The organism is Martinezella paranaensis, from assembly GCF_014200235.1.
Taxonomy (GTDB): Bacteria; Pseudomonadota; Alphaproteobacteria; order Rhizobiales; family Rhizobiaceae; genus Rhizobium; species Rhizobium paranaense.
This window is the reverse complement of sequence record NZ_JACHBI010000001.1, coordinates 1,107,700-1,223,042: the sequence shown is the minus strand read 5'-3', so window position 1 is coordinate 1,223,042 and position 115,343 is coordinate 1,107,700. Positions and strand designations below refer to the sequence as shown.

Annotated in this window: 99 protein-coding genes, 1 tRNA gene and 1 pseudogene (2 of these 101 only partly in view); 58 read left to right on the top strand and 43 right to left on the bottom strand. The window is 59.5% G+C overall.

The features are described 5' to 3' along the window. Together hisI and folE are read right to left on the bottom strand one after the other, a co-directional pair. Window positions 1-366: the 5' portion of a phosphoribosyl-AMP cyclohydrolase gene (hisI, locus tag GGD50_RS05930; RefSeq protein ID WP_107108076.1), read on the bottom strand. It extends 84 nt beyond the left edge of the window; only the first 366 of its 450 coding nucleotides appear in the window; its start codon is at window positions 364-366; the stop codon falls past the left edge of the window. Between the two features lie 25 nt (window positions 367-391). Beyond that, window positions 392-1,015 (bottom strand): GTP cyclohydrolase I FolE, encoded by a 624-nt coding sequence (gene folE / locus GGD50_RS05925; RefSeq protein ID WP_107108075.1) that lies wholly within the window; start codon window positions 1,013-1,015, stop codon window positions 392-394. 292 nt (window positions 1,016-1,307) lie between these two features. On the opposite strand from folE, the gene GGD50_RS05920 reads away from it, so the two are divergent. The 5 genes from GGD50_RS05920 (at window position 1,308) to GGD50_RS05900 (ending at window position 5,847) form a co-directional block, all read left to right on the top strand. Next, the gene (locus GGD50_RS05920; protein ID WP_181316048.1) at window positions 1,308-1,769 is read left to right on the top strand and encodes an iron-sulfur cluster assembly scaffold protein; all 462 of its coding nucleotides are present in this window, start codon (window positions 1,308-1,310) and stop codon (window positions 1,767-1,769) included. A gap of 15 nt (window positions 1,770-1,784) precedes the next feature. After that, a complete protein-coding gene (gene yidD / locus GGD50_RS05915; RefSeq protein WP_107108073.1) occupies window positions 1,785-2,213 on the top strand; it encodes a membrane protein insertion efficiency factor YidD in 429 nt (142 codons plus the stop codon). 4 nt (window positions 2,214-2,217) lie between these two features. After that, the gene (locus GGD50_RS05910; RefSeq protein ID WP_107108072.1) at window positions 2,218-2,748 is read left to right on the top strand and encodes a DUF1697 domain-containing protein; all 531 of its coding nucleotides are present in this window, start codon (window positions 2,218-2,220) and stop codon (window positions 2,746-2,748) included. 125 nt (window positions 2,749-2,873) lie between these two features. Beyond that, a complete protein-coding gene (thrS, locus tag GGD50_RS05905) occupies window positions 2,874-4,862 on the top strand; it encodes a threonine--tRNA ligase (RefSeq protein WP_107108071.1) in 1,989 nt (662 codons plus the stop codon). Window positions 4,863-5,007: 145 nt separating this feature from the next. Next, the gene (locus tag GGD50_RS05900) at window positions 5,008-5,847 is read left to right on the top strand and encodes a lysophospholipid acyltransferase family protein (protein WP_107108070.1); all 840 of its coding nucleotides are present in this window, start codon (window positions 5,008-5,010) and stop codon (window positions 5,845-5,847) included. A gap of 38 nt (window positions 5,848-5,885) precedes the next feature. On the opposite strand, the gene GGD50_RS05895 is transcribed toward GGD50_RS05900, so the two are convergent. Further along, a complete protein-coding gene (locus tag GGD50_RS05895; RefSeq protein ID WP_107108069.1) occupies window positions 5,886-7,013 on the bottom strand; it encodes a hypothetical protein in 1,128 nt (375 codons plus the stop codon). A gap of 110 nt (window positions 7,014-7,123) precedes the next feature. Between GGD50_RS05895 and GGD50_RS05890 the strand changes: the two genes are divergently transcribed. The 4 genes from GGD50_RS05890 (at window position 7,124) to GGD50_RS05875 (ending at window position 10,083) form a co-directional block, all read left to right on the top strand. After that, the gene (locus GGD50_RS05890) at window positions 7,124-7,711 is read left to right on the top strand and encodes a nitroreductase family protein (protein ID WP_107108068.1); all 588 of its coding nucleotides are present in this window, start codon (window positions 7,124-7,126) and stop codon (window positions 7,709-7,711) included. Then, window positions 7,711-8,316 (top strand): flavin reductase family protein, encoded by a 606-nt coding sequence (locus tag GGD50_RS05885; protein ID WP_107108067.1) that lies wholly within the window; start codon window positions 7,711-7,713, stop codon window positions 8,314-8,316. The genes GGD50_RS05890 and GGD50_RS05885 overlap by 1 nt, the downstream gene beginning before the upstream one ends. 113 nt (window positions 8,317-8,429) lie before the next feature. Then, a complete protein-coding gene (locus GGD50_RS05880) occupies window positions 8,430-9,584 on the top strand; it encodes a DUF2336 domain-containing protein (protein WP_107108066.1) in 1,155 nt (384 codons plus the stop codon). Between the two features lie 34 nt (window positions 9,585-9,618). After that, window positions 9,619-10,083: a GNAT family N-acetyltransferase gene (locus GGD50_RS05875; protein ID WP_181316047.1), complete on the top strand. Its 465-nt coding sequence runs from the start codon at window positions 9,619-9,621 to the stop codon at window positions 10,081-10,083. 8 nt (window positions 10,084-10,091) lie between these two features. Here GGD50_RS05875 and GGD50_RS05870 read toward each other — a convergent pair whose 3' ends face one another. The 3 genes from GGD50_RS05870 to parE form a co-directional block, all read right to left on the bottom strand. Next, complete coding sequence (locus tag GGD50_RS05870) at window positions 10,092-11,270, bottom strand: AI-2E family transporter (RefSeq protein WP_107108065.1); 1,179 nt, start codon at window positions 11,268-11,270, stop codon at window positions 10,092-10,094. A gap of 139 nt (window positions 11,271-11,409) precedes the next feature. Further along, entirely contained in the window at window positions 11,410-12,546 is a 1,137-nt protein-coding gene (locus GGD50_RS05865; protein ID WP_107108064.1) for an esterase-like activity of phytase family protein, read from the bottom strand. Window positions 12,547-12,693: 147 nt separating this feature from the next. After that, window positions 12,694-14,757: a DNA topoisomerase IV subunit B gene (gene parE / locus GGD50_RS05860; RefSeq protein ID WP_107108063.1), complete on the bottom strand. Its 2,064-nt coding sequence runs from the start codon at window positions 14,755-14,757 to the stop codon at window positions 12,694-12,696. A gap of 200 nt (window positions 14,758-14,957) precedes the next feature. On the opposite strand from parE, the gene GGD50_RS05855 reads away from it, so the two are divergent. The 9 genes from GGD50_RS05855 to GGD50_RS05815 all read left to right on the top strand — a co-directional run bounded on the left by GGD50_RS05855 (window position 14,958) and on the right by GGD50_RS05815 (window position 23,579). Then, on the top strand, window positions 14,958-15,854 hold the full coding sequence (locus GGD50_RS05855) for a dienelactone hydrolase family protein (protein WP_107108062.1): 897 nt from the start codon (window positions 14,958-14,960) through the stop codon (window positions 15,852-15,854). 138 nt (window positions 15,855-15,992) lie between these two features. After that, on the top strand, window positions 15,993-16,763 hold the full coding sequence (gene tpiA, locus GGD50_RS05850) for a triose-phosphate isomerase (protein ID WP_107108061.1): 771 nt from the start codon (window positions 15,993-15,995) through the stop codon (window positions 16,761-16,763). 115 nt (window positions 16,764-16,878) lie between these two features. Next, on the top strand, window positions 16,879-17,436 hold the full coding sequence (gene secG, locus GGD50_RS05845) for a preprotein translocase subunit SecG (RefSeq protein ID WP_107108060.1): 558 nt from the start codon (window positions 16,879-16,881) through the stop codon (window positions 17,434-17,436). A 144-nt stretch (window positions 17,437-17,580) separates the two neighbouring features. Beyond that, window positions 17,581-19,209 carry a CTP synthase gene (gene pyrG / locus GGD50_RS05840; RefSeq protein WP_107108058.1) on the top strand — a complete coding sequence of 543 codons (1,629 nt, stop codon included), beginning with the start codon at window positions 17,581-17,583 and terminating at the stop codon, window positions 19,207-19,209. 118 nt (window positions 19,210-19,327) lie between these two features. Then, a complete protein-coding gene (locus GGD50_RS05835) occupies window positions 19,328-19,582 on the top strand; it encodes a ribbon-helix-helix domain-containing protein (protein WP_107108057.1) in 255 nt (84 codons plus the stop codon). 1 nt (window position 19,583) lies between these two features. Beyond that, window positions 19,584-19,934: a type II toxin-antitoxin system RelE/ParE family toxin gene (locus tag GGD50_RS05830; protein WP_107108056.1), complete on the top strand. Its 351-nt coding sequence runs from the start codon at window positions 19,584-19,586 to the stop codon at window positions 19,932-19,934. A gap of 107 nt (window positions 19,935-20,041) precedes the next feature. Then, complete coding sequence (locus GGD50_RS05825) at window positions 20,042-21,091, top strand: HoxN/HupN/NixA family nickel/cobalt transporter (protein ID WP_107108055.1); 1,050 nt, start codon at window positions 20,042-20,044, stop codon at window positions 21,089-21,091. 87 nt (window positions 21,092-21,178) lie between these two features. Beyond that, window positions 21,179-21,706 carry a FecR domain-containing protein gene (locus GGD50_RS05820; protein ID WP_107108152.1) on the top strand — a complete coding sequence of 176 codons (528 nt, stop codon included), beginning with the start codon at window positions 21,179-21,181 and terminating at the stop codon, window positions 21,704-21,706. 13 nt (window positions 21,707-21,719) lie between these two features. Further along, window positions 21,720-23,579: a CHASE2 domain-containing protein gene (locus tag GGD50_RS05815; RefSeq protein ID WP_107108054.1), complete on the top strand. Its 1,860-nt coding sequence runs from the start codon at window positions 21,720-21,722 to the stop codon at window positions 23,577-23,579. Between the two features lie 19 nt (window positions 23,580-23,598). Here GGD50_RS05815 and GGD50_RS05810 read toward each other — a convergent pair whose 3' ends face one another. Further along, a complete protein-coding gene (locus GGD50_RS05810; protein WP_181316046.1) occupies window positions 23,599-25,497 on the bottom strand; it encodes a TPR end-of-group domain-containing protein in 1,899 nt (632 codons plus the stop codon). A gap of 446 nt (window positions 25,498-25,943) precedes the next feature. On the opposite strand from GGD50_RS05810, the gene GGD50_RS05805 reads away from it, so the two are divergent. After that, window positions 25,944-26,819, top strand: coding sequence for a LysR family transcriptional regulator (locus GGD50_RS05805; protein ID WP_181316045.1), 876 nt, complete (start codon window positions 25,944-25,946; stop codon window positions 26,817-26,819). Between the two features lie 31 nt (window positions 26,820-26,850). Here the strand turns inward: GGD50_RS05805 and GGD50_RS05800 are convergent, their stop codons facing one another. After that, on the bottom strand, window positions 26,851-27,939 hold the full coding sequence (locus GGD50_RS05800; RefSeq protein ID WP_107108051.1) for a citrate synthase/methylcitrate synthase: 1,089 nt from the start codon (window positions 27,937-27,939) through the stop codon (window positions 26,851-26,853). 84 nt (window positions 27,940-28,023) lie between these two features. On the opposite strand from GGD50_RS05800, the gene GGD50_RS05795 reads away from it, so the two are divergent. Next, on the top strand, window positions 28,024-29,157 hold the full coding sequence (locus GGD50_RS05795) for a citrate synthase (RefSeq protein WP_107108050.1): 1,134 nt from the start codon (window positions 28,024-28,026) through the stop codon (window positions 29,155-29,157). Window positions 29,158-29,212: 55 nt separating this feature from the next. On the opposite strand, the gene GGD50_RS05790 is transcribed toward GGD50_RS05795, so the two are convergent. Beyond that, a complete protein-coding gene (locus GGD50_RS05790) occupies window positions 29,213-29,584 on the bottom strand; it encodes a VOC family protein (RefSeq protein ID WP_107108049.1) in 372 nt (123 codons plus the stop codon). A gap of 35 nt (window positions 29,585-29,619) precedes the next feature. Continuing rightward, entirely contained in the window at window positions 29,620-30,621 is a 1,002-nt protein-coding gene (gene tehA, locus GGD50_RS05785) for a dicarboxylate transporter/tellurite-resistance protein TehA (RefSeq protein WP_107108048.1), read from the bottom strand. 358 nt (window positions 30,622-30,979) lie between these two features. Between tehA and gnd the strand changes: the two genes are divergently transcribed. Continuing rightward, on the top strand, window positions 30,980-32,005 hold the full coding sequence (gnd, locus tag GGD50_RS05780; RefSeq protein WP_107108047.1) for a phosphogluconate dehydrogenase (NAD(+)-dependent, decarboxylating): 1,026 nt from the start codon (window positions 30,980-30,982) through the stop codon (window positions 32,003-32,005). A gap of 67 nt (window positions 32,006-32,072) precedes the next feature. On the opposite strand, the gene GGD50_RS05775 is transcribed toward gnd, so the two are convergent. The 5 genes from GGD50_RS05775 to GGD50_RS05755 are packed head-to-tail and all read right to left on the bottom strand — an operon-like array spanning window position 32,073 to window position 37,561. Then, on the bottom strand, window positions 32,073-33,299 hold the full coding sequence (locus GGD50_RS05775; protein ID WP_107108046.1) for a molybdopterin molybdotransferase MoeA: 1,227 nt from the start codon (window positions 33,297-33,299) through the stop codon (window positions 32,073-32,075). 3 nt (window positions 33,300-33,302) lie between these two features. Beyond that, on the bottom strand, window positions 33,303-33,797 hold the full coding sequence (moaC, locus tag GGD50_RS05770; protein WP_107108045.1) for a cyclic pyranopterin monophosphate synthase MoaC: 495 nt from the start codon (window positions 33,795-33,797) through the stop codon (window positions 33,303-33,305). Between the two features lies 1 nt (window position 33,798). Beyond that, window positions 33,799-34,614 (bottom strand): indole-3-glycerol phosphate synthase TrpC, encoded by an 816-nt coding sequence (trpC, locus tag GGD50_RS05765; RefSeq protein ID WP_107108044.1) that lies wholly within the window; start codon window positions 34,612-34,614, stop codon window positions 33,799-33,801. A 12-nt stretch (window positions 34,615-34,626) separates the two neighbouring features. Continuing rightward, on the bottom strand, window positions 34,627-35,643 hold the full coding sequence (gene trpD / locus GGD50_RS05760) for an anthranilate phosphoribosyltransferase (protein WP_107108043.1): 1,017 nt from the start codon (window positions 35,641-35,643) through the stop codon (window positions 34,627-34,629). 25 nt (window positions 35,644-35,668) lie between these two features. Continuing rightward, window positions 35,669-37,561 (bottom strand): peptidylprolyl isomerase, encoded by a 1,893-nt coding sequence (locus GGD50_RS05755; protein WP_107108042.1) that lies wholly within the window; start codon window positions 37,559-37,561, stop codon window positions 35,669-35,671. Window positions 37,562-37,741: 180 nt separating this feature from the next. Between GGD50_RS05755 and GGD50_RS05750 the strand changes: the two genes are divergently transcribed. After that, window positions 37,742-38,023 (top strand): hypothetical protein, encoded by a 282-nt coding sequence (locus GGD50_RS05750; protein ID WP_107108041.1) that lies wholly within the window; start codon window positions 37,742-37,744, stop codon window positions 38,021-38,023. Window positions 38,024-38,039: 16 nt separating this feature from the next. On the opposite strand, the gene GGD50_RS05745 is transcribed toward GGD50_RS05750, so the two are convergent. From GGD50_RS05745 to GGD50_RS05725, 5 genes are all read right to left on the bottom strand, one after another. Continuing rightward, window positions 38,040-38,531 (bottom strand): hypothetical protein, encoded by a 492-nt coding sequence (locus GGD50_RS05745; RefSeq protein WP_107108040.1) that lies wholly within the window; start codon window positions 38,529-38,531, stop codon window positions 38,040-38,042. Between the two features lie 41 nt (window positions 38,532-38,572). After that, entirely contained in the window at window positions 38,573-39,934 is a 1,362-nt protein-coding gene (locus GGD50_RS05740; protein WP_107108151.1) for an HlyD family type I secretion periplasmic adaptor subunit, read from the bottom strand. A gap of 5 nt (window positions 39,935-39,939) precedes the next feature. Beyond that, window positions 39,940-42,264: a type I secretion system permease/ATPase gene (locus GGD50_RS05735; protein WP_107108039.1), complete on the bottom strand. Its 2,325-nt coding sequence runs from the start codon at window positions 42,262-42,264 to the stop codon at window positions 39,940-39,942. Between the two features lie 25 nt (window positions 42,265-42,289). After that, window positions 42,290-44,308, bottom strand: a complete 2,019-nt coding sequence (locus GGD50_RS05730) for a hypothetical protein (RefSeq protein ID WP_107108038.1) — start codon at window positions 44,306-44,308, stop codon at window positions 42,290-42,292. A gap of 156 nt (window positions 44,309-44,464) precedes the next feature. Then, a complete protein-coding gene (locus tag GGD50_RS05725) occupies window positions 44,465-45,397 on the bottom strand; it encodes a fibrinogen-binding protein (protein ID WP_107108037.1) in 933 nt (310 codons plus the stop codon). Between the two features lie 1,045 nt (window positions 45,398-46,442). Between GGD50_RS05725 and GGD50_RS05720 the strand changes: the two genes are divergently transcribed. From GGD50_RS05720 to GGD50_RS05700, 5 genes are all read left to right on the top strand, one after another. After that, a complete protein-coding gene (locus GGD50_RS05720) occupies window positions 46,443-47,237 on the top strand; it encodes a helix-turn-helix transcriptional regulator (protein ID WP_107108036.1) in 795 nt (264 codons plus the stop codon). Between the two features lie 597 nt (window positions 47,238-47,834). Continuing rightward, entirely contained in the window at window positions 47,835-49,460 is a 1,626-nt protein-coding gene (locus GGD50_RS05715) for a glycosyltransferase (protein ID WP_245407461.1), read from the top strand. A gap of 161 nt (window positions 49,461-49,621) precedes the next feature. Continuing rightward, entirely contained in the window at window positions 49,622-50,086 is a 465-nt protein-coding gene (locus tag GGD50_RS05710; RefSeq protein ID WP_107108035.1) for a MarR family winged helix-turn-helix transcriptional regulator, read from the top strand. Then, on the top strand, window positions 50,079-51,317 hold the full coding sequence (locus tag GGD50_RS05705; RefSeq protein WP_107108034.1) for an HlyD family secretion protein: 1,239 nt from the start codon (window positions 50,079-50,081) through the stop codon (window positions 51,315-51,317). The genes GGD50_RS05710 and GGD50_RS05705 overlap by 8 nt, the downstream gene beginning before the upstream one ends. Then, window positions 51,310-52,851, top strand: a complete 1,542-nt coding sequence (locus tag GGD50_RS05700; protein ID WP_107108033.1) for a DHA2 family efflux MFS transporter permease subunit — start codon at window positions 51,310-51,312, stop codon at window positions 52,849-52,851. The genes GGD50_RS05705 and GGD50_RS05700 overlap by 8 nt, the downstream gene beginning before the upstream one ends. Window positions 52,852-52,925: 74 nt before the next feature. Here GGD50_RS05700 and GGD50_RS05695 read toward each other — a convergent pair whose 3' ends face one another. Continuing rightward, a complete protein-coding gene (locus tag GGD50_RS05695) occupies window positions 52,926-53,522 on the bottom strand; it encodes a DNA-3-methyladenine glycosylase (RefSeq protein WP_107108032.1) in 597 nt (198 codons plus the stop codon). 713 nt (window positions 53,523-54,235) lie between these two features. Here GGD50_RS05695 and GGD50_RS05690 point away from each other — a divergent pair. Then, window positions 54,236-54,754 (top strand): hypothetical protein, encoded by a 519-nt coding sequence (locus GGD50_RS05690; protein WP_107108030.1) that lies wholly within the window; start codon window positions 54,236-54,238, stop codon window positions 54,752-54,754. A gap of 104 nt (window positions 54,755-54,858) precedes the next feature. Here the strand turns inward: GGD50_RS05690 and GGD50_RS05685 are convergent. Continuing rightward, window positions 54,859-54,948: transfer RNA gene (locus GGD50_RS05685), tRNA-Ser, on the bottom strand. 289 nt (window positions 54,949-55,237) lie between these two features. Between GGD50_RS05685 and GGD50_RS05680 the strand changes: the two are divergent. The 6 genes and pseudogenes from GGD50_RS05680 (at window position 55,238) to GGD50_RS05655 (ending at window position 61,397) form a co-directional block, all read left to right on the top strand. Further along, window positions 55,238-55,863 (top strand): annotated as a pseudogene (locus GGD50_RS05680) (flavodoxin family protein). Beyond that, complete coding sequence (locus GGD50_RS05675) at window positions 55,856-56,728, top strand: sigma-70 family RNA polymerase sigma factor (RefSeq protein WP_107108149.1); 873 nt, start codon at window positions 55,856-55,858, stop codon at window positions 56,726-56,728. Before GGD50_RS05680 ends, GGD50_RS05675 begins: the two are co-directional and overlap by 8 nt. 355 nt (window positions 56,729-57,083) lie before the next feature. Further along, a complete protein-coding gene (locus tag GGD50_RS05670) occupies window positions 57,084-58,241 on the top strand; it encodes a septal ring lytic transglycosylase RlpA family protein (RefSeq protein ID WP_107108028.1) in 1,158 nt (385 codons plus the stop codon). 70 nt (window positions 58,242-58,311) lie between these two features. Beyond that, window positions 58,312-59,526, top strand: coding sequence for a D-alanyl-D-alanine carboxypeptidase family protein (locus tag GGD50_RS05665; protein ID WP_107108027.1), 1,215 nt, complete (start codon window positions 58,312-58,314; stop codon window positions 59,524-59,526). A gap of 153 nt (window positions 59,527-59,679) precedes the next feature. Next, a complete protein-coding gene (gene tmk, locus GGD50_RS05660) occupies window positions 59,680-60,363 on the top strand; it encodes a dTMP kinase (protein WP_107108026.1) in 684 nt (227 codons plus the stop codon). After that, window positions 60,360-61,397, top strand: coding sequence for a DNA polymerase III subunit delta' (locus tag GGD50_RS05655; RefSeq protein WP_107108025.1), 1,038 nt, complete (start codon window positions 60,360-60,362; stop codon window positions 61,395-61,397). The genes tmk and GGD50_RS05655 overlap by 4 nt, the downstream gene beginning before the upstream one ends. On the opposite strand, the gene GGD50_RS05650 is transcribed toward GGD50_RS05655, so the two are convergent. Then, the gene (locus GGD50_RS05650) at window positions 61,394-62,137 is read right to left on the bottom strand and encodes a sulfite exporter TauE/SafE family protein (protein WP_414124012.1); all 744 of its coding nucleotides are present in this window, start codon (window positions 62,135-62,137) and stop codon (window positions 61,394-61,396) included. The genes GGD50_RS05655 and GGD50_RS05650 overlap by 4 nt on opposite strands. 306 nt (window positions 62,138-62,443) lie before the next feature. Between GGD50_RS05650 and metG the strand changes: the two genes are divergently transcribed. Genes metG through GGD50_RS05630 form a run of 4 tightly spaced genes read left to right on the top strand, consistent with a single transcriptional unit; the run spans window position 62,444 to window position 66,108 of the window. Further along, window positions 62,444-63,997 carry a methionine--tRNA ligase gene (gene metG / locus GGD50_RS05645; RefSeq protein ID WP_107108024.1) on the top strand — a complete coding sequence of 518 codons (1,554 nt, stop codon included), beginning with the start codon at window positions 62,444-62,446 and terminating at the stop codon, window positions 63,995-63,997. 8 nt (window positions 63,998-64,005) lie between these two features. Further along, complete coding sequence (locus GGD50_RS05640) at window positions 64,006-64,788, top strand: TatD family hydrolase (protein WP_107108023.1); 783 nt, start codon at window positions 64,006-64,008, stop codon at window positions 64,786-64,788. 4 nt (window positions 64,789-64,792) lie between these two features. Next, window positions 64,793-65,620 (top strand): MBL fold metallo-hydrolase, encoded by an 828-nt coding sequence (locus GGD50_RS05635; protein ID WP_107108022.1) that lies wholly within the window; start codon window positions 64,793-64,795, stop codon window positions 65,618-65,620. Next, complete coding sequence (locus GGD50_RS05630) at window positions 65,617-66,108, top strand: YbaK/EbsC family protein (protein WP_107108021.1); 492 nt, start codon at window positions 65,617-65,619, stop codon at window positions 66,106-66,108. The genes GGD50_RS05635 and GGD50_RS05630 overlap by 4 nt, the downstream gene beginning before the upstream one ends. Window positions 66,109-66,356: 248 nt before the next feature. Here GGD50_RS05630 and GGD50_RS05625 read toward each other — a convergent pair whose 3' ends face one another. The 3 genes from GGD50_RS05625 to GGD50_RS05615 form a co-directional block, all read right to left on the bottom strand. Further along, complete coding sequence (locus GGD50_RS05625; protein WP_107108020.1) at window positions 66,357-67,097, bottom strand: class I SAM-dependent methyltransferase; 741 nt, start codon at window positions 67,095-67,097, stop codon at window positions 66,357-66,359. Between the two features lie 347 nt (window positions 67,098-67,444). After that, on the bottom strand, window positions 67,445-68,521 hold the full coding sequence (locus tag GGD50_RS05620) for a D-alanine--D-alanine ligase family protein (RefSeq protein WP_107108019.1): 1,077 nt from the start codon (window positions 68,519-68,521) through the stop codon (window positions 67,445-67,447). 250 nt (window positions 68,522-68,771) lie between these two features. Beyond that, entirely contained in the window at window positions 68,772-69,431 is a 660-nt protein-coding gene (locus GGD50_RS05615; RefSeq protein WP_107108018.1) for a dihydrofolate reductase family protein, read from the bottom strand. Between the two features lie 321 nt (window positions 69,432-69,752). On the opposite strand from GGD50_RS05615, the gene GGD50_RS05610 reads away from it, so the two are divergent. From GGD50_RS05610 to GGD50_RS05585, 6 genes are all read left to right on the top strand, one after another. Next, entirely contained in the window at window positions 69,753-71,642 is a 1,890-nt protein-coding gene (locus tag GGD50_RS05610) for an ABC transporter ATP-binding protein (protein ID WP_107108017.1), read from the top strand. Window positions 71,643-71,644: 2 nt separating this feature from the next. Continuing rightward, entirely contained in the window at window positions 71,645-73,546 is a 1,902-nt protein-coding gene (locus GGD50_RS05605; RefSeq protein ID WP_107108016.1) for an ABC transporter ATP-binding protein, read from the top strand. A gap of 38 nt (window positions 73,547-73,584) precedes the next feature. Then, on the top strand, window positions 73,585-74,157 hold the full coding sequence (locus GGD50_RS05600; protein ID WP_107108015.1) for a hypothetical protein: 573 nt from the start codon (window positions 73,585-73,587) through the stop codon (window positions 74,155-74,157). Between the two features lie 236 nt (window positions 74,158-74,393). Then, window positions 74,394-74,900, top strand: a complete 507-nt coding sequence (locus tag GGD50_RS05595) for a winged helix-turn-helix transcriptional regulator (RefSeq protein WP_107108147.1) — start codon at window positions 74,394-74,396, stop codon at window positions 74,898-74,900. 20 nt (window positions 74,901-74,920) lie between these two features. Next, window positions 74,921-76,186 carry a beta-ketoacyl-ACP synthase II gene (gene fabF / locus GGD50_RS05590; protein ID WP_107108014.1) on the top strand — a complete coding sequence of 422 codons (1,266 nt, stop codon included), beginning with the start codon at window positions 74,921-74,923 and terminating at the stop codon, window positions 76,184-76,186. Window positions 76,187-76,304: 118 nt separating this feature from the next. Beyond that, the gene (locus GGD50_RS05585) at window positions 76,305-76,730 is read left to right on the top strand and encodes a DUF4864 domain-containing protein (RefSeq protein ID WP_107108013.1); all 426 of its coding nucleotides are present in this window, start codon (window positions 76,305-76,307) and stop codon (window positions 76,728-76,730) included. Between the two features lie 53 nt (window positions 76,731-76,783). Here the strand turns inward: GGD50_RS05585 and GGD50_RS05580 are convergent, their stop codons facing one another. The 6 genes from GGD50_RS05580 to coaD all read right to left on the bottom strand — a co-directional run bounded on the left by GGD50_RS05580 (window position 76,784) and on the right by coaD (window position 81,838). After that, window positions 76,784-77,557: a cell wall hydrolase gene (locus GGD50_RS05580; protein WP_107108012.1), complete on the bottom strand. Its 774-nt coding sequence runs from the start codon at window positions 77,555-77,557 to the stop codon at window positions 76,784-76,786. A gap of 333 nt (window positions 77,558-77,890) precedes the next feature. Then, on the bottom strand, window positions 77,891-79,021 hold the full coding sequence (gene tgt, locus GGD50_RS05575) for a tRNA guanosine(34) transglycosylase Tgt (protein WP_107108011.1): 1,131 nt from the start codon (window positions 79,019-79,021) through the stop codon (window positions 77,891-77,893). Window positions 79,022-79,027: 6 nt separating this feature from the next. Then, the gene (gene queA / locus GGD50_RS05570) at window positions 79,028-80,113 is read right to left on the bottom strand and encodes a tRNA preQ1(34) S-adenosylmethionine ribosyltransferase-isomerase QueA (RefSeq protein WP_107108010.1); all 1,086 of its coding nucleotides are present in this window, start codon (window positions 80,111-80,113) and stop codon (window positions 79,028-79,030) included. A gap of 74 nt (window positions 80,114-80,187) precedes the next feature. Next, complete coding sequence (locus GGD50_RS05565; protein WP_107108009.1) at window positions 80,188-80,697, bottom strand: peptidylprolyl isomerase; 510 nt, start codon at window positions 80,695-80,697, stop codon at window positions 80,188-80,190. A gap of 27 nt (window positions 80,698-80,724) precedes the next feature. After that, window positions 80,725-81,297 (bottom strand): peptidylprolyl isomerase, encoded by a 573-nt coding sequence (locus GGD50_RS05560; RefSeq protein ID WP_107108008.1) that lies wholly within the window; start codon window positions 81,295-81,297, stop codon window positions 80,725-80,727. 37 nt (window positions 81,298-81,334) lie between these two features. Then, window positions 81,335-81,838: a pantetheine-phosphate adenylyltransferase gene (gene coaD, locus GGD50_RS05555; RefSeq protein ID WP_107108146.1), complete on the bottom strand. Its 504-nt coding sequence runs from the start codon at window positions 81,836-81,838 to the stop codon at window positions 81,335-81,337. Window positions 81,839-81,964: 126 nt separating this feature from the next. Between coaD and GGD50_RS05550 the strand changes: the two genes are divergently transcribed. The 4 genes from GGD50_RS05550 to GGD50_RS05540 all read left to right on the top strand — a co-directional run bounded on the left by GGD50_RS05550 (window position 81,965) and on the right by GGD50_RS05540 (window position 83,790). Continuing rightward, window positions 81,965-82,225 (top strand): hypothetical protein, encoded by a 261-nt coding sequence (locus GGD50_RS05550; protein WP_246451047.1) that lies wholly within the window; start codon window positions 81,965-81,967, stop codon window positions 82,223-82,225. A gap of 131 nt (window positions 82,226-82,356) precedes the next feature. Further along, a complete protein-coding gene (locus GGD50_RS05545) occupies window positions 82,357-82,515 on the top strand; it encodes a hypothetical protein (protein WP_181316044.1) in 159 nt (52 codons plus the stop codon). 40 nt (window positions 82,516-82,555) lie between these two features. Further along, the gene (locus GGD50_RS33220; protein WP_280951160.1) at window positions 82,556-82,690 is read left to right on the top strand and encodes a hypothetical protein; all 135 of its coding nucleotides are present in this window, start codon (window positions 82,556-82,558) and stop codon (window positions 82,688-82,690) included. Between the two features lie 209 nt (window positions 82,691-82,899). After that, window positions 82,900-83,790, top strand: a complete 891-nt coding sequence (locus GGD50_RS05540) for an NAD-dependent epimerase/dehydratase family protein (protein WP_107108007.1) — start codon at window positions 82,900-82,902, stop codon at window positions 83,788-83,790. Between the two features lie 156 nt (window positions 83,791-83,946). Here GGD50_RS05540 and gyrA read toward each other — a convergent pair whose 3' ends face one another. Then, on the bottom strand, window positions 83,947-86,751 hold the full coding sequence (gyrA, locus tag GGD50_RS05535; protein ID WP_107108006.1) for a DNA gyrase subunit A: 2,805 nt from the start codon (window positions 86,749-86,751) through the stop codon (window positions 83,947-83,949). A gap of 227 nt (window positions 86,752-86,978) precedes the next feature. On the opposite strand from gyrA, the gene GGD50_RS05530 reads away from it, so the two are divergent. After that, window positions 86,979-87,611 carry a MarC family protein gene (locus tag GGD50_RS05530; protein ID WP_107108005.1) on the top strand — a complete coding sequence of 211 codons (633 nt, stop codon included), beginning with the start codon at window positions 86,979-86,981 and terminating at the stop codon, window positions 87,609-87,611. Between the two features lie 80 nt (window positions 87,612-87,691). On the opposite strand, the gene GGD50_RS05525 is transcribed toward GGD50_RS05530, so the two are convergent. Then, window positions 87,692-88,252, bottom strand: a complete 561-nt coding sequence (locus GGD50_RS05525) for a single-stranded DNA-binding protein (RefSeq protein ID WP_107108004.1) — start codon at window positions 88,250-88,252, stop codon at window positions 87,692-87,694. A gap of 303 nt (window positions 88,253-88,555) precedes the next feature. Here GGD50_RS05525 and uvrA point away from each other — a divergent pair, with 303 nt between their 5' ends. Both uvrA and GGD50_RS05515 read left to right on the top strand, forming a co-directional pair. Then, complete coding sequence (uvrA, locus tag GGD50_RS05520; RefSeq protein WP_107108003.1) at window positions 88,556-91,477, top strand: excinuclease ABC subunit UvrA; 2,922 nt, start codon at window positions 88,556-88,558, stop codon at window positions 91,475-91,477. 29 nt (window positions 91,478-91,506) lie between these two features. Next, window positions 91,507-92,313, top strand: coding sequence for a DUF72 domain-containing protein (locus tag GGD50_RS05515; protein WP_107108002.1), 807 nt, complete (start codon window positions 91,507-91,509; stop codon window positions 92,311-92,313). 68 nt (window positions 92,314-92,381) lie between these two features. Here GGD50_RS05515 and GGD50_RS05510 read toward each other — a convergent pair whose 3' ends face one another. Further along, window positions 92,382-93,857 (bottom strand): NAD(P)H-hydrate dehydratase, encoded by a 1,476-nt coding sequence (locus GGD50_RS05510; protein WP_107108145.1) that lies wholly within the window; start codon window positions 93,855-93,857, stop codon window positions 92,382-92,384. A gap of 349 nt (window positions 93,858-94,206) precedes the next feature. Between GGD50_RS05510 and GGD50_RS05505 the strand changes: the two genes are divergently transcribed. The 3 genes from GGD50_RS05505 to hspQ all read left to right on the top strand — a co-directional run bounded on the left by GGD50_RS05505 (window position 94,207) and on the right by hspQ (window position 96,580). Next, window positions 94,207-94,545: a P-II family nitrogen regulator gene (locus tag GGD50_RS05505; RefSeq protein WP_003539626.1), complete on the top strand. Its 339-nt coding sequence runs from the start codon at window positions 94,207-94,209 to the stop codon at window positions 94,543-94,545. A 61-nt stretch (window positions 94,546-94,606) separates the two neighbouring features. Next, window positions 94,607-96,016: a type I glutamate--ammonia ligase gene (gene glnA / locus GGD50_RS05500; protein WP_107108001.1), complete on the top strand. Its 1,410-nt coding sequence runs from the start codon at window positions 94,607-94,609 to the stop codon at window positions 96,014-96,016. A gap of 234 nt (window positions 96,017-96,250) precedes the next feature. Further along, complete coding sequence (gene hspQ / locus GGD50_RS05495) at window positions 96,251-96,580, top strand: heat shock protein HspQ (RefSeq protein ID WP_107108000.1); 330 nt, start codon at window positions 96,251-96,253, stop codon at window positions 96,578-96,580. A gap of 327 nt (window positions 96,581-96,907) precedes the next feature. Here the strand turns inward: hspQ and GGD50_RS05490 are convergent, their stop codons facing one another. Next, window positions 96,908-97,567: an invasion associated locus B family protein gene (locus GGD50_RS05490; protein WP_107107999.1), complete on the bottom strand. Its 660-nt coding sequence runs from the start codon at window positions 97,565-97,567 to the stop codon at window positions 96,908-96,910. Between the two features lie 266 nt (window positions 97,568-97,833). Here GGD50_RS05490 and GGD50_RS05485 point away from each other — a divergent pair, with 266 nt between their 5' ends. From GGD50_RS05485 to GGD50_RS05475, 3 genes are all read left to right on the top strand, one after another. Further along, window positions 97,834-99,645 carry an extracellular solute-binding protein gene (locus GGD50_RS05485; protein WP_107107998.1) on the top strand — a complete coding sequence of 604 codons (1,812 nt, stop codon included), beginning with the start codon at window positions 97,834-97,836 and terminating at the stop codon, window positions 99,643-99,645. A 110-nt stretch (window positions 99,646-99,755) separates the two neighbouring features. Further along, window positions 99,756-100,427, top strand: coding sequence for a DsbA family oxidoreductase (locus GGD50_RS05480; RefSeq protein ID WP_028753186.1), 672 nt, complete (start codon window positions 99,756-99,758; stop codon window positions 100,425-100,427). 361 nt (window positions 100,428-100,788) lie between these two features. Then, complete coding sequence (locus GGD50_RS05475; protein WP_245407459.1) at window positions 100,789-102,156, top strand: FRG domain-containing protein; 1,368 nt, start codon at window positions 100,789-100,791, stop codon at window positions 102,154-102,156. A 202-nt stretch (window positions 102,157-102,358) separates the two neighbouring features. Here the strand turns inward: GGD50_RS05475 and mfd are convergent, their stop codons facing one another. Then, the gene (gene mfd, locus GGD50_RS05470; protein WP_107107997.1) at window positions 102,359-105,859 is read right to left on the bottom strand and encodes a transcription-repair coupling factor; all 3,501 of its coding nucleotides are present in this window, start codon (window positions 105,857-105,859) and stop codon (window positions 102,359-102,361) included. After that, on the bottom strand, window positions 105,856-106,170 hold the full coding sequence (locus GGD50_RS05465; RefSeq protein ID WP_107107996.1) for an FAD assembly factor SdhE: 315 nt from the start codon (window positions 106,168-106,170) through the stop codon (window positions 105,856-105,858). The genes mfd and GGD50_RS05465 overlap by 4 nt, the downstream gene beginning before the upstream one ends. 172 nt (window positions 106,171-106,342) lie before the next feature. Between GGD50_RS05465 and recG the strand changes: the two genes are divergently transcribed. Next, entirely contained in the window at window positions 106,343-108,448 is a 2,106-nt protein-coding gene (recG, locus tag GGD50_RS05460) for an ATP-dependent DNA helicase RecG (protein WP_107107995.1), read from the top strand. Between the two features lie 42 nt (window positions 108,449-108,490). Here recG and GGD50_RS05455 read toward each other — a convergent pair whose 3' ends face one another. The 5 genes from GGD50_RS05455 to GGD50_RS05435 all read right to left on the bottom strand — a co-directional run. Continuing rightward, window positions 108,491-109,987 (bottom strand): esterase-like activity of phytase family protein, encoded by a 1,497-nt coding sequence (locus GGD50_RS05455; RefSeq protein ID WP_107108143.1) that lies wholly within the window; start codon window positions 109,985-109,987, stop codon window positions 108,491-108,493. 230 nt (window positions 109,988-110,217) lie between these two features. Next, a complete protein-coding gene (locus tag GGD50_RS05450) occupies window positions 110,218-110,922 on the bottom strand; it encodes a DUF502 domain-containing protein (RefSeq protein ID WP_107107994.1) in 705 nt (234 codons plus the stop codon). Window positions 110,923-111,097: 175 nt separating this feature from the next. Further along, on the bottom strand, window positions 111,098-112,924 hold the full coding sequence (gene glmS / locus GGD50_RS05445) for a glutamine--fructose-6-phosphate transaminase (isomerizing) (protein WP_107107993.1): 1,827 nt from the start codon (window positions 112,922-112,924) through the stop codon (window positions 111,098-111,100). A gap of 219 nt (window positions 112,925-113,143) precedes the next feature. Next, window positions 113,144-114,505: a bifunctional UDP-N-acetylglucosamine diphosphorylase/glucosamine-1-phosphate N-acetyltransferase GlmU gene (glmU, locus tag GGD50_RS05440; RefSeq protein ID WP_107108142.1), complete on the bottom strand. Its 1,362-nt coding sequence runs from the start codon at window positions 114,503-114,505 to the stop codon at window positions 113,144-113,146. Window positions 114,506-114,607: 102 nt separating this feature from the next. After that, window positions 114,608-115,343, bottom strand: the 3' portion of a protein-coding gene (locus GGD50_RS05435; protein ID WP_107107992.1) for a FadR/GntR family transcriptional regulator. It continues 11 nt past the right edge of the window; 736 of the gene's 747 nt are visible here — the last part of the coding sequence; the start codon falls outside the window, past its right edge; the stop codon is at window positions 114,608-114,610.

The window sequence follows — 115,343 nt, the reverse complement described above, 5'->3', positions numbered from 1 at the left end:
AGTGCGATAGAAGCAGGAACGCCGTCCAGTATGGCACGTTGCATCGTGACCGGCGACCTCAACTTTCAGCCAGATAGCATCCTGATCACAATCGGTACGCATCTCCTTCACCGTCTGCAGATTTCCGGAAGTTTCACCCTTTTTCCAGATTTTTCCGCGCGAACGGCTGAAGTAGTGCGCCGTTTTTGTCTTTATGGTCAGTGCCAATGCCTCGGCATTCATATGCGCGACCATTAGCAGTTCACCGTCATGGGCATCGGTGACGATCGCGGTGATCAGGCCGCGATCATCGAAACGGGGGGTGAAATCGCCTGCATCCTCAAGTTCGGATTTGTCTGCGGAAGGCTCGTTGAATACCAAGTTCATTTCCGGCTCTTTCTTTGAAGCCTAATCAGCGGCTCCGGACCATCGTCATGAAGCGGACCTGCTCGGCCGGATCGGCCTTGAAGGCACCGGTGAAGGTCGTCGTCAACGTCGACGAGCCGTGCTTCTGCACGCCACGCATCGCCATGCACATATGCTCCGCATCGAGCATGACGGCGACGCCGCGCGGACGCAGGGAGTCGTCGATTGCGTTTGCGATCTGGGCGGTCATGGCCTCCTGCGTCTGCAGGCGGCGGCCGAAAATTTCAACGACGCGGGCGATCTTGGACAGACCAAGGACGCGGCCGTTCGGCAGGTAGGCGACATGCGCCTTGCCGATGATCGGCACGACGTGGTGTTCGCAATGAGAGAAAAACGGAATGTCGCGCACGAGAACCATGTCATCATAGCCGGAAACCTCCTCGAAGGTGCGGCCGAGCACGTCCTCGGGGTTCAAATCGTAGCCGGAGAAGAGTTCGCGATACGCCTTGGCGACACGGGTCGGCGTATCGAGCAGCCCTTCGCGCTGCGGATCGTCACCTGCCCAGCGAAGCAGAACGCGGACTGCGTCCTCGGCTTCCTTTTGGGACGGACGGTCCAATACCGGATTGGATTCAACTGCTTGCGGAAAGTTCTTTACAATGGCGTCCATTACCTGTGGTCTCCTGATCCGCATCGCGGATCTTATTTTGTCGGACTCGCCACTGGTATCCTCCCGAACCTGGAGAATTATGCACCTTTGGCGGGCTCCGGGGCGTTCTGGCTGGCGGACAAGCCTGCCGTCCTGCACGGTTTCCCATCAAACTTACAGAAGACCATTGCATTTTGATGGTCTTCGAACGACATACATATAGTATGGCATTGTCCCTGTGAAAGTGTCCTAACGAGACACGCTGTGTTTTTTGTTATGAAACAAAGAACGGGCGCGTCGGAGCAAAGCGATAATGGACGACATCTACAACAGCAAGATTCTGGAATTTGCCGGCAATATCGAACGCATCGGCAGCCTTTCCGACGCCGATGCAAGCGCTCAGGCCCATTCCAGACTATGCGGCTCTCGCGTCAAAATCTGGCTGAAAATGGACGGCGACGTCGTGACCGATTTTGCCCACGACGTCAAGGCCTGCGCACTCGGACAGGCCTCTTCCTCGATCATGGCCCGCCATGTCGTCGGCGCCACCGCCAGCGAGTTGCGCCAGGCGCGCGAAGACATGCTGGCGATGCTGAAGGCGGACGGCGAGGGGCCGACAGGGCGCTTCGAAGACATGCGCTATCTGCGACCGGTCAGGGACTACAAGGCCCGGCATGCGTCGACGATGCTGACATTCGATGCCGTGGTGGATGCGGTCGGTCAGATCGAGGCGGCGCGCGAACCCGCCAGGGCCATAGCGAGCGAAGCCGTTTGATCAAGGCTGCCGGCGATGTGCCATCTCTGCTCCATGCAAGATGAGGAAGATGAGGGAGGAGCGGCCGCGGGCTCCAAAAGGATAAGGCGCGACAAAGCACCGCCCCACGGCAATAGCAAGCCACGCCAATCCCGCAATTATTCCGGCCCCTTCCGCAAGACACCCGATCGGCTCCTTGGCATGGGTCTCATCCGTTTCTATCAACTGACGCTTTCCGGCTTCATTGGCAATTCCTGCCGCCATATCCCGACCTGCTCGGAATACGGTTATGAATCGATTGCCCGGCATGGCCTGTGGGCCGGCGGCTGGATGACGCTGTTCCGCGTGGCGCGCTGCGGTCCCGGAGGCACAAGCGGGCTCGATCCCGTGCCGGAAACGCTGGAAAACCGCTATCATTGGTGGACCCCGTGGCGCTATTTCCGCCTTGGCCAAAAGGCCGCCTGACGGCATGGCGGTCTACATCGCGCTTCTGCACAGTATCGTCCTTGGCGGCGGTCGGCGCGTCGTCATGAGCGATTTGCGGGCCATGGCGGAGAGCATTGGATTTTCAGACGTCAAGACGCTGGTCGCGACCGGCAATCTCGTTTTCGAGGCTGACGCGCAACCAATTGCGGAGATCGAGGCACGGCTCGAAGCAGGCTTCGCGAAGAGTTTTGGCAAGGCTGTCGATATCATTGCTCGCGATGCCGAGACTTGGCGCAGGCTTGCCGCCGGCAATCCGTTCAGCGACGGCAAGGGTAGTGAGGTCGTCGTCCGCGTCATGCGAAAACCGCTGGAGCCGTCGGTGATAGCAGCCCTCGGCAAACACAGGAACGACCCGGAACGCCTGGCGGTGGTTGATGGCGACCTATGGATCGATTTCGGCGGCAAGGCGAGCGAGACCCGTCTCCTCTCGGCGCTGACCACCAAACGCCTTGGCGTCGGCACGTTGCGAAACTGGAACACGGTGCGCGGATTGGTCGAGATGATCGGCGAGTAAAGCCGCTTCTCCTTTACTAAATCGCCGAATATCGCTATCAGGCGACCGCGTTCAATCAAGATCGATTGACCGCATCTTTCAAAACCACCCGCATTCGTTGGCGGGACTGGACAAGGAGAATTTCGATGTCCCAATCCGTTTCCCTGACATTTCCCGATGGTTCCGTGCGCAGCTACGATGCTGGCGCAACCGGCAGAGATGTCGCCGAATCCATTTCCAAGTCGCTTGCCAAGAAGGCCGTCGCCGTTGCGATCGACGGCACCGTGCGCGACCTTTCCGATCCGGTGACCGAAGGCAAGATCGAGATCATCACCCGCAATGACGACCGCGCGCTGGAACTGATCCGGCATGACGCGGCGCACGTCATGGCAGAAGCGGTGCAGGAACTGTGGCCCGGCACGCAGGTGACGATCGGCCCGGTCATCGAAAACGGCTTCTACTACGACTTTGCCAAGAACGAACCCTTCACGCCCGACGACCTGCCGGTCATCGAAAAGAAGATGCGCGAGATCATCCAGCGCAATGCGTCGTTCACAAAGCAGATCTGGTCGCGCGAGAAGGCAAAGGAAGTCTTTGCCGCCAAGGGTGAGCGCTACAAGGTCGAGCTCGTCGATGCCATTCCGGAAGGGCAGGACCTGAAGATCTATTATCAGGGCGATTGGTTCGACCTTTGCCGTGGGCCGCACATGGCTTCCACCGGCCAGATCGGTTCGGCTTTCAAGCTGATGAAGGTGGCGGGCGCCTATTGGCGCGGTGACAGCAACAATCCGATGCTGACCCGCATCTATGGCACGGCATTCTCCGAACAGGCCGATCTCGACAACTACCTGCACATCCTCGCCGAAGCCGAAAAACGCGATCACCGCCGTCTCGGCCGCGAAATGGACCTGTTCCACTTCCAGGAAGAAGGCCCCGGCGTCGTCTTCTGGCACGGCAAGGGCTGGCGGATGTTCCAGACGCTGGTGTCCTATATGCGCCGGCGATTGCAGGGCGACTATCAGGAAGTCAACGCGCCGCAGGTGCTCGACAAGTCGCTTTGGGAAACCTCCGGTCACTGGGGCTGGTATCGCGACAACATGTTCAAGGTCACCGTCGCCGGCGACGAGACCGATGACGATCGCGTCTTCGCGCTGAAGCCGATGAACTGCCCCGGCCACATCCAGATCTTCAAGCATGGCTTGAAGTCCTACCGCGAACTGCCGATCCGGCTTGCGGAATTCGGCGCAGTGCATCGCTACGAGCCTTCGGGTGCGTTGCACGGGCTGATGCGCGTGCGCGGCTTCACGCAGGACGACGCGCATATCTTCTGCACCGACGAGCAGATGGCCGCCGAATGCCTGAAGATCAACGATTTGATCCTTTCGGTCTATGAGGACTTCGGCTTCAAGGAGATCGTCGTGAAGCTCTCGACACGCCCGGACAAGCGCGTCGGTTCCGACGACCTCTGGGACCGTGCCGAAAGCGTGATGATGGACGTGCTGAAGACCATCGAGGCTCAGTCCGAAGGACGCATCAAAACCGGCATTCTGCCGGGCGAGGGCGCGTTCTACGGGCCGAAGTTCGAATATACGCTCAAGGACGCCATCGGCCGTGAATGGCAGTGCGGCACGACCCAGGTCGACTTCAACCTGCCGGAACGCTTCGGCGCGTTCTATATCGACCAGCATTCCGAAAAGACGCAGCCGGTGATGATCCATCGCGCCATCTGCGGCTCGATGGAACGCTTCCTCGGTATCTTGATCGAGAATTTCGCCGGCCATATGCCCCTCTGGGTGTCGCCGCTGCAGGTGGTGGTGGCAACCATCACCTCGGAAGCCGACGAATATGGCAACGAGGTTGCGGAAGCGCTGCGCGAAGCCGGGCTCGATGTCGAGACCGATTTCCGCAATGAGAAGATCAACTACAAGATCCGCGAGCATTCGGTGACCAAGGTCCCGGTCATTATCGTCTGCGGCAAGAAGGAAGCCGAGGAGCGCTCGGTCAACATCCGCCGCCTCGGCAGCCAGGCGCAGACGGCAATATCGCTCGACGAGGCCATCGCTTCGCTTTCACTCGAAGCCACGCCGCCGGATATCCTGCGCAAGCGTGAAGCCAAGCGGTCCAAAGCCGCTTGATATCAAATGTCGTCTGGCGGCATCTTCACAGAGCCGTCAGACAACTGACATGAAACTTTAATATAGACAATGATTCAGAGGGCTGCGCGCCCTGCCGGACATGCAGCCCTGTAGAATTTAAGGAGCGGGGCAGCCCGTCGCGGATTTGGATTTCAAAGAATTATCCTACGCCAATGAACGGGATACGCGCATTAAGCGCTGGTTCATCCGCTCCATCGAAGGCCTGTCGGGGCGCGATCGCTATGCCCGGCTTTACGACATCTGGCGCAGCGATATCGTCGGCAAGAGCGAACGCGTCTTCGGCAAGATGCTCGATCTCATCGATGTGAGCCTGGTTGCCAAGGGCGAATGGCCGCCACAGGAAATTCCCGATGCGCCGATCGTCATCGTCGCCAACCACCCCTTCGGTATCGGCGACGGCATCGCGATCCTGGCGCTTGCCGAGCAGCTCGGCAGACCCTTCAAGGTGCTGATCCATAACGAATTGCTGAAAGTGCCTGAGATGGCCGATTATTCGCTGCCGGTTTCCTTCGAGGAAACCAAGGAGGCGATGGCGATCAACATGAAGACGCGCCACGAGGCGGTTCGCCTGCTCAAGGAAGGCACGACGATCATCGTTTTTCCGGCCGGCGGGGTTGCAACGGCGAAGAAGGGCTTCGGCCGTGCCGAGGACCTGCCGTGGAAAATTTTCCCGGCGAAGCTCATTCAAGCGGCGCGCGCCAGCGTCATTCCCGTTTATTTCGAGGGGCAGAACGGCCGGCTGTTTCATCTCGCCAGCCGTGTGTCGCTGACGCTGCGTCTTTCCCTGCTGATCCGCGAATTCCGCCGTCTTTCCGGCAGCACCATCACCGCCCATGTCGGTAGGCTGATGACGTGGGAGGCGCTCAGCGAAGGCAACGATCGCAAGGATCTGTTGTCGAAGCTCTACAGCGCGGTGTTTTCCATGGCGCCTCCTAAGCGAGCGCTGCGAAAAAGGGCCGTATAACGGAGGCCGCCGATCCAAATTCGCAGCCTGTCTCGGCCTCAGTCCATACTCTCGCCATCGTCGCCGCCAGACGACGGCGCCAATTGCTCGTAGGTCGGCAAGGGGCGCTGCTGGCCTGAGGCGGCCGGCTGGGTCTGCGGGGCCTGGTTTTGCTGCACCTGTGCCGGCGGAATGGGGATCTGCTGTGCAGGCTGCTGATCGTTGGCGTCCTGCGGCTGCTGTTCCTTCATCAGCACTTCGACATCGGTATTCTTGCCGGCTCCGACGGTGAAGTCGCGCTGATAGATCTTGTCCTTATTGCGGGCAATGGCCGTATATTGGCCTTCCGCGAGCACCATGGTGGGGAAAGCACTAAGGCTTTCGCCGACGATATCGCCGGCAGAGGTGAGGATCGACCAAGCCGTATCGGCAATCGCCTCGCCGCCCTTGTCCGATACCAGTTTGAAAGTAATCTTCGCCGCCTTGTGCTGGATCGTCGCTTCGGTGACCTTGCCGGCTTCCACCTGGATATCGGCGCGGATGACGGCGTTGACGGCACCATATTCGGAGACGATGTGATAGGTGCCGGCGCTGAGGCCAACCAGCGTGTTCGGCTTGACGTTGGACATGACGAGACCGCGCTCGCCGTCTTCCTTCGCATCGTTGGAATAGATCGAAAAACTCAGCTCATCCGGCGGGATGCGCACGTCAGAGCCGGAGACAGCGTTCAGCACCATACCGCCGGCGTCGAGCACCATGATCTGCTTTTGCAGCACGCCGCTTTCCGGCACGGTCAACTTCTTGGTGACACCGGCGCGGCCAAAGGAGACGTTGACGAAATAATCGCCGGGAAGGAGATGGAAGGATGCCGAGCCGCCTTTCGAGCTTGCGACCAGCGGCAGCTTGCCGTCGGCGCCGGCAAAGGGGCTGAAGACATACCAGGAGAGACCCTGCAATTGCGGGCCGCTGTCAGAGGCAAGCTTGGCCTCGAGCGAAACATCGTGCAGCGATTGACCGGACGAGTTTTCGCCGCCTGGCGCGACAAAGGCATTGAGCTTCGGCATCTTCACGCTGCCGTCGAGCTGCTTGAATTCCTGGAAGGCATTTTCCGCCGAAGCAGCGGTGCTCAGGCTCGCGAGCATTGCGAACGCCGTGCCCAATCGGCGAGCGGATGAAATGCCTGACATGAATTCCCAACCGATTGACTTCCGGTAAAACACAGGCCACTTCAAGACCAACGGAGTGGCAAATTCAAGACCCACTTCCTCCCGCGCGTGAAAATGAAAGCAATCATTCGATGAAAACCGATATCAAGCTGGTCGATTATCTGGCGGTCCGCCGATCCATTCCCGCTTTTCAGATGATGGAACCCGGCCCGGACAAAGCCGAAATCGAAGATATTCTGCGGCTCGCTTCGCGCGTGCCGGATCACGGCAAGCTCGCCCCCTGGCGCTTCATCGTCTATCGCGGCGAGGAGCGCGCGCGGATCGGCGAGGAGCTGTTGAAGCTCGCGCTGGAAGCCAAGCCGGACCTTTCCGAAGAGATGATCCAGGTCGAGCGCACGCGCTTCACCCGTGCGCCCGTCGTCATCGCCGTTGTCAGCAAGGCGGGACCGCATTTCAAAATTCCGGAATGGGAACAATTGATGTCAGCGGGCGCGCTTTGCCTCAATCTGCTGATTTCCGCCAACGCGCACGGCTGGGTTTCGAACTGGCTGACCGAGTGGTTCGCCTATGACGAGCGCGCCTATCCGCTGCTCGGCGTGCAGCCAGGCGAAAAGGTAGCTGGCTTCATTCATATCGGTTCGTCCACCTTCCCATCCACCGAACGCCCGCGCCCGGAACTGACGGAGACCGTAACCTGGGTCGGCGGCGAGGGAGCGTGATGTTCTACACGACGGACACCAATCGGCATGGTCTGGCGCATGACCCCTTCAAGGCCATCGTCGCGCCACGGCCGATCGGCTGGATTGGCAGCAAGGGCAGGGACGGTTCGCTGAACCTGTCCCCCTATTCCTTTTTCAATGCGGTCAGCGACCGGCCGAAGCTGGTGATGTTCTCTTCTGCCGGCAGAAAGGACAGCGTGCGCAATGTCGAGGAAACGGGCGTTTTCACCGCCAACCTCGTCAGCCGTCATATCGTGGAGAAGATGAATCATTCGTCGATCGCCGTCGCCTACGGCGTCAATGAATTCGAACTGGCTGGACTGACTGCAAAACCTGGCGAGTTGGTCGATGCGCCTTACGTCGGCGAGGCCTTTGCTGTCCTCGAATGCCGGGTGACCGAGATCATGCAGCCCAAGGGCCTCGATGGCGAGCCATCCGAAAATATCATGGTCTTTGGCCAGGTCATCGGCATCCATATCGATGAGGCGATCATTCGCAACGGTCGGCTCGACATGGCGCTCGCGCGGCCTGTCGCCCGCATGGGCTACATGGACTACAGCGAAGGCAGCGATGTCTTCGTGCTGCTGCGGCCAAAAGCGCCGTAACATCAGCGCCTTTCGGTCTCGTATTAGTGGTTAATAAACAAGGTAAACGGCCCGTAAACCTTTCATCGCTAACGTGTCCGATATGAGTTCGCGGGTCGGGAATCGTCCCGCCGATATCGGGGCGTTATGTGATCATAGAAGCATTTCTTCGCTGGGCTGAGACCGCCAAGGCAGAGAGTAGGGCGAGGGCGGCCAATGCACTTGGGCGAGCCTATCTGCAATCGGAGATGCCGCGAGAAGAGCGCGCCGCCGCCGAGATGGCGATGACCTATCTACTCGATGATCCGTCGCCGCGCGTGCGTCTGTCGCTTGCAGAGGCCGTGGCACGCTCCCCGAACGCGCCGCGCAACATCATCCTGTCGCTGGCGGAGGATCAGCCGGAGATCGCAGGGCAGGTCATTCTTTTCTCACCGGTGTTTACCGATGCCGATCTTGTCGACCTTGCGCTGCGCTGCAGCAATGTGACGCGCGTCCTGATCGCCTCGCGCGGCCGGGTGTCGCGGTCGGTTTCGGCAGCACTCGCCGAAATCGGCGGCGAGACCGAAGTCCTTTGCCTGCTGGAAAACGACGGCGCCTCGCTGTCGCGCGCCTCGCTGAAGCGGATCGCCGAACGCCTTGGCGATCAGGCCGACATACGCGGTCTGCTTCTTGATCGTGACGCGCTGCCATCCGACGTCCGCCACCTGCTGATGCGGCATGTGAGCGAGGCACTGACCGGCTCAAGCCTCATTCAGGCTACGATCGGCGCTGGCAGGCTTCAGCATATTACCCGCGAGGCCAGCGAGGCAGCGACGGTCTCCATCGCCGGCACGGTACAGCATGAGGACATTCCCGATCTGGTCGAGCACCTGCGGCAGTCCGGCTGGTTGACACCGGCTTTCCTGATGCATGCGCTTTGCTCGGGCAAGGTGGACTTCTTCGCCGGCGCGATCACCAACCTTTCGGCCTGTGACGAGCGCCGCGTGCGCTCCATCCTTTCCACCGGCCGCGTCTATGCCGTCCGTGCGCTTTATGAATCTGCCGGCCTGTCGCGCGATATCAGCATCGTCTTTGTCGAGGCGACATTGATCTGGCGCGAGGCGTCGCGCGCCAATGGCGGCACCATGCTAGAAAATGTTTCGGCGCGGCTGATGCATAAATTCCGACTTGCAGACCAGTCCCCTGTCGCGGCGGTGCAATTGCTCGATATGGTGGAGAAGCTCGCCAACGCCGAACGGCGGCAGACGGCGCGGACATTCGCGGCGCTGGCGGCTCTTGCCGCAGCGTGATAGTCATCGGCTATTGCAGCTTTGGGAATGTGTCTTGTCACTGACGATTACTGTTGAATCACCGCGCCAGGATGGCGTTATCCGTCTCCTCGACATGTCCAGTGCCTACGCACAATCGCTTTATCCGCCAGAGAGCAATCATATGCTCGATCTGGACGCTCTGGAGAGCCCCGACGTGACCTTCTGGGTCGCACGGCTCGATGGCGATATGGTCGGCTGCTGCGCTCTGGTGGAGGCGGGGGATGGCACCGCAGAGATCAAGCGCATGTTTGTCGATCCGCTTGCCAGGGGACGCAGGGTCGCACAGATGCTGATGAAAGCAGCGGAAGAGAAAGCGACAGAAAGAAAGCTGACGGCGCTACGGCTCGAAACCGGCATATACCAGCCGGAGGCAATCGGCCTCTACCGCAAGTTCGGCTACATCGAGATCGGACCATTCGGCAGCTACGAGCCCGATCCACTTAGCCTGTTCATGGAGAAGACGCTTCCGCAGGCTTAAGAGGCCTGTCAGCCGTCGGAACCGTCCCTGACACGCAATTGCAGTTCCGGCTCCTGAGCGTGTTGTTCCTCGGTCAGTTCCGCCTCGCGGATCCATTCACGCCAGATGGCCACGATAATGGCCATGAGTACCGGACCGATGAACAGGCCAAGGAATCCCATGGTCTTGACGCCGCCGAGAAGGCCGAAAAAGGTCGGCAGGAAGGGCAGCTTGATCGGACCACCGACGAGCTTCGGCCGAAGCGTCTTGTCGACGATGAAGAGTTCGACCGTCCCCCAGATAAACAGCCCGGCGCCGGCCCAAGGGGAGCCGCTGGCGAGCAGATAAATGGATACGAGCGACATGGAGAGCGGCGCACCACCAGGCACGAGCGCCATGACACCGGTCAGAACGCCAAGGGTGACTGCCGATGGCGCGCCCGCGATCCAATAGGCGACGCCCAACACCACACCTTCGCCAATGGCGATCAACGTCATGCCCATGACGGTGGAGCTGATCGTCGCCGGCACGACGCGGGAGATGCGCTCCCAGCGGTTCGGCAAGATACGTTCGCCCAAAAGATCGACCTGGCGGACGAAACTGGCCCCGTCGCGGTAGATGAAGAACAGGGCGATCAGCATGAACAGCAAAGTCAGCACGACATGGAACGCGCCGCCGCCGGCAGCAAGCACCGCCCGGTAGATATTGCCGATATGTGCGCCGCTGACGAGTTGCGCCAATTCGCCGATGGAACCGGGGCTGCCGATATATTGCGTCCACTGATCGCCGAGCCAGGAGCCGACGATCGGCAGCGCGAGTATCCATTGCGGCGGCGGGGCACCATCGCGATTGACATGCACCGCCCAGGTAAACCATTCGCGGACTTCACCGACCATATAGATGGCCGAAAGCACGATCGGCAGCACGAGGAAGGTGACGATAAAGGCGATGGCGATGGTTGCCGCAAGCGTCGTATTGCCGTTGGTTCGGCGCACGAGATCGCTATAAAGCGGCCAGGTGGCAAAGCCGATCACAGCCGCGGCCAACACCGGAACGAGAAAACCGTAGAAGAAATAGATGCCGGCCGCCGCAATCAGGATCAGCAGCCAACGCGCCGCAGAAATCGACGGAATAAGAGCCATGCGCGCGGGCGCGCTTGGGCCCAGCCAACGCGGCTCCCTCGGCTTATGACGTTCGAATACACCCACCGGACTTGCTTCACTCTTTTTATTAGATCAACCGGTTATGGGGTATGATCTAGGCTGTTTCAAGGGCCACCACTTGAAAGCCTATATAATCCGTTGCCGTGACAGCCGAACGACTACCGATGCGAGAGTAGACGGCCGACTATTGCGGCCGACGGATGACCTTGAAGGCAAAGAATTGCGTCTTCTGCGTCGGATTGAAATTGTTGTCGGCAACGAAGATCAGCACATCCGTACCGTCTTTCGCCTTGCCGAGGCTGACACCTTCGATGTTGTCAGGGGCAAGGCCGAGCGCCCGCAGGTCCATCACCTGGACCTTGCGCACAGGCACGATGCGCTGGTCGGTCTTGGCCAAAGATGGGATGTTCGAGACATCGGTCGCGCCTTCGAGATCGAACATGTTGATGACGACGGAATTGCCGACATCCTGCGCATAGCCGCGCTCGATCGACAGCGCATGCCGGTCGTCCAGCGCCACGATTTCCGACATGCCGAAATCATTCCAGCCGCCGGGTTTGGAGGCGGCCTGCGGGATCGGCGCGACCGGATAGACATACTGCGCCTTCTGTTCGCCCGTGACCGCATCGTAGCGGATGAAACGGGCAAGCGCGCCATTGGTCAGCGTCGTCATCGGTCCGTCTTGATAGAGCGCGGATTCCATGCCGACCAGAAGATCGCTACCGGCGAGGAAGCTCAGACCCTCGAAAGCAAGGTTGTCGCGGATGCCGGTGCTCTTGTCCGCGGTCGGTGCGAAACCTGCCGGCAGCGGCAGTTCGCGCACGAAGCTGCCATCGCGATTGGCAACCCGCACGAAAGGCGGCAGCAGTGCCTTGCCGTCGCCTTCGCTGCTCCAATAGATGCCGTCCTTGCCGACGCGGATCGACTCGGAATCAACCGTGCGAAAAGCGAAAGGTTGGCCGTTCTTGTCCTTCAGTGTCACATGATCGAGAACGGTCACGCCCTTCAGGCCAACGGCACTGACATCGATGTCAAGATCGTAGAAGCGGGCAGGCGCCTTTTCGGAGCGGTCATCGCTGATGGAGATATAGTGGCCGGTCGAAGGATCGAAATCGATGCCGGAGAGACCACCGACTTCGACGCCGCTTTCCATGAAGCCCGTCGGAATATCGTATTCGCCGAGATAGGAGAGGCTGATACCCGCCTTGCAGTCGCCGAAGGGGCAAGGAACGTCGATGACCGTGCCGATATCGGCAGCGCGGGCACCAGCGGAACCGAGAAGAAAGGCAGCAGCGGCAGTCGTCAAAAAGGGCTTCAACATGGCGATATCGTCACATCCGGTTTACGAGTTGGCGGGTTCGCAGAGATGCCGCATCTATGCATCCGCCCGTGACGCTTTCGTTACGGATATCGGTCAGTTCGATAAAAATATCGCGAGGTCGTTTTTGCCGCGGCGGGGACGCGGCTGCTAAATATCCAAATTCTCCGCAAACGCTGCGCGTTCCTGGATAAAGCGGAAACGGGCATCTGCCTTGGTGCCCATGAGATTGTCGACGGCCTCACGGGTGCCCTCGAAATCCACCTCGTCGATCTCGACGCGCAACAGGGTGCGCTTCGCCGGATCCATCGTCGTTTCCTTGAGCTGGGCGGGAAGCATTTCGCCAAGACCTTTGAAACGGCTGATCTCGATCTTGCCTTTGCCCTTGAACTCGCTCTCCATCAGCTCCAGCCGATGGGCGTCATCGCGGGCATAGATGGATTTCGACCCCTGCGTGATCTTGTAGAGCGGCGGCACCGCCAGGAAAAGGTGGCCGCCACGGATCAGCTCAGGCATTTCTTGATAGAAGAACGTGATCAGCAGCGAGGCGATATGGGCGCCATCGACGTCGGCATCGGTCATGACGACGACGCGCTGATAGCGCAGGTCTTCTTCGCGATATTTCGAACGCGTGCCACAGCCGAGCGCCTGGACGAGATCGGTGATCTGCTGGTTGGCGGATAGCTTTTCGCGACCGGCGCTGGCGACGTTGAGAATCTTACCACGCAGGGGCAGGATCGCTTGGTTGGTACGATTGCGCGCCTGCTTGGCGGAGCCACCTGCCGAATCACCTTCGACGAGGAAGAGTTCGGCGCCTTCGGCGGTGTTCTGCGAACAATCGGCGAGCTTGCCCGGCAGGCGCAGCTTGCGCACCGCCGTCTTGCGGTTGACTTCCTTCTCCTTACGGCGGCGCAGGCGCTCTTCGGAACGCTCGATCACCCATTCAAGCAGCTTCTCGGCCTCGGCCGGATTGTCGGTCAGGTAGTGATCGAAGGGGTCGCGCAACGCATTTTCAACGATACGCTGCGCCTCGACGGTTGCGAGCCTGTCCTTGGTCTGGCCGACGAATTCCGGTTCGCGGATGAAGATGGAAAGCATGCCGACGCCGGAGATCATCACGTCGTCGGTGGTGATGCCGGCGGCGCGCTTGTTCTGCGTCATCTCGGCATAGTTTTTCAGCCCCTTGGTCAGCGCGATGCGCAGGCCGGCCTCGTGCGTGCCGCCTTCGGGGGTGGGGATGGTATTGCAATAGGAGTGGATCTGCGGGTCCCCGCCATACCAGGTGATCGCCCATTCCAGCGAACCATGGCCGCTTGCCTTCTCCGACTTGCCGGCGAAAATCTCGCGAGTGACGGTGAACTCGTTGCCCATCGTCGCCTTGAGGTAATCCTTCAGGCCGCCGGGGAAATGGAAAACCGCTTTTTCCGGAACATCGGAGGCTCCGTGCACCAATTCCGGATCGCAGCTCCAGCGGATTTCGACGCCGCCGAAGAGATAGGCCTTGGAGCGTGCCATGCGGAAGACACGAGCAGGATCGAATTTGGCATGCTCGCCGAAGATCTGCGGATCGGGATGGAAACGGACGCGGGTACCGCGACGGTTATGGACATCGCCGAGCTCTTCCAGGCCGCCTTGCGGCAGGCCGCGCGAAAAGCGCTGGCGATAGAGCTTGCGATTGCGCGCCACCTCGACTTCGAGATCATCGGACAGGGCATTGACGACCGAGACGCCGACGCCATGCAGGCCGCCCGAGGTTTCATAGGCCTTGCCGTCGAACTTACCGCCAGCATGCAGCTTGGTCATGATGACTTCGAGCGTCGACTTACCCGGTACCTGCGGATGATTTTCGACCGGAATGCCGCGGCCGTTATCGGTGACGGTCAGATAGCCCCGCTGGTCGAGATGCACTTCGATGAAATCGGCATGACCGGCGACGGCCTCGTCCATGGAATTGTCGATGACTTCGGCGAAGAGATGATGCAACGCCTTCTCGTCGGTGCCACCGATATACATGCCGGGGCGCATGCGCACCGGCTCCAGTCCTTCGAGAACGCGGATCGAATTCGCCCCATATTCATCAGCATTCGAGGTTGTCGGTGCTGCGCGTGGGGCAGGGACGGCCACAGGCTTTTCAGCCTTGACGACCGGCTTGTCCTCCGCTTCCGGTTTCGGCGAAAGGGGCAGTGCGGAGAAGAGATCGTTGCTGTTATCCATGGGGCTGTTCAGATTTGTCCTTGAAGGGGTCATACCCCAAAATCACCGCAATTGCCGTCAGTTTCGCGAATCACCGTGATTCTGCCAGAAACGATGCCCGAGCGCGATGGCACCCCGATAACGGGGCAAATTCGGAAAAAAGATTTGCGTTGCCGGGCGGCGAATGGCAAGCCCGTGGGCCTATCGAGGGAAGTGTCCGCATGCGAATGTCCACAGCTCATTTGTCGATTTTAGCCGCAATTGCGGCGTTTTTGCCGTTGGCAACCGCGTCGGGTGCCGCTGCGGAAGCGCTGAAGCCCTTCAAGGATGACCTGTTTTCCAATCAGACGGTCCTCGAAAGCCATGACAACGGTGCTTTTCAGACGATCGACTATCAGGAAATGCGCGACATCAACGGCCGCGACGAGGTGCCGGAACGGCGTGTCAAGCCGGCTTACGTCGCAACCGGCGTGCGCTGGAAAGCGCAGCAAGACGAGACCTTGCCGCTCGGCAACCGCAAGCTCGATGTCACCCGCATCGGCCCGGCATCCAAGCAGGCCTTCACGGTGATCTTCATCCACGGCCGTGGCGGCGACCGCAGGCTGGGGTCCAACGACTTTACGTTCGGCGGTAATTTCAACCGGCTGAAGAACCTCGCCTACAACAATGGCGGCACGTACTACGCGCCGAGCGTGAAGAGCTTCGATAGCGACGGCGTCGCCGACATCGCGGCCCTGATCCGCTATTCCTACGAGCAATCCGGCGGCCGGCCCGTCATCCTCACCTGCGCTTCGATGGGCAGCTTCATCTGCTGGGGCATCACGCGCGACGCCGAAAGCGTCCAGCGCCTGAAGGGGATGGCGATTTTGAGCGGGGTCACCGATCAGGATTTCGTCAAGAGCGCCTTCTACAAGGCGAAATTGCCGATCTGGTTCACCCATGGCAGCAAGGACCCGGTCTACGCCGCCACTGACCAGGAAGCCCTGTTTGAAAAACTCTACAAGACGCATTACCCGACGCGATTCACGCTGTTTGCCACCGGCAACCATGGCACGCCGGTGCGGATGACCGATTGGCGAAAGGTGCTGAATTGGATCATCGATCCACAGCCGTCATAATTCTTTTCGGAAAAATTTCGGCTTATTTTCAAAAGAGTGATCTTTTTAAATGGTTTGAATTCGTTCCGACTGCTTTCAATAACTTTTCTTTCCGTCCCAGTTTTGTTAGTGCGGCAGAGAGGTGAGAGGAAACGCGGAATGACAGATAAAATTCGACCGCTCCTGGCGGGAAACTGGAAGATGAATGGCACCCGGGCCAGCCTGGACCAGATCAAGGCAATCGCCGAGGGTGTGAAGGCGCCGTTATCCGAGAAGATCGACACGCTCATCTGCCCGCCGGCAACCTTGCTTTATGTCGCAACGGCACTCTGCGACGACAGTCCGCTGGCGATCGGTGCGCAGGACTGCCATCAACTGGTCAGCGGCGCGCATACCGGTGACATCTCCGCTGCGATGATCGCCGATTGCTTCGGCACCCATGTGATCGTCGGCCATTCCGAGCGTCGCAGGAATCACGCCGAAGGCGACGCGCTGGTGCGCGCCAAGGCGGAAGCAGGACTTGCGGCTGAACTTACCACCATCATCTGCATCGGCGAGACTGCCGACGAGCGCGATCAAGGCCAGACGCTGGATGTGCTCAAGCGCCAGCTTGCCGCTTCGACACCCGACGGCGCAGTCTCGGAAACGACCGTCATCGCCTATGAACCCGTCTGGGCGATCGGCACGGGCAAGGTTCCCACTTCCGCCGATGTCGAGGAAGCGCATGCTTTCATCCGCAAGGAGCTGGTAGCGCGCTTCGGCGGCGACGGCGAGAAATTCCGTCTCCTCTACGGCGGCTCGGTCAGTGGCGCGAATGCGGCAGATCTGCTGGCGGTCGCCAATGTCAACGGTGTGCTGGTCGGCGGGCAAAGCTTGAAAGCCGTCGACTTCCTCGCCATCTATGGCGCATTCGAACGGCAGTTCGCCTGAAGGTTTCACTTGCCGGAATTCCAGTCTTAAAAGGACTTGGAATAGGCGAGAGCCTCATGTAAAGAGCCGCGAGCTTTTCTTTTTGATGCCCGCGCCCGTGGGCAGGACTGGACCTATGCAAACCGTACTGCTTGTCATCTATCTCATGGTTGTCATCGCCCTCATCGGCGTGGTGCTGATTCAGCGCTCGGAGGGCGGTGGCCTGGGCATTGGCGGCGGATCGGGCTTCATGTCCGCGCGCGGCACGGCCAATGCGCTGACCCGCACCACGGCGATCCTCGCGGCACTGTTCTTTGTACTGGCGCTGGGGATGAATATTTACTCGCGGTTCGAGGGACGTCCGACCGACATTCTCAACCGTATTCCGAGCACCGCGGGCCAGGGTAACGGCATTCTCGATTCGCTCGGCGGCCAGAAGGGCGCAGCACCGGCAGCCGGCCAATCCCAGCCGGCCAACAATAACGGCGTTCCGAACAGCGGCGCGGTTGCTCCGCAGTCTCAGACGACGACTCAACCGGCTGCGACGACAACTGAGCAGGCCCCGGCCGCTACGGCGACCCAGCCCGCAACCACGACCACGACGCAGCCTGCTCCGACCACCGGTCAGCAGACGGCGCCCGCGACGACCACAACGCCAGCCCAGAGTGGCAACGGCGTTCCGACCGGCCAGTAAGCCCGGTCATCGACTATCATCCTCCGGCAGATCTTCGGATCTGCCGGTTTTGTTTTGTCAACATTCCGCGTTCTGTGTCCAAAATTCCGGAAACGAATTTTAGGGCTGGCGGAATCATTTGTTAAAAGGTATCCGGTGACTCCCATGGCGCGATATGTATTCATCACTGGCGGCGTGGTTTCTTCCCTCGGAAAAGGAATTGCGGCCGCGGCTCTCGGAGCGTTGTTGCAGGCCCGTGGTTATCGGGTCCGCCTGCGCAAACTCGACCCTTATCTGAACGTGGACCCGGGCACGATGAGCCCGACCCAGCACGGCGAGGTCTTCGTGACCGACGACGGTGCGGAGACCGACCTCGATCTCGGCCACTACGAACGCTTTACCGGTCGTTCGGCCACCAAGACCGACAACATCACCACCGGTCGCATCTACAAGAACATCATCGACAAGGAACGTCGCGGCGACTATCTCGGCGCCACCGTTCAGGTCATTCCGCATGTCACCAACGAGATCAAGGATTTCGTGACCGAAGGCAATGACGACTATGATTTCGTCATCTGCGAGATCGGTGGCACAGTCGGCGACATCGAAGCCATGCCCTTCATGGAAGCGATCCGCCAGCTCGGCAACGACCTGCCGCGCGGCACGGCGATCTATGTTCACCTGACGCTGATGCCTTACATCCCGGCTGCCGGCGAGCTGAAGACCAAGCCGACGCAGCATTCCGTGAAGGAACTGCAGGCGCTCGGCATTCATCCCGATATCCTGCTGGTGCGCGCCGACCGGGAAATCCCCGAGGCCGAGCGTCGCAAGCTTTCGCTGTTCTGCAACGTCCGTCCTTCGGCCGTCATCCAGGCGCTCGACGTCGCCAACATCTACGATGTGCCGATGGCCTACCATAAGGAAGGCCTCGACAACGAAGTGCTGGCCGCTTTCGGCATCGAGCCGGCGCCGAAGCCGCGGCTCGAACAGTGGGAAGAGGTCTGCAACCGCATCCGCACGCCGGAAGGCGAGGTAACGATCGCCATCGTCGGCAAATATACCGGCCTCAAGGATGCCTATAAGTCGCTGATCGAAGCGCTGCATCACGGCGGCATCGCCAATCGCGTCAAGGTCAAGCTTGAATGGATCGAGTCGGAAGTCTTCGAAAAGGAAGATCCGGCGCCGTATCTCGAAAAGGTCCACGGCATTCTCGTGCCCGGCGGCTTTGGCGAACGTGGCTCCGAGGGCAAGATCCATGCGGCCCGCTTCGCCCGCGAGCGCAAGGTGCCGTATTTCGGCATCTGCTTCGGCATGCAGATGGCTGTCATCGAGGCGGCCCGCAATCTAGCCGGCGTCGATCATGCGTCCTCCACCGAATTCGGTCCGACCCAGGAACCGGTCGTCGGCTTGATGACGGAGTGGCTGAAGGGCAACGAACTGCAGAAGCGCACGGCATCCGGCGATCTCGGCGGCACGATGCGTCTCGGTGCCTATAAGGCGGCACTGAAGAAGGGCACGAAGATTTCCGAAATCTACGGCTCGACCGACATTTCCGAGCGCCATCGCCACCGCTACGAAGTCAACATCGACTACAAGGAGCGGCTGGAAGATTGCGGTCTCGTCTTCTCCGGCATGTCGCCGGACGGCGTGCTGCCGGAAACGATCGAATACCCCGATCACCCCTGGTTCATCGGCGTTCAGTATCACCCGGAACTGAAGTCCCGACCGCTCGAACCGCACCCGCTGTTTTCGAGCTTCATCGAGGCGGCGACGGAGCAAAGCCGACTGGTTTGATAATGATGGAAGGCCGATCCATGTCTTTTGCGGATCGGCCCCCTTTCCCAAATTTTGTGTCAATTATTGGCATTATGTGCTACACGCTCCCTTCAGTTAGAGACCGACGGAGTGCGATATGGCATCGGAAAATAGCATTCACGTGCGGGTAAGCGGCCAGTTGCAGGCCCACATTCAACGGCAAATCGGCGAGAACGGTCTCTATGAAAATGCCAGCGAATATATTCGGGCACTTATTCGCCGCGATCTGGAAACACGCGCCGAAGCCTGGGAATGGCTGCGGGACGAGCTGGAGCCCGCCCTGCGGGCCGATGAAAGCGAATTTGTCGCTGTCTCCGCCGAAGACGTAATCCGCCGCAACCAATCGCGTTAGCATGAACGGATATTTGTTCTATTCTCGGGCGGATGCAGCTCAAAACCGCATCTGGATCGATACCGCTGAGCGATGGGGCGAGCCTCAAGCAAATAAATATATCCTAGGGCTTCATGCCCACTTGGAGCAGCTTTCCAAAGCAAAAGCTCTTTGGCGCAGGCTACCAAAAAATTTGGTCGCGCCTGCCGATTCCGAGACATCGATATTTTTAAGCCGGTACGAGCGGCATTACATATTTTTCCGAGAGCTGCCGAGCGGCAAGATCGGCGTGATGAGCATCCTGCACGAAAGAATGGATTTGCCGGTCAGGCTGAAGGAAGATCTGACCAGCATTATCGCCAGGCCTCGCTAGCCCGCTGGTTTTCCGCACTGCAAAAAGCCCCGCCGCTACGTCATTTGACTGTCGCGTGGTCCCCATTTCCGTGGCACTTTGCCGGTCAGCATAGTGGGAACAAACGTATGATGCTCAATCCATTTGACGATCGGATGGAACGGTCGAAAACCAAAATTGCCGTCACCTATATTGTTCTGGTTGCGTTCAATGTCGCTAGCTGGGCTTGGGCATGGGCCGCCTTTGCCGATAGGCCGTCGCTGTTGGGTACCGCATTTCTCGCCTATATGTTCGGCTTGAGACACGCCTTTGACGCAGACCACATTGCGGCGATCGACAATGTGGTGCGCAAGCTGATGCAGGAGGGAAAACAGCCCTATGCCGTCGGCTTTTTCTTCTCGTTGGGGCATTCGACGATTGTGGTGCTTGCGTCTGTTGTCATTGCCGCGACGGCGGCTGCGATGCAGAGCAAGCTCGATTCCTTCCATGATATCGGTAGCGTTATCGGCACGGCAGTCTCGGCCGCGTTCCTGCTTCTCATCGGCATCGCCAACCTGTTCGTGTTGAAGGGCGTGTGGTCGGCCTTCGATCGCGCACGAAGGGGTGAGAGGATTGTTGAGGAAGACCTCGATGCGTTGCTGACCGGCGGCGGTTTGCTGGCGCGCGTGTTCCGCCCGATGTTCAAGGTGGTGAGGCGGTCCTGGCACATGTATCCCATCGGCTTTCTCTTCGGTCTCGGCTTCGATACGGCGACCGAGATCGGCCTGCTCGGCATTTCCGCAGCGCAGGCGGCACAGGGCATGTCCTTCTGGACGATTCTCGTCTTCCCGGCACTCTTCACCGCCGGCATGTCGCTGATGGACACGAGCGACAGCATATTGATGACCGGCGCCTATGGCTGGGCTTTCGTCAAGCCGATGCGCAAGCTCTGGTACAATCTGACAATCACCGCGGCTTCGGTTGTCGTTGCCGTCTTCATCGGCAGCATAGAGGCGCTGGGGTTGATCTCCGACAAGCTCGGCCTCGAAGGCGGCGTCTGGAGCTTCATCAGCGACCTCAACGACAATCTCGCCAACTTCGGCTTCGCTGTCGTCGGCATCTTCCTGTTGAGCTGGCTGATTTCGACCATCCTCTACAAAGCCAAGGGCTACGACAACTTGCAGATTAACCGCTCCTGACGCATCATCACTTCCTACGGATTTATATTGCTGCGGCTGGAATTTAGGGGCCAGCCGCCACACGTATATTTCATGGGGGGCACAATCATGACCCAGACAAACCGTTTTCTCGGCGCAGCCGGAGTCGTCGTTCTGTGCGTGATCGGGACCGGTTCGGCCACCGCACAAACCGCCAGTTGTTCGCTGCGACCGGCGGTCAGTGCTGAACGCCAGACGCTGAATTGCGAGCCGGGCCTCAGCATCACCATCGAGCGCGGGGCGAGCTACCGGTTTGCCGACCGCAATCGCGACGGCCAGGTGGATGCTATCGTGCTCAACAGCAAGGCGGCGCTGGTCGATGTCGACAGCAGCCGCATCAAGGGCGGGTTCGAAGTGGTGACGCCGCAGGCGATCGCTGCGGTGCGCGGCACACGATGGGCAGTCGACGCGGCGCGTGGCAAGACATCCGTGCTGGTGCTGCGCGGCCGCGTCGCCGTGAATAAGGTTTCAACCGGACAAGGCGTTACGCTAGGGCGCGGGCAGGGGGTCGATGTCGATCACAGCCGCGGCCCCTTGCATGTTACGAGTTGGGGGCAACCACGCATAAACGCGCTGATGGGCCGCCTCGGCCAGTGAGATCCTGATTCCCATGCGCAGACCACCGCTGCAGACGTTGATTGCGCTCGTCTTGACCGCCGTCTGGGGTGCGGGTCTCGGCATCGCCCATCTGCGGGGCGACATTCCTTTTATCGATGGTGCCGAGGCGACGCTGACCAATCTCAGGAATGTGCTCGGTGGCAGCCGGCAGCCGCCCGATGTCGTTACGATCGTCGCCATCGATGATGAGGCGTCGCGGCAAGCCGGCCACTACCCGCTGCCCCGTGCCACGCTTGCGAAAGTCATCGATGCCATCGCCGTGCTGAAGCCGAAAGCGATCGGGCTCGACATGCTTTTGGTCGATCCCGGCGCGGAGGCTGACGATGCAGCGCTGGCGCAATCACTGAGACAGACCAACGCCGTGCTCGCCGTCGCTGGTATCTTTCCCGAAAGTCGCCAGCGCGTTGCCGACGAAAGCAAGGAGCCGCTTGCGCGCGTGCCCAGCGCCCTGCAATTCCTGGAGCCGCAGCCGCGGTTTGCGCAGGCGGCGACCTATGGCGTCGTCAACGTCCAGACCGACAAGACCGGGACGCCGCGTTTCGTGCCCATGCTGTTTCGCAGCGGCGAGCGGATCGAACCGTCCTTCTCGTTGCGCGTCGTTTCCGCCGCGACCGGGGAGCCTGCGACCGTCATTTCCGATCGCATCAAGCTCGGCGACCGTCAGGTGCATACCGACACCGGCTATCTGATGCCGCTCTCCTTCTACGGTCCTCGTGGTACGATCCGCACCATCGGCGCCAGCGCGGCCCTGACCGGGCAATTGCCGGAGGATGCGATTAGGGACCACATCGTCGTCATCGGCGCGACCGTCACCGGCGGCGGCGACGTCTTCCCGACGCCCTTCGATCCGGTCCTGCCGGGCGTCGAGGTCATTTCCACATCGATCACGCATCTGATCGCCGGGGACGGATTGGTCCGTGACCACAATGCGCGCCTCATTGATCTCGGCTTCGCCATAGGCCTGCCCGTCGTTCTTGTCGGACTGCTGGCCTGGCGGCGCAACACCATCGGCCTGATCATGGCGCTCTGCGTCGTCCTTGCCTGGCTGGCGGTCAACATCAGCGCCTTCAAACACGGCATCTGGCTGAGTGCCGCCGTGCCGATCGCAGCCGCGATGCCGCCGGCGCTGCTGTTCGGCGCTGCGCAGCTCTGGCTCGGCCGCAAACAGGCCCGGCATTTCGCGCAGCAGAGCGAGCTTCTGCAGCGTATTCAAGCGCCTGGCCTTGCCGAACATCTTGCCCGCGATCCCGGCTTCCTGGCGGAGCCGGTGCGCCAGGAGGCGGCCGTGGTCTTCATCGATCTCAACGGCTTCACGGGTCTCAGCGAGGCGATCGGCCCAACGGCGGTGCGCGAACTGCTGAACGGTTTCTACGATCTCGTTGACGAGGAAGTGACGGCCTGCGGCGGTGCCATCACCAGCTTCATGGGCGATGGCGCCATGATCTTGTTCGGCTTGCCGCAGCCGAAGGGGGACGATCCTGCCAATGCGGCAAGCTGCTGCATTCGCCTGGCTGACAGAATGAGAGGCTGGTTTGGAACGCTGCCGGAGGCCATGACATCTCGCATCGGCTTCAAGATCGGCGCACATTTCGGCACGATCGTTGCTTCCAGGCTCGGCGCTCACGGCCGCCAGCAGATCACGGCGACCGGCGACACCGTCAATGTCGCCAGCCGCCTGATGGAGGTAGCTGCCCGCAACCATGTCGAGATCGCATTCAGCAACGATCTGCTGCAGTCGGCCGGACGCGATAGCGCGCCCTATACGGAAGGCAAGCTCGATGGTCCGATCGACGCAAGCCTGCGCGGCCGTGCCGGCTCCCTGACCGTCTGGCTATGGCGCAGCCGAACATGATCCCGAAAAGTGCGGCGCTCTAACACAGAGCTTCGTCTTCGCTGGATACTCTTTCCTCTGCCGAGGCATGCCCAACGTTGAACCTCTCGAACATTTTCTGGAATCGCGGCGAGTCACGCAGCGAATCCAGATCGGAATCATTGCTGAACCAGAGCACCTGATAGGCAGAACTCATGGGCAGCAATCTCTCTAGCAGGTCCAGCGCCGCATCGCGATCACCGAGCACGGCATAGGCGCAGGCAACATTGTATTGAGCGCAGATGTCGTCCGGATCAATCGTGAGGGCACGCACCGCCCATTCCCTGGCGCGCCCGGCCTCGCCAAGGTGGGCAAGGGCGATGGCGCCGCGGTGGGCGGGGCCTGAGTTTTCCGGGTTGAGGTCCAGCGCCCGTTCCGCACGCTCGATGCCTATCCTTGCCCAGTATTCCAGCTCTTTCGTCTTTCCGAGCGAGCGAAAGGCGCTGATGAGATGCACGGGGGACAGGTAGTCGTCGGTACGGATGGTCGCCGCGCGCTCGAAATAGCGCACGGCTTCCTCGAACCGGCCATGCATGAACAGGAAGCGGCCATAATGGAAATTCGCCTCGTACAGGTTCGGCTGCAGCGCCATCGCCCGTGCGAAGGCCGCCGTCGCCTCCTCGTTCAGGCCGCTCTGATGCAAGGCCAGGCCATGCGAAGCGTAGGCCTCAGCCAAATCCGGATCGAGTTCCAGTGCCTTGGCGCTCATCGCCATGATGCTTTCCAGCGGATATTCGCGCGGGCTCCAGTCCCGCAACGCCGAGTCGCAATCCGCGATGCCGGCATAGGCGCGGGCGTAATCCGGGTCCAGCTCGACGGCCTTCAGGAACATGCGCCGCGCCAGAAGCAGGTAAGACCGGGTCCAGGCATGCGAAAACTGCCGGCCCCGGAGATAGTAGGTATAGGCTTCGATATTGGCGGTCGGCTCGCTCTCGATCGCCTTCTTCTCCTCCGGCTGCAGCTTGATCTTCAGTTGATCGACGATCGCATGGGTAATCTCGTCCTGGATCGTGAAAATATCGGTCAGATCGCGATCGAAACGACCGGCCCAGAGATGCGCGCCGTTGCGGGCGTCGATAAGCTGACCGGTGATGCGGACGCGCTGAGCCGCCTTACGGACGCTGCCCTGCAAAACAAAGTCCGCGCCGAGTTCCTGCGCGATCTGCTTCACCTTCACCGACTTGCCCTTGTAGGTGAAGACGGTGTTGCGGGCGACGACGTTGAGGCCCGAAATCTGCGAGAGATCGGTGATCAGATCCTCGGTAATTCCGTCGGAAAAATATTCCTGTTCCTGGTCGTCGCTCATGTTGACGAAGGGCAGGACCGCCACCAGCCGCTTGCGGCCATCCCGGGCCGGCAAGGCGACGACCGTTGAGGTCGTCGGTGCACTGAGAGAAACGGTATAGACGCGGACGCTGTGGGCAATGTTCTTCAGGGAATGCTCGCCGCGATCCTCGAAGGAAACGCCGAGACGCGAACCGACATGATCGCGCACCGAGCCGGAGACGGCGATGCCGCCCGGCTCGGCAATGGCTTCGAGACGAGCCGCCAGATTGACGCCTTCACCAAAAATGTCGCCATCCTCGACGATGACGTCACCGAGATTGATGCCGATACGCAGCTCGATGCGGCGGTCCTGCTGCGCGCTTTCGTTCCGCGTCAGCATATCGCGCTGGATTTCGGCAGCGCAGGCCACCGCATTCACGACGCTCGAAAATTCGACCAGCATGCCGTCGCCGGTGTGCTTGACGATGCGCCCCTTATGTTCGGCGATCCTTGGGTCCAGAACTTCGGCGCGATGCTTCCTGACCGCTGCCAGCGTGCCGGCCTCGTCCATTCCCATCAAGCGGCTGTAGCCCACGATGTCGACAGCCAGAATGGCAGTCAGTCGGCGCTCCAAGTGCCCCCCGAATTCATCCTGTGGTCTAAGGCTGCAGTTTACGCCGATATTGTCACAATGTCGTGCGTAGCGTTCCATATTGCACCATGGCAGTTGGAAAACATTTAGGGGGCGCAGATAGCACCGAATCAGGCCAAGAAGCGAGCGGTCTTTGTGGCTAGTCCCTTTGTGGTAAGGGCTATAATTCCACCATTTTCGCTAACTCAAACTACGCAAAAACCCACATATTTGGCGGCATATGCGTCATTTTTCGTTTTATCCGCGCCACAAGTGAATGATGAAAATCACAAGCAGGCAGGCAGGAAAAGACTGAGCGCGGACCACTGCGACAGGCTTCGATAGCCATGAAGGGCCGATCTTCATTTTGCAGTGAAGAGATAGGCGAATAGCTGCCATCAGAAAAACGAATATTGAATGGCCGATGTATTAGCGTTTATAATGCGGATATGGCTAGAAACTTCGATATCGCCCTCATCAGAACTTTTGCCGCAGTTGCCGATCACGGCAGCATGACGGTTGCCGCCAATATGCTGCACATGACGCAGAGCGCCGTAAGTCAGCAGATCAAGCGGCTGGAGGACATGCTAGGCTGTGCCCTCTTCGAACGGGAAAATCGCAGATTGCGGCTGACGGATGCGGGCGAACGACTGCTTGGCAACGCCCGCCGGCTGCTGATCCTCAACGACGATATCTGGGCCGATATGACGGAAACCACCGTCGAAGGCAGCGTGCGGCTCGGCGTCCCCCATGATCTCGTCGGGACGGTTTTGGCGCCCGTGCTCAGATCCTATGCCGAACGTCATCCGCAAGTCGAGATTTCGCTGGTCTGCGGCTCATCGCCGGAGCTGATGCAGGCACTCAATAACGGTGCAATCGATCTCGGTGTCATCGAGGAGCCGCTCGGCACCTCCAAAGGCGAATGCCTCAGCATCGACCGGCTGGTCTGGGTCGGCGCGAAAGCGGGTGCCGCTTACCGAAAGGATCCGCTGCCGATTTCGATGGTGGCCGATACCTGCGCTTTCCGGCCATCGGTTTTCGCGGCGCTGCGGGACGACGGGCGGCGCTGGCGCACCGTGTTTGAGAACGGCAATATCGAGGCGACGACGGCGACAGTGCGCACCGACCTTGCGATCACCGCCTGGCTTGCCTCTACTGTCCCTGCCGATCTCGATATTCTCGGCGCGGGCGACGGCCTGCCGGATCTGCCTATCTTTTCCGTCAGCCTTTATTTGTCCAAAAGCGAAGCGACGCCGCCCGCAACGGAACTTGCCCGCCATATCCGCGAGGGACTGATGCGGCCGCGACAGGTGGCAGCCGCTTGAGGAGCGATTCGGCCGGTTGGCCGCTTCTGTATCAGGCCGCTTTTGGCAAAGGCCCGACGTAACGTGACTGCGGGCGGATCAGGCGACCATCGAGCATCTGTTCACGCGCATGGGCAATCCAGCCTACTGTGCGGCCGATCGCAAAGACGCCGGTGAAGGCATTGCGCGGGAAGCCGAGGGCATCGAGCAGCAGGGCGGTATAATATTCGACATTGGTTTCCAGCGGGCGGTCGGGCTTGCGCTCCTTCAACAGCGCCAGAGCCGCGGCTTCGATCGCCTCGGCGAGCGCGATGCGGCCGGCATCGGCCTGACCGCTCGCAAAGATTGGCCGCAGCGCCGTCTTCAGAGCATCGGCACGGGGATCACGGACGCGGTAGATGCGGTGGCCGAAGCCCATCAGCCGCTCTCCATGGTCAAGCGCCTGCGACAGCCACGCACGCGCATTCTCCGGCTCGCCGACCGCATCCAGCATATCGAGTACCGGGCCGGGCGCGCCGCCATGCAGCGGTCCCTTGAGAGCGCTGATCGCAGCCAACACCGACGAGGTCAGGCCGGCATGGGTCGAGGCGATGACGCGAGAGGCGAAGGTGGAAGCATTCAACCCATGATCCGAGATCGTCACCAGATAGGCGTCGAGGCCGGCAGTCTGCTGCGGTGTGGGACGTTTGCCAGTGAGCATGCGCAGAATATCAGCGGATTGAGATAGGGAGGCATCTGGCTTGATCGGCTTTTCACCATTCTGAAGACGCAGCACGGCAGGCAGGAATACCGCCGGCGCAGCCATCAAACGGATGGCGGTGGCAAAATCATCGCCGTCTCCGATACGAGCCAGTAGCGCGCGCATGGCTTCCACCGGCGGCAGAGAAAGCAATACCGTGTCTGCCGCTTTGACATGTGCGAACAGTTCTGCACGCGCGGCGCCTAGTTGCGTTCGGATGCTTACGGCATCGGCATGTTGCTCGAACAAGCCGTCCAGCAGCAGCGCAGCGACATCCTCAAAGCGGCTGGTCGCGACCAGATCGTCCAGCGACACACCGCGGATGATCAGCCGGCCGGCGGCGCCATCGACGTCGGACAGCTTGGTTTCGGCAGCAATGATATCTTCGAGACCACTTTTCATCACTATTCTCCTTTGACTATCCGCTTAGATCAGTCCTATTTTCATTGACGTCAATCTTGATGCAATTGATCAATATGAGGAACCATGAGCTGGCTGACGACAGAGCAGGCTCTGACCCTGCTGGGCACCAAATCGCAGACGCTTTACGCCAATGTCAGCCGCGGCCGCATCCGTGCGAAACCCGATCCGGCCGATACGCGGCGAAGCCTTTATTTCGCCGATGACGTCAAGCGGCTGGCGGCACGCCACGCGGGGCGACGAAAAACCGAGCTCGTGGCAGCCGACGCCATTCAGTGGGGTGATCCCGTATTGCCTTCAGCATTGTCGACGATCTCGCATGGCCGGCTGTTTTACCGTGGGCAGGATGCGGCGAAGCTCGCTGAGCATGCGACGCTGGAAGAAGTCGCGCTGCTCCTATGGGACATGAAGCGGCCTTTGCGTTTGGGAGGGAAGGGCGCCCATAACCGGCTACCGACGCTCACGACCGCCTTTGCTGCTTTGGCCGAACGCGCCCCAACGGACCTGCCATCGCTTGGACGATCGTTGCCAGCGCTGCAAACCGAAGCGGAAAGCGTATTCGGTACGGTCGCCGATGCTCTGGCACCCGGCCCATCTCATTTGCCGCTGCACCAGCGCCTTGCTGAAGTGTGGAACCGGTCAGATGCCGGCGAACTCATCCGCTGTTCTCTCGTGCTTCTCGCCGACCACGAACTCAACGCTTCGACTTTCACGGCGCGGATCACCGCGTCCGCGGGTGCGACACTGTCGGCCGCGGTACTTTCGGGCCTGGCGACACTGACAGGGCCGCTGCATGGCGGCGCCTGGCAAAGTGTGCGTTCACTGATGGACCGGGCCGCTGCGATCGGCGCAGAAGAGGCGGTCCGAAGCTATCTCGCAGAAGGGCGGCCGCTAACGGCGATCGGTCACCGGCTCTACCCCGATGGCGATGCACGCGCTCAGGCACTGCTTGCCTGCTTTACGCTGCCGCCTTTGTTCGCAGAGGTTCGCAACGTGGCCGAAGAGCTGGTTGGAGAACGCGTCAACGTTGATTTTGCGCTGACGGCGATGGCATCGGCCTATCATCTGCCCCAGGACGCACCGCTGATCATCTTCGCGCTCTCCCGCACCGTCGGGTGGTTGGCACACGCCATGGAGCAATCCGTAAGCGGTCACCTCATCCGGCCACGCGCGCGTTACGTCGGTCCGCCGGTGGAGTGATCGGCGAGCGCCTGCGCCAGGAAAGTCGATCCGGGCAGGTACTCCACGGATAGGCTCAAGTCACCGGCAAGCGACAAACGGCCTCTATGTTGTGTCCATCGGGATCAAAGACAAAAGCGCCGTAGTAGTCGGGATGATAGTGAGATCGGATGCTTGGCCTTCCATTGTCCAACCCGCCTGCCGCCAATGCCGCTTCATAGAACTGATCGACGATGGCTCTGCTTTGAGCCGTGAAGGCAACGTGCACGCCAGTTTGGGATGCGTCCCGATGTCCTATCCAGAAAAAGGCCCTCGGCCTGATCCCATATCCCGCAAAAATTACGCCGTCGCCATATAAACGTTCGATACCAAGAGGAAGCAAGGCCGCGTCGTAGAAGGCCTTCGACCGTTCCACATCGCGAACTCCGATTGTAACATGATCCAGCATATCCACTCCTGACTCTCCGGTACGCTCCAATCGGGTCAACGCTGCCCAATGGCGCCGGTATTTTGACGCGACAGCTCAGCCCAGCCGATGGTCAGTTTGCGATTGGTGATCAGCCAGATCGTCGCGAGCGCGATCAGTCCCACGGCGATGTTGGCAGCGATAAAGAGGATCGGCGCAAGCTGTGCGACGGGACCAGCATCACCGCGCTCGATCAGGCGCAAGGGTGCGGTCGCAAGTGCTGTCGCGCCGAAGGTGAAGGCCCAATAGGCAGGGCTGAAAGCCTCCTTGCTGATCCACGGCAAGAGGCGCAGCATGATCAGAGCCTGCAGGACGCCATAGCCGATCATGGCGTGCACCAGCAGGTCGGGCGGCCCTTGCGTGACGCTGATATAGGCGACCGCGCCGACAGCCGGAGGCGCAAGCTGAATGCCGAGTGTCGGGCGCAGCGGCGGCGACAATGCCGGCGCCGTCAAAAGCCGATGCAGCAGCGCGGATTCGATCGCCAACCATGCGAAAAATCCGGCGCCGAAGAAGAGCTGACCCCATTCGGGAAAGCCGAGGGCTGATGCGACGATGGCAGTCACGAAACTTCCGGCCACGCTTGGCAGATAAAGCACGGCGGTCGTGGCGGCGACGTCACGCTCGCCCTGCCAGAGACCGCCGGTTCGCCAGACCGAAAAGGCAAGCGTATAGATGGCGCCGAGGATGAACAGGGTTTCAGCACCGACGCGGGAATAGGGCAACAAGCTACCCGCCACCAGCATGGTGGCGACCCCTACGAGGCCAATGAAACAGCATTGCACAGGATGGACCACTTCCTTCAATGCCTCTTCACGCGCCACCGCCCATTTCAGCACGTAAAGCACGATCAGTATTGCCCAGACAGCGACCGAGACGAAGACGATCGTCTCACCAATTGCCGCCGGCAATTGCCAGACACGCGTTGCGGCCCGCCAGGCATTGCCGAGACCGGAGAGGCCAAGCACTATGCCAAAGAATGCAGCCGGAACGAGCGGCAGTTTCAGGGGAGTGGCCATGGTGTCTCCTTTGACGACGGACGTTAAACGCCTTGGTAGACGAGCTGCGTGAGGAAAACCGGATCGATCGGGAACTTACCCCATTTCGCATCGAATTGCGCCTGTGCGTCTGACGAAAATGGGGTGTCGAATTTTGATAATTTCGTCGAAATAGCCGTTTCTGTTCAAGCCAGAGAGGCACGATCGCGCTAACAAGAAGGCAGGGGCAGCGATGGCATATCACAGATGCGTGAGCGCGGCGCTTTCAGCCCGATCCAGCGCGCCCGCATGGCTTGCTCGTCATTTGTTCATTGGCAAATATGGCGAAATGTCTTTATGGAGTTTTCAAACCGATTAAACCCCTCCTAGGAGACTACACATGCAAATCGGAATGATTGGCCTTGGCCGTATGGGCAGCAACATGGTGCAGCGTCTGATGAATGGCGGCCACAGCGCCGTCGTTTTCGATGCGCGTCCGGAAAGCATTTCGGCGCTTGAGCAGCTCGGCGCCACCGGCAGCACGTCGCTCGAAGATTTCGTATCAAAGCTCTCCCGCCCGCGCGCCGTCTGGCTGATGCTGCCGGCTGCGATCGTCGACAAGGAGCTGGCCAAGATCGTTCCGCTGCTCGAAGACGGCGATATCGTCATCGACGGCGGCAACTCCTATTATCATGACGACATCCGCCGTTCCGAAGAGCTGAAGCCGAAGGGCATTCACTATGTCGACGTCGGCACCAGCGGCGGCGTTTTCGGCCTGCAGCGCGGCTATTGCCTGATGATCGGCGGCGAAAAGGCGACTGTTCAGCACCTGTCGCCGATCTTCGCAACGCTCGCACCGGGCATCGGCGACGTCGCCCCGTCGAAGATGCGCTCCGAAGCTGCCTCGAGCGTCAGCACTGCCGAGCAGGGCTACCTGCATTGCGGCCCGTCCGGCGCCGGCCACTTTGTCAAGATGGTTCATAACGGCATCGAATACGGCCTGATGGCCGCTTACGCCGAAGGCTTCAACGTGCTGCGCCATGCCAATGTCGGCCTGCAGACCACCGAAGCCGACGCCGAAACCGCGCCGCTGTCGCATCCGCAATATTATCAATACAACCTCGACATCGCCGAGATCAGCGAAGTCTGGCGCCGCGGCAGCGTCATCACCTCCTGGCTGCTTGACCTCACGGCCGACGCGCTGCATGGCGACGCCGCGCTGTCGCAATATGCCGGCCGCGTATCGGATTCGGGCGAAGGTCGCTGGACGATTTCGGCTGCAATCGATGAAGGTGTTCCGACGCCGGTTCTCAGCGCCGCGCTTTATGGCCGTTTCGCCTCGCGCGGCAATGACGACTATGCCAACAAGGTGCTGTCGGCCATGCGCGCAGGCTTCGGCGGCCACCACGAGAAGCCGGCGAAGTAATTCGCTCTTTCGATTTGATAAAATTCATGCCGGGCGGCCCAAACTGCCCGGCATTTTCATATCCGGCTTAGCTTATCAGATCCGGGCGCAGCAACAGAACCGGGCAGGGCGACCCGGGAGCAAGCTCGGGCGTGCGCGCCGGGCGGATGATGAGGCAATCCGAGCGGGAAAAGACCTTCATCATCGAAGAATCCTGCTTGGAAAAAGGCTCGGCGAGCCAGCCGCCATCTGCTGATTTCGTCAGCGTTGCGCGAATATAATCCTGGCGCTGATCGTTGGCGGCGAGCTTCACCGCAGTCCGCGCCATGGCTTCACGCTTCACCGGCGGCAAGGAGGCGAGCTTGCGGATCAGCGGCTCGAGGAACAACAAACCGCAGACGAGACTGGAAACCGGATTGCCGGGCAATCCGAGGATATGGGTTTCGCCGAGACTGCCGACCATCAGCGGCTTACCGGGACGCATGGCGATACGCCAGAAATCAAGCTGCATGCCGGCGGCGAGCATAGTTGCCTGCACTAGGTCATGATCGCCAACCGAGGCGCCCCCGAGCGTGACGATGACATCGGCCTTCGCCACCTGCGCCCGGCCGATCGCCGCGGTGATTTCCGCCTGATCGTCCGGGACGATGCCGAGATCGAGCACATGGGCGCCGGCGCTGCGGGCAAGAGCCGCAATGCCGAATGTGTTGGATGCAATGATCTGCGAGGGACCGGGCTCACTGCCGGGCGTCACCAGCTCATCGCCGGTCGCGAGGATCGCCACCAGCGGGCGGCGGTAGACATCGAGTGCGGGGTGATTCATGGCGGCGGCAACCGTCAGCCGTGAGAAATCCATCACCGTGCCCGCCGGAAGCACCGCTTCGCCTTCGACAAAATCCTGGCCGCGCGGGCGGATGTGCTGCCCCTTGCGCAGAGGATAGGTCGTGCGAATGCGATCGTCCTCCAGCCGTTCAGCGTCTTCCTGCAGCAACACGGTATCGGCTCCGGCCGGAACCGGTGCACCGGTGAAGATGCGCACCGCTTCGCCCTTGCCAAGCGTACCCTCGAATGCATGGCCCGCGGCAGAAACACCAGTCACGGTCAACTCCGCTCCCGGTTCAGCAGCATCCTCGAAACGAAGCGCATAGCCATCCATGGCCGAGGCATCGAAAGGCGGCTGCGTGAGGCGTGCCATGAGGTCCTTGGACAGAACCCGGCCTTCGGCCATGTCGAGCGATACGCTTTCGATGCGATGGAGCGGCGTTGCGCTATTCAGCAGGCGCTCTTGGGCATCGGCGACGGGTAAAAGGCTCATGTATCAGGCCTCCGGATGACGGAAATCGCCGGATTTGCCGCCGGACTTTTCCAATAGCCTGATACCGCCGATTTCCATCGTCCGATCAGCGGCCTTGGCCATATCGTAGATCGTCAGGCAGGCAACGGAAACCGCCGTCAGCGCCTCCATCTCAACGCCCGTGCGGCCGGTGAGCTTTGCGGTGGCAGTCACGCGCAGGCCGGGCAGGGTAGCATCTTCGGCGATGTCGACCGTGACCTTGGTCAGCATCAGCGGATGGCAGAGCGGGATGAGATTGGCGGTCTGCTTGGCGGCCATGATGCCGGCGAGCCTCGCCGTGCCGATGACATCACCTTTCTTGGCATTGCCTTCACGGATCAGCGACAGCGTCTCGGGCTTCATTTTCACATGGCCTTCGGCGGTCGCGATGCGGGTCGTTTCGGCCTTGTCGCCGACATCGACCATATGAGCTTCGCCGGAGGCGCCGATATGGGTAAGAACGGCTTTGTCTGCGCTCATTTCACTCGGCCGCCAGAACGCCGGTTTCACCTGTGAGCAGCGCATGTGTTGCTGCCGCCACGTCGTCCTTGCGCATCAGGCTCTCGCCGACGAGGAAGGTGGTGATGCCTACGGTCTCGAGACGCTTGCAGTCGGCATGGGTGAAAATACCGCTTTCGCCGACCAGCAGCCGGCCTTCGGGAACCATGGTGGACAGGGTTTCGCTGACCGTCAGGCTGACCTCGAAGGTACGCAGATTGCGATTGTTGATGCCGACGAGTGGCGAGGACAGCTTCAATGCCCGCTCCATCTCCTCGGCGTCATGCACTTCAACCAGCACATCCATGCCAAGGCCGAAGGCCTCATCCTGGAGGCGCTCGGCGTCGCTGTCGGAAAGAGAGGCCATGATCAGGAGAATACAGTCGGCGCCCCAGGCACGAGCCTCGTGCACCTGATAGGTTTCGAACATGAAATCCTTGCGCAAGGCCGGCAGGGAGCAGGCGGCGCGGGCGGCGGTCAGGCATTCCGGTGCGCCCTGGAAGCTTGGGCTGTCCGTCAGCACGGAGAGACAGGCTGCCCCGCCCATCTCGTAGGCCTTGGCCAAGGCAGGCGGATCGAAATCGGGACGAATCAGCCCTTTGGACGGGCTCGCCTTCTTGATCTCGGCGATCAGACCGAAAGCGCCGGCGTCCCTTTTGGCGACGAGTGCCTTATGGAAGCCGCGCGGCGCGGACTGGCCGGCCTGCATCGCCTTGAGGTCGGCAAGCGAGACCTTGGCCTTGGCGGCGGCGATCTCCTCGCGCTTGTAGGCTTCGATCTTCTGGAGGATATCGGTCATGATGTCCTAATCCTATTCTTCGGCGTTGGAGACGGCGATCAGCTTTTCCAATGCAGCCGCGGTCGCGCCGCTATCGAGCGACTGAGCTGCGAGCTTCATGCCATCATGAAGCGTTTCCGCCTTGCCCGCAATCACTAGGGACGCCGCGGCATTAGCGAGCGAAATATCGCGATAGGCGTTCTTGGCACCGCTGAGCACGTCGCGGAGCGCTGCCGCATTGACGGTACCATCGCCACCCTTGAGGTCTTCGAGAGAGGCATGCGGCAGGCCAAAGTCCGCAGGGGTCAGCTCGAAGGTCCGGATCTTGCCGTTTTCAAGTGCTGCCACCGAGGTCGTACCGGTCGTGGTGATTTCGTCCAGACCGTTGCCGTGCACGACCCAGACGCTTTCCGCATTCAGATCCCTCAGCACCTCGGCGAGCGGCACGACCCATTGCGGCGCGAAGACGCCAAGCAGTTGCCGACGCGCGCCGGCCGGATTCGACAGCGGCCCCAGCAGATTGAAGATCGTGCGCGTGCCAAGCTCGACGCGCGAAGGGCCGACATGGCGCATCGAGGAATGATGCAGTTGCGCGAACATGAAGCCGATGCCGGCCTCGCGAATGCAACGGGCAATCACCTCGGGACCAATGTCGAGCTTAATGCCCAGCACGGATTGCGTATCGGCCGTCCCGGCCTTGGAACTTTGGGCGCGGTTGCCGTGCTTGGCGACCGGTACACCGGCGCCCGCCACGATGAAGGAAGCGAGCGTCGAGATATTGTAGGTGCCGACGCCATCACCGCCGGTGCCGACGATATCGATCGCATCCGCCGGTGCTTCCACCGGCAGCATCTTGGCGCGCATCGTCGTGACCGCGCCGACGATTTCGTCGACCGTCTCGCCGCGCACGCGCAGCGCCATCAGGAAAGCGCCAATCTGCGAGGGCGTGGCTTCGCCCGACATCAGGATATCGAATGCCTGACGGGCCTCGTCCCGTGTCAGCGCCTCGCGGTTGGCGACCTTGGCGAGGAAAGGTTTCAAATCAGCCATCGGCTATCGATCCTCCCGACCGGGCCTAGTGAGACATCGCCTGTTCGGCGAGGCTCTGGTTGACCGTGACGCTGTACTTGGACTGCAGGTCGCTGACGATCTGGTCGAGAATGTCGTCGCCGGCGGCGTTGGCAATCTGGGTCGCCTGCTGATCGGCATTGTCCAATGCATCCGTCGTCGGATTGTCGTTGACCTCGGTGACCTTCAGGAGGATCTGCGTCGTGTCGTCGGCGCCGACAGCATTGGCAGCCGTGTCGACCGGGCCAGAGAAAGCGGCAGCGACGCCACCGCGACCGAGAACGGGATCGTCCGTGGTGCGGGTCATGTTAGACTTGTTTTCGACCGCAATACCGAGCGGCGCGGCGATGTCGGCAAGCGACTTGCCCTTCTGCGCCTCCTGCTTCAGCTCGACCGCCTTGGCGGCGAGCGCGATCTTCTGCTGCTCGGCAGTCCAGTCGGCAACGGCTTTGTCATGCACCTCGGAAAGCGGGCGGTCGTGGTCAGGCGTGATGCTCAGCACGTCGTACCAGACATAGCCATCGTTGCCGACGGCCACAGGTGCAGCATTGCCGCCCTGGTCCGCCTTGAAGACTTCACCCAGCAATTGCTGCTTGGCCGGCAGGTCCTTGACCTCGTTGCCGGCTTGGTCGAGGCCGGTGGCGTCGATCGAATCGACGGTCACCATCTTCAGCTTCAGTTGCTGTGCGGCTTCCTGCAGCGACGCACCCGAACCGCGCAAGTCTTCGAACTTGTCGTGAGCGCTGGTGATTTCATCGGCGGCATTGTTGAGCGCAATCTGCTTGCGAATGTCTTCCTTGACTTCGTCGAAGCTCTTCGCCGTCTCCGCCTTGACATTGGTCACGCGCAAGATCACCGGGCCGAACGAACCATCGACGACGGGCGTGGTGCCGCCTTCCTTGGCAACGGCAAAGGCGGCCTGGGCGATCGTTTGATCCGGAACCTGATCCTTGGTGAAGGTGCCGAGCAGCACGTCGGCGGGCTTTTTGCCCTGATCGGTGACCAACTGATCAAATGTCGAGCCCGTCTTCAGCGCGTCGGCTGCAGCGTTGGCGAGGTCCTTGTTGGCGAAGGTGAGCTGCTCGATAGTGCGCGTTGCCGGCGTCGTGTAGCTGTCCTTGCGCTTCTCGAACTCGGCACGAACCGCATCGTCGGTCACGCTTGCGGGATCGGCGACATCATCGGCCTGCAGCTTTACGTAGGCGAACTTGCGGTATTCGGGCGCGCGGTACTTCGACTTGACGCCGTCAAACCATTTCGACAGCACATCCTCTGCCGGAGCCTTGATCGGGTCGATATTGGCGTTGGTCAAAAGCAGATAATCGATGCTGCGGTTTTCATCATGATATTGCTTGACGGCCTCGACCAGAACCTTCGGCGCGGTAAAGCCGTTGGAGACCGCCTCGACGATCTGACTGCGGATCGCAACCTTGCTGCGCTCCTTGATGTAGTCGTCGGGATTGATGCTGCTGTTGCGCAGCAGGCTCTCGAATTTCTGTCGGTCAAAGGCGCCATTCGGCGCCTTGAATGCCGGATCGTCGCCGATAAGCTGGGCGAGGCGATCCTGCGACAGACCGAGATTCATATCGCTGGCAAGCTGATCGAGCGAAGCGCCGGCAACAAGCTGCGCGACCGTCTGCTGTCCGATGCCAAATGCACGCGCCTGCTCCGGCGTGATCTGCATGCGCAATTGCTGGCTGATCGCCTGGATCTGGCGACGATAGGCGAGGCGGAATTCATTGGTACCGATCTGCTGATCGCCGACCGTTACGACGGTGTTGCTGCCGCCTCCGCTGATGAGCGAACGCTCGACCCCCCATATGCCGAAGGCCGCCGCCAGAATAAGCATCAAGCCCTTGGCAACCCAGGTCTGGGCGATTTTTCTCAACACATCGAACATCGGAAGGCAAACCTCGTCATGAATACCGTCTTCGCCCGCGGGCGAAGCAATCGGAGTTCCTTAGAACAATCCGAACCGGAATTGAAGAGCCACCAAGGAAATCACCCGGCTGGGTGCTGCGAACCCGGAACCTTTGCCAGGGATCGACGTTGAAAGCTGAGGGAAACAGAGGAGCCGACGATGGCCGAGACGAAAACCGCTTCCGCCCAATCTGCTGCAGCACAGGCCCAGGCTGAAACCGCTGTCGAAGACCTTAACCTGCAGATCGCCGCGCTTCGGGAGGATCTGGCGAAGCTCTCGCGCAGCATGGCCGCGGTCGGGCAGGGCGCAAAGTCGGTCGTCACCGAAGAGGCTCAGGAAATAACCGATCAACTGCGCGAAAGAGTTCGCCAGGAGCCGATCTTCATGGTCGCGGCAGCCGCAGGCATCGGTTATCTGATTGGCCTTCTTAGCCGCCGCTAGGTGGCTAGCCCGTATTCTAAAGCTCGTCGTGAAAAGTTGGGCTGGCGCGGATGAAGGCCCAAAGCGCCTTGCTGATCTCGACGATCTCCTTGATCGAGCTTTCCAGCCTTTCGATTTCGCGCAGATCCAGTTGCTCGACCTTGCCGTATTTGACGTGCCGGTCGTCTTCTACAAGACGCATGAGCTGCGTGCTCGAGATTTCGCCGTTTTCATCGAAGGAATAGATGCAGTGATTGTATTTGTTGCGCATCTTCGATTCCCGCTTCAAGCGACCCATCAACGCCAGGACTGCGTGGCTGTCTTCCGCAGGTGTCGAGGATAGCTTCGCCAGACGCTCGACCAGATCGATGCGCGCGCGCGTCGTGTTAAGCGTCAGGAAGACGATGATGGCCGCGTCCTTCTCCACCCTCAGCAGATGCGCGATGATGTAGATCAGCAGGCTTTCGGTATTGGTCCAGACATAGTTCAGGCGGCCGACGCGAAGCAGAATATCGGACATTGCAGGCATGGCGCGGTCCTATGCTCAACTCATCGAAAGGACAAACTCATTCACCGCTCTCTGAAGGCGCGCGACATGCTGTCGACCACCGGCTTGGAGAGATATTCGAAAAAGGTGCGTTCGGACGTCTGGATCAAAATATCCGCAGGCATACCGGGTACAGGCTTGAAGCCCGGAATGCGTTTGATCTCCTCGCTCGGGATCTGGACGCGAACAACATAGACATCGCGCTGCGTCGAACCGGAATTGTCCTCGATCGAGTCGGCGGAGACGTAGAACACCTTGCCGTTCAGAACCGGCGTCGTACGCCGGTTGAGCGACGACAGGCGGATAGAGGCGGATTCGCCTTCGCGCAATTGGTCGATCGAGGTGCGCAACACCTGTGCCTCGATGATCAGCGGCACGTTGTTCGGCAATATCTCCATGATCGGCTTGCCCGTCGTGATGACGCCGCCGGCGGTATGATAGTAGGAGCGGATGACCGTGCCGCTGACCGGCGAACGGATGACGGTGCGGTCGAGCACGCCCGCGGCCTCGCGCACCTGCTCGCGTACGCTGTCGAGATCGGATTCGGCCGTTTCCAATGCGTCGAGCGCTGCCTGCTTGTTGGCGTTGATGGCAATGATCGCCTCCTGGCGGTACTTGGCCACCTGGGCTTCGTTCTCGTTCAGCTCAGCGTCGATGCGTGCAAGGTCGCCCATGGCGTCGGCGACTGCGCGCTGCACGGCCAGAAGGTCGGAACGTCTGACGACGCCGATATTGGCAAGCTTTTCTTTCGATGCCTGTTCATCGGTCAGAAGCTTGAGCTGCGTCACGAAGGCATCCCGCTGACCCTGATATCCCTGGGTGCGATATTCGAGCGAGCGGATGTTCTTTTCGATAAGGTTGAGCTGTTCCTGCAGCTTGGATTGCTTGCTGTGGAAGACGACAACCTGGCTCTGGATGAGTGCGGTCACATCGGGATCGTCGGCCTCCGCCGTGACGATATCGGGAACCTTGAATTCTTCATTGCCCTGGGCTTCGGCTCTCAAGCGGGCGACCACCGTTTCCAGCCGTAGCCGCCTCAGCTTCAGCGCCCGATCATTGGCGAGCGCCGCCGTCGGATCAAGGGTGAGCAGGATATCCCCCTCCTGCACGACCTGTCCTTCGCTCACCATCAGCTCCTTGATGATGCCACCCTCGAGATGCTGAATGATCTTGTTATTGCCGGTCGCGACGAAGCTGCCTTGAGCAATGACGGCCGAGGCGATCGGCGCGGTCGCGGCCCAATAGCCGAAACCGCCGAAAGAGGCGAACAGGATCGCCAGACCCGAGACGCTGTAGAGCCTGATGGACCGCGGCACTTCGCTGTACCACTCGATTTGCCCGGTTTCGTTGTCCTCTTTCTTTTTGCCCTTGGTTCTCCCGAACATGGCGTTCACCCTTCGATCCTTGCCGCCGGCCGATTGCCGATCTCGTTATTAGGCTTATTGCTCAGCGTTCTCAGCACCTCGGTGCGCTCACCGAACAGCGCCACCGATCCGTCCTTCAGAACCAGGATCTTGTCGACGCATTGCAGCAGGGCAGGGCGCTGGGTGATCGTCACCGTGGTGATGCCCTGCTTCTTGGCGTGAATGAGCGCGCGGGCGAGGGCAGCCTCGCCGGCGGTGTCGAGATTGGAATTCGGCTCGTCGAGGACCACGAATTTCGGATTGCCGAAGAAGGCGCGGGCAAGCGCAATGCGCTGCTTCTGCCCGCCGGAAAGCGGCGCGCCATCGGCGGCAACCACCGTTTCATAGCCCTGCGGAAAAGTGGCGATCAGCTCGTGCACATCTGCAAGGACGGCCGCCTCGTAGATCAGCCGGTCGTCGACATCGTCACGCATGCGGCAGATATTGGCCTTGATGGTGCCCGGAAAGAGTTGCACGTCCTGGGGCAGGTAGCCGATGCTCTCGCCGAACTGGCGCTGGTCCCAGTTGCGCAGGTCCATCAGATCGAGCCGCACATTGCCCGAGGTCGGCAGGATCGAACCCACCAGCATCTTGCCGAGCGTCGTCTTGCCGGAACCGGAATTGCCGATGACGGCAAGCGATTCTCCCTTTTTCAACGAAAAGGAGATGCCGTTCAAAACGACCCGCTTCTGTGGCGGCGGAACGAAGAGGATGCGCTCCACATCGAGCCGTCCTTCTGGATTGGGCAGGCGCAGCCGCGGGAAATTCAGCGGCGAGTTCAACAATAACTGCTTGATGCGGCCGTAGGCGGCGCGGGAATGGTTGAACTGGTTCCAACCCTCGATCGCCCCTTCGACCGGCGCCAGGGCTCGGCCGGAGATGATCGAGGCTGCAATCACCATGCCGCCCGTCAACTGACCGGAAAGCGAGAGGTGCGCGCCCCAGCCAAGTAGGGTGACCTGCGTGATCAGGCGGCAAGCCTTGGTGAGGCCGGAAAAGACGATGTTGCGGTCCTGGGCGGCCACCTGCGATTTCAACGATCCTGCGGTCTCACGCCCCCACATTTTCACCGCTTCGGGGATCATCGCCAGGGCATTGATGATCTGCGAATTGCGCGCCATGGAATCGAGATGGAAATTGGCGCGGCTGACGAAGGCATTGGCTTCGGCAAACTGTTTCGCCGTCATCTTTTGATTGAGATAGGCAATGATGAACAGCACGGCACAGCACGTCATGACGATCACGCCAAGGTGCGGATGCACGAGATAGACGACGACGACAAAGAGCGGCATCAATGGTGCGTCGAGGAAGGCAAGCAGCGTACCCGAAGTCAAAAAGGACCGGAGTAGCTGGAGATCGGCAAGCGTTTGATAGTCACGGCCGTTGCCGTTCAGGGATGCGCGGGCGGCCGCGCTCAAGATCGGCGCGCCGAGCTGCACTTCCAACTCGACCGCCGTGCGCATCAGGATGAAGCGGCGCACGGAATCCATGATGACCTGCAGGAGAATGGCGCCGACGACGGCGATGGTCAGCATGACCAGCGTATCGATCGAGCGGCTGGTCAGAACACGGTCGGAAATCTGGAACAGATAGATCGGGATTGCCAGCACCAGAATGTTGATCGCCAAGGTGAAGATCATCACGATCAGCATGTTGCGCTGAACGACGGAAATGCCTTGGCGCAGGCTGGCGGCGAAGTTGATAGGCTGGGCGCTGCGTTTGTGAAAGATGCTGCCGTCATTGCCTCCTCCACCACCACCTTTGCCGCTTTCGCCATTGCCACCTTGACCGCCGCCGCCAAGCGACCGGCGCTCGTTCTCACGCACGGGGCCGGTATCGCTGTCGATCGTGCGAGCTAAAGGCCGAGCTTGGCTCACCTTCATCTCGGATTTTGGCATCTCGGGTTTTGGCATTTCCGCTTCCGGCGCCCGGAGTGCCGGTTCGATCACGGGCACCGGATCGACCTCCGGAGTGGGCGATACTACTCTCATTTCGATCTCGGTCGTCGATGTGGCGGACCCATCCTCAACCTTCGTCACAACGGAAAACGCCGCAGGCGGCGCGGGGACAGTCTCAGTCTCCGTGGCGGGCGCAGGCGTTGCATCCAGTATTTGCGGTTGGGAAGGTGAGGGAGATGCAACAGCAGCCTTGGGCTCGCGCCGCAACCGCTTCAGGCTATCCACGGCATCCTCTATGGCCGCCATATAGGAAGCGGTGTTGCGCTCAGCAGCGCGCTCATCCTCGCTGGATGGCAGCGACGTCAGGTGCAATGTTCGGCTTTCCATCATGCTGAGCTTGGAAAACTGGTTCATCAGATGCGCCCCCTACTGTCTCCGGCTACGTGACGGTTTGCATGACGTCGCCGACAGTGCCGTTGTGCCAGGATATGTCGTGGCCGAGATCGATGGTTTCATTCTGCGTGGGCTGTGAATCGTGATCGCCAAGGAAAGCGATCGCTTCATTGGCCAACGGTTGGCTCTGCTGCTGGTTCGCATTGGTGGTCTGCTCATGATCGACCAGCCCGCCCTGGATAAGGACGGTATCGGAATAGAGATTGCCGGCGACGTAGGTCGTATGACCGACGCTGTCGTAATCGGTGATACTGGCGATGTTGACCAAGGCATTGCTGCCGGTGTCGATCGATACGGTGGCGTTCTGGTTGTTCGCCACCACATCGCTCGCCACCTGATGCACGATGTCGGAATCGCCAACGACGTTGATCTGCTTGATAACGTTGACGTCGAAGAAGTTGCCGGTGATGTAGAGAACGTTCAGCGCTTCCTGACCGGCGAAATTCGAGTCATGGGCGAGGCCGTCCGGTATTTCGTTGGTGTGGTTCTGGATATTCTTGACCGTGTCGTTGACGAAATCGGGCATCGCAGTGAAGCGATCCGACAGGCCGACATTGCTGATGGAGGCGAGGTTCCAGAGCAGATTGCCGCCGGTCTGAACATGCTCGCCGCTTTGAGTGGTGGTCACCACGTCATTGTCGTAGAGCACCGAGATCTGGCTGATCGAATTGATGTCGAACGCGTGTCCGCCGACAATCATCAGATCGTACTGCATGCCGAGACCAAAATAGGAGGCGAGGTCGAGCAATGTATTGCCGCCGGTCAGCAGCGTCGTCTCGGCACCGGTGGTCGTCACCCGCATCGTGTCGTTGTCCGAGAGGAAATTATATTGTTCCGTCCAATGCAGGAACGAGACGTCGCCCTCGATGACGCTGACACGCCAGAAGCTCGGGAAAGCCGGATTGCCGTCGTCGGAATGTTCTGGTGTCGCGGCCGCCTGAAATTCGCTGTGCTGGAAAACGGCGATGTTCCTGCCGATCGTCAAGGCGCTTTGCGAAGACTGGTCGTCATTGCCTGAAAGGCAATCAACTTTATCATTGTCGCTGTAGATATAGCTCTGTGAAATCGCGTCGATGGAATGATAGTCGCCCATGACGGCCATGACGTGCGAAATGATATTCGTGTCGACGATGTTGACGAGGTTTGCGACGATATTGCCGCCGGCCTCGATGTTGAGGGAATTCGGACCCGGTCCTGTCTGATGAACAACCCCGTCCGTTCCTTCGGTGTCCGTTTTTGCCAGACCGCGATCCGGCATGGAGTCTTCGAGATATGGCGCGCTCGTGACCTGCACGCCGTTGACGAAGACGCCGTCAAGCTCATTGCCGGCAATCGCCAGATAGTGGCTGCCGTCGGGGTCTTGGATGTAGGTGCCGCCGCTTTCTTCGATGGTTTTGGCAAATGCGTGCAGATCATCGTTGAGCTTTATCATGCCCTCGTTGCTCTCTGGCCGCTGGAGAGAAGCAAAGGGTGAAAGTTCCTCGGCTTTCACGGTCGCCTGGCCCAGCCAGTCGTAGACGTCGGAGACATCGCGGATGATGTGGTGGGAAGAATTCGTCATGTCGAGCACGTCGTCGTCGCGCAAGACATTGGCCTGCACCACATGGGTGACCTCCGAACCAGGACCCACGTAGACGTCAAGTTTTCCAGGCAGAGTCGCAGGCTGGAATTCGATCTCGGAGGGGCGGTGAACGACGGAGACCTCCACCGGGGCCAGGCCTTCATGATCGTGCATGCGCTCGTGATAGGGATTGTCGTGCGGATGTATGTAGCCAGCACGGAAGTAATAGGGCGAGTCGATGTATTTCACCTCGGGCGCGTAGTCGACCACCGTCAACCCGGAACTAAAATCATCCTTTGCCAAGGTCGGGTCCGGCTGTTCCTCCGGTTTGTCCTCCGGCAATGTCGCATCGGTGTAGTTCAGCCGCAGACGCAGATCCTCGATCTGCGTGTCGAAGAGCCCAATAAAATGGGCGATGATCTCCGAAATTTTTTCCGCGTGCATGAATGGTCCCCCAATTTTCCGAAACGCCTGGCCTATCCGGGTCGATGCCGCCGCTGCCGACGGCTGTCATTTCAAGGAAATCCAGGTTCAAGCCACGACATGTGCACCGGCCTGTCCTCCGGCCGGTGCACATAACGCGTGGCTCTCGCTTCGAAATCAGGAGTCGCCGGAGGTCACGTGATGATCGCCGCCTACGGTGATATCGGCAGTATTGGTGAGCAGATTGGCGCCCTGGACCACTTCCTGATGGAAGCCCGAATTGGAGATGATGGCGGTAGAATCCGCTGTCGCCGTACCGGTCATGTCGTGGCCCACGCTCGGCACCCCGTTCCAATTGAACGTCGGGTCCAGATCGAGACCGTCGGCATGGGAATGGCCACCCTCGGCCGTTAGGTCGATGCTGGCACCCTGGTTTTGCATCTGCACATCATAGGCCTGATCCTGATCGGCGAGATTGTTGGCCTGAACCAGACTGAAGCCGGTATCATTGCCGCCGCCGCCCAGCGCATTGTTGAGCACGCCATCGATATTAAGATTGAAGGAGTAATCGTCTCCGAGATTGAAGGTCAGATCATGGCCGGCTACGCCGAGATTGCCAACATCATGGACATCCTTGATCGTTCCAAAATCGTAGTCCGAAGTGGAATGAGTGCTGGAGTCGCTGTAGGAGTAGTTGTCGCGGTTGTCACCGTTGTTGTTGGCTTCGGTGTGGACGTCGGTATCGGTCTTGGTAATGGCCTTGTAGTCATAATCGTAACTGTTGTCGCGATTATCACCGTTGTTGTTGGCCTCCGTATGGATGTCGGTGTCAGTCTTGGTGATTACCTTGTTGTCGTGGTTTTCATCATAGCTGTTATCGCGATTGTCGCCATTGTTGGTGTTGTCGCGATTGTCGCCGTTGTTCTTGACGTCGAGATCCGTATCGGTGGTATTGTTGCTGTTGTTGTTGTTGGCAACGCCAACAAGACCAGTCGAACCGTCATCCACTTCCGTGGAATTAACGGCGCTGGTCGCGAGGCCATCCGCCAGCGCGCCGACTTTCAGGTCGTCATCCGCGCTGACATTGGCAATATCAAAATCAGGAGACATCATACATTTCCTCCAAATGAGGAGGCCGTCTCGGGAAATCCCTCTCATCTAAACGGGACTTTCTCGCGGCGGCCCCAACTGTTAACGTTGCGGCAGGTGTACGCACTACATGTCTACCGACAAAACCGGCCTGTTGGTTCAGACCTGGCCTATTGGGATTTGCAGCTACGCCAAACAAAATGCGCAAATCCGCCCTGGCGCTTGGTTAGAGCGTCAACGCCTTCTGCTTTCTGTTGTCTCTAAGAAATCAGGGGAGGAGGAGGTTGTCCGGGACGCGAGACAAAGGACCGGAATGCCGTTTTTTCCCCAAGCTCCGCGGTTGGTGCGGAACGGTGGGACTTTGACCCAAAACAAGGCAAGCTCATAGATACCAATTCGGGCTAGCGCCCTGTTTCGGTTTCATAAATCGGATTTCGCCCGAGGAGCGCCAAGGATTTAAAGCGCTGTTGTCATTCGGTTTTTCAAGATTTTCTCGGCTACCCGTCGTCTCGTCGGCATCACGAATGCGTTATCGCCGTTGGTATAGTCTTAATCCGACCGGCTTAAACGACTAGAAATTGTCGCGCCACATCCAAGTAATATATTTCAAAAATCTAACTAAGTCGGCAGCCGTTGCAAAAATGGATCATGCCTATGAAATTTCAAATTGTAATAAAAAGTATATCGACGCTTACTATGCTTTGAGCCAGTCTTCAGTTCACCGAGTCGTTCTACCGATTTCGGTCGATTTAGGCCATTATCAGTCGACGGGTGACCTCCACCTTAGGTTAGCTGATTAAACAGAAACGCCCGAAAATGTGCAGAACTAAGCACAAGTACGGCACCCAATTTGGCCAAATTCCCACATTTGTGATAATTTTTAGAGCTTTCGCGGCAAAACTAACCCCTTTGGGCAATTTCCAACTACGATCGCATGGATTAATATAGTTTTATATTAATTAAGAAGACTGCATAAACAGTCCTATCAGGGCACCGTGCTCATAAAAAACATTCCGGCAAAAAGCGGGTTAACTAGACATGGCTGCGAGCTTTGGGGGATGCACAAATGTACATCGCAAGCGTAAGAACAGGGGATGCTGAAGACAACCACAATATCATAAACTTAAAAGAGACTATCGTCGTACTGGCGGATGCCGATCTCTTTTCTGAATGCCTGGTGCAAACTTTGGGCACCAGATTTGCAGCATACGACATCATCAGCATTACTGACCCGAAGGCGCTTCAGGGCAAAGCTCTGGAGGGCGTTAAACTGATCCTGCTATACCATCTTCAATCCGAGGACATGCAGGATACTTTACATACAATAAGGGCGAATTCGCCTGGAATATCAATCGGGCTGGTCGTCGAAACGATCGATCTGCACGATCCATACGTGGCCAGACTTGTCGAAGGACGGAATATACACGGCGTTCTGCCGCTCAATCTCCGCCTCGATGTGTTCATGGCAGCGATCGATCTGTTGATGAAAGGTGGCGAACACTTCCCCTCGGCGCTCCTGCGCCGGCTCTCTGGGGACACGCCGCATCTCAATCAGCCGCTCTATCAGGCACAGACGCGCTTTACCAACGGCCATAGACCCTACGAGGATGCTATCGCCATGCGCAGCGGCAGTCTACAGGCGCTGACCACACGCGAGGTCCAAATATTGGATCTCATTTGCAAGGGGACACAGAACAAGATCATAGCGGACCAGCTCAGCCTGTCCGAAAATACGGTCAAAGTTCACGTCCGCAACATCTACAAGAAAATGAATGTCCGCAATCGAACGGAGGCGGCCTCACGCTTCTTCAATTCGGACAACGGGCTGGATCGGGATCCGTCGCGTCGGTGGCGAAACTGATCCACAGATAGGAATTGAGAGGGGACGACCGTTCGCGACATCGTGGGCGGTCGTTTTCTTTGTTTGCAGGCCCCAAGCCGGAAATCCCATCGCGCCGAACAAGGCTCTGATCGAGGCCAATCAACTGGCGCCCCACCTCCCTGCCGTAGCGTTAATCCAGCCGCTTAGGTCCCTCCTGAAAGTGGACTACGCTTATGCGCGACGCGGCCAATAACTCACCTGTGAAATAGCTATTTAGTATAGTTTGCCTAATCATTCATCAGATTTCCGTTGACGTAGCGTAAAGTCGTTTTATCATCTGCTTATTCACCAAGTTAATATCCGATTCGATACTGGTAAAAATTGGCGATTCACACGAATTATTACTGCAAATAAATTTGCGTTACTATTCTCATTCAAAGTCTTTTAAGTACAGCATGCGGCCTACAGGCGCCGTTAGTTGACAAGGGGATGGAGGTGTAGTGCGTAGATTTGTTCCGACGGATGGCGATTTTTTCTCCTCAAAAAGATCGCCATCCACCCCCCTCCATCAAGCTGAAACGGTTCTTGTCAGCGGCGGAACGCCGCCACCCTCTCTTTCGCTCCGAAGGTGATGTCATGGGCAAGATCCCCGCTGCTATCGGTGTCCACGCCATGCGTCGGCCGTCCGTCAATCCAGGCGATATCGGTCCAGCGACTGAGCAGGTATTCGAAGGCAGGATGCGCTTTGCCAACCTGATCGGCATTACCGTCTGGACGGCGACCATGACCTTCTTCTGGCTGTGGTGGTTGCGCAGCGATCATGTGATCGGCTGGCCGTCCTATCTGCTGGTGACGCTGGCTCTTGCCTTGATCACCGGGCTGCCGGCCTATTTCATCGTCATCGTCCATGATGCGCGGCGTATGCCGCAGGCCGGGCCATTGCCTGCGGGGCGCATCGCCATGGTCGTGACCAGAGCATCATCCGAATCTCTTTCCCTCGTGCAGACGACGTTGCGGGCGATGCTCGATCAAACGGGCTGCGATTTCGATGTCTGGTTGGCGGAGGAAAAACCCAGCCTGGACATGATGAAATGGTGCATGGAACACGGCGTTTTCACCTCCACGACGCGCGAGAGTGCCGGGGCTGACGCTCGCGATACTTCGCTGCATTGCAAGCAAGGCAATCTCACGTCCTTCTACGACCACTTCGGCTATGAAAGATATGATTTCGTTGTGCAATTCGACGCCGGCGACGTGCCCGAGAGGACGTATCTCCGTGAGATGGTTCGGCCGTTCCGCGACCCCGGCATCGGCTATGTGTCGGCGCCGAGCATCTGTGACGCTGATGCGGCATCGAGCTGGGCGGCGAGGGGCATGCTCTTTGCCGAAGCCGGCGTTCAGGGTTTGGTGCAGTCCGGCTACAACAACGGCTGGGCGCCACTCTGCGTCGGCACGCATTACGCTGTACGCACAGCGGCGTTGAAAGAAATCGGTGGGCCGAGACAGGAACCGGCAGAAGGTCTTTCGACGACGCTGGCGATGAACGCCGGCGGCTGGCGCGGGATACATGCGCTGGATGCGATCGCCCACGGCAACGGTCCGGCGACTTTCACCGATCTGATGATGCAGGAATTTGACCGGTCACGCAGCCGGATGACGACCCTGCTGCGGCATGCGCCGGATTACATGCCGAAACTGTCCGGATGGTTGAAGTTCCAGTTCCTGTTCTCCGAGCTTTGCTATCCGCTGTTTTCCCTGGGCTTGGCTGTCCTCTTCATCCTGCCGATCGTGGCGCTTCTGACGGGCCATAGCTTTGTCGACGTTACCTATCCCGCTTTCCTGCTGCATTTCCTGCCGATCGTTGCCGCATTGATCGCGCTGGTCTTCATCTGGCGTGCGACGGGCACGTTCCGACCCGCCAATGCCAAGATCGCAAGCTGGGAGAGCGTGGCATTTCTTCTCCTGCGCTGGCCTTGGTCGCTCATTGGCTGCGCAGCCGCTATTCGCGACCGTCTTACACATTCCCGAGGCGATTTCCACGTTGCGCCGAAGAGGGTGGCAGCAGGGCAAGCGCTGCTGCTTCGCGTGTTGGCGCCCTATATCGTGCTCAGCCTCGGTTCCGCGCAGGCGATGGCCTTTGCTTTCGACCGGGAGACTGCCCAAGGCTTCTTTATCTTTGCCGCGATCAACGCCCTGGTCTATGCGGCGCTAATCGGGCTGATTGTCGCCCGACATGTAACGGAAAACACGCTTTCCCGTTAGGCGCACCTAACACCCGCGCCCCTGCGACTTCTTTGCGACACTCCCTGCGACATTTTTGACGATCTGCGCAACATCGGGCCTTGGCCCCTTGTATCGCATGGTCACTTACTATACGTAGCAAGCATTATAAGGTTGCTTATGAATAGCAGGCTTCTTATATCATGAATGCGACACCCACTCTCGGCTTTCTCCTGCATGACGTTGCCCGGCTTCTTCGCAAGCGGTTCGAGCAGCGCGCGAAGGATATGGGATTGACGCGTTCGCAGTGGCAAACGCTCGCCTATCTCTCGAACAATGAGGGGATCCATCAGGCGGGTCTTGCCGAGATGTTGGAAATCGAGCCGATCACCTTGGTGCGAATTCTCGACAAGTTGGGCGAGCGCGGCCTGGTCGAGCGCCGTCAGCATCCGAACGATCGCCGAAGCTGGCTGCTTTACCTGCGCGAGGAAGCGCGGCCGCTGCTCGACACCATGCGCAGCATGGGCGACCAAACCCGCAAGGAGGCCCTGGATGGGGTCTCTGCCGAAGATCATGAGCGCCTTTATCAGTTGCTCACCGTTATGAAATCGAACCTCGTCCAGGCCTGCCGCATGACGGTGGGCGACAAAGAGACAAATCATGGCTGATGCATCCTCTTCGCTTCGCGTACCCGCGAACGCAAATTCCGCTAACGAACAGACCGCAATCGGGCAGAACCAAGCCGCCGTCGCCGAGGCGCCGTCTTCCAATCCGGCGCCGGCGCCCGCTGCTGCCGGTGCCGCCGTTCCAGTTGCTCCCCCTGAGAAGCCGCGCAAGCGCCGCAGCCCGACACGGCCGATCCTCTTCGCGATGCTGCCGGTCGCCCTTGTCATCGGCGGCTATTACTACGTCACCGGCGGGCAGATCATGTCCACCGACAATGCCTATATTCAGGCCGATATGGTCGGTGTTTCGACCGATGTTTCCGGCACGGTGATTTCGGTCGACGTGCATGAAAACGAGACGGTGAAGAAGGGGCAGGTGCTCTTCCGCCTGAAGCCCGATTCCTTCCGTATTGCCTTGGACGGCGCTGAGGCGCAGCTCGGCACTGCCCGCAACCAGATCCTGAACCTGCAGGCGAGCTACAAGCAGTCGCTGGCGGAAATCGCCCAGGCGCAGGCCGACATTCCCTATTACCAGACCGAATATGACCGCCAGCAGAACCTGATCAACAGCTCGGTCGCCTCCAAGGCGGCCTATGACCAGGCCAAGCACAATCTCGATGCGGCCCAGCAAAAGGTCTCCGTCGCCCAGGCACAGGCGGCAACCACACTCGCGCAGCTCGGCGGCAATGCCGACCAGCCGGTGGAACAAAATCCGGTCTACCTGCAGGCCAAGGCGGCCGTCGACAATGCGCAGCGCGAGCTCGACGACACGGTCGTGCGCGCGCCATTCGACGGCATCACCGCCAATGTTCCGTCGCTTCAGGTCGGCGCCTATTTGACGGCTGCGCAGCAGGGCTTCTCGCTGGTTTCCACCACCCATATGTGGATCAACGCCAGCCCGAAAGAAACCGAGCTCACGCATGTCCGGCCCGGCCAGAAGGTCTCGATCTCGGTCGATGCCTATCCGGGCGTAACTTGGAAGGGCACCGTCGCCAGCATCTCGCCGGCCTCGGGCTCGAGCTTCTCGCTGCTGCCGGCGCAGAACACTACCGGCAACTGGGTCAAGGTCGTGCAGCGCATTCCGATGATCGTCAGCATTGACGATATGCAGGGCAAGCCGCCGTTGCGCGTCGGCATGAGCGTCGTCGCCGATGTGGATACCGGTCATGCCCGCGGCCTGCCGGACTTCGTTGCAAACCTGTTGGGTCAATCCCGCGGTCAGGACCATGAGTAACGCCGCGGCTTCACCCTCCGGCCCGATCGCCAATCGCGGCGCGATCACCGCCTGCGTCATCCTGGCGGTCATCATGCAGGCGCTGGACACCACTATCGCCAACGTTGCTCTGCCCCATATACAGGGTGACGTTTCGGCAAGCGCCGATCAGATCAACTGGGTTCTGACCTCCTATATCGTTGCCGCCGCCATCATGACGCCGCCATCCGGCTTCTTGTCGGCAAAGTTCGGGCGCAAGCGCGTGCTGCTGGTTGCGATCGCTGGCTTCGTCGTCGCCTCCGTTCTCTGCGGCCTGGCGCAATCGCTGAACCAGATCGTCGGCTTCCGCCTGCTGCAGGGCCTGTTCGGTGCGGCACTCGTGCCGCTGTCGCAGGGTATTCTCCTCGACATCTACAATGTCGAGGAGCGCGGCAAGGCCATGGCATTGTTCGGCGTCTCGGTCATGGTCGGCCCGGTGCTCGGGCCTGTTATCGGCGGCTGGCTGACGGACAATATGAGCTGGCGATGGGTGTTCTACATCAACGTGCCGATCGGCGCGCTCGCCTTTGCCGGCATCGTCATCTATGTGACGGAAACCAAGTTCGACGCGCTCGCCAAGCTCGATATATTCGGCTTCAGCATGCTGTCGGTCGCCATCGGCGCCCTGCAGCTTTTCCTGGATCGCGGCGAGCAGCTCGATTGGTTCTATTCAGGCGAAATCATCGTCGAGGCTCTGGTTTGCGCCGCGGCCTTCTATCTCTTCCTGGTGCACACGTTCACGGCGGAGCGGTCCTTCGTGAACCCGCGATTGTTCCTGGACCAGAATTTCGCCGTCAGCATGCTGTTCATCTTCATCGTCGGCGTCACCTATCTGGCATCGCTGGCGCTGATGACGCCCTATCTGCAGACATTGATGGGCTACCCAGTCGTGACAGCCGGCATCGTCATGGGGCCGCGCGGCCTCGGCACGATGCTGTGCATGTTCGTCGTCGGGCGGCTGATCGGCAAGGTGGATACGCGCTGGCTGCTGTTCTTCGGCCTCGCCCTGACCGCATGGGCGATGTACGACATGACCGGCTGGACGCCCGATGTCTCGCAATGGACGCTGATTTCGGTCGGCTTCGTCCAGGGCGCGGGCCTCGGCTTCCTCTTCGTGCCGCTCACGACGATCGCCTTTGCGACGCTGCCGGCTCATATGCGCGGCGAGGGGACCGGCCTCTACAATCTTTCGCGTAATATCGGCTCGAGCGTGGGCATCTCCGTCGTCTCGGCGCTGATCACCGAGAATACCCAGGTCAATCACGAATCGATCGCCGCCTATGTAACGCCGTTCAACCATGCTTTCGATGCGACGGTCGCTCAGGCCGTCAGCCCGGTCACGTTGGCAGGTCGCGCCGCGCTCGACGGCGTGATCACCACGCAGGCGACGATCATAGCCTATATGGACGATTTCAAATTGCTGATGCTGATGTCGATCTGCGCCATGCCGCTGCTTGTGCTGCTGCGCAAGCCCAAGGCGCCGCCGGCCGTCGACCACAGCATCGCGATGGAGTAACCGCGCAGTCTTTCCAGTTTCACTGCGCGGCAGCATGGGCCGCCGGGCACCACCCCGGCGGTCCTTTTTCTTTTTTAAGGAAAGCGGCGGCTAACGAAGCGCGAGCCGGCGGCGCCGAAGCGCCATAGCGGCTCGATGTTTTTCGTAATCCCGATCCGCTTGCCGGCCACCACCGGTATCGGTTCGGCCAAGGCGAATTCGAAGGGTGCCGCATCCAGCGCCAGCCCGTTCAGGCTGATATCCACGCCCAAGGCCTGCGTCAGCTTTCCCGGCCCGTTGCAGAGATCGACGAAGTCGGCAACACCGCGCCGCCGGACCATGTCCTCAATGCCGCTCTCCGGCTCCAACGCACGGATGAGTACGGCGCTGGCACCTGCGCAGACGAAATTCAGGCACCAGTGAATGCCGTATGACCGGTAGATATAGACACGCCCCGCCGGACCGAACATCGCCGCCGTGCGCGCCGTCGGCCCGCGAAAGCTATGGGATGCCTCGTCATCAGGCCGATAGGCCTCTGTCTCGACGATGCGACCGCCGGCGCCGGCAACGGTGAGACGAGTGCCGATCAGCTCGGACGCAATGATAGTTGCGTCGCGGGAAAAGAAGGCTGTGAGGGCAGGGCCAGTCAGAGGCTTGGGGCCGATTGATAGGGGCTGATCGCTGGGCGTCATAGGCGAGGGCGGCGTCCGTTGGTTATTCGATGCCGAGTCTTGTGTGCAAGGCTCTCACATCTCGGGAATTTTGTCGCGGAGATCATGGCCGGATGGGTTTCATCGCATCGATCTGTATCATTTCTTTATGCGGGTTCAGAAACGAAATGTTCTCTGATAGGGAAGGGGCGTGTGAGACTCGGACTGGAAGAAAATGGCTGCGCGGGATCGATATTCAAGAAAGCTCGAATGCTCTCGTTGTGGCAATAACGGCTTTGCCGAGGTCTCGGAGGATGACAATCCCCGCCGCGAGAACCCCGGTTTTCTCGTGGACGAAATGCCGTCGGGCTTTTCCGACGAACGCAAATCGAACGATCCGGCGAAATACATGATCCGCTGCCGCTGTGGCAGCGTCTTCCCGTTCAAGCAGAAATCTCACTATGCGCCCGGCGGCGAACCAAGGAGATAGCGGCACCATCTGCGTGAGCGAATTCGTTGGACGCAGAGTTCTTCTGCTTGAGCGTCAACACCTTAGACGCGCCAACGCGTGCAGGGAAAATGCTGGCGACGGGCCAAAAATTGCTCAGTAGTGGAAAGAAACTCACTTCATCAAGCCTGCCGGTTTCCGTTACGCCATATGGAAAATGTGCGGAATTTGAGCTGGTACTCCACCAATTTACTTTTCCTATCGTTGAGGCATTATCTATGTTCACAACTTTGGGGGAGTAGTCGTGATGGGCATCTTCACATCTGATAATATTGCCTCATTGTCAGGCATAGTCATCGTAGCGATCACGCTTATTTTGATCTTTCAAGGTAGAGAAGTTTCTTCCGGCCACGCTATGGTGCTGGCTGCGGGCGCTGCGCTGATGCTTCTTCCATCAGTCTCCAATTTTGAATGGTCTAATGGTGGCCTCAAATATACCCGGCGCGATGAGACTGCTGATCTTGCTAGTCAAGTTAAAAAATTGGCTGAGGACAACATACAAGCTAATGAAACGATAAAGCAGACCACGGAAGCCTTAAAAGTTGCAAATGAGCGACTTAATAGGCTGGAAGCGGGTGGTCAGACGTCGCAAAATCCAGCCCCCCAAGACGGGGGAGCTAAGCCACCAGTAAAATTCGACTGGGGAAAATACAGCCAACCTACATTTTTTGAAGATCTCCTTAAGAAAAGTGATCAGAGCGTTCAGTTGAGCAACCAAAATCGCGATGCGCTCACGACGTTCCAAAAGCAGTTCAATGCAAAATAATAAATGTGTATGGCTGTCAAAGCCCCAGCCAAACTAGGCATCTGAAACCGGCCCAACCGGATAAGTAAGATGCCTCGTGATCCACGATTGATAGATTGGGCTTTTGGCGGAAGAGGTGGGATTCGAACCCACGGTACGGTTTCCCGCACGCCGGTTTTCAAGACCGGTTCCTTAAACCACTCGGACACTCTTCCATCAGTTTGATATTAAAGGATTTTATTCTTCTAATATCAAGTGCTGCCGCCGTGATTGATTACGCGCGTCGCAGCTACTTCAGTTTCCGATTTGCGCTTATAGCGACTTGCAACGCCGCGTCAACTTGTTCGGCTGCATCAGCCTGCATTCCCGGCAAAACATGCGAACAGAGAATCCAAGGTGTCATGATGAGGACAGCCGACGACCGTCAAAAAACACCTGACCATGTCACAATCAGCCCCCTACCTTGTCATGTCCTTCGCAACACCATTTTCGAAGGAGAAAACAATGATCCGCCAGCGTATCGCAATCGTCTATCATAGCGGCTACGGGCATACGGGCCGTCAGGCCGAAGCCGTGACGGCGGGTGTTGAGCAGGTCGAGGGGATGGAGGCCCTTCTGCTGAGTGTGGACAAGGTGGAGCGCCACTGGGATGATCTCAATGCGGCGCAGGCGATCATCTTTGGGTCGCCGACCTATATGGGCTCAGTCTCCGCGTCGTTCAAAGCTTTCCAGGAGGCAACATCGCATGCCGTTCTCGCCAGCGGCTATCTGTGGAAGGACAAGATCGCGGCTGGCTTCACCACCTCCGGGTCACGATCCGGTGACAAGCTTTCGACGTTGATTCAGATGATGATCTTTGCGGCGCAGCACGGAATGCATTGGGTCGGCCTCGATCTTCCGCCGGCGAACTGCTCCTCAACCGGCTCCGAAGAGGACATGAACCGTCTCGGTTTCTGGCTCGGTGCGGCGGCACAGGCGAACACGGATGAAGGCCCGGAGACCGCGCCGCCAGCATCCGATCTCGCGACTGCGCGCTATCTTGGGCGGCGTGTGGCGTTGTGACGACGCTGCAGTTCGTTCGTGGCCGCCAAGCCGCCCCGCTCCAATACGCTCTTGCCGCCCATGACTGAGGCGCCTTCCGATCCGATCTTTTCCGAACAGCGCCCGCGCCTCGTCCGGCTTGCCTATAGGATGCTCGGATCCGTCGCGGACGCGGAGGATATCGTGCAGAATGCTTGGCTGCGCTGGCTTGGGACCGATCATGCCTCCGTTCGCGAACCGGCGGCATTCCTTCGGACCATCGTCACCAGGCTTTGTCTGAACGAGTTGAAATCCGCTCGCCGTCGCCGGGAGTCCTATGTGGGGTCCTGGCTGCCCGAACCGATCTTCGATCCGGAGGACGGCGATGCGGCCGATGACATAACCTTGCCCCTGATGCTAGCGCTGGAGCGTCTTTCACCTCTGGAGCGTGCCGCCTTTCTCCTGCATGACGTGTTCGGCATGGATTTCGACGACGTCTCCTCAGCAATCGGTCGCGAAGCTGCCACTTGCCGCAAGCTTGCAAGCCGGGCGAGGGCGCATGTCGCTGAGGCCCGGCCTCGTTTTGCCGTCGACAAGGAGCAGGGGCTCAAGCTTGCCACCGCCTTCTTCACTGCGTCGAGAACGGGAGACATGGCAGCCCTTCAAGCCTTGCTTTCCGAGGATGTCGTTGTCTATGCCGACGGTGGCGGCAAGGTGGCGACGTCGCGGCGGCCACACATCGGGCTCACAGCCGTCATGCTGCTTCATGAGCAGTTGGCACGAATTTTCCGGGCGCAACCCTCACAACTGATCCACTATACCGTCATCGATGGCTTACCAGGTTTCGTAACGGTGGAAGGCGGCAATGTCGTGCAGACGACCGCGCTGCACATAGAGCAGAAAAAGGTCGTTGCCATCTACTGCACGCGCAATCCGGACAAGCTGCGGCATGCTATCGGCGCGATGCCACACTGATAGTTGGCGATATCTATCACGACAAAATACTGATGCGTCTTGAGACAGGCGCCTGAAAGAACTGCCCCCAAATATGCCGAGTGCAATAGCAATCCGATCGCGTCTGTCGCGATCCGGGGAAGCCATCAGTGGACTGGAAATACACTCAGCGCCACTACTTCAGCTTAGCCAATTTTAGTCATTCATTAACCATAATCTTCAGAAATATCCGTTTCCGCTTAAATCCGATCGCAAATTCGACAACATGCAATCATGATTAAAGTACCGTTAGGTGATTGAGGCGTAGCAGGAAACCGGTTGAGGGATATGCCGGTGCATGCCTTGCCATAGTAATTTGATTAACGGCGTGGGACAGATGAAATTCGAGAATCGTGCGGTGACATACGCAACGGGTATGCGTTGGTTTGCTCTCTCTCTGATGTGCGCCACCGTTTCCGCCTGCGGAACCTCCCAGCAGGTTGCGACGAAGCGTCAGCACGGCAAAGAATATTTCTCTGAAAAAGAATACGGCGTTAAGGCGAGCCCGCGGGTTGCCTTCAACGGACCGATCCCGAAGGGCGGCGGCCGGTTCATGGTCGGCAATCCCTACCAGGTCAAGGGCCAGTGGTATTATCCCAAGGAAGACTATGCCTATAACAAGGTCGGTATCGCTTCCTGGTATGGCTCGGCCTTTCACGGACGCCTGACCGCAAACGGCGAGGTCTACGACCAGCAGGCGCTCACCGCCGCGCATCCGACCTTTCCGCTGCCGAGCTATGCGCGCGTCACCAACGTCGAAACCGGTTCCTCCATCATCGTGCGTGTGAACGATCGCGGGCCTTATCATCCTGGCCGCATCATCGATCTTTCCAATAAGACGGCGCAGATGCTCGACCTTCAACACAGCGGCACCGGCGACGTGCGCGTGCAATATGTCGGCCGCGCCCGCATGGACGGCCATGACGACCCCTATCTGATGGCCTCCTACATTCCGAAGGGCTCGCGCCTGCCGAGCATCAATCCCGGCGGCCAGATCGCAACGGGCGTGATGGTCGCTTCGAATGGCGGCATTACCGCCGATCAACTGCCTGATTCCGATAGTGTCCGCCGACCGAACCGCCAGCAGCGCAGCTTCAACACCGCGCCATCGCTCGCGCCGATCCTGCGGCAGTCGCCTTATTCCGCGACCGCCTTTGCCGGCTCGACGCCGACCTCCTACAACGGTAACAAGCGCAACAATCCGCCGCCGATGACCTGGAACGGCGGCGCCATGCCGTCGGTTGATCCCGTCGAGCCGACGATGGTCGTTCTGCCGCAGATCGGCCCCGTTCCCTATGAGCGTCCGGATTTCGCACCGGGCATGGCGAGCCTCGATGCGCCGTCGTCACTCGCTGCCTATCAGGACGCACCGGTCAAGACAGTCTATGTCGATCTCGCTTTCGATGCTGTCATGGTGCGCAATGACGGGCTGACGCAGGAATCGATCCTCTCCGCCTATCACCGTCAGCATCAAGCTCAAACGCAAGTCGAATGATCGGCGTCATTGCCTGAATCTTCACCCCTGGCTAATATGATTTTGGGGTCGATCGGATTGGGGAGCCGGCATGCTAAGACGCCTCTTTTTCGCGTTTTCCTTCTTCCTTATCGGAATTGAGTGCCTGCCAGCCGTCGCGCAACAGGCACCGGCGCCCGCTTTCGACACCAAGGCCGCACAGGCCTTCATGATCGAAGCCTCCACCGGCACGATCCTGCTCGCCAAGGATGAGAATCAACCGATTTCCCCGGCCTCGCTTGCCAAGCTGATGACCCTCGATGTTATCTTCGATGCTGTCGGGCGAGGGGAGATTTCGCTCGATACGGAATATCCCGTTTCCGAAAATGCCTGGCGCAAGGGTGGCGCACCGTCGCGCGCATCGACCATGTTCGCAGCGCTGAAATCGCGCGTGCGTGTCGGCGACCTGATCCAGGGTGTCGCCGTGCAGCAGGCCAATGACGGCTGCATGATCCTTGCCGAAGGCATTTCCGTGAATGAAACGGAATTCGCCCGGCGCATGACGGCGCATGCGCGCGAGATCGGCATGCCGAAAGCGGTCTTCACCAATTCCACCGGTCTTCCGGATCCTGACGATCCCAATGGCGGCAGCAAGGTCTCCGTACACGAACTGGTGACGCTGGCGCAGGACCTGCAGCAGAAACACGCCGATCTCTACAAATACCTCGGCCAGGCGGATTTTACCTGGAACAGGATCTACCAGCGCAACCGCAATCCGCTGCTCTTGCTGAATATCGGCGTCGACGGCCTCGGCACCGGCTTTACGGAGGGCGAGGGCTATTCGATCGTCGCTTCCATCCAGCGCGACGGCCGGCGGCTGTTCCTGGCGCTTGGCGGCCTGAAATCGGACAAGGAACGCACCGAGGAAACCCGCCGCGTGCTGGAATGGGGCCTCAGCAACTTCAAGAGCCAGCGCATCTTTGCCGATGGCGAGGTGATCGGCGATGCCAGCGTCTATGGTGGCGCGCAGTCGACGGTCGGCCTGCTCGCCAAGGTCCCGGTCGATGTCTATGTGCCGCTCAACAATCCCGACCGCCTGTCGGCCCGCATCGTCTATCGCTGGCCGCTGACGGCGCCCGTCGCAGCCGGCTACGAAGCGGGCACGCTTCGCGTCTTTTCCGGCGCGCGGCTGTTGCGCGAATTGCCGCTCTATACAAAAGATGCAGTCGCCCAGGGGACGCTCAGCAGCCGCGCCTTCGATGCCTTCATGGAGCTGACGGAATCGCTGCTGTTCTCCTGGCTTTGGGACACGCCGACGCCGACTTGATTGTTTCCCGTCCTGTGAAATCCCTTGTTTACAGCCTATATAGAATGTCAGGCTCGGATAGTTTGCGTGGTTTCGCCGGCGAACATCTTGGGTTAAACAGGGCACAGGTCACGCTACGGCAAAAATGCGGAAAACAAGTGCAGGACATGATCATTGGCTGATGCAACCGGATTGTTCGTGAGCTTTGAAGGCGGGGAAGGGGCAGGCAAATCGACCCAGATTCGCCGCCTGGCGGAACGGTTGCGCGGGCTCGGTCATGACGTGCTGGTGACGCGGGAACCGGGCGGCTCGCCGGGTGCGGAGGCGGTGCGGCATGTCCTGCTTTCGGGTGCAGCGGAAATGTTCGGCACGCGCATGGAGGCGATCCTGTTTGCCGCCGCGCGCAACGATCACGTCGAAGAGGTCATCCGCCCTGCGCTCGCGCGCGGTACGATCGTACTTTGCGATCGCTTCATGGATTCCTCGCGCGTCTATCAAGGCGTTACCGGCAATCTCGAACCTGATTTCATCGAGGCTCTGCAACGCGTCGCGGTCAACGGCGTGGTGCCGGACTGCACGCTGATCCTTGATATTCCCGCCAAGATCGGCCTGGAGCGTGCCCGCAAGCGTGCTTCGGCAAGCGCTGCACCGGATCGTTTCGAGAAAGAGGAAATGCAGACGCATGAGAAGCGCCGCGAGGCCTTTCTCGACATAGCAGCGCGCGACCCCGGCCGCTGTCACGTCATCGATGCGCAGCGCTCCGAAAATGACATTGCCGATGAAATTGCCAGCATCGTCGAAGAGCGGCTGACATCAGCAGACGGTATGCCAGCCGTCAGACCGGAAGTGGCGCAATGAGCGAAGAGCGGCCAGGCGTTCTCGACGGTGCGATTGCGCCGCAGGATAACACGCGTCTCTTCGGCCATGAGGAGGCCGAAGCCTTCCTGGCGCAATCCTATCGCTCGGGCAAGGGTCACCATGCCGTTCTGATCGAGGGATCGGAAGGCATCGGCAAGGCAACGCTCGCCTTTCGCTTTGCCAATCATGTCCTGTCTTACCCCGATCCTGCCACGGCGCCCGAGACGATCGGCGACCCAGACCCGGCTTCCGCTATCAGCCGGCAGATTTCCGGCGGAGCCTCGCACAACCTGCTGCATCTTGCCCGTCCGGTCGACGACAAGACCGGCAAGGTAAAGTCCGCGATCACCGTTGATGAGGTGCGCCGTGCCGGCAAGTTCTTTTCACAGACCTCCGGCACCGGCAATTGGCGCATCGTCATCATCGATCCGGCCGACGATCTCAATCGCAGCGCTGCCAATGCCATCTTGAAGATCCTCGAGGAGCCGCCGAAGCGGGCGCTGTTCCTGGTACTGTCGCATGCGCCGGGCAAGCTGCTGCCGACCATCCGCTCGCGCTGCCTACCGCTAAAACTGGCGCCGCTGAGCGACGATGCTTTGGGGAAGGCGCTGGCACATCTCGGTATTGGCTTGTCACCGGGGCAGGGCGCGGATTTGCTTGCTGCGGCCAAGGGGAGCGTCAGCGAAGCCCTGAAATTGCTGAACTATGGCGGCGGCGAGATCGTCGCGGCCTATGAGCAGGTCATCTCGACGGATGGTCCTGCGGCACGCCGGGCAATGCATCGCCTCGCCGACGCCCTTTCGGCGAAGGAAAGCGACACGATCTTCGGCTTCTTCGTGTCCCATATCGGCGACGACATCATGGCCCGGGCGAGGGCGGCTGCTCTGGAGGGACACCTCACCGTGGCCGAAAGACTTGCCCGGCTCTATGCCGATGTCACCGAGCGGCTTACCGTATCACAGGCTTATAACCTCGACCGCAAGCAAACGATCATCACTATTCTCGGCGATCTGAAGCAGCAGCTTTCCGCTTAAGGAAAGAGTAGTTTCCAGGCAACGATCATCAAGGTGACGGCTAGAACCATCCGGATCAGCCGCTCGTGCAGGCGCGGCGCCAGCAGGCTGCCTGCGACGATGCCGGGAATCGAGCCAAGCAGCAGTGCGAACAACATCGTCCAGTTGATCTCGCCGATGAACCAGTAGCCCATGCCGCCGATCAAGGTCAGCGGCACGGCGTGGACGATGTCCGAGCCGACGATCTCGCGCACATCGAGGTGCGGATAGAGCACCAGCAGCACGGTGACGCCGAGCGCGCCGGCGCCGACGGATGTCATGGTGACGAGCGTGCCGAGCATAAGACCAAGGACGAGCGTCAGCAGCGCGACGGTGCGGGGCGTCAGCGTCCCGCGCTCGCCCCGCCATTTCCGGATAGCGCTCAGCACCTGGCCGCGAAAGATCAGCATCAATGACGTCAGAAACAGGAGACAGCCCAGGGACACGGTGATCGCATGGGCAACCGCTGGGCTCTCGCGATTGACGCCAGCCATGATCCACAGCATCGCGAGCGCAGCGGGCACGCTTCCCGAGGCGAGCAAGCCCACTACTTTCCAGTTCACCCGCCCGTGAATGCCGTGAACCGCAGTGCCGGCGGTCTTGGTGATCGCGGCATAAAGAAGATCGGTTCCAACGGCAGTAGCCGGATGCACGCCGAACAACAGGACCAGCAACGGCGTCATCAACGACCCGCCGCCGACACCGGTGATGCCCACCAGCATGCCGACGAAGAAGCCGGAAAAAGAATAGAGGGGTTGGAACGACGCAGGAAAACTCAAAGCCACGGCCCTTTCAAGCCGTTGGACGGGCTGCTAAAAATGAAAATGGAATTCACGACGGCCCCTGTCCTGCTCTTTGGTTTTCTGAAGGGGTAAAGCCGAGGTGAGATCGAGTCAAGCGAGAGACGCCCACAAAGCAAGGAATGCTGCGTGCGCGAAACTTGATGTTTCGCTCCCGGCAAACATGCGCTAAAGCGAGCGAGAGCAAGAATAACAATGACGAAACCGTAAACCGGACCATTGCCTGATATGACCGAAAAGACCCCGTTCTACATCACCACCGCGATCGCTTACCCCAACGGCAAGCCGCATATCGGCCATGCCTACGAGCTGATTGCCACCGACGCCATGGCGCGTTTCCAGCGGCTGGACGGGCGTGATGTGTTTTTCCTGACCGGCACGGACGAACACGGCCAGAAGATGCAGCAGACGGCGCGCGCCGAAGGCCTGACGCCGCAGCAGCTAGCCGATCGCAATTCCGATGAATTCCAGGCGATGGGCAAGCTGCTGAACGCGTCCAACGACGACTTCATCCGCACCACACAGGCCCGCCACCACGAGACCTCGCAGAACATCTGGAACCTGATGGCCGACGCCGGCGACATCTACAAGGATTCCTATGCGGGCTGGTATTCGGTGCGGGACGAAGCCTATTACCAGGAAAACGAAACCGAGCTGCGCGCCGACGGCGTGCGCTATGGGCCTCAAGGCACGCCGGTCGAATGGGTGCAGGAGGAAAGCTATTTCTTCAAGCTCTCGGAATACCAGGACCGCTTGCTGAAGCACTACGAGGAGAACCCGGATTTCATCGGGCCGGCCGAACGCCGCAATGAGGTGATCTCTTTCGTCAAATCAGGCCTCAAAGACCTGTCGATCTCGCGTACGACGTTCGACTGGGGCATCAAGGTCCCGAACGACCCGGCTCACGTCATGTATGTCTGGGTCGATGCGCTGACGAACTACATCACGGCGACCGGCTATATCGAGGACCGGAACAATCCGCGGGCGAAATACTGGCCGGCCGATGTTCACATCATCGGCAAGGACATCATCAGATTCCACGCCGTCTACTGGCCGGCTTTCCTGATGTCAGCGAAGCTGCCGCTACCGAAGCGCGTCTATGCCCATGGCTTCCTGCTCAACAAGGGCGAGAAGATGTCGAAGTCGCTCGGCAATGTCGTCGATCCGGTCAATCTGGTGAACCATTTCGGCCTCGACCAGGTGCGCTATTTCTTCCTGCGCGAAGTTTCCTTCGGCCAGGACGGCAGCTACAGCGAAGAGGCGATCGGCACGCGCATCAACTCCGATCTCGCCAACGGTATCGGCAATCTCGCCAGCCGCTCGCTGTCGATGATCGTCAAGAATTGCGACGGCAAGATCCCGGAATGCGGAGAGCTGACCGACGAGGACAAGGCATTGCTGGCGCAGGCCGATGCACTGCTGGCGTCGACCCGCGAAGACATGGGCAAGCAGCTCATCCATCGCGCTCTGGCTTCGATCATCGCCGTCGTCTCCGAAAGCGACCGCTATTTCGCTGGCCAGGAGCCGTGGGCGCTGAAGAAGACCGATCCGGCCCGCATGGCGACCGTGCTCTACGTCACCGCCGATGTCGTGCGCCAGATCGGCATTCTCCTGCAGTCCTTCATGCCAGAGTCTTCGGCCAAGCTGCTGGATCTGATCGCCATTCCTGCCGATAAGCGCGATTTCGCCGCACTCGGCGAGGCCGGACGTCTTGTTGCCGGAACGCCGCTAGAAGCCCCGAAACCGGTCTTCCCGCGCTACGTCGCGCCGACTGCCGAATAAGGTTTTCCATGCTGATCGATACGCATTGCCATCTGGATTTTGCCGACTTCGAGGAGGAACGCGACGCGATCGTTGCGCGCGCCCATGAGGTTGGCGTCAAGCAGATGGTCACCATCTCGACCAAGGTCAGGAAGCTCGATGGATTGCTGGCACTCACCGAGCGCTATCCGTCGGTTTTCTGCTCGGTCGGCACGCATCCGAACAGCGCCGATCAGGAGCTGGATATCCAGACGGAAGATCTCGTGCGGCTGGCCAAGCAGCACGAGAAGATCATCGCGATTGGCGAGGCGGGGCTGGACTATTTCTACGACACCGTGAAACCGGAAGATCAGAAGACCGGCTTCCTGCGTCACATCGCGGCTGCGCGCGAAACGCAATTGCCGCTGGTCATTCACAGCCGCAGCGCCGACGAGGACATGGCCGCGATCCTGACCGACGAAACAGGGAAGGGGGCCTTCCCCTTCATCCTGCATTGTTTCTCCTCCGGCCCGGCCCTCGCCCGCACCGGCGTCGAGCTTGGCGGCTATATTTCCTTCTCCGGCATTCTCACCTTCCCGAAATCCGAGGAGTTGCGCGAGATCGCCAAGACGATCCCGCATGACCGGCTGCTGGTCGAGACCGATGCGCCGTATCTCGCGCCCAAACGCTGGCGCGGCAAGCGCAATGAGCCGTCCTATGTCGTCAATACAGCCGAGGTGCTGGCGGATACGATCGGCGTCAGCATGGACGAGATCGCTGCGGTCACCACCGAGAATGCGTTCCGCTGCTTCTCCCGGATGACGAGGGTCTGACGGCGTGACCCATCGGCGGCGCTTCACCATATTGGGCTGCTCGTCGTCGCCGGGCGTGCCGCGCATCACCGGCGATTGGGGCGCTTGCGATCCGAAGAATCCGAAAAACCGGCGTACGCGTGCTGCTTTCATGATTGAGCAGATCGCGCCGGATGGCGGCGTTACCACTGTCGTCATCGATACCGGGCCGGATTTTCGCGAGCAGATGATCCGTGCCGGCGTCGGCTCCATCGACGCAGTGCTCTATACGCACGCCCACGCTGACCATATCCACGGCCTGGACGACCTGCGCGGCTTCTTCCACAATTCTCATGAGCGCATTCCGATCTATGCCGATCAGCCGACCATGGACCGCATCAGTGAGGGTTTTGGCTATTGCCTGGAGACGCCGCCAGGCAGCAACTATCCGCCGATCGTGCGGCCGATCATCATTGAAAGCCTGGACAAAAGCTTCACGGTCGAAGGGCCGGGCGGCCCGATCACCTTCTGGCCGCACAAGCAGCAGCACGGCGACATCCACTCGCTTGGCTTTCGCATCGGCAACCTTGCTTATTGTAGCGATATCAGTGACTTCCCGGCGGAATCTGTCGAGAGAGTTCAAAACCTCGACGTCCTGATCATCGATGCGCTTCAATACCGGCCACACCCGAGCCATCTCTCGCTGGAGCAATCGCTTGCCTGGATCGAACGGCTGCAGCCACGGCACGCGATCCTGACGCATATGCACACACCGCTCGACTATGCGACCGTGCTTGCTGAAACACCCGACAATGTCGAGCCGGCCTACGATCAAATGCGGATCGAACTCGATGTGGAGGATGATGATCTATGAGCGAGGACAGCAAGAAGCTTTCAAGCCTGGAGCGCGTCGAACTGGCAGCTCGCGATCTCGGCCTCGACATCGTCATCAAACGCATGGAGCAATCGACCCGCACGGCGGAAGAAGCTGCCAATGCGGCCGGCTGCGCTGTTGGCCAGATCGTCAAATCGCTGGTCTTCGTCAATGCAGAGACTCACGGCCTGACGCTGCTTCTTGTTTCCGGCGCCCACAATGCCGATACAGCATATATCGCGACCACTTACGGACTGCGCCTGAAGCGCGCTGACATCGACCGGGTTCGCGACGAAACCGGCTTCGCCATCGGCGGCGTCGGACCGATCGGCCATCGTGTGAAACTACCGGTTTTTATCGACGAAAGCCTGTTGAGCTACGACCAAGTGTGGTGCGCAGCAGGACGGCCGGACAGCATCTTTGCTTGCGATCCAAAAACCTTGGCGGAGAAGACTGGAGCCCAGATTATCCGCGTAAAGGCGGTTTGAGGCGAGCTTAGCTTGCCTCCTTCACATGGATTTTAGTTCCATAATCTATCTTATGTGACTTTCAGATGTGGCGGGGTACATTCTATTTCCAAGTGCGACATGCCAATGATTTCAATGGCTTCACTTTAGCGATTTTGGCATGTCTTGATGTTATTCGCAGCCAACCCTCGCCGATCGCCGGACGTTCGTAGATTGATTGAGCAGCTACGGTAACGGCAGGTCGGAACTTCAGTCGCTTGGCAGACCGCTTATGCTTCCAAGGCCATAACGACAATCCAGGCCTGCCATTTGGCGCCGGGGATTTTCAGCAGCGGCATGTCGATCTGCTTGCCGACCGCCCGGATCGCGGCGCCGAGCGGGCTTCTGCGAAACGGAATGGAGGCAAGCGTAGCAAGCGCAAAGAATTCCAAATCGCAATTCGAGAAATGTTTGCGCACGATCTCGAAGTCGGATTTCAACAATGGGTGTTCGTCGACGGTGCGCGCCGTGGGCGTCCAATTGCGATAGAGATTGATCACAGGGTTATGGCCGAGTGGCTCAAAGAAGAAGGCCTTGCCGCCCGGGCGCAGCACGCGTCGGACTTCGCCAAGCGCTTTTTCCAGGACGAGATGGTGCAGGATACCGCTACCGAAGACGACGTCGAAACCCGCTGATGGCAGATTCATGTTCTCCGCATTGTCGACCTGGAACGTCACGTTGCTGATTCCACGGCGAACCGCCGCATTCGTGGCCTGCTGAACAGCGACATCCGAAATGTCGATACCGGTGATCCGCTTGGCGAAACGAGCGAGACCGATGCTGCTCATACCGTTTGAGCATCCGTATTCCAGTACTTCTCTTCCCGGGCAAGCGGCCCTGGCCAGCCGCCAATAGGCGTCCATAGCGGGCTGGGCGGCGAAATAGAACGAGTCCTGCTTGCGTTCTTCAACAGCACCAAAGCGTTCATTGTGAAAGTCGCGCTCACGCGTCAAACGCGCATCATGGGTCATCCCGGTTTCCTCCCAGCTTGACCTAATGCGTCCAGGTATTTCCAAGGTCCTTAAGGGGCATCAGACCAGTTGCAGCCAACGGTAGATGGATCCTTGGTATTTGGAGGATAACACAACTAGAACCAGATATCCCAGCCCGTTGTGCATTCATTGTACGGCGTTGATCCTATCGGGGCGCCATAAGCGCAGTGAAATGAAGGGGTTCCACAGTCAATATAAGACCGCACATTTGTACGAGGGAACCCGATCCCCTACCCTCCAAGATAGGCATTTCGAGCCTTTTTTCGCCCATTGATTGTCAACCGCCGCAAGAAATTCAGAGGATTTGCGGCGGCACGGCGCCATGCTTATCGAGCGGCGCGTGCGAGCCCGTGCGCCACAAGCCGGTCGATGGTTTCAGCGTAGCTGACGCCGCTCGCTGCCATGGCTTTGGAATACATGCTGATATCGGTAAATCCAGGGATCGTGTTCAGCTCGTTGATGAGAAACTGCATGTCCGCGGTCAGGAAGAAATCAACGCGCGCCATGCCATCGCAGCCAACGGCCCGAAAAGCCCTGCCAGCCATCTCACGGATCCGGCGCTCGAGCTCCTCCGGCAGCTCGGCCGGCACTTTCAAAGCCGCACCTTTCTCGTCGATATACTTTGCGTCGTAGCTGTAGAAACCGTGGCTTTCCGCCGGCACGATTTCGCCGGGACGCGAAACGAAGAGATTGCCTGCCGTATCCTCGAGCACACTGCACTCGATCTCGCGGCCGCGGATGAACTCCTCCGCAAGCAGCTTGCGGTCATGCTTGAAGCCTTCAACCAGCGCCGCTTCATACTCGCCGGCCGTCGTAACCTTGCTGACGCCAACAGAGGACCCCTGCCGCGCCGGTTTGATGAAGACGGGTAGCCCGAGGCTGCGTTCCAGATCAGCGAAGGAGGGCCGGCTGTCTTCTAGAATGGTGACGGAATGCGCTGTCGCCAGCCCCACCTCCTTCAGGAGCCGCTTGGCGATGTCCTTGTCCAGAGCTGCGGCAGAGCCGAGAATGCCGCAGCCCACCAGCGGCACACGGGCGACTTCCGCAAGTCCCTGGGCCGAACCATCCTCGCCATGCGGTCCATGCAGGACAGGAAACAGGATATCGATCTTCGGCATTTCGTAGGCGCTGTCGGCGGCCGGAAGCGCAATCATTCGTCCGCGTCCACCGGGCACAAGGCAAACCTCCGTCCCGCTCTCCGGCGTCGATAGTTTGCCGTCTTCGAAGGAGCTCAAGAGCCACTTGCCCTCGCGGGTGACGAAGATAGGCACGGCATCATATTTGGCGGGCTGCAGAGCACGCATGACATTCGTCCCAGACAGCACCGAGACTGCGTGCTCGGCGGAGCGCCCGCCGAAAAGCAAGGCGATGCGCAGTTTCGAGGATGCTGCGGCGTCTGTCATAAATGTTCTCCGGAATGGTTCGGGTTGCGAGAGGCGAAAGACGACCGCAATGCCGTGGCTGGCGAAAATGCGGTGGAAGTGGCAGGCCGCATCGTCATCACCGATGTTTCCGGCTGAAGTACGGCAAAATCCGCCCCTTGCCGTCCGTCGCGTGCCGGATCAAACGCCATTCCAGTCGTTGCCGAATATTCCGGTCACCCCGCCATGCCCGACGGACGTAGGGCTGGCGGGATCCCGAGTCATTGGCCGGCTACTTCAAGCTTTCTCGGCGCCGAAGCTCGGCCTCGGACGGGTCCTTAAGGGCAAAGGAACCGGTCTTGATATCGCCGGCCGGCTGATAAGTTGCCATGATGACGCCGCTCGGAAAGGATTGGGAGCGGATGAGTTTCAGCGCGGCCGGAACCGTTCCTTCGCCGAAAAGCTTTTTGCCCTTGCCGAGCAGCAGAGGGAAGATCAGCACGGTGTATTCATCGATCAATCCGTGGCGAAGCAAGGTCTGAATGAGATCGCTGCTCCCCTGGATCAGAAGATCCGGCCCCTCGCCTTTCTTAAGCTCGGTCAGCGCTGCCGGAACGTCAGTGCCGAGTGATCGACTGTTATTCCAGTCAAGTGCGGTGTCGCCGCGGGTCGCAACATATTTTGTGACCTTGTTGAACAACACGGCGATGGGATCGTCTTCGCCGGCATAGGGCCAATGTGCGGCAAAAATGTCGTAGGTCTTGCGGCCAAGCAGCAGATCGAACGGCTTGTCGAATATCTGATCCAAGGCCGCACCTGTTGCTTCGTCGAAATAGTGGAACGTCCAGCCGCCGAACTGGAATCCGCCGCCGGTTGGATCTTCTTCCGGAGCGCCCGGCGCCTGCATGACGCCGTCGAGGCTGACGAATGTGGCTGCGATGATCCTGCGCATGATGTTCTCCTTGGATTTGGGTTTGTCGATCCGAGGACGTTTCTCCTCGGGTGAAACCGACAGGAGCTTGGAATTTTGTCTGAAACTCTTCGTCGGCAATCCCTGCCGCGCTAGCCCCATGTCCGAGCGCAAATTCGCGGCGCCGCGGCATAGCCGAACACCCTCATCACCGAACACGCAATCTAACGCCCAGGTGGCACTTGTGACCAATTGACTCTTGAATGACGGGCTGGAATCGGCGACATTCGTCCTACCAATGTTCCCTTTGCGATCCGAACCCGATTTCGGGCCCGCCTCGTTCAAAAATGCCTGGATAAGAGCGTGAGCAGCGATTCATCAAGAAGCGCGGCGAAGCCATTGGCTTCGTTGGCGCATGTCAATGCGGCTGGTTGGGGTCGAGGTCTCTCCACCATCGTGCGGATCACGCATATGACGCTACGCCATCCCTGGCAAACCGGTCTGGCGATCGGCTCGACGTTCGTTGCGGCGACGCTTCAGCTCCTGATCCCACGCCTGCTCGGCCGTGCAGTAGACCAGACGCAAACGGTGATTGCCGGCGGCGCGGCCGGCCAGCTCGCGGAAAACGCGCTGGTGACCACCGCTTTGCTTCTGCTGGTCGTCAGCATCATGCGTGGCCTTTTCACGATGGTGCAGAACTATTACAGCGAATCTGTCGGGCACCATATGGGCTATGAGTTGCGGCTCGCTTGCTACGAAAAGATCCAGCAGCTCTCCTTCAGCTTCCACGACAAGGTGCATTCGGGCGATCTCATCACCGTCGGCCTTTTGGATCTCGAAGGCGTGCGCATGTATTTTTCGACGGCGCTGGTACGCATGATACTGCTCACCATGCTGATCGGCGTTGGCGCCTATATGCTGCTGTCGACGGATGTCCTGCTTGGGCTTCTGGCACTGAGCTTCGTGCCCTTCGTTGCCTGGCGCTCCTCCGTGACGCAGCTAAGATTGCGTGCGACCTGGCTCGACCTCCAGGAACGGCTTTCGGTGCTGACCCGCGTGATGGAAGAGAACCTTGGCGGCATTCGCGTCGTGCGCGCGTTCGCCGCACAGGCCCATGAACTGATGAAGTTCGACAGGGCGTCGCACAATGCGCTTACCCTCGCCCACAAACGCGTCGGCATCCGCGTCGCCAATACCAGCGCCATGAACTTTTCCTTTTTCGCAGCCATGGGCCTCATATTGTGGGTCGGCGGCAGCAAGGTGATTGCGGGCGAGATTAGCGTCGGTACCCTCGCCTCATTCCTGACCTTCATGACCATTCTGCAGATGCCGGTGCGCCAGCTCGGCCTGATGGTCAACGCATTTGCCCGCGCTTCGACCTGCGGGTCGCGGCTGTTCGCTCTGCTCGACCTCGACATCGCCATCAAGGATGCTCCGGACGCCAAGCCGCTTGTCGTCAAGGACGGCGTTCTGCGCTTCGAAAATGTCGGCTTCACCTATCCCGGCCCGGAAAAGCGCCCCGTCCTCAGGAATATCAGCTTCGAGGCGCGGCGCGGCGAGACGATCGGCATCGTCGGCCCACCCGGCAGCGGCAAATCCACCATTGCCCACCTGATTCCGCGCTTCTATGACGTCACATCCGGCCGCATCACTATCGATGGCCAGGACATCCGCAAGGCGACGCTGCAATCGCTGCGCCAGTCGGTTGCCGTCGTGCAGCAGGACTCCTTCCTGTTCACCACCAGCATCGAAAACAATATCGCCTATGGCGATCCCTGGGCGAAGGAACAGCGCATCGAGCGCGCCGCCGAATCCGCACAACTGCACAACTATATTCTCGGCCTGCCGGCCGGCTATACCACCGTCGTCGGCGAACGCGGCGTGTCGCTTTCCGGTGGCCAACGCCAGCGTTTGACGATCGCGCGTACGCTGATGCTGAAGCCGGCAGTGATGGTGTTCGACGATTCCACCGCGGCGATCGACGCGGCAACCGAGCAACGCATCCGCAGCGCCATGAAGCGTTTTGCCCGCGACCGGGTGACCCTCATTGTCGCCCATCGGCTGAGCTCGCTGATGCATGCCGACCAGATCCTGTTTATCGAAGACGGTGAGATTGTCGAGCGCGGAACCCATGAGCAGCTTTTGGCCGCCGGGGGACGGTACAAGGCGCTGTACGACCTGCAGGTTCGCCCGGACGACGACGACGCGAAAGTGTCTAGCGACAGGGTCGCCGAGGCGAAAAGGAAGGCCTGACAATGTCGGAAACCATGGAAACCGAGCGCAACGACGTGCGCGAGGACGGGCGGCGCCCTCCCCGCGCCGTGGTCGGCTCCCATCGCGTCGAGGAAGAGATTTTCGGCAAGGTCTTCGATGGCAAGATCATCCGCCGCATTTGGAGCTTCGTCGGCCCCTATCGCCGCCAGATCTACATCTCGGTCGGCGCCGTGCTTCTCTTCACCGGGTCGCAGATCATCATCCCGCTCGTTATCCGCTATGCGATCGACCATGGGATGGCGGCTGGCGCTGTCAATTATTCGGCACTTTGGCTGGCCTTGGCGATCTTCGCCGCAGCTATTCTCGTCAACTACGCTGCAAGCTACGTGCAGGAGACCTTTGTCGGCGAGGTAGCGGAAGAAGTGCTCTTCGATATCCGCCGGGCGATGTTCGCGCATATTCAGCGGATATCGCTCTCCTTCATGGACAAGACCGAGGTCGGGCGGCTGATGTCACGCCTGCAGGGCGACGTCAACTCCATGCAGGAATTCCTTGAAACATCAGTGCTTTCCGTCGGCGATATTGCCCTGCTCTTCGGCATCATCGTCGTCATGCTGTTGCTCGATTTCCGGCTTGGTCTGCTGACGCTGTCGGTCATGCCTATCCTCTTCGTTGTCCGTCTTTTCTGGCTGCCGAAGGCGCGTGTCGCTTTCATGAACGCGCACGAGACAAATTCCGTCACCAGCGGCGCATTGGCCGAGGCGATCCACGGCGTACGCGCCGTTCAAGGCATGCACCGGCAGAGCGTCAATTTCGGCCTCTTCGACGATAAGGCCTATACCAATCTCAAGGCGCATCTGACTGCGGCGAGATACGCACAGATCATGGTGCCGATCGTCGATACGCTGACGGGCATGGCCATGGCCATCGTCATCATCGTTGGCGGGTCGATGGTACTGAACCATCGGCTCGATGTCGGCGTCATGGTCGCCTTCCTGTTCTACATTCAGCGCTTCTTCGACCCTATCCGCTCGCTCACCATGCAATATTCCGTCATGCAGCGCGCCATGGCCTCCGGCCAGCGGCTGACGGATGTGCTTGACGTGCCGATCGACATCCAGGATGCGCCTGATGCCAAGGTGCTGTCGTCTGATATGGACGGCTCGGTCGAATTCCGCGATGTCGTCTTCGGCTATAATTCGAAGCATCCGGTGCTGAAGAATGTCAGCTTCAAGGTCAATCCCGGTGAGACCGTGGCGCTGATCGGGCCGACCGGCTCAGGCAAGTCAAGCTCCATGGCCCTGATCCATCGTTTCTACGACGTGCAGCAGGGACAGGTGCTCGTTGGCGGCCATGACGTGCGCTCCCTCACCCAGGATTCGCTTGGCCGACAGATCGCCATGGTGCTGCAAGAGCCATTCCTATTCACGGGCACCGTGCTGGAGAACATTCGCTACAACAAAGCCGAGGCGACGCGTGAGGAGATCATCGAGGCTGCAAAGGCAGTGGGCGCGCATGAGTTCATCATGCGGCTTGCCGACGGCTACGACACCGTTCTCGGCGAGCGTGGCGGTGGCCTGTCGCTCGGCCAGCGCCAGCTCGTCAGCTTTGCGCGCGCCCTCATCGCCGACGCGAAAATACTCGTGCTCGACGAAGCCACAGCGAATATCGACAGTTACACCGAAATGCTGATCCAGAAGGCGCTGGTGAAGCTGCTCGAGGGACGCACCGGCCTCGTCATTGCCCATCGCCTCGCCACCATCCGCGAGGCTGATCGGATCATCGTGCTGCAGAACGGCCAGTTGATCGAGAGCGGCAATCACAATCAGCTCATGGCCAACGGCAAGCTCTATTCGAAGCTCTATAATCTCAACTACGCCTCGTTCGACGATATTCCCGAAGAGGAAGTCGTGGCATCTGTGCCAGTGGAATCGCGTACCTAGCAATTCCTTTTAAAACCGAACACATGGAGATTTAAGAGTTGATCACATTTTTCAGACGCTATGCAAAAGCGTCGCTGTCGATACTGTGGAGAGTTTTTCAGATCGTACTCATTGGAGGAGTAATATTTAACGGCGCTCCAGATCAGATATTTCAACACTTCTTCGGACTTACGGAATTCGGCATAAAGCTCGAACCGGTCTTGCGAGCCACATATTTCGCACTGATCTTCCTCATGCTTGCCTTCTGGAGATCCCTTGCCAGAACAATATTGTTCGAGAAAAGCTCATTATTTGCGGATGAGGTGTGGCGCGAAATCTACTTGATGCTTTTTGCCTGGGCATTGGTGTTAGCAACGCTAGACGCATTCTTAGCTCTGTATGCGCCAACCGAGATTTGGCTCGGCATTGTCCGCTCAACACCGTTTCTCTTATTATTGATCTATATTTTTCTCATTTCCTTCAGATACCAAGGAAAACTCAAGCCCATTGCAGACGTTCACGCATCTCCGCAAGACGCGGAATTGGCAACATACGGTTCACCCATGGGCATTGGTGGCATTGCGCCTTCGGCAAAAAGCGGAGCCGACTTGCATGATTCAGGAGATGGCTGAGGAATGGAAAGTGGCGGACGCGGTTAGGTGGATTGCCAGAATAGAGCTTTTTTAGGTGCATTTCCGTCTGCCATCCTCGCAAATGCGAGGTCCATAATATGTTCTTTTACGTGGCCGGAATCTCGGCTTTGGGCCGGCTAGGCTATTTTCGGTATTTACGCTGTGCAGCGGGACACCGCGCCACTCGAGCCTAGTGACTTGCATGATGATAGTCACTCATGCTATTCGCCTCGGCCATGCAGAGAACAAGCTTCAGTGCCTTCAAATGTCCCGCCGCCCGTGCGCTTGAAAGCGTCGGCGATTGGTGGAGCATTTTGATCCTGCGCGATGCGCTGCAGGGGCTGACGCGGTTTGATGAATTCCAGAAGAATCTTGGCGTTGCGCCGAATATCCTCACGCGCCGGCTAAAACATCTGACGGATGAAGGTTTGTTCGAGCGCCGCCTCTACAGCGAGCGGCCGCCGCGCTACGAATATGTGCTGACAGAAAAGGGGCGCGACTTCTTTCCTGTTCTCATGGCGCTGTTTACCTGGGGCAACCGGCATTTGCCGCCCGGGGAAGTGGCAATGCGTCTGGCCGACCCGGCGACGGGCGAGGATCGCGATCCCCTTCTGATCGACCGCGTGACCGGACGCGCCTTTCATCCCGAAGACACGATTCTGGTGCCCGGACCGGCGGCCGATGAGGCTGTCCACGAACGGATAGCGCAGATGAAGGCTTGGTTCCTGGGCTTCGACGCCTGATAAAATAGGAGTACCCGACTATGGATCGAATCGTCGTAACGGGCATGGGCCTGGTTTCGCCACTGGGCGTCGGTGTCGACGCCGCCTGGAAGCGGCTGATCGAAGGACGCTCGGGTCTTAGGCTTCTGCCGGAGACAATGGTCGGCGATCTTGCCGCCAAGGTCGGTGGTGTCGTACCGACCCTGGAAGAGGATAGCGAAGCCGGCTTCGATGTCGATCGCTACGTGCCGGTGAAAGACCAGAAGAAGATGGATCGCTTCATCCTCTTCGCCATGGCGGCCGCCGAAGAAGCGATCAAACAAGCCGGTTGGCAGCCGACCAATCCCGAAGAGCTAGAACGCACTGCCACGGTCATCGCCTCCGGCATCGGCGGCTTTCCGGCGATCGCCGATGCTGTACGCACTGCCGAGACGCGCGGCGTGCGGCGGCTCTCGCCCTTCACCGTCCCCTCCTTCCTCGTCAATCTGGCGGCCGGCCAGGTCAGCATCCGCTATGGCTACAAGGGGCCGCTCGGCGCGCCGGTGACGGCCTGTGCGGCAAGCGTCCAGGCGATCGGCGATGCGGCGCGGCTCATCCGTGCCGGCGAAGCCGATGTGGCGATCTGCGGCGGTGCGGAGGCCTGCATCGACAAGGTCAGCCTCGGCGGCTTTGCGGCGGCGCGCGCACTCTCCACCGGCTTCAGCAACCGACCCGAAGAAGCCTCCCGTCCCTTCGACGTCGGCCGCGACGGTTTCGTCATGGGCGAAGGCGCCGGCATGCTGGTGATCGAGACGCTGGACCATGCTCTGGCGCGCGGCGCTGTCCCGCTTGCCGAACTCGTCGGCTACGGTACCGCCGCCGATGCCTATCATATGACAGCCGGCCCGGAAGATGGCGACGGTGCGCGCCGGGCGATGCTGGCGGCTCTTTCTCAAGCCCGCATTTCGCCCGGTGAGGTCCAGCATCTCAACGCGCATGCCACCTCCACACCGGTTGGCGACCGCGGCGAGATGGAGGCGATCAAGACGGTGTTCGGCCGCGATGGCGGCATCGCCGTCAGCGGCACGAAGGCGGCGACGGGCCATCTTCTGGGTGCGGCCGGCGGCCTGGAAGCGGTCTTCACCATCATGGCATTGCGCGATCAGATTGCGCCTCCAACTCGCAATCTGCAGGAGGCGGACGCGGCGGCTCAGGGCATCGATATTGTCGGCGCGACCGCGCGACCGATGGCAATGGAATATGCCATTTCCAACGGTTTCGGGTTCGGTGGCGTGAATGCCAGCGCTCTGTTCCGCCGCTGGCATTAGTCGGGCTTGGCTTCGGCGACCATCGGACCATAGGCGCTGATGCCGGCGCCCCTCAGTCGTCCCTTCTGCGAAGGCTCAAAGCGCGCTATGCTCTCCCGGATATTGCCGGAGATCGTCCATGCGCGCCTTATCTCTCGCAGCCGCCTTCTGCATCACCCTCGCCTTCGCGCCGGCCGCACGAGCGGAAGATCCGGTGCAGTCGGCCCAGACGCTGATTCAGCAACAGATCGAAGCTTTCCTGCGCGATGATGCGGCTTCGGCCTATTCCTTCGCTGCACCCGACATCCAGGCGCTCTTTCCGGATAAGGACACCTTCTTCGCAATGGTGAAGAGAAGCTATCAGCCGGTCTACCATCCCGGCAACTACGCCTTCGGCAAGAGCCGCGCCCTCGACAACGGCGCTGTCGTCTATCAGGAAGTGCTGATCACCGGCACGGACGGCAAGGACTGGACGGCGATCTATCAGATCACCCATCAGCCCGATGGCAGTTACAAGATAAACGGCGTGCAGATCCTGCCGAACACGACGAGCGAGGGAATTTGACCGGAGTTGCGTCTGCTAACATCGATCAAATCCCCATCACGCTTAGATGAGCTTTAGCCGCCCGCCTTGATGAAACTGACGGGCTGAACCGTCGCCCCATCAAACGCAGGCCGGGGTAAGGGAACGGCTACGCTAGACGTTGGCGTTGCGCTGATACTTGCAGTCGTCATCGGATCCGGCTTTGGGATCGGGATCTGGTCTGCAGTTGGCAACAAAATCGGAAATTGCGTTGTCGCGACCGTTTTCACAGGCACGTAGTTCATCGCAACTTCATAGGCCGGCAGCGGCGCCGGCGTTTCAAGTGCCCCGTCCTGCCCGCGTTTCTCATAGAAAGCGTTTCCGCCGGCCACGGCAACATAGTGCATGTTATTGTAAGGGAACTTCAGGCCCTCGGTATGGAAGAACATAGCATCCTTTACGTCCGGATGCCGTTGTCCGCCGAGAACCGCCGATGCCGCTTGGTCGAGCTCGGGTTCGGCCAGATCGCTGACCACCCTCGTCATGACTCCCGGCGCAAATTGCCTTTGTTGCGAGACTACGCCGCAGATTGACGGCGGATAAGCGCCCGAGGTCAACCTGTTCATCACGACCGTTCCTACTGCCAGGTATCCGGCATGGTCCGAGTGCTCCGACTCGAAATACATGGCCCGTTTCAAACAGTCGCGATCTTTTGCGGTGTAGTTGTAAGTTACCTTCGTCGGTCGAATGGACTTGGAAGAGTTGTTGCTGGCCGAGGGTGCTTTCGCCACCGTCGTACAGCCCGTGGCCGCCAATCCGACAAAAATTAGTCCGGAAAGACAGGTCCCCAATGCGCGTTGCGCCCTCAACGGCAGGTGCCTCCTATTTTATTAGTGAGCCCTTATCGATTAAGTGGGATGCTTTGTAGCCGAAGTTCTAAGGAATTTCAAACGTAAAGCATCAAAAAATGGCCAGCGAATCTTATCATCGGCGAACGATGTTTATTTCGATTCACTGTTTTTCCAAATGCTTTTATATTGCGGCATCATCATGGCCCGCTTGGGAAAGGTCGGCACATTTCCGCCGCACTTCCTCATTTAAAAATCGAGAATTACACCGTACCCTATTGGTATAATTTACTATTTTTTTAAACCTGCGAACGGAAGACATTAGCCGCATTTACGTTCAACGGCGAAAAATTTTTACACCGGCTCCAGATCGCCTCTCGCCCAATTCTCCTGGGTCTCGGCCATGAAATCGGCAAAGCGGCCTTCGGCGATCGCCTGGCGGATGCCCTGCATCAGCTCCTGGTAGTAGGAGAGATTGTGCCAGGAAAGCAACATGCCGCCCAGCGCCTCATTGGCGCGGACGAGATGGTGCAGGTAGGCGCGGGAATAGTCGCGCGAGGCCGGGCAGTTCGATTGATCATCGAGCGGGCGCATGTCCTCGGCGTGCCGGGCATTGCGGATATTCACCTTGCCGCGACGGGTGAAGGCCAGGCCGTGGCGACCGGAGCGGGTCGGCATCACGCAATCGAACATATCGATGCCGCGTGCGACGGATTTCAGAATATCGTCCGGGGTGCCGACGCCCATGAGATAACGCGGCTTCTCCTTCGGCAGTTCGGGAAGGGTGATCTCGAGCATGCGCAGCATGACTTCCTGCGGCTCACCGACGGCAAGGCCGCCGACCGCATAACCCTTGAGGTCCATGCCGCTCAGCGCCTGCGCGGAACGGACGCGAAGCTCCGGAACGTCACCGCCCTGCACGATACCGAACATGGCTTTGCCGGGCTGATTGCCGAAAGCCACCTTGCAGCGTTCCGCCCAGCGCAGCGACATTTCCATCGCGCGCTCGATTTCCTTGGGCGTCGCCGGCAGCGCCACGCATTCGTCGAGCTGCATCTGGATGTCGGAGCCAAGCAGGCCCTGGATCTCGATCGAACGCTCCGGCGACATATGATGCGTGCTGCCGTCGACATGCGATTTGAAGGTAACGCCCTTCTCATCAAGCTTGCGCAGGCCGGAGAGCGACATCACCTGGAAGCCGCCGGAGTCGGTTAGGATCGGGTGCTGCCAGCGGATCAGTTCGTGGAGGCCGCCGAGACGGGCGACGCGCTCTGCGGTCGGGCGGAGCATCAGGTGATAGGTATTGCCGAGGATGATGTCGGCACCGGTCTCGCGTACCTGATCGAGATACATGGCCTTGACGGTACCGACCGTACCGACCGGCATGAAGGCCGGCGTGCGGATCGCGCCGCGCGGCATGGAAACTTCGCCGAGACGGGCGCCGCCATCGGTCTTCTTCAACTGGAACTGAAAGCTCTCGCTCATTTCGTCTTAGTCTTTCCGGTAGAGCAGGCTGCCATCGCCATAGGAATAGAAGCGATAGCCTGTCTCAATAGCATGGGTGTAGGCCGCGCGCATGGTATCAAGGCCGGCAAAGGCCGATACCAGCATGAACAGCGTCGAACGCGGCAGATGGAAATTGGTCATCAAAAGATCGACCGCCTTGAATCGATAGCCGGGCGTGATGAAGATCCCGGTCGCGCCATGCCAGGGCTTGATCGTTCCATCGTCGCCAGCCGCACTTTCGATCAAGCGGAGCGAGGTCGTGCCGACGCAGACGATGCGCCCTCCCCGCGCCTTCACGGCATTCAGCTTCGTCGCCGTCGTCGCGTCGACATAGCCGATCTCGAAATGCATCTTGTGATCTTCGGTGTCGTCGGCCTTGACCGGCAGGAAGGTGCCGGCGCCGACATGCAGCGTCACGAAATGCCGCTCGACGCCCATGGCATCCAGCGCGACAAACAGCGACCGGGTGAAATGCAGCCCCGCGGTCGGGGCAGCGACGGCGCCCTCCTCGCGAGCGTAGATCGTCTGGTAGTCGGCGCGGTCGCGCTCATCCTCGGGGCGCTTGGCAGCGATATAGGGCGGCAGCGGAATATGGCCGACAGTGGCGATCGCCTCATCCAGCGCCGGACCGGAAAGGTCGAAGCGCAGCGTGATCTCTCCACCCTCGCCCTTCTCCTCCACCACAGCATCAAGTGCACCAAGGATGCAGACATTTTCGCCATGGCCGAACTGGATGCGATCGCCGATCTTGATACGCTTGCCCGGCTTGGCAAAGGCTTTCCAACGGTCGGGTGCCGCGCGCATATGCAGCGTCGCCGACACCTGCTGGCCGGGCGCGCCATCGCGATGACGAATGCCTTCCAACTGAGCCGGGATGACCTTTGTGTCATTGAAGACGACAGCGTCGCCCGGTCGTAGGAACGACGGCAGATCGCGGATCTGATAGTCGCGCAGAGTCGCTTCACCACCATTCGGATCGACGACGAGCAGGCGCGCGCTGTCGCGCGGCTCGGCGGGCCTCAGCGCAATGCGCTCATCCGGCAGGTCGAAATCGAAAAGGTCAACGCGCATTCAGGCAATCTCAGCAAAGCGAAACCCGCCCCCAACGCCGAAGCGCGAGAGGCGGGCTTCAGGAATAATCACGATCAGACGTCGGCGGCAACCCGTGCGGATACGATCGAATCCGGATCACGCACCGGCTCGCCGCGCTTGATCTGGTCGACGAATTCCATGCCGGAGATAACCTGACCCCAAACGGAGTACTGCTTGTTCAGCCACGGAGCATCGGCAAAGCAGATGAAGAACTGCGAGTTGGCCGAGTTCGGGTTCTGCGAACGGGCCATCGAGCAGGTGCCGCGAATGTGCGACGTGGCGGAAAATTCAGCCTTCAGGTCCGGCTTGGAGGAGCCGCCCATGCCGGCGCGACCGGGATTGAAGCTTTCGCTGCCCTGCTTGCCATACTGAACGTCGCCGGTCTGGGCCATGAAGCCGTCGATGACGCGGTGGAAAACGACGCCGTCATAAGCCTTCTCGCGGGCAAGTTCCTTGATGCGGGCGACATGCTCGGGCGCTACCTGCGGCAGCAACTGAATGACGACCTGACCCTTGGTGGTTTCCAGGATGAGGGTGTTTTCGGGATCCTTGATCTCAGCCATTTTCGTTTCCTCTTCTCTTCTCGAATCTTACTTCTTGCCGACCGTAACCTTGACCATGCGGTCGGGGTTGCTCACTTCGCCGTTCTGGCCTTCGCCGCGCTTGATCTTGTCGACCAGCTCCATGCCGGAAACGACCTTGCCGACGACCGTGTACTGGCCATTCAGGAAGTCGCCGTCACCGAACATGATGAAGAACTGCGAGTTGGCGGAATTCGGATCCTGGGCGCGGGCCATGCCGACCGTGCCGCGCTTGAACGGAACCTTGGAGAACTCAGCCGGAAGGTTGGGCATATCGGAGCCGCCGGTACCGGCCTTCTGGGGATTGTAGCCCTTCGACATGTTGCCGTACTGCACGTCGCCGGTCTGGGCCATGAAGCCGTCGATGACACGATGGAAGGCGACGTTGTCGTATGCACCCTTCTTCGCCAGCGCTTCGATCTGCGCGACATGCTTCGGAGCAACATCCGGCATCAACTGAATGACGACGGGACCATCCTTGAGCTGGATCGTCAGAAAATCGTCGGCCGCTGCCGAGAAGGCGCTGCCTGCGAAGGCGGCGAGGCTGAGAAAACCTGCCAATGCGAGATGAAAGAGTTTCATGGGTGCTCCGTTCGGAAGATGAATTTCGGCCAGTCTTTTATTGGACCGTATCTTTTAACTTGCCCATCAGGGCTTCAAGAACCGCTGCTGGCACGAAAGCGCTGACATCGCCGCCCATGGATGCGATCTGCCGCACCAATGTGGCGGTTATAGGCCGCGATGCCGTGCCGGCCGGCAGAAACAGGGTCTGAATATCGGGCGCCATCTGGCGGTTCATGCCCGCCATCTGCATTTCATAGTCGAGATCGGTGCCGTCGCGCAGGCCACGCACCAAGAGACTCGCGCCATGCTTGCGAGCCGCATCGACCACCAGATTGTCGAAGGCGACGACGGAAATATCGCCGACCTTCTGCGGCAGCGCCTCGGCGAGCGATCGGGTGATCAGTTCCGCCCGCTCCTCGAAGGAAAAAAGCGGTTTCTTGCCAGGATGAATGCCGATCGCGACGATAACCTTGGAGGCGACGTTCAGCGCCTGCACGAGGACATCCAGATGTCCATTGGTCATCGGATCGAAGGATCCAGGATAAAAGGCTGTCGTCATACCAAACCGGCCCATTGTTTCGACGCCTTTTGTCACGGATGGGCCGGTATCGCAAGTCATTTACAACCCCTTGGCTGCCTCTGAACAGCAGATGAATGCGGCGTTCAAGCCCGTTTCAGATCAACAATGCTTTATTCGCATCAACATCGAAACGGGCCGCTTTCATCGGCCCACCGCCTCCGGCTTAGGGAAGATCAGGCCATGTTGGTCCTCATTGTTGCAGTTGCCATTATCGGCTCTTTCGTCGTCGAATACCTCGTTCATCTTTTCGCGGACAACTACGAAATAGAATGGGCGCCCCAGGCCGACACCACCAATTCTGCACAAGAAATCGTCATTGCCATGCGTAAAACGCATCGCGAAATCGCGAATCTGAACGCCAGATGAACAAGGCATTCAAGGTCGCTTCAGACGGACGTTGGTAAACAGAGGCTCAACATCAGGCGGAACCAATCACCAGCCGCTGCGTTAAAGCCCGAACCTTAGATTTGCTCATTGCGGTAAGAAGGAAACAGAGTATGCCCGATAAGATCACCCTTATTAATGTTGTTTGGATGACCGTAATTTCGGGAATGCTTGCAGCGACAATCGCTCTCTATGATCAAAAGCCTGACCAGTCGAAGATCTACGGTCCCTTTGCTTCGGCTCGTCCCTTCGTTACCACCAGCCAGTATTAAGGGATCTGAACGCTAGTTCCACGAGAGGAAGGGAGCGATCATGTTCACGATATTAACGGTGCTTACGCTCTTCATCAGCAGCATGTTCGTTGTGTCCGTCGCGTCCACAATCTCAGCGCTCCATCGCGAAAGCGAAGAGAGCAAGAAGCTGAACAAGCACCATAAGGCGCTTTGAACGACAAAGTATTCCGATATCTCCCCATCCCGAGTGCGGCCCTCCAATCGCTCGGGGTAATTTGAACCGGACGCTCCCCCAGCGTCCGGTTTTTTGTGCCCATTACACCGCGAGCCTCTTACCGCTGCCGCAAGATGCTGGTTTGCGCGAAGACACGCGGCAATCGCGTCAAACGTGCTATGGCTATTCAGTTTTCATAGGGGATCGACGTGCGCATTGTTCTTACCGGCAGCTCAGGGCGGCTCGGCCGTGCGATCTTCAACGCTTTGGCGCCAAATCACGCGGTTGTAGCGGTCGATCGCTCACCGTTTTCGACAACGCATCTCGTCGGAGATTTTGCGGATGCGGTGCTGTTGCGCGAAGCGCTGACGGGCGCGGATGCGATCGTCCATTGCGCAGCCCTGCACGCGCCTCATGTCGGAACGATCTCCGATGACGAGTTCCATCGCGTCAATGTCGAAGGAACACGTCTGCTGGCTGAGGCATCCTTGGCAGCCGGCGTGAAGCGACTGGTCTTTACCAGCACGACGGCGCTTTACGGCCACACGGTTCTTCCGGGCCGCTGCACGTGGATCGACGAAGACACCGTGCCACAACCCAGAAGCATCTATCATCGCACGAAGCTGGAAGCCGAGCGGATATTGGAGGATATGGCCGGCCCGGATCTGCAAGTGCGGATTTTGCGCATGTCTCGCAGCTTTCCAGAACCGGCAAATGTAATGGCTGCCTATCGGCTGCATCGCGGCGTCGATATCCGAGATGTCGCGGATGCTCATGCTGCGGCACTGACGAACAACGGTGATCATTTTCAACGGCATATCATCTCCGCCGGCACGCCATTTATACCAGAGGATTGCGAGGCGCTCGCCGTCGATGCGGCCTCCATCATCAAATTGCGCGCGCCAAGGCTTGCCGCCGAATTCACGCGACGAAGCTGGCCTTTGCCGCAAAGCATCGATCGTGTTTACGCATCGAAATCTGCAGGCACCGCCCTCAGATGGCACTCGCGCTTCGGCTACGATGAGATTTTCGCACAGTTGGAGCGAGGAAGCCTGGAGGTTCTTCCTCCCTTTTCCCAAAGCAACAAGCAATCGGAATAGGAACTACCGCGATCATTCGGCAAGCTCTGCTTGGGCTATGCCCCAAAAACAATCGCATGAGCCTGTGGTGAGGCTCATGCGATTGAAAACATTCCATTGGTACTTACGAGCGCCTGTTAGGCTGCAAGCTTCCCTCGTTGGAACTCAGCGAAGGATTTACTCCTCGCTGCCGCCCTCGGCATCACCGTTCGAGACTTCCGCATCACCGTTCGGAACCTCGTCCTCGGCACCATTGTCACCCGTATCGTCCTCGCCATCCGGCTCGCTGATGCGCTCGACCGAAACGACCTTCTCATCCTTGGCGGTCGAGAAGATGGTGACACCCTTGGTCGCACGGCTGGCAATGCGGATGCCGTTGACAGGAACACGGATCAATTGGCCGCCATCCGAGACGAGCATGAGCTGATCGCCTTCCGCAACGGGGAAGGCGGCCACAAGCTCGCCGATCTCGCCGGTCTTCGACGTATCAGTGGCGCGGATACCCTTGCCGCCGCGGCCGGAAATGCGGAAATCGTACGAAGACGAGCGCTTGCCGAAGCCTTTTTCCGAGACCGTCAGCACGAATTGTTCCAGCGCCTTCAGCTCTTCATAGCGTTCATCGCTAAGCTGTCCCTCTTCGGTGACTTCTTCACCGACCAGCGCGATTTCCTCATCCTCGCCCGTGGTCGAGCGGCGATCGCTGGCAGCGCGCTTGAGATAGGCGGCACGCTCCCACGGCTCGGCGTCGACGTGATTGACGATGGTCATCGAGATGATGCTGTCGCCCGACGCCAGCGTAATGCCGCGAACGCCGATGGAATTGCGGCCAGCAAAGACGCGAACATCCGAAACCGGGAAGCGGATACACTGGCCGAGCGCCGTCGTCAGAAGCACGTCATCATGTTCGGTGCAGGTCTCGACGGAGAGGATTTCGTCGCCCTCCTCCTCCAGCTTCATGGCGATCTTGCCATTGCGGTTGACCTGAACGAAATCCGACAGCTTGTTGCGGCGCACTGTGCCGCGCGTCGTCGAGAACATGACGTCGAGATTGTCCCAGGTGCTCTCGTCTTCCGGCAGCGGCATGATCGTTGTGATGCGCTCGCCGGGCTCCAGCGGCAGCATGTTGATCAGCGCCTTGCCGCGCGACTGCGGCGTACCGATCGGCAGACGCCAGACCTTCTCCTTGTAGACGATGCCGTGCGACGAGAAGAATAGAACCGGCGTATGCGTATTCAAAACAAATAGCCGGGTAACAAAATCCTCGTCGCGCGTGGTCATTCCGGAGCGGCCTTTGCCGCCGCGGCGCTGGGCGCGATAGGTGGTCAGAGGCACGCGCTTGATGTAGCCGAGATGCGAAACCGTGACGACCATATCCTCGCGAGCAATCAGGTCTTCATCGTCCATCTCCAGGCCGCCGTCGACGATCTCGGTGCGGCGCGGCGTGCCGAATTCGTCGCGAACGGCAATAAGCTCTTCTTTTACAATGGCTTGGATGCGGACGCGCGACGACAGTATCTCGAGATAGTCCTTGATCTCGGCACCGATCTTATTCAATTCATCGCCGATTTCGTCGCGGCCGAGTGCCGTCAAGCGGGCAAGACGCAGTTCGAGAATTGCGCGCGCCTGCTCTTCGGAAAGATTGTAGGTGCCGTCGTCATTGATGCGGTGACGTGGGTCATCGATTAGCCGGATAAGGGATTCGACGTCTGCGGCCGGCCAGCGACGCGTCATCAGTTCTTCGCGGGCCGATTGCGGATCGGGCGCGTGGCGGATAACGCGGATGACTTCGTCGATATTGGCGACGGCGATGGCGAGACCGACCAAGACGTGCGCGCGTTCGCGCGCCTTACGCAGCAGATACTTGGTGCGGCGGCTGACCACGTCCTCGCGGAAGGAGACGAAAGCCCGCAGCATGTCGAGCAGGGTCAACTGCTCCGGCTTGCCGCCGTTCAACGCGACCACGTTGGCGCCGAAGGAGGTCTGCAGCGGCGTGTAGCGATAAAGCTGATTGAGGATGACGTCGGCATTGGCATCGCGCTTCAGCTCGATCACCACGCGATAGCCCTGACGGTCGGATTCGTCGCGCAGGTCGGAGATGCCTTCAATGCGCTTTTCGCGCACGAGTTCGGCCATCTTCTCGATCATCGTCGCCTTGTTCACCTGATAGGGAATTTCGGTGATGATGATCTGTTCGCGGTCACCGCGCATCGGCTCGATCGTCGCGACGCCGCGCATGACGATGGAGCCGCGTCCGGTTTCGTAGGCCGAACGGATCCCGGCACGGCCGAGAATCTTGGCACCGGTCGGAAAATCCGGACCCGGGATGATCTGCATGATGTCCGGCAGCTCGATCGCCGGATTGTCGATCAGCGCAATGCAGCCGTCGATCACTTCGGAGAGGTTATGCGGCGGGATATTGGTCGCCATGCCGACGGCGATGCCGCCGGAGCCGTTGACCAGCAAGTTCGGGAACTTTGCCGGCACCACGACAGGCTCGCTCAACGTGCCGTCATAGTTCTCGCGGAAATCGACGGTTTCCTTATCGAGGTCGTCGAGCAGCGAATGAGCCACCTTTTGCAGGCGGCATTCCGTATAACGTTCAGCCGCCGGCGGGTCGCCATCAACGGAGCCGAAATTGCCCTGACCATCGATCAGCGGCAGGCGAAGCGACCAAGGCTGCGCCATGCGGGCAAGCGCGTCGTAAATCGCCAGGTTGCCGTGCGGATGGTATTTACCCATCACGTCACCGGTGACGCGGGCGCATTTCACATATTTCTTGTTCCAGTCGATCCCGAGTTCCGACATGCCGTACAGAATGCGCCGATGGACGGGCTTGAGACCATCGCGAACATCGGGAAGCGCGCGGCTGACGATCACGCTCATCGCGTAATCGAGATACGACCGCTGCATTTCCTCCATAATGGAAATTGGCTCGATGCCTGGCGGGAGCTTCCCGCCACCGGGTGGTGTTTGCTCAGTCAAAACAGATCACGATCTCTTTTAGAATCACTGCGAAATTTATAGCCGAAAGGCCCTGCAAGCGCCAATTTTGACGGGTGCTTTTAAACAGGCTTTTGCCCTCTTAACCCGCTAAATCGCACATTTCCGTGGCAGAAGGTTTTGGTTACACCGCATTGCGCTTTGCGAAACGTCATTCCTCGCATATCAATGGGCTAATAACGAATAGAAACAAATGTCCCGGGGGTTATATGGCGAGCGCGGATACGCTGATCAATGCCTTCACAACGCTGCTCGTCACGGTCGACCCCCCAGGTCTTGCTCCACTCTTTATCGGCCTTACAGCCGGTATGAACCGGGCCCAGCGCCATCAGGTGGCGCTGCGCGGCTCGCTGATTGCTTTCTTCATCATGGCGGCCTTTGCCTTGTTCGGCGCGAGCGTGCTCGGCATTCTCGGCATTTCCATCGGCGCGTTCCGCATTGCCGGCGGCCTGCTGCTCTTCTGGATCGCTTTCGAGATGGTGTTCGAGAGACGGCAGGACAGAAAGGAAAAAGCGACGGAGGTCGCAATCACCAAGGATCATATCCAGAATATCGCGGTATTTCCCCTGGCTCTGCCGCTGATCGCCGGTCCCGGCGCCATTTCGGCAACCATCCTGCTGGCCGGTTCGCTTCAGACAATGTTCGACCGAGCCCAGTTGATCGTCGTTATCGCCGTCAATCTCGGGCTGGTCTACGGGGCTTTGGCGATCTCGGACCGGCTCGACCGCATGCTGGGATCAACCGGCCGCGCCATCCTGACGCGCCTGCTCGGCGTCATCCTCGCCGCGCTCGCCGCCCAATTCGTGGTGGACGGCGCGAAAGCGGCACTGAAGCTCACATAGACTGAAGCATACAAGCAAAGACCCGCCGGAAAAGCGGGCCTGTTCAACTCAATTGGCATGACCACCGAACAAGGCGGCGATCAAAACGGGATATCGTCGTCCAGATCGCGCGAGAAATTGCTGCCGCCGCTGCTTGCGGCGCCGCTACGGCCACCGCTAGCGCCACGACCGGAGGACTGCGACGAAGGCTGGCCATAGTCGTCACCGCCATAGTCGCCACCGTAACCAGCGCCAAAGTCACCGCCGCCTCGTCCACCGCGACCGCCTTCGACAGCGCCGCCGCCTTCGCCACGGCCATCCAGCATGGTCAGTGTCGAATTGAAGCCCTGCAACACGATTTCGGTCGAATAACGATCCTGGCCGTTCTGATCCTGCCACTTACGCGTCTGAAGCGCGCCCTCGATATAGACCTTGGCACCCTTCTTCAGATACTGCTCAGCAACCTTGCAGAGACCTTCATTGAAGATCACGACGCGGTGCCATTCCGTCTTTTCCCGGCGCTCGCCGGAATTGCGGTCGCGCCAGGTTTCCGACGTCGCGATATTGAGGTTGGCGATCGGACGGCCGTCCTGCGTACGGCGGATTTCCGGGTCCGCCCCGAGATTTCCAACCAGAATTACCTTGTTCACACTACCGGCCATGATTACCTACCCTGCTTGCCGCCCATCGACGGCTTCCCAAATTCTATCCAAGCACCTTAGACCATTGCCGCCATCAGGCGCTATTTATGCGGCACCATCTGCCGCGCTCATCCACAGACATTATATGACATGCGAAATCACATGTGGCCTTGACCCAAAGGCAAATTTGTTCTTTCTTTGTTCTAATTCACCTCTATGATCCTGTCAACCGAATCGAAAACCCGGCGCTGTCCTTCATTTCAGCCTCGACTCACGGGCGAGCATCACTAAATAAGGGCAGACACCAAGGGACCGCAGACGACGATGAGTGAACTGAAGACTATTTCCATACGTGGCGCACGCGAGCACAATCTCAAGGGGATCGATCTCGATCTTCCGCGCAACAAGCTGATCGTCATGACCGGCCTTTCCGGCTCGGGCAAATCCTCGCTCGCCTTCGACACGATCTATGCCGAAGGACAACGCCGCTATGTCGAGAGCCTGTCGGCCTATGCGCGGCAGTTCCTGGAGATGATGCAGAAGCCGGATGTCGACCAGATCGACGGCCTGTCGCCGGCGATTTCGATCGAGCAGAAGACCACGTCGCGCAACCCGCGCTCGACGGTCGGCACCGTTACCGAAATCTACGACTATATGCGTCTTCTGTTTGCCCGCGTCGGCGTGCCCTATTCACCGGCAACCGGCCTGCCGATCGAGAGCCAGACGGTGAGCCAAATGGTCGACCGCGTGCTCGCCTTCGGCGAAGGTACCAGGCTTTATATCCTGGCGCCGCTCGTGCGCGGCCGTAAGGGCGAATACAAGAAGGAACTGGCGGAGCTCATGAAAAAGGGCTTCCAGCGCGTCAAGGTCGACGGGCAGTTTTACGAGATTGCCGATGTCCCGGCGCTCGACAAGAAATACAAGCACGACATCGACGTTGTGGTCGACCGTATCGTCGTCAGACCCGATGTCTCGGCTCGCCTGGCGGACAGCTTCGAAACCTCGCTACGTCTCGCCGACGGCCTTGCCGTTGCAGAATTCGCTGATAAGCCGTTGCCGCCGGAAGAAACCGCGGCCGGCGGCTCCGCCAACAAGTCGCTGAACGAGACGCATGAACGCGTGCTGTTTTCGGAAAAATTCGCCTGCCCGGTTTCCGGCTTCACCATTCCGGAAATCGAGCCGCGGCTCTTCTCGTTCAACAATCCCTTCGGCGCCTGCCCTTCCTGCGACGGGCTTGGCTCACTGCAAAAGATCGACTCGGCCCTGATCGTACCGGAACCGGAGCGCACGCTGCGCGACGGCGCGATCGCGCCCTGGGCCAAATCGACCTCGCCCTATTACAATCAGACGCTGGAAGCGCTCGGCAAGCATTACGGCTTCAAGCTCGGCAGCCGCTGGAGCGACCTGTCCGACACGGCGCAGGACGTTATTCTGAATGGCACCGAGGATAAGATCGAGTTCCACTACGCCGACGGTGCCCGTTCCTATACGACGCACAAGAATTTCGAAGGCATCGTGCCGAACCTCGAGCGGCGCTGGAAGGAAACGGATTCCGCCTGGGCGCGCGAGGAGATCGAGCGTTTCATGTCGGCCGCGCCCTGCCCGGCTTGCAACGGCTATCGCCTGAAGCCGGAAGCGCTGGCGGTGAAGATCAACAAGCTGCATATCAGCCAGGTCGCGGAAATGTCGATCCGGGTCGCTCGCGACTGGTTCAATGTGCTGCCGGAAACGTTCACCGACAAGCAGAACGAGATCGCCGTGCGTATCCTCAAGGAGATCCGCGATCGACTGCGTTTCCTCAACGATGTCGGTCTCGAATATCTGAGCCTATCGCGCAATTCCGGCACGCTGTCCGGCGGCGAAAGCCAGCGTATTCGCCTGGCCTCGCAGATCGGCTCGGGCCTGACGGGCGTGCTCTATGTCCTCGACGAACCGTCGATCGGCCTGCATCAGCGCGACAATGCCCGGTTGCTGGAAACGCTGAAACATCTGCGTGACATCGGCAATACGGTGATCGTCGTCGAACACGACGAGGATGCGATCCTGACGGCGGATGATGTCGTCGATATCGGTCCCGCCGCTGGCGTACATGGCGGCCAGGTGGTGGCGCATGGCACGCCGCAGGACATCATGGCCAATCCGAAATCGCTGACCGGCAAATATCTCTCCGGCGAACTCGGCGTGCCCGTTCCCGACGAGCGCCGCAAGGCCAAGAAGGGCAAGGAGATCAAGGTTATCGGCGCGAGAGGCAACAACCTCAAGAACGTCACTGCCTCGATCCCGCTTGGCGTCTTCACCGCGGTCACCGGCGTTTCAGGCGGCGGCAAGTCCACCTTCCTGGTCGAGACGCTCTATAAGTCAGCCGCACGCCGCGTCATGGGCGCACGCGAAATCCCGGCCGACCACGATCGCATCGATGGCTTCGAACATATCGACAAGGTGATCGATATCGACCAGTCGCCGATCGGCCGCACGCCGCGATCGAACCCGGCGACCTATACCGGCGCCTTCACGCCGATCCGCGATTGGTTTGCCGGCCTGCCGGAGGCCAAAGCGCGCGGCTATCAGCCGGGCCGCTTCTCCTTCAACGTCAAGGGCGGCCGTTGCGAAGCCTGCCAGGGCGATGGCGTCATCAAGATCGAAATGCACTTCCTGCCCGACGTCTACGTTACCTGCGACGTCTGCCACGGCAAGCGCTATAACAGGGAGACCCTGGACGTCACCTTCAAGACCAAGTCGATCGCCGATGTGCTCGACATGACGGTCGAAGAAGGCGTCGATTTCTTTGCGGCTGTTCCTGCCGTGCGCGACAAACTGCAATCTCTGAAGGATGTCGGTCTCGGCTACATCAAGGTCGGTCAGCAGGCCAATACGCTTTCGGGCGGCGAAGCACAGCGCGTCAAGCTGGCCAAGGAGCTGTCGAAGCGATCGACCGGGCGCACGCTCTATATCCTCGACGAACCGACCACCGGCCTGCACTTCCACGACGTCGCCAAGCTGCTGGAAATGCTGCACGAACTGGTCAACCAGGGCAATTCGGTTGTTGTCATCGAGCATAATCTCGAGGTCATCAAGACGGCCGACTGGATCCTCGACTTCGGTCCCGAAGGCGGCGACGGCGGCGGCGAAATCGTCGCCGCGGGCACGCCGGAGACGATCGTCAAGGAGAAGCGATCCTATACCGGCCAGTTTCTGAAGGAACTGCTGGAGCGGCGGCCAATGAAGAAGGTAGCGGCGGCGGAGTAAGTTAGCCTCGCCGATCAATGGAGGAGAGAATGACCACTGCAGGCACGATCCGAACCGGTATCGGCGGCTGGACCTTTGAGCCCTGGCGCGGGACATTCTATCCCGACACGCTCAAGCAGAAGGACGAACTCAATTTTGCCAGCCGCAAGCTGAAGGTGATCGAGGTCAACGGCACCTATTACAGCACGCAGAAGCCGGAGGTTTTTGCCAAATGGGCTGCCGATGTTCCTGGTGGTTTCATCTTCTCACTCAAGGCGACACGTTTCGTCACCAACCGGCGGGTGCTTTCCGAGGCCGGTGAATCGATGCAGCGCTTTCTTGAATCCGGCATCAGCGAACTGGGCGATCATCTCGGGCCGCTTCTCTGGCAATTCGCGCCGACCAAGAAGTTCGATCCGGATGATTTCGAGGCGTTCCTTAAATTGCTGCCGGACAAGCAGGACGGCTTGGCGCTGAAGCATGTTGTCGAGGTCCGGCATGACTCGTTCAAAGTGCCGGAATTCATCGCTTTGCTCGCCAAATACAATGTCGCGCCGGTTTGCGCCGAGCATTTCGAATATCCGATGATCGCCGATGTGACCGCCGATTTCGTCTATGCCCGCCTACAGAAGGGATCCGACGACATCAAGACCTGTTATCCGCCGAAAGAATTGAAGGCCTGGGCGAAGCGGTTGGAAACCTGGGCGGAGGGCAAGATACCCGATGACCTGGCGCTGATCGATGGGGATCGCAAGGTCAAGGCTGAGCCGCGCGACGTCTTTGCCTTCATGATCCATGAAGGCAAGGTCAATGCTCCGCATGGCGCGATCGCGCTGCAGGAGGAAGTGGCTAAGTAATCGCTCTATCCCTTTGCTTTTACGCATTCCGGACGGAAAACCGCTTCGCACTTTTCCTGGAATTGCTCTTAGAAGGGAGCAACATGGGCGACGAGATCTTCGGCCGTCAGCCCTTTGCCTGCGCGCTGCCCGGCAAGGCCATGCAGCCAGACACCGGCCGCCGCCGCTTCAAACGCAGATGTGCCCTGCGCCAGGAGCCCGCCGATGATGCCGGCGAGCACGTCGCCGGAGCCGGCGGTGGCAAGCCATGGCGGCGCGTTGGCATTGATCAAAGCCCGGCCGTCGGGTGCGGCGATAACGCTGTCGGCACCTTTATAGATGATGGCGGCATGGGCGCGCGCTGCTGCCGCCCTCGCCTTCTCGACCTTGCTTAATGCGTCATCGGCAGCAAGATCGGGAAATAAGCGGGCGAATTCGCCCTCATGCGGCGTCAAGACCAGGCGTGTCGGGCCCTCCGAGAAAGCATCGAACAAGTGCTGCGGTTCATCGCGAAACGAAGTGATGCCATCGGCGTCGAGGACCAGATGGCGGTCACTCACAGCCAGCGCGAATTGCCGGGCCTTCTCGCCGGCGCCGAAACCGGGACCGAGGACGAAAGTCGAGAGGCGCTGGTCGGTGAGCCAGGCGCGCAAGGCGGCCTCGTCGTCGACTGCGCGCAGCATGATCGCCGTCAGCAGCCCGGCATTGACGGACAGCGCCTGTTCCGGCGAGGCGATGGTGACGAGCCCTGCCCCCGCCCTCAGCCCCGCCATGGCCGACATGCGGGCAGCACCCGTGGCGGTCGCACCGCCGGAAAAGACCACCAGATGACCGCGCTTGTATTTATGGGTGTCCGTGTCAGCCGGGGGCAGGTCCGCCTGCCATTGCACCGGCATGTTTTCTGCGATCAGGCCGTTCGCATGGGCGCGGACAATGCGCGCGGGAATGCCGATGTCGAAAACTTCCAGCGCGCCACAAAGGTCGCGACCTGGCATCAGCAGGTGACCGGGTTTGCGGGTCATGAAGGTGACCGTGCGAACGGCGCGAAAGGCAGCACCCAGCACCTGCCCACTGCGGCCGTCGAGACCCGAGGGCAAGTCGACGGCGATGACGGGAATGCGGGCCTCGGCAATTTCTGCGATGATCGCCGCCACCTCATCGGAGACGGGACGGGACAGGCCAGCGCCGAAAATGGCGTCGATGACGATGTCTCCCGGGCGCGGCGCATACCGCCCGAGCGCCTCTCCATCATCAGGACAATCCTTAAAGGCGCGGGCGGCATCTCCTTTCAATATTTTGGGATCGCCAAGGTGAAAGACCCGAACCTCCGCACCGGTTTGCCGTAGGGCGCGCGCCGCGACATAGCCGTCGCCGCCATTATTGCCGGGGCCGCAGAGCACGATAAATCGCAGGGCCTCCGGGAAATGCCGAAGGGCGCTCGCAGCCACCGCCTGGCCTGCCCTTTCCATAAGTCCGTAGGAGTCGATGCCAGAGGCGGCAGCCGCCTGATCGACAGCGGCCATATCCTCGGGCGAAAGAAGCAGATCGGCGAGCGGTGACATCATGATGGACGCCATTGAATGCGAAACCTGCCTGAAAAACAATCGCCATTCCGAGGCATCATTTGCCCACATATCGCGCATTTGCATAATAATTACGCAAACACATCCAAAATCCTCCCGAAGTACAATTGTGAGAAATACAGCACTTTTTTGCAAAATTTTGCTTATCTCGTGCATTTCGGTGCGAAATCGCTTCCATTTTTCCGAAAAATCCTCATCAATCCGGGGTCTCGGCATCAATTCGCCGGGATTTTTTACGGCAGGCCTCCGTAAACTGGCATGATACATGCATCAGGTTGGCCAAGCGGGGAATGGTCCTGCTGTAACGGGAGAAGCGGAGAGACATTTTCTCATGAAAAAGATCGAAGCGATCATTAAGCCTTTCAAGCTGGACGAAGTGAAGGAAGCCCTTCAGGAAGTCGGTCTGCAGGGCATCACTGTCACGGAAGCGAAGGGCTTCGGTCGTCAGAAAGGCCACACGGAGCTTTACCGTGGCGCCGAATACGTCGTCGACTTCCTGCCTAAGGTGAAGGTCGAAGTCGTATTGGCGGACGAAAATGCGGAAGCGGTGATCGACGCCATCCGCAAGGCTGCGCAAACCGGCCGGATCGGCGACGGAAAGATTTTCGTCTCCAATGTGGAAGAGGTCATTCGAATCCGCACCGGAGAAACAGGTATAGACGCCATCTAACCGGCCCGGCCGTCAACGCCGAGGCTCGTAATCGTCATCTAAGTCAAGGGAAGTAGTTTTAATGACGACCGCAAGCGAAATTCTCAAACAAATCAAGGATAACGACGTCAAGTTCGTTGACCTGCGGTTCACGGATCCCAAGGGCAAGCTGCAGCACGTCACGATGGACGTCGTCTGCGTCGACGAAGACATGTTCGCCGATGGCGTCATGTTCGACGGCTCCTCGATTGGGGGTTGGAAGGCCATCAACGAGTCCGACATGGTGCTGATGCCCGATACCGACACGGTTCACATGGATCCGTTCTTCGCGCAGTCCACCATGGTCATCCTCTGCGACATTCTCGATCCGGTCTCGGGCGAAGCCTACAACCGCGATCCGCGCGGCACCGCCAAGAAGGCCGAAGCCTACCTCAAGGCATCCGGCATCGGCGACACCGCTTTCTTCGGCCCGGAAGCCGAATTCTTCGTCTTCGACGACGTCAAGTACAAGGCCGATCCGTACAACACCGGCTTCAAGCTCGACTCCAGCGAATTGCCGTCCAACGACGATACCGACTATGAAACCGGCAACCTCGGCCACCGTCCGCGCGTCAAGGGCGGCTACTTCCCGGTTCCGCCGGTCGACAGCGCCCAGGACATGCGTTCGGAGATGCTGACGGTTCTCGCCGAGATGGGCGTCGTCGTCGAAAAGCATCACCACGAGGTCGCGGCTGCCCAGCATGAGCTCGGCATCAAGTTCGACACGCTCGTGCGCAACGCCGACAAGATGCAGATCTACAAGTACGTCGTTCATCAGGTCGCCAACGCCTATGGCAAGACGGCAACCTTCATGCCGAAGCCGATCTTCGGCGACAACGGCTCGGGCATGCACGTTCACCAGTCGATCTGGAAGAGCGGCAAGCCGACTTTCGCCGGCGACGAATATGCTGGTCTCTCCGAGAGCTGCCTCTTCTACATCGGCGGCATCATCAAGCATGCCAAGGCGATCAACGCCTTCACCAACCCGTCGACGAACTCCTACAAGCGTCTCGTCCCGGGCTATGAGGCTCCGGTTCTGCTCGCCTACTCGGCTCGCAACCGCTCGGCTTCCTGCCGTATCCCGTTCGGCTCCAACCCGAAGGCAAAGCGCGTCGAAGTTCGCTTCCCCGACCCGACCGCCAACCCTTATCTCGCCTTTGCCGCCATGCTGATGGCCGGCCTCGACGGCATCAAGAACAAGATCCATCCGGGCAAGGCCATGGACAAGGACCTGTACGATCTGCCGCCGAAGGAGCTGAAGAAGATCCCGACGGTCTGCGGCTCGTTGCGCGAAGCGCTCGAAAGCCTGGACAAGGACCGCAAGTTCCTGACCGCCGGCGGCGTCTTCGACGACGATCAGATCGATGCCTTCATCGAGCTAAAGATGCAGGAAGTCATGCGCTTTGAAATGACCCCGCATCCGGTTGAATACGATATGTACTACTCGGCATAAGAACCGAGGTGAAAGCCCCGGTCAGCCGGGGCTTTTGCTTGCTGGCAAGCGTAAGGCAGACGTATTTTCGGTCGCGGCTGCCTTACTGGACATTACAATTCGTGTATCGCGCAATCGAACAATGTAGGGCGAACAGCGTTGATCGAATGTGACGATTGCATGAAGGAAACGGGGCAAAATCCTTGATATCGGCGGTGGAATTCACCACATGATTGCTTGAAAGGAAGTCGCGCCATGAAAGAACGCTACGCAAAATTCAACATAGGCGACGTGGTTCGGCACCGGATGTTTCCCTTCCGCGGTGTCATCTTCGACGTCGATCCGGAATTCTCCAACACTGAAGAGTGGTGGAATTCCATCCCGGCAGAAGTGCGGCCCAGCAAGGACCAGCCCTTCTACCACCTTCTCGCCGAAAACGACGAGACGGAATATGTCGCATACGTGTCCGAGCAGAACCTGATCAGCGACGAAAGCGGTGTCCCGCTCCGTAACCCGCAGATTGCTCAGATCTTCGATAAAGCGCCCACAGGCGAGTTCAAGCCCAAGATGAGCTTCGCCCACTAAGCGTCAATTTCATGCAAGTTTTCGAAGGGAAGACGCTCCCAACGTCTTCCCTTTCGTTTTGAGCGGACACCGGCCAATTGCCGGCATCCAGTAACAGTTCGCGGCGATGACGATCGACGTCAGAAATTCCTCAGGGGCTTGCATTCGACTCACCTGTAGCTCCGCAAGCGGCAGTATGATGCGTCAAGCTTGAATACCTTCATCCGGCAAATGAAAAAACCGCTCGCAACAATCGGTTGCAAGCGGTTTTTGATTTTAGTCGGGAATCACTTCCCGGATCTGGCCAGGCGGGATCAGCCAATCGCCAACCCCTGCAAGCCCTGCGGCTTACTGCTGCTTTGCAGCCTTCTGGGCGTCTTCCAGCTTCTTGCGAGCTTCTTCGGCCTTCTTCTGCATGCTGTCCTGCAGGCTCTTCTGGCTTTCGGCCAGCTTCGAGTCGGAGATTGCCGCGCCGTCATAGGCAGCGCCGAAGCCTTCGAGCGAGATCTTGATCGGGTTCGGAGCGCGACGGAAGTTGATCGAGGTGAAGGTCACGTCGGTGCCCTTCTTCAAGGCTGCGATCATGGCGTCGGTCAGCGGCACTTCGGCCGTGCACTTGTCCGGCAGACATACGGCGTAATCGATCTTCTGGCCCTTGCCACCGTCGACCTGCATGGTGATGCCGGGAGCGATCAGACGTGCGGTCGGAACGGAAATCTGAAGGATCTTGCGGTTGACCTTGCCGTCGACCGAGATGAGGCCGACTGCAGTCACCAACTGGCCGTTGTTGGCCATGATCAGGTTCTGAACGATGCAGATGTCGGCGTCGTCCTGCTTGGTGCAGGTCTTGTACCAGCCGAGGCGCGGCTGAGCGGCGTTACCGCCACCATCAGCAGGAGCTGCATCCGAGGCATCTTGAGCGAAAGCAGCAGCCGGAAGCGCTGCACCGATCATGAGAGCCAGAGCAGAAAGTCCTGCCCGCATTTTGTTGTCAGTCTTGAACGTCATAGCGAAACCGCCTCCTGAAATCCGATGCGGGACGACAGCCTGCCGCCCCATGCCAATCGGGTCAAACCGCCGTCCACCTGTCGAAAGATTAAGGCAAATGCATGACCCGAGAAACCCGGCACCCCTGTTACATCGCACCGGCGCGGATATCCAGCTTTTCTTTGGTCTTTTCTGTCGAGACCTAAGAATTCCCGTAGGCGCGTGTTGGATTCGGCACTCTCATGATAAGGTTCCGCAGAATCATGCCCCTTACCGGAAAGGATGCCATGCAAGCGCTCCGGATCGCTATTTTCCTGTTCTTCTCAGCATTCTGCGGTGCCGCGCTCGCTCAGCCGCTCTATGGTATCGCTATGCATGGAGATCCCGCCCTACCGGCGGATTATACGCATTTTCCCTACGTCAATCCGAACGTAAAAAAGGGCGGCCATATCAACTATGGTGTCGTCGGCACATTCGACAATCTCAATCCCTTCATCCTGAAAAGCATGCGCACGACGGCGCGCGGCATGTGGGATCCGGATTACGGCAATCTCATCTACGAATCGCTGATGCAGCGCTCGCGTGACGAGCCCTTCACGCTTTACGGATTGCTGGCGAAGACGGTCGAATGGGACGACAGCCGCAGCTATATTCAGTTCAACCTCAATCCGAATGCCAAGTGGTCGGATGGGCAGCCGGTAACGCCCGAGGATGTGATCTTCACCCTCCAACTGCTGCACGATAAGGGTCGCGTGCCGCTTTCGTCCTGGCTGGAAACGATCGGCAAGATGGAGAAGGTCGGCGAGCATAGCGTCCTGATCCATTTCAACGAAAAGGCCAATCGCGAAACGCCACTGATCATCGCCTCGTCGCTGCCGATCCTGCCGAAACATGCGATCGACCCCGATAATTTCGACCGGACGACGCTCAGCATTCCGATCGGCTCTGGCCCCTATAGGGTCAAGAGCATCGATCCCGGCCAGCGCATCGTGTTTGAGCGCAATCCCGATTATTGGGGCAAGGACATTCCCGTGAAAGTCGGCGTCGACAATTACGACGAGATTTCAGTCAATTATTTCCTGCAGGAAACCACGCTGTTTGAAGCCTTCAAGAAAGGCGACATCGACATTTATCCCGACGGCAGCCCCGGCCATTGGCAGGTGGCCTATGATTTCCCGGCAGTGACCTCCGGCGCTGTCGTCAAAGACGTTTTTAAGCCGGAATTGCCGAGTGGCATGTTCGGTTTCGTCTTCAATACGCGCCGGCCGATCTTTGCCAACAAGAAGGTTCGCCAGGGCCTAGCACTTGCCTTTGATTTCGAATGGGTGAACCGGAGCCTCTCTTCGAACGCCTATACGCGCACGCAGAGCTATTGGCAGAACTCCGACCTCTCCTCGCTCGGCGTGCCCGCGGATGCACGCGAGCTTGCCATGCTAGGCCCGATCAAGGATCGCATCGATCCAGATGTACTTGATGGCACCTACAGGCTGCCCGTCAGCGACGGTTCTGGTCGCGACCGCGCCATTTTGCGCAAGGCCGTCGATCTGCTCAAGCAGGGCGGCTACACGATCAAAGGCGAAAAGATGGTCGATAGCACCGGGCGTCAACTCAGCTTCGAGATCATGACGCAGAATCCCGACCAGGAACGTATCGCAATCGCCTATCGCCGATCTTTAGCGCTGCTCGGCATCGCGGTGACCATCCGCACCGTCGATGATTCGCAATATCAGCGCCGGACGATAAGCTACGATTACGATATGATCTTGAAAGCCTACCCGTCATCGCTGTCGCCTGGCATCGAGCAGGTAGGGCGTTGGGGGTCTGTTGCCGCCAAAACCGAGGGCAGCCTCAATTTTGCGGGTGTCGCCGATCCTGACGTCGACATGTTGATGGATCATTTCCTTGCCGCCCGCTCCGCCGAAGATTTCCGGGATGCGGTGCGCTCCTTCGATCGTATCTTGATTTCCGGCTACTATGTCGTGCCGCTCTACCATATTGGTCAGCAATGGGTGGCGCGGCGCAGCCGTATCGCCCATCCCGATGTCCTGCCGCTCTATGGCTATCAGTTGCCCGTTTGGTGGGATGCATCGGTGCAATAAAGGCTTCCGCCGCCAATTGTTACCCGGTTCCTTTTCGGTAACTGGTTGAAGCCTCCGCCCTAAAGGCCTAGATGGCACCTTAAAGCCCCATAGATCGGAAGGATTGAGCCATGGAACGCATCACGATCGATATCGTCTCGGACGTCGTTTGTCCGTGGTGCTATCTCGGCAAGGCTCGGCTGGAGCTGGCAATCGCCGAGGTGCAGGACGAAGTGGGCGTCGACATCAACTGGCGGCCCTATCGCCTCAATCCCGACTATCCGCCCGAAGGCGTCGACCAGAAGACGGCGCTTGAGCAGAAGCTCGGCGGCGCCGAGCGCGTCGCGCAGGCGCACAAGATGCTGACCGATCTCGGCCGCGAAGTGGGCATCAAGTTCGATTTCGAAGCGATCAAGATCGGCCCGAACACGCTTGACGCCCATCGCCTCATCCAATGGGCAGGCACCGAGGACCGCGAGAAGCAGGAAAAGGTGGTCACCGCCCTGTTCAAGGCCAATTTCGAAGAAGGCCGCAATGTCGGCGATCATGCCGTGCTGCTGGACATCGCCGAAAAGGCCGGCCTCGACCGCTCCGTCATCGCCACCCTGCTCTCCTCCAACGCCGACCGCGATCTCATCGTCGGCGAAATCGACGCCGCCCAAAAGATCGGCGTCAACGGCGTGCCCTTCTTCATCTTCGACCAGCAATATGCGGTGAGCGGTGCTCAAACGCCTGACGTTCTGGTTGGGGCGCTGCGGGATATCGCCAAGCTAAAGGCGGAAGCGCGGGCTGGGATGAATTGAGCGTATTCCTATTTCCATCGTTAGGGAGCAAAGGTTGACGACCATTTTAGAGAGGTGGGAGACCGCTTTGTGCCAATTGTGGAGCCTTAATTTCTAGATTCGAGGCTTTCCCGTCGCATTCCAGTTTTCTCTCGTGGTCAGATAGATTGCAATCAGTGCGTAGTTTTCCTCGGAGGCACGAAAATTCGGCTTAAGGTAAGCGCAGCCTCCCGGAAAAAGATCTTCATCTTGTTAGGTATCGCGTCGCCAATTTCACCGCTCCAATATTATGGCCGTTAGCCAGATCTTATTGTAGGGGTGATAGATGTGAATACTAGCCCAGACTATTGCAGGGCTGCATATGCCGCAGAGGAGCGCTGGCGTGTCGGAGAACTTCAATTATATCTCCTTTGGCAACCGGGACTATCTAGACGGGGATGAAATTGACCTCACCATGAGCAGAGGTCGCATGTTCGAATATACCCCTACAGATATCGAGAAGCGGCTCGAGGGGGTTGGATCGACCGCCATAGACTTTCTTGAGAAGTTGCCGACATTCTTATGTAGCGAGATTTCAAAAGATTTGGGCTTCGTGTCGATGCTGATCAAGTACGGTCACATAGGACAGACGCAAGCAGACAGAAAAGAGGTTTCGACCCGTTTTAAGGTGGTGATCGATTTTGGAGAGGTAAAGTTTGATAGCGTAGAAGAGGCTAAAGAGCTCTTCGGGGCTGACGGATTTCAGCTCTACCGGACGCACTGGGCCGTTCGATCGGGTGATTTTCGAGACATTCTTAGGAAGATTGCGCAAGCTTATCCAGAGTTTCATGGCGCTATCGAACAACAGCTAACTCCCGATGAGACAACCGTCGTTGCCGAGCCTCCGGTGCGCGAGAAGAATATCATCGGTGTAGCAGATAGCGTTGAGATTTTCCTTGGCTTACTCCATGGATTGCCCGTTAATACCTCGATGGAAAACTTCTATCGTGGACATGAGGATGCGAGCTTTGAGTTGACGCCTTCGCTTCTCAGGAAATGGCCGGATGGAGCATGGAAATACATGCCGAACGAGGATCGGCTCTGTAAGGAATTACTCATAGCGCATTATGACGAATTCCAAGGCGATCAATATTGCTTTGACCGCCTGGTTCGTATGCAGCACTACGGGCTACCCACCCGCCTGTTGGATATCTCCGGCAATCCACTAATGGCGCTATTTTTTGCCTGTTATTGCAGGGAAGATCTTATGAACAGTGACGGAGAAGTCATCATATTCCGTATCGAGCGTGAGAAGATCAAATACTACGACTCTGATACTGTGAGTTGCTTATCCAATTTGTCCAATCTCACTAACAGCCAAAAGAGCGAAATTAATCTCGGTATGGAGTTGATCCAGTTTAACAATGAAGATGTCGCTCACAAGCTACTTCACCATATCAAATCGGAAAAAAGCTACTTTGAAGGTCGCATCCAGCCCGATGATCTCGGCTCCATCCTCTGTGTCAAAGCTAAGAGGACGAACAGTAGAATAAAATCTCAGTCCGGTGCATTCCTCCTATTTGGACATGAGGCGATATTGCCGGAAGTTGGCACCGACGGGATTGAAATCGCTCGAATAGGGATCACGAACAAGAAGCATATCCTCGCCCAACTCGACAGCATCAATATTAATGCAACAACGGTTTACCCGAGCATAGATCAAACTACAGTTCATCTCCGCGACCGATATTTGCAGCCGCAATCGACTTGAGTGCAGTCTGTATTGCGAGAGCTAGCTCACTCTTGGAGGTTTAAAATACACGTGGAGTGACAAGGTTGCCTATAGCATGAGCTCCCATAGCCAGACCCTTGACGGGGAATATTATTGACTTTTGTCCTCGGCCCAACACGCCAGTATCCGTATCGAATCGCGAGTTGCTGCTGATGGTATTTGCTACATACCATCGCACCCACTACTTCGCCAATTCCGCCAACTGCGTCATCACCACAGCCGCGCCCTGGAGCCGTTTTTCCGGTGATGGCAGGTCGCGGGTCAGGAAGACGCTCTGGTCGGGGCGTATCTTTGCCATGGTGCCTTGCTTGGCGATATAGCCGACGAGGTTGGCCGGGTTCGGGAATTCCTTGTTGCGGAACTGCACGACGACGCCCTTCGGGCCGGCGTCCAGCTTTTCGACATTGGCGATGCGGCAAAGCGACTTGATGTAGACGATCTTCAGGAGATGCTGCACCTCCAGCGGCATCGGGCCGAATCGATCGATCATTTCGGCACCGAAGCCGTCGATCTCCTTGATCTCGGTGATCTCGCCGAGGCGGCGATAGAGCGCCATGCGCAGATGCAGGTCCGGCACGTAATCGTCGGGGATCATGACAGGCGTGCCAACGGAAATCTGCGGCGACCAGCCGGTATCCTGGATCTCGTCGACGCCCTTGACCTCGGCGACAGCCTCTTCAAGCATTTGCTGGTAAAGCTCGAAGCCCACTTCCTTGATGTGACCGGACTGTTCTTCACCAAGCAGATTGCCGGCGCCGCGGATATCGAGATCGTGGCTTGCGAGCTGGAAGCCGGCGCCGAGCGTGTCGAGCGACTGCAGCACCTTCAGGCGGCGCTCCGCGGTCGTCGTCAGAACCTTGTTGACCGGCAAGGTGAAGAGGGCGAAGGCGCGCACTTTCGACCGACCGACGCGGCCGCGCAACTGATAGAGCTGCGCCAGGCCGAACATGTCGGCGCGGTGGACGATCAGCGTATTGGCCGTCGGCACGTCGAGACCGGATTCGACGATGGTAGTCGACAGCAGCACGTCATAACGGCCTTCATAGAAGGCGTTCATGATGTCTTCGAGCTCACCGGCCGGCATCTGACCATGCGCGACAGCCACTTTCAGCTCCGGCACATCCGACTGCAGGAAGGCGTGGATGTCGGCGAGATCGGCCAGGCGCGGGCAGACATAGAAGCTCTGGCCGCCGCGATAATGCTCGCGCATCAGCGTCTCGCGGATGACGAGCGAATCGAAGGGCGAGATGAAGGTGCGCACCGCCATGCGGTCGACCGGCGGGGTGGTGATCAGCGACAGTTCACGCACGCCGGTCATGGCGAGCTGCAGCGTGCGCGGAATCGGCGTTGCAGACAGCGTCAGCACATGCACGTCGCTCTTCAGCTCCTTCAGCCGCTCCTTGTGCTTGACGCCGAAGTGCTGCTCCTCGTCGATCACCAGTAGGCCGAGATTGGCGAACTGGATGCCGGAGCCAAGCAGCGCATGCGTGCCAACGACGATATCGGTCTTGCCATCGGCCACTTCCTTCTTGGTCAGCGCCAGATCCTTGGCGCCGACAAGGCGCGAGGCCTGCTGGACGCGGATCGGCAAGCCACGGAAGCGCTCCGAGAAGGTCTTGAAATGCTGGCGGGCAAGCAGCGTCGTCGGCACGACGACGGCGACCTGTACGCCATTCATGGCGGCCACGAAGGCGGCGCGCAGCGCCACTTCAGTCTTGCCGAAGCCGACGTCGCCGCAGACGAGGCGGTCCATCGGCCGGCCAGCGCCGAGATCGTCGCGCACCGCGTCGATGGCGTTCATCTGATCTTCGGTCTCGTCATAGGGGAAGCGGGCAGCAAACTCGTCGTAAAGCCCTTCCGGCGAGGTCAGCACCGGCGCATGCCGCGTCAGGCGCTCGGCCGCGACGCGGATCAACGCGCCGGCCATGTCCAGCAGGCGCTTCTTAAGCTTGGCCTTGCGCATCTGCCAGGCGCCGCCGCCCAGCTTGTCGAGCTGCGCCTCCGTGCCCTCGCCGCCGTAGCGCGACAGGAGATCGATATTTTCGACCGGCAGGAACAGTTTGGCATCGTCGGCATATTGCAGCTCGAGGCAGGCATGCGGCGCGCCGGCCGCCTCGATGGTCCGGAGGCCGACGAAACGGCCGATACCGTGTTCGGCATGGACGACGATGGAACCCTCGTCCAGACCAGCCACTTCGGAGATAAAATCGGCGGCGCGTTTGCGGCGTTTGGAGCGGCGCACCATGCGGTCGCCAAGAATGTCCTGCTCGCCGATGACGACGAGATCGCCGGCCTCGAAGCCTGCTTCCAGGCTCAGCACGGCGGCGGCCGCCTCGCCCTTCTCCAGCGATCCAATATCCTTGAAGGCTTCGATCGTCTTGACGCGGGCAAGCCCGTGTTCGGCCAGCACCTGTAAAAGGCGATCGAGCGAACCTTCCGTCCAGGCCGATATCAAGACCTTGCCGCCGGCGGCGCGGCGGTCGGCGATGTGCTTGACCACGGCATCGAAGACGTTGACGCGCTCGCTATCGGCACTCTCGGTGGAGGATCGTGCCCAGCGCGGCCCCTGACGGGCGTCGACACTGACGACGCGGCGCGCCTCGCCCTCATGTTCATTGAAGGGCGAGATGCGCATAGCATTGAAGGCATCGAGTGCCTTGGCGAAGGTATTGCCGTCAAGATAGAGCTGGCCGGGCGTTACCGGCTTGTAGGGCGTGCCCTGCGCCATCTGCCCCTTGGCCGCCTGCCCGGAATTCAGACGGGCATCGTAATAGTCGAAGACGAGCTTGGAACGCTCTTCGGCCGCTTCGCGCACCGTGTGATCGGTGACCAGCCGGAAGCCGCGGAGATAGTCGAAAACCGTCTCCAGCTTCTCATAGAACAGCGGCAGCCAGTGTTCCATGCCGGCATAGCGACGTCCCTCCGAGACAGCGACATAGAGGGCGTCGTCGCGCGTCGCCGCGCCGAAAGCTGAAAGATAGTTCTTGCGGAAACGGCTGATCGTATCCGGCGTCAGCGTCACTTCGCTCATCGGGTTGAGGTCGAGGGAGCGGATCTGGCCGGTGGTGCGCTGGCTGGCGGGATCGAAACTGCGGATGCTTTCCAGCGTGTCGCCGAAGAAATCGAGGCGCACCGGCTCTTCCGTACCCGGCACGAAAACATCGAGAATGCCGCCGCGCACGGCATATTCGCCGACTTCGCGCACCGTCGCGACACGATCGAAGCCGTTGCGCTCCAGACGGCCGGCGATGTCATCCATATGCACCTGATTGCCCGGCCGGGCAGAGAAGGCCAGGCTCTCGATCACATCCTGCGGCGCCACCTTCTGCAGCATGGCATTGACCGTCACCAGGACGATCGCGGCATGCGGCTTGTGATGGTGGGCGATCAGACCGGAGAGCGCTGCCAGGCGGCGGGCCGAGGTGTCGGAACTCGGCGAAACGCGGTCATAGGGAAGGCAGTCCCAGGCGGGCAGCGTCAGGACCGGAATATCGGGCGCGATGAAACCGAGCATCTGTTCGACGTCGGCCATGTGCTGGCCATCGGACATGACATAGGCAACCGGTTGGCCTGTTTTCGCCAGCTCGGCCAGCAGAAAAGGCTCCAGGCCGGCGGGAACATGGCCAATCGTCAGCGGCTCGCTTGCCGCGATCAGTTTCTTCGCGTCGAAACCAGGGATCATCTGGTTATCCCAAGCTTTTCGGCGACCTGCTCGAAATCGGGCTGGTAGGCGGCAAGGCGTATGAATAACGGCGTCCGCAGATGCTCCGGCACCGGCTGCGTTCCGAGTATCCATTTGACGAGATCGTTGTCTTCCTCGGCCATGATGCGCTCGAGTTCATCGAGTTCGGCCTCGGCAAGCCGGGGCAATTCGTTGTCGGCGAACTGACCGAAAACAAGATCCATCTCGCGGATACCGCGGTGCCAACAGCGAAAGAGAATGCGCCGGCGGCGGGGATCGAGATCGGCACTGCTGAGAGTCAGCCCAGTCATCAAAAACACCTTTATGTTGATGGGTCTCTATAAAACCAGCCTTGAAAGGTGGGAACCGGTTTTTCGGAAAAAAGCATGCCGAGCGCAATTTTCCGGGGAGTATGTGCCTCCTAGAAGCTCGCATGACCCTCAGGCCTTGCCAAGCCACCCTCCCCGTCGCATTTTGCCGGCCATGCGACCCGCCATCCTCGATCCGCTGTTTACCTCCGTCTCTTCGCTGCCCGGCGTCGGGCCGAAGATTGCCGAACTGCTGGTGAAGCTGCTCGATCGGGAAAGCATCGACGACTGCCGGGTCATCGACCTGCTCTTTCATGCGCCGCATTCCATCATCGACCGGCGTGAGCAGCCGGGCATTGCGCGGGCGCCGCAGGGCGCGATCGTCACCATCACCGGCCGCGTCGACCGCCACCAGCCGCCGCCGAATGCGCGCAGCAACGTGCCCTACCGCGTCTTCCTGCATGACGAAACCGGCGAACTCGGTCTGGTATTCTTCCGCGGCAAGGCGCAATGGCTGGAAAAGCAACTGCCGATCGATGAAGTAGTGACCGTCAGCGGCAAGGTCGACTGGTTCAACGGCCGGCCGTCGATGGTGCATCCGGACTACATCATGCGCGAAAGCGAGGCGGAGAACCTGCCGTTGGTCGAGCCGGTCTATCCCCTTACCGCCGGGCTCTCGCCGAAATTCCTGCGCAAGACCATCGAAGCGGCCACAACGCGCATACCGGAACTGCCGGAATGGGACGATGCGGCGCTCACACAGAAGCAAGGCTTTCCCTCGATTTCAGACGGCTTCCACATGCTGCATGCGCCGCGGGATGCTGCCGATATCGATCCGCAGGCGCCAGCCCGCCGCAGGCTTGCCTATGACGAATTCCTGGCTGGGCAGTTGTCGCTGTCGCTTGTGCGCCAGCGTCTGCGCAAGGTTGCCGGCCAGCCCGTGCGTCCTACGGGAACAATCAGCCGGAACATATTGGAATCCCTTCCCTTCTCCATGACGAACAGTCAGAAGGAAGCCGTGGCCGATATTCTCAAGGACATGGCGGGCACGGAGCGCATGCTCCGGCTGCTGCAGGGCGATGTCGGCGCCGGCAAGACGCTGGTGGCATTGATGGCGATTGCCGCGGTCATCGAAAGCGGCGGCCAGGCGGTGTTGATGGCGCCGACCGAAATCCTGGCGCGACAACATCATGCGACGATCTCGAAATTTGCCGCCAGTGCCAATCTTACCGTCGAAGTGCTGACGGGCCGTACCAAAGGCCGCGAGCGCGACGCCATCCTGGAACGCATCGCGTCCGGCGAAGCGCAGATCGTCATCGGCACGCACGCGCTGTTTCAGGATAGCGTGAGCTACGCCAATCTCATGCTGGCCGTCGTCGACGAGCAGCACCGTTTCGGCGTGCACCAGCGCTTGCGGCTGACGGCGAAGGGCATCTCGCCGCATATGCTGGTCATGACCGCCACGCCGATCCCACGCACACTGGTACTTGCCGCCTTCGGCGATATGGACGTTTCCAAGCTCACCGAGAAGCCCGCCGGCCGCAAGCCGATCCAGACGATCACCATTCCGACCGAGCGAACCGGCGATATCGTTGCACGGTTGAAGAGCGCTTTGTCCGAAGGCAAAAAAGCCTATTGGATATGCCCACTTGTCGAGGAAACCGAAGAATCTGATTTAATGTCGGTCGAAGAACGGCATGCGAGCTTGACCAAGGCGCTGGGGCCTGGGATCGGGCTCATTCACGGCCGCATGAGCGGACCGGAAAAAGATGCCGTGATGATGGCGTTCAAGAATGGAGATATCCGCCTGCTGGTCGCCACAACGGTGGTCGAGGTCGGCGTCGATGTGCCGGACGCGACGATCATGGTGATCGAGCATGCCGAGCGTTTCGGTCTGGCGCAGTTGCACCAGTTGCGCGGGCGCGTCGGACGTGGCGACGAGGCGTCCACCTGCATCCTGCTCTATAAGGGCCCGTTGGGTGAAACTGGTCATGCCCGGCTGTCGATCATGCGCGACACCGAGGACGGTTTCCGCATTGCCGAGGAGGATCTGAAGCTGCGTGGTGAGGGCGAGTTGCTCGGCACGCGCCAGTCCGGAACGCCCGGCTTCCGCATCGCCAGCCTCGAGGCCCATGCCGATCTCCTGGAAATCGCCCGCAAGGACGCCGCCTATCTGATCGAGCGCGATCCGGAGCTGACGGGTGAGCGTGGCATGGCTGTGCGTACCCTGCTCTATCTCTTCCGCCGCGACGAGGCGATCCGTTTTCTGAGAGCGGGATAGGTGGATGGACGCGGCAATCGCGTCCATCCAAATCATAGGCCGTTACTTGGCCGAAAGGCCGGGGATCGTGACCTGGAACACCTGGAACATGGTGTCGACATCAGCTCCACCATCGCCCTTATAGGCCGCGCCAACCTGGAAACCGTCCTGGGTCAGGAAGTCGTTGTCGTTGGCGACGAACAGGAAGTAATCGTCCGGCAGTTTCGGATCCATGACGCTCAGGAGCGACATGGCTTCCCACTTTTCGGAGAGATTGTTGCGATCGTTCGGCGCACCATTGTGGAGGCCGAAGCGAGCGAGATCGGCGCTGTCGTTGATGTCGATGAACTGGCTCACAGCCGCCGGCTTCACCGAGGGATCGACGACACCCTTGGGAGCGACCGGCTTATCGGCATCGAATGCCGTGCCGTGAATATCGGTTGCGGCTGAGACATCGACAATGTCGATGCTGCGATAGAGCGACTTATCGCCCTTCACGCCGTAGCCGTTGTTGCTGTCGCGGGCCAGCATGAGGAAGGTCTGCGGCGAGAGAGCCACGATTTCGCTCTGGGCGGCGACGGCCGTCTTGCCCTTGGCGTCGGTGAAGACCGGCAGCGGCACGACATATTCATGCACCAGCTTCAAATGGGCCAGATCGGTGGCATCGTAGACCAAAGTGCGGGTGTTCTGGCGCGTCGAGCTGGAATCGCCGCCATCCTGGCGGGTTGCGGACTGCAGCACGGCAATCAGGAACTTGCCGTCCGGCGTCAGGGACATGCCTTCTAGGCCCTGATTGTTCTGGCGGCCGCTGGTCGGATCCTTCGGGTCCGGAGCGGATTCGCCAGGACCGGGATTGTTGGAGGCGAAGTTGACGGCACCATTGCGCATCGGCAGCAGCGCAGTCGGCGGCGGGGTTGCGGCCATCATGCGGCCATCGGCGGCGAAGCGATAGATATAGGGGCCATACTCATCGCTGATGAACATGGTGCCATCGGGCAGTCGGGCGACGGCTTCGGTATCGAGCGAAATCTTGCCGTTCGGCGCTTGAGGCAGCAGCGGCATGCCATCAGCCGGCTGACGGGTGCCGTTAGCCGGATCGAGACCGGTCGTGTCGGCGCCCTTGTTGTCGGTCAGCAGCACGGTGTCGGCGAGCTTGGCATCGACGCCAGACTGTTCCTTGCCGACCGGCGGTGTTGCGCCCGGAGCAACCGGCGTCAACTGGACATCGATGGTGTTGAGACGCGGGCGATAGTCGGTCGTGCCGACAGCATTGTAGCCGCGGTCGGGCAATAGCCACAGCGAACCTTTGTAGGAACCATCGGCATTGCGCACCCAGCTCTTGGTGTCGATGGACATACCCGAACCGGAGCCGAAGGTCTCGCCGAACTTGTCGCGCAGATTGGCCGGGATACGGCCAACGGCGACGCGGCCCTTGTTGACCAACATGACGCCGCCGACGGCGACGGAGCTATCGGCGAGGGCAGCGATCGGCGCGGAGAAAACAAAAGTGGCGAGCGCTGCGGAGAGCAGCGGCAATGTCATTGAACGCACGTTTTTCAAGGCAATATCCTCCTGATGAAAAAGCCCTTTTTGCTGGAACGGCATTCACCTTCAGACACGGCCAAAGCCGTGTCGAACGATGCATCCGGTTCTAGTGATCCGGACTTCGACAATGAGGTGCGCCCCGATTGCCTTTCCGGCAGACGGTCTAAGACGGCAACATGATAAGGACATGACAACTCGCCCCAAACGCGTGGGCGAGAGAGGAAGAGATCAGAAAAAGCGTAGTTCTAAGACAGCGTTTTTACGGGGACAGGCGCCGGCGGCGGCAGTTCCTTGCCGATCAGCTTTTCCCGATATTCCGGCGAAACCAGGCCGCCGGAGATCAGCAGTTTGGCGCCATCTTCCGGGCTCATGTCGAGGATCGTGATTTTTTCACGCGGCACGAAAACCAGGAAGCCGGCTGTCGGGACGGGCGTCGGCGGCAGGAAAACGGCCACCATGTCATGCCCCATGGCGTTGAACCTCGAAGCGATCTCACCTTTGGCGTCGGTCGAGATGAACACCATCGACCAGAGGCCGGGGCTCGGATATTCGATGAGGCCGACCTTCTTGAAAGACGTGCCCTGCTCCTTCAGCACGCTTTCGAAAATCTGCTTCACGCTCTTGTAGATGGTTCGCACCAGCGGCACGCGCTGCACGATCGATTCGCCGAAGCGGACGATGCTCTGACCGATCAGGTTTTTGGCGAGGAAACCGACGATCGTGATGAAGATCATAGCGATCACTAGGCCAGTGCCGGGAACGGCGAAATTCAGATAGCTCTCGGGATCGTAGCGCGCCGGAATATAGGGCCTGACCCAGCTATCTGCCCAGTGGACCACCGACCAGGTGAGCCAGAGCGTAATGGCGATTGGCGCGCAGATAATCAGGCCCGCCAGGAAATTGTTTCTGATCCGCGTTGCCACAGACACTTTGATGGGTCTATCCGTCATTCGCCGTTCGAAAACTCCGTTCCGTCGCCACCGCTAACCGGCAAATTCCCCCACCATCTCCTATGTGAAACGTGCCAGAAATCGGCACGTAGCACAACCCGCCAGTCACGTCATCGGCGGGATCAGAGCCCCGTTCACGACGACGTTATTTTAGGAAAACAGCGGGGAATGCAGCCTATTCCACCGTCACCGACTTGGCCAGATTACGCGGCTGATCGACGTCCGTGCCCATGAAGACAGCGGTGTGATAGGCGAGCAATTGGATCGGCAGCGAGAAGATCATCGGCGCGATGATTTCATCGACAATAGGCAGGGTAATCGTCGCCATGGTCGGCAGGGTAGAAGCCGCTGCCCCCGCCTCGTCGGTGATGAAGATGATGCGGCCGCCGCGCGCCGCTACTTCCTGCATATTGGAGACGGTCTTATCGAAGAAGCGGTCGTAGGGAGCGATGACGATAACAGGCATGTTCTCGTCGATCAGCGCGATCGGACCGTGCTTCAACTCACCGGCGGCATAGCCTTCGGCGTGGATGTAGGAGATTTCCTTGAGCTTCAGCGCACCTTCCATGGCCAGCGGGAAGCTGGTGCCACGGCCGAGATAAAGCACATCCTTGAATTTGGAGATCTCGCGGGCAAGGCTTTCCATCTGCGGCTGGATGATATTCAGCACCCGGGCCATGATGCGCGGCATCTCGACGAGATGGCCCACCATCGCCTGTTCATCCTCGGCGCTGACCGTACCACGCGCTTTGCCGGCGCCGATTGCCAGAGACGCCAGGACTGCAAGTTGGCAGGTGAAGGCCTTGGTCGAGGCAACGCCGATTTCGGGGCCGGCCATGATCGGGAAGACGGCATCGGATTCGCGCGCGATGGTCGATTCCTTGACATTGACGACGGCACCAATCTTCAGGCCATTGTCCCTGCAGTAGCGCAGCGACGCCAGCGTATCGGCCGTTTCGCCGGACTGCGAGATGAACAGCGCGGCTTGCGATGGCAAGAGCGGCATCTCGCGATAGCGGAATTCGGAGGCGACATCGATCTCGACCGGCAGACGGGCATAGCGCTCGAACCAATATTTGCCGATCAGGCCGGCGAGATAGGCCGTGCCGCAGGCTGAGATCGCGAGGCTGGATACGGCGTTGAAATCGATCGACGACGCATTCGGGTGCACCCGATGGCTGCCAAAATCGACATAATGGCTGAGCGCGTGAGAGATCACCTCCGGCTGCTCGTAAATTTCCTTTTCCATGAAGTGGCGATGATTGCCCTTGTCGACAACATAGGCGGTCGCCTGCGATATCTGCCGAACGCGGTTGACCTCCCGGCCGCTGAAGTCGACGACCGTGGCGCCAGCGCGGGTGATGATCGCGCAGTCGCCATCGACCAGATAGGTGATCTCGTTGGTAAAGGGCGCCAGCGCGATGGCGTCGGAGCCAAGGAACATCTCGCCATTGCCGAAACCGATGGCGAGCGGCGGGCCGGAACGGGCCGCCATCAGCGTGTCGGGATCGTTCTGGAACATGACGACCAGTGCATATGCACCAGTGACGCGGTTCAGCATCTTCAGCATGGCTGCGCGCGGATCGAGGCCCTGGCGGAGATATTTCGCCAGGAGATGCGCAACGACTTCCGTATCGGTCTGGGTGGCGAAAATCCTGCCCTCGGCCTTCAATTCTTCGCGCAGCTCGGAGAAGTTCTCGATGATGCCATTGTGGACGACGGCGACGCCTTCGACAAAATGCGGATGGGCGTTGGTTTCGTTGGGAACGCCATGCGTCGCCCAACGGGTGTGAGCAATGCCAGTTGCGCCGGGCAGCGGCTCGACGTCCAGCCGCTTTTCGAGATTGAAGAGTTTTCCTTCGGCGCGGCGACGATCCATGACGCCGTTATGAATGGTGGCAACGCCAGCCGAATCATAGCCGCGATATTCGAGACGCCGCAAGGCATCCACCAATCGCTCCGCCACAGGCTTCGTTCCGACGATCCCGACAATGCCGCACATGCAATTCTCCGTCTGCCCAAAATATTGGAGCAAGTCCTAATGATTCTAATCGTTTTCTCAATCGCCGCGATGGTCACTTTCGATTTCTGACCGTTACGCGACCCTACCGCGCCGAGGCATCCAAAGGATGCGTTGCGGACACAGCAGGACTTTAGAGTAGCGCACAATCCTTTCCTTAAATCGATTCCGATTTAAGGGCTCCTGCGCTGGACTTTAGGCTTAGTGGCTGCCCTTCTTCGCCGCCTTGATGGCTAAGGCCCGATCGCGGATGACCTTGGCACGGCCAGGTTTTACCTCCTGGCGAGCGCGTCCGAAGGCCAGCGCTTCCGCCGGGACATCCTCGGTGATGACACTGCCCGAGGCGACATAGGCGCTGTCGCCAATGCGCACGGGCGCCACCAGCGACGAGTTCGAACCGATGAAGCTGTTTGCGCCGATATGGGTCTCGTGTTTGTTGACGCCATCATAGTTGCAGGTAATCGTGCCAGCGCCGATATTGCTGCCGGCCCCGACGGTCGCGTCGCCGATATAGGTCAGATGGTTGACCTTCGCGCCCTCAGCTATCTTGCCGTTCTTCACCTCACAGAAATTGCCGACCTTTGCACCGTCGGCAAGATCCGCACCCGGACGCAGCCGCGCGAAGGGGCCAACCGTGGCGCCTGCGCTGACGTGGGCGCCTTCGATATGCGAGAAAGCGTGGATGACCGCACCGCCATCGATGACGGCGCCGGGACCGAAGACGACATTCGGCTCGATCAGCGCGTCCTGGCCGATCACCGTGTCATAGGCAAGAAACACTGTTTCCGGCGCGATCATGGTGACGCCCGAAAGCATCAGCTCGTGACGCCGCCGCTCCTGCCAGAGGCGTTCGATAAAGGCGAGCTCCGCACGGTTGTTACAGCCGGTCATCTCCACTTCGGGCGCGTCGACGGCGACTGCACGGCCGCCGAGGGAGCGGGCGATCTCGACAAGATCGGTCAGATAATATTCGTGCTTGGCATTGTCGTTACCGATGCGGTCGAGAAGGTCGAGCGCCTTGCGGCCGTTGATCGCCATCAGGCCGCTGTTGCACCAGGTGACCGCGAGCTCGGCATCGGTCGCATCCTTCGCTTCGCGGATGGCGATCAACTCACCATCCTTGACGAGCAGCCGGCCATAAGCATTCGGATTTTCCGTATGAAAGCCGATGACGACGATGTCATTGCCTTCGGCAAGCCCACGGCGCGCTGCGCGAAGCGGCGCGTCGGTGAGCAGCGGCACGTCGCCATAGGCCACCAGAATATCGTCATAGCCCTCAGCAATCGCCTCACGAGCGGCGAGCACAGCATGCCCGGTGCCGAGACGCTCCTTCTGCAGATAGGCTTCCACCTTGACGCCGCCGACGGAGGCTGCGGCGGTGACCTCTTCCGCATTACGGCCGACGACGAGCGCTGCAGCGGAAATATCTGTCTTTGCGATCGCTTCCATCACATGCGCGATCATCGGACGACCGGCAATCGGGTGCAGCACCTTGGACATCGACGACTTCATACGGGTGCTGTCGCCAGCGGCGAGGATGATGGCGAGGCAGGTGCGTTCCATTTCAAGCTCCGAAAGATGCGGTCCGACACGGCCCAAGAACAGGCTTCGTCTCCTCATAGCAACTAGTTGAGCGGTGAACTACGGCGAATTTAGAGGTAGGCGTCAAGCGTCTACGAGTGCCGCGAAGGTTTGCTGAACATGCCGGCGGCCGTCGAAAATAACGAATTCCATCGCCTTGTGCGCCGCCGGTCCGTCATGGGCGGCGATGGCCTCCACGATGGCCATATGCGAATCGGCTATGTTGCCGAAGCCGTTGCTGGCGGGCGGCGCGCTCATCCGGAACATGCCAACGAGGGCTGCTTCGATCAGGCCGCCGAGCGTGCGCATGAAGGGATTGTGGGACGCTTCCGTGATTGCCAGATGAAAATGAAGGTCGGCGACGGCAAGGCTGTCTGGCGTGTGCTCCGGCGCAGCCATGGCCATCGCGAGCCGCCGAAGCGCCTCGATTTCCTCAGCGCTGGCGCGCTCCGCGACGAGGCTGGCGGCAAACGGCTCGAATGCCAAGCGAATGTCATAGAGATGAAGGAGGAACTCTTCGTTGACACCGCTTTCGAAGTGCCAGGTCAGCACTGCGGTGTCGAACATGTTCCAATGGATCTTCTCGGTGACGCGGGTTCCGACGCGGGCGCGCGGAACGACCAAGCCTTTTGCGGCCAGGGTCTTCATGCTCTCGCGCAGAACCGTACGCGACACCTTGAACCGCTGCAGAAGCTCGCTGTCACCGGGGAGAATGCTGCCTATGGGAAAGGCTCCCGACACGATCGCTTTTCCGAGATCATCCACGACCTGCGCATGGCTGGTTCGTGACTTTCTTTCGGTTTTTCTTGATTCAAGCAAT

Bases quoted from the DNA above. Each gene is read 5' to 3' on its own strand.
- GGD50_RS05465 (WP_107107996.1), bottom strand. From the start codon at position 106,170: ATGACTGGGCTGACTCTCAGCAGTGCCGATCTCGATCCCCGCCGCCGG.
- recG (WP_107107995.1), top strand. From the start codon at position 106,343: ATGCGACCCGCCATCCTCGATCCGCTGTTTACCTCCGTCTCTTCGCTG.
- GGD50_RS05515 (WP_107108002.1), top strand. From the start codon at position 91,507: ATGACCACTGCAGGCACGATCCGAACCGGTATCGGCGGCTGGACCTTT.
- GGD50_RS05715 (WP_245407461.1), top strand. From the start codon at position 47,835: ATGGGCAAGATCCCCGCTGCTATCGGTGTCCACGCCATGCGTCGGCCG.
- GGD50_RS05835 (WP_107108057.1), top strand. From the start codon at position 19,328: ATGGCATCGGAAAATAGCATTCACGTGCGGGTAAGCGGCCAGTTGCAG.
- GGD50_RS05550 (WP_246451047.1), top strand. From the start codon at position 81,965: ATGCTTTATTCGCATCAACATCGAAACGGGCCGCTTTCATCGGCCCAC.
- GGD50_RS05530 (WP_107108005.1), top strand. From the start codon at position 86,979: ATGGCGAGCGCGGATACGCTGATCAATGCCTTCACAACGCTGCTCGTC.
- trpC (WP_107108044.1), bottom strand. From the start codon at position 34,614: ATGACCGATATCCTCCAGAAGATCGAAGCCTACAAGCGCGAGGAGATC.
- GGD50_RS05740 (WP_107108151.1), bottom strand. From the start codon at position 39,934: ATGTTCGGGAGAACCAAGGGCAAAAAGAAAGAGGACAACGAAACCGGG.
- GGD50_RS05625 (WP_107108020.1), bottom strand. From the start codon at position 67,097: ATGACCCATGATGCGCGTTTGACGCGTGAGCGCGACTTTCACAATGAA.
- uvrA (WP_107108003.1), top strand. From the start codon at position 88,556: ATGAGTGAACTGAAGACTATTTCCATACGTGGCGCACGCGAGCACAAT.
- GGD50_RS05640 (WP_107108023.1), top strand. From the start codon at position 64,006: ATGCTGATCGATACGCATTGCCATCTGGATTTTGCCGACTTCGAGGAG.
- GGD50_RS05700 (WP_107108033.1), top strand. From the start codon at position 51,310: ATGAGTAACGCCGCGGCTTCACCCTCCGGCCCGATCGCCAATCGCGGC.
- GGD50_RS05560 (WP_107108008.1), bottom strand. From the start codon at position 81,297: ATGAAACTCTTTCATCTCGCATTGGCAGGTTTTCTCAGCCTCGCCGCC.
- parE (WP_107108063.1), bottom strand. From the start codon at position 14,757: ATGGATAACAGCAACGATCTCTTCTCCGCACTGCCCCTTTCGCCGAAA.
- tehA (WP_107108048.1), bottom strand. From the start codon at position 30,621: ATGGCCACTCCCCTGAAACTGCCGCTCGTTCCGGCTGCATTCTTTGGC.
- GGD50_RS05745 (WP_107108040.1), bottom strand. From the start codon at position 38,531: ATGCCTGCAATGTCCGATATTCTGCTTCGCGTCGGCCGCCTGAACTAT.
- GGD50_RS05480 (WP_028753186.1), top strand. From the start codon at position 99,756: ATGGAACGCATCACGATCGATATCGTCTCGGACGTCGTTTGTCCGTGG.
- tgt (WP_107108011.1), bottom strand. From the start codon at position 79,021: ATGAGCGAGAGCTTTCAGTTCCAGTTGAAGAAGACCGATGGCGGCGCC.
- GGD50_RS05865 (WP_107108064.1), bottom strand. From the start codon at position 12,546: ATGTTGAAGCCCTTTTTGACGACTGCCGCTGCTGCCTTTCTTCTCGGT.
- GGD50_RS05750 (WP_107108041.1), top strand. From the start codon at position 37,742: ATGGCCGAGACGAAAACCGCTTCCGCCCAATCTGCTGCAGCACAGGCC.
- pyrG (WP_107108058.1), top strand. From the start codon at position 17,581: ATGGCGCGATATGTATTCATCACTGGCGGCGTGGTTTCTTCCCTCGGA.
- GGD50_RS05585 (WP_107108013.1), top strand. From the start codon at position 76,305: ATGCGCGCCTTATCTCTCGCAGCCGCCTTCTGCATCACCCTCGCCTTC.
- GGD50_RS33220 (WP_280951160.1), top strand. From the start codon at position 82,556: ATGTTCACGATATTAACGGTGCTTACGCTCTTCATCAGCAGCATGTTC.
- GGD50_RS05885 (WP_107108067.1), top strand. From the start codon at position 7,711: ATGTTCTACACGACGGACACCAATCGGCATGGTCTGGCGCATGACCCC.
- GGD50_RS05545 (WP_181316044.1), top strand. From the start codon at position 82,357: ATGCCCGATAAGATCACCCTTATTAATGTTGTTTGGATGACCGTAATT.
- moaC (WP_107108045.1), bottom strand. From the start codon at position 33,797: ATGAGCGCAGACAAAGCCGTTCTTACCCATATCGGCGCCTCCGGCGAA.
- GGD50_RS05615 (WP_107108018.1), bottom strand. From the start codon at position 69,431: ATGCGCAGGATCATCGCAGCCACATTCGTCAGCCTCGACGGCGTCATG.
- GGD50_RS05920 (WP_181316048.1), top strand. From the start codon at position 1,308: ATGGACGACATCTACAACAGCAAGATTCTGGAATTTGCCGGCAATATC.
- GGD50_RS05815 (WP_107108054.1), top strand. From the start codon at position 21,720: ATGCGCAGACCACCGCTGCAGACGTTGATTGCGCTCGTCTTGACCGCC.
- gnd (WP_107108047.1), top strand. From the start codon at position 30,980: ATGCAAATCGGAATGATTGGCCTTGGCCGTATGGGCAGCAACATGGTG.
- thrS (WP_107108071.1), top strand. From the start codon at position 2,874: ATGTCCCAATCCGTTTCCCTGACATTTCCCGATGGTTCCGTGCGCAGC.
- GGD50_RS05820 (WP_107108152.1), top strand. From the start codon at position 21,179: ATGACCCAGACAAACCGTTTTCTCGGCGCAGCCGGAGTCGTCGTTCTG.
- queA (WP_107108010.1), bottom strand. From the start codon at position 80,113: ATGCGCGTTGACCTTTTCGATTTCGACCTGCCGGATGAGCGCATTGCG.
- GGD50_RS05630 (WP_107108021.1), top strand. From the start codon at position 65,617: ATGAGCGAGGACAGCAAGAAGCTTTCAAGCCTGGAGCGCGTCGAACTG.
- secG (WP_107108060.1), top strand. From the start codon at position 16,879: ATGCAAACCGTACTGCTTGTCATCTATCTCATGGTTGTCATCGCCCTC.
- GGD50_RS05675 (WP_107108149.1), top strand. From the start codon at position 55,856: ATGACTGAGGCGCCTTCCGATCCGATCTTTTCCGAACAGCGCCCGCGC.
- hspQ (WP_107108000.1), top strand. From the start codon at position 96,251: ATGAAAGAACGCTACGCAAAATTCAACATAGGCGACGTGGTTCGGCAC.
- trpD (WP_107108043.1), bottom strand. From the start codon at position 35,643: ATGGCTGATTTGAAACCTTTCCTCGCCAAGGTCGCCAACCGCGAGGCG.
- GGD50_RS05490 (WP_107107999.1), bottom strand. From the start codon at position 97,567: ATGACGTTCAAGACTGACAACAAAATGCGGGCAGGACTTTCTGCTCTG.
- fabF (WP_107108014.1), top strand. From the start codon at position 74,921: ATGGATCGAATCGTCGTAACGGGCATGGGCCTGGTTTCGCCACTGGGC.
- GGD50_RS05790 (WP_107108049.1), bottom strand. From the start codon at position 29,584: ATGCTGGATCATGTTACAATCGGAGTTCGCGATGTGGAACGGTCGAAG.
- coaD (WP_107108146.1), bottom strand. From the start codon at position 81,838: ATGACGACAGCCTTTTATCCTGGATCCTTCGATCCGATGACCAATGGA.
- GGD50_RS05705 (WP_107108034.1), top strand. From the start codon at position 50,079: ATGGCTGATGCATCCTCTTCGCTTCGCGTACCCGCGAACGCAAATTCC.
- GGD50_RS05725 (WP_107108037.1), bottom strand. From the start codon at position 45,397: ATGTCTCCTGATTTTGATATTGCCAATGTCAGCGCGGATGACGACCTG.
- glnA (WP_107108001.1), top strand. From the start codon at position 94,607: ATGACGACCGCAAGCGAAATTCTCAAACAAATCAAGGATAACGACGTC.
- mfd (WP_107107997.1), bottom strand. From the start codon at position 105,859: ATGATCCCTGGTTTCGACGCGAAGAAACTGATCGCGGCAAGCGAGCCG.
- GGD50_RS05620 (WP_107108019.1), bottom strand. From the start codon at position 68,521: ATGACAGACGCCGCAGCATCCTCGAAACTGCGCATCGCCTTGCTTTTC.
- glmS (WP_107107993.1), bottom strand. From the start codon at position 112,924: ATGTGCGGCATTGTCGGGATCGTCGGAACGAAGCCTGTGGCGGAGCGA.
- GGD50_RS05775 (WP_107108046.1), bottom strand. From the start codon at position 33,299: ATGAGCCTTTTACCCGTCGCCGATGCCCAAGAGCGCCTGCTGAATAGC.
- GGD50_RS05805 (WP_181316045.1), top strand. From the start codon at position 25,944: ATGGCTAGAAACTTCGATATCGCCCTCATCAGAACTTTTGCCGCAGTT.
- GGD50_RS05735 (WP_107108039.1), bottom strand. From the start codon at position 42,264: ATGAACCAGTTTTCCAAGCTCAGCATGATGGAAAGCCGAACATTGCAC.
- GGD50_RS05720 (WP_107108036.1), top strand. From the start codon at position 46,443: ATGTACATCGCAAGCGTAAGAACAGGGGATGCTGAAGACAACCACAAT.
- GGD50_RS05655 (WP_107108025.1), top strand. From the start codon at position 60,360: ATGAGCGAAGAGCGGCCAGGCGTTCTCGACGGTGCGATTGCGCCGCAG.
- GGD50_RS05605 (WP_107108016.1), top strand. From the start codon at position 71,645: ATGTCGGAAACCATGGAAACCGAGCGCAACGACGTGCGCGAGGACGGG.
- GGD50_RS05665 (WP_107108027.1), top strand. From the start codon at position 58,312: ATGCTAAGACGCCTCTTTTTCGCGTTTTCCTTCTTCCTTATCGGAATT.
- GGD50_RS05795 (WP_107108050.1), top strand. From the start codon at position 28,024: ATGAGCTGGCTGACGACAGAGCAGGCTCTGACCCTGCTGGGCACCAAA.
- GGD50_RS05670 (WP_107108028.1), top strand. From the start codon at position 57,084: ATGAAATTCGAGAATCGTGCGGTGACATACGCAACGGGTATGCGTTGG.
- GGD50_RS05730 (WP_107108038.1), bottom strand. From the start codon at position 44,308: ATGCACGCGGAAAAAATTTCGGAGATCATCGCCCATTTTATTGGGCTC.
- GGD50_RS05525 (WP_107108004.1), bottom strand. From the start codon at position 88,252: ATGGCCGGTAGTGTGAACAAGGTAATTCTGGTTGGAAATCTCGGGGCG.
- GGD50_RS05895 (WP_107108069.1), bottom strand. From the start codon at position 7,013: ATGTCAGGCATTTCATCCGCTCGCCGATTGGGCACGGCGTTCGCAATG.
- GGD50_RS05830 (WP_107108056.1), top strand. From the start codon at position 19,584: ATGAACGGATATTTGTTCTATTCTCGGGCGGATGCAGCTCAAAACCGC.
- GGD50_RS05690 (WP_107108030.1), top strand. From the start codon at position 54,236: ATGGGCATCTTCACATCTGATAATATTGCCTCATTGTCAGGCATAGTC.
- glmU (WP_107108142.1), bottom strand. From the start codon at position 114,505: ATGGAACGCACCTGCCTCGCCATCATCCTCGCCGCTGGCGACAGCACC.
- GGD50_RS05855 (WP_107108062.1), top strand. From the start codon at position 14,958: ATGCGAATGTCCACAGCTCATTTGTCGATTTTAGCCGCAATTGCGGCG.
- GGD50_RS05510 (WP_107108145.1), bottom strand. From the start codon at position 93,857: ATGATGTCACCGCTCGCCGATCTGCTTCTTTCGCCCGAGGATATGGCC.
- GGD50_RS05450 (WP_107107994.1), bottom strand. From the start codon at position 110,922: ATGACGGATAGACCCATCAAAGTGTCTGTGGCAACGCGGATCAGAAAC.
- GGD50_RS05755 (WP_107108042.1), bottom strand. From the start codon at position 37,561: ATGTTCGATGTGTTGAGAAAAATCGCCCAGACCTGGGTTGCCAAGGGC.
- GGD50_RS05485 (WP_107107998.1), top strand. From the start codon at position 97,834: ATGCAAGCGCTCCGGATCGCTATTTTCCTGTTCTTCTCAGCATTCTGC.
- metG (WP_107108024.1), top strand. From the start codon at position 62,444: ATGACCGAAAAGACCCCGTTCTACATCACCACCGCGATCGCTTACCCC.
- GGD50_RS05825 (WP_107108055.1), top strand. From the start codon at position 20,042: ATGATGCTCAATCCATTTGACGATCGGATGGAACGGTCGAAAACCAAA.
- GGD50_RS05565 (WP_107108009.1), bottom strand. From the start codon at position 80,697: ATGGCTGAGATCAAGGATCCCGAAAACACCCTCATCCTGGAAACCACC.
- GGD50_RS05650 (WP_414124012.1), bottom strand. From the start codon at position 62,137: ATGCTGGTGGGCATCACCGGTGTCGGCGGCGGGTCGTTGATGACGCCG.
- tpiA (WP_107108061.1), top strand. From the start codon at position 15,993: ATGACAGATAAAATTCGACCGCTCCTGGCGGGAAACTGGAAGATGAAT.
- GGD50_RS05910 (WP_107108072.1), top strand. From the start codon at position 2,218: ATGGCGGTCTACATCGCGCTTCTGCACAGTATCGTCCTTGGCGGCGGT.
- folE (WP_107108075.1), bottom strand. From the start codon at position 1,015: ATGGACGCCATTGTAAAGAACTTTCCGCAAGCAGTTGAATCCAATCCG.
- GGD50_RS05890 (WP_107108068.1), top strand. From the start codon at position 7,124: ATGAAAACCGATATCAAGCTGGTCGATTATCTGGCGGTCCGCCGATCC.
- GGD50_RS05595 (WP_107108147.1), top strand. From the start codon at position 74,394: ATGCAGAGAACAAGCTTCAGTGCCTTCAAATGTCCCGCCGCCCGTGCG.
- yidD (WP_107108073.1), top strand. From the start codon at position 1,785: ATGTGCCATCTCTGCTCCATGCAAGATGAGGAAGATGAGGGAGGAGCG.
- GGD50_RS05710 (WP_107108035.1), top strand. From the start codon at position 49,622: ATGAATGCGACACCCACTCTCGGCTTTCTCCTGCATGACGTTGCCCGG.
- GGD50_RS05800 (WP_107108051.1), bottom strand. From the start codon at position 27,939: ATGAAAAGTGGTCTCGAAGATATCATTGCTGCCGAAACCAAGCTGTCC.
- GGD50_RS05505 (WP_003539626.1), top strand. From the start codon at position 94,207: ATGAAAAAGATCGAAGCGATCATTAAGCCTTTCAAGCTGGACGAAGTG.
- GGD50_RS05695 (WP_107108032.1), bottom strand. From the start codon at position 53,522: ATGACGCCCAGCGATCAGCCCCTATCAATCGGCCCCAAGCCTCTGACT.